The 110915-nt window shown below is 72.6% G+C and carries 103 protein-coding genes, 2 tRNA genes, 2 pseudogenes and 1 riboswitch (2 of these 108 running past the window's edge); of the genes and pseudogenes, 49 read left to right on the plus strand and 58 right to left on the minus strand.

All coding sequences use genetic code 11. The features are described from left to right. Together ACZ5D2_RS05730 and ACZ5D2_RS05735 are read right to left on the minus strand one after the other, a co-directional pair. Positions 1-752 carry the 5' portion of a penicillin-binding transpeptidase domain-containing protein gene (locus ACZ5D2_RS05730; RefSeq protein WP_468927409.1) on the minus strand. Its footprint begins 709 nt before the window's first position, so the window shows 752 of its 1461 coding nt (coding positions 1-752); the start codon lies at positions 750-752; its stop codon lies beyond the left edge, outside the window. Then, positions 749-2128, minus strand: coding sequence for an FtsW/RodA/SpoVE family cell cycle protein (locus ACZ5D2_RS05735; RefSeq protein ID WP_371676674.1), 1380 nt, complete (start codon positions 2126-2128; stop codon positions 749-751). Before ACZ5D2_RS05735 ends, ACZ5D2_RS05730 begins: the two co-directional genes overlap by 4 nt. Positions 2129-2225: 97 nt before the next feature. Between ACZ5D2_RS05735 and ACZ5D2_RS05740 the strand changes: the two genes are divergently transcribed. Together ACZ5D2_RS05740 and ACZ5D2_RS05745 are read left to right on the plus strand one after the other, a co-directional pair. Further along, entirely contained in the window at positions 2226-2615 is a 390-nt protein-coding gene (locus ACZ5D2_RS05740; protein ID WP_030232533.1) for a DUF6325 family protein, read from the plus strand. Then, entirely contained in the window at positions 2615-3061 is a 447-nt protein-coding gene (locus tag ACZ5D2_RS05745; protein ID WP_468927413.1) for a hypothetical protein, read from the plus strand. The genes ACZ5D2_RS05740 and ACZ5D2_RS05745 overlap by 1 nt, the downstream gene beginning before the upstream one ends. A 335-nt stretch (positions 3062-3396) precedes the next feature. On the opposite strand, the gene ACZ5D2_RS05750 is transcribed toward ACZ5D2_RS05745, so the two are convergent. Then, complete coding sequence (locus ACZ5D2_RS05750; protein WP_371676676.1) at positions 3397-3909, minus strand: hypothetical protein; 513 nt, start codon at positions 3907-3909, stop codon at positions 3397-3399. Between the two features lie 574 nt (positions 3910-4483). Here ACZ5D2_RS05750 and ACZ5D2_RS05755 point away from each other — a divergent pair. Further along, the gene (locus ACZ5D2_RS05755; protein ID WP_371676677.1) at positions 4484-5617 is read left to right on the plus strand and encodes a C40 family peptidase; all 1134 of its coding nucleotides are present in this window, start codon (positions 4484-4486) and stop codon (positions 5615-5617) included. Here ACZ5D2_RS05755 and ACZ5D2_RS05760 read toward each other — a convergent pair. Genes ACZ5D2_RS05760 through ACZ5D2_RS05780 form a run of 5 tightly spaced genes read right to left on the minus strand, consistent with a single transcriptional unit; the run spans position 5569 to position 11571 of the window. Further along, positions 5569-6828, minus strand: coding sequence for a styrene monooxygenase/indole monooxygenase family protein (locus tag ACZ5D2_RS05760; protein WP_468927418.1), 1260 nt, complete (start codon positions 6826-6828; stop codon positions 5569-5571). The two genes, ACZ5D2_RS05755 and ACZ5D2_RS05760, sit on opposite strands and share 49 nt — an antisense overlap. Before the next feature lie 31 nt (positions 6829-6859). Further along, positions 6860-7483: a GTP-binding protein gene (locus ACZ5D2_RS05765; protein WP_371676679.1), complete on the minus strand. Its 624-nt coding sequence runs from the start codon at positions 7481-7483 to the stop codon at positions 6860-6862. Then, positions 7464-7847, minus strand: coding sequence for a DUF742 domain-containing protein (locus ACZ5D2_RS05770; RefSeq protein ID WP_371676680.1), 384 nt, complete (start codon positions 7845-7847; stop codon positions 7464-7466). The genes ACZ5D2_RS05765 and ACZ5D2_RS05770 overlap by 20 nt, the downstream gene beginning before the upstream one ends. Beyond that, a complete protein-coding gene (locus ACZ5D2_RS05775) occupies positions 7844-8323 on the minus strand; it encodes a roadblock/LC7 domain-containing protein (RefSeq protein ID WP_371676681.1) in 480 nt (159 codons plus the stop codon). Before ACZ5D2_RS05775 ends, ACZ5D2_RS05770 begins: the two co-directional genes overlap by 4 nt. Further along, the gene (locus ACZ5D2_RS05780) at positions 8320-11571 is read right to left on the minus strand and encodes a sensor histidine kinase (protein ID WP_468927422.1); all 3252 of its coding nucleotides are present in this window, start codon (positions 11569-11571) and stop codon (positions 8320-8322) included. The genes ACZ5D2_RS05775 and ACZ5D2_RS05780 overlap by 4 nt, the downstream gene beginning before the upstream one ends. 377 nt (positions 11572-11948) lie before the next feature. Here ACZ5D2_RS05780 and ACZ5D2_RS05785 point away from each other — a divergent pair, with 377 nt between their 5' ends. Further along, the gene (locus ACZ5D2_RS05785) at positions 11949-12722 is read left to right on the plus strand and encodes a protein phosphatase 2C domain-containing protein (RefSeq protein ID WP_371676683.1); all 774 of its coding nucleotides are present in this window, start codon (positions 11949-11951) and stop codon (positions 12720-12722) included. A gap of 51 nt (positions 12723-12773) precedes the next feature. Here the strand turns inward: ACZ5D2_RS05785 and ACZ5D2_RS05790 are convergent, their stop codons facing one another. Together ACZ5D2_RS05790 and lon are read right to left on the minus strand one after the other, a co-directional pair. After that, a complete protein-coding gene (locus ACZ5D2_RS05790; protein WP_030225696.1) occupies positions 12774-13214 on the minus strand; it encodes a MarR family winged helix-turn-helix transcriptional regulator in 441 nt (146 codons plus the stop codon). A 144-nt stretch (positions 13215-13358) separates the two neighbouring features. After that, positions 13359-15755 carry an endopeptidase La gene (gene lon, locus ACZ5D2_RS05795; RefSeq protein WP_371676684.1) on the minus strand — a complete coding sequence of 799 codons (2397 nt, stop codon included), beginning with the start codon at positions 15753-15755 and terminating at the stop codon, positions 13359-13361. Between the two features lie 171 nt (positions 15756-15926). Here lon and ACZ5D2_RS05800 point away from each other — a divergent pair, with 171 nt between their 5' ends. Then, entirely contained in the window at positions 15927-16277 is a 351-nt protein-coding gene (locus tag ACZ5D2_RS05800; protein ID WP_371676685.1) for a hypothetical protein, read from the plus strand. 44 nt (positions 16278-16321) lie between these two features. Here the strand turns inward: ACZ5D2_RS05800 and ACZ5D2_RS05805 are convergent, their stop codons facing one another. The 3 genes from ACZ5D2_RS05805 to ACZ5D2_RS05815 form a co-directional block, all read right to left on the minus strand. Next, positions 16322-17074 (minus strand): DUF4097 family beta strand repeat-containing protein, encoded by a 753-nt coding sequence (locus ACZ5D2_RS05805; protein ID WP_371676686.1) that lies wholly within the window; start codon positions 17072-17074, stop codon positions 16322-16324. A gap of 86 nt (positions 17075-17160) precedes the next feature. Continuing rightward, the gene (locus tag ACZ5D2_RS05810) at positions 17161-18057 is read right to left on the minus strand and encodes a sulfurtransferase (RefSeq protein WP_468927429.1); all 897 of its coding nucleotides are present in this window, start codon (positions 18055-18057) and stop codon (positions 17161-17163) included. Between the two features lie 167 nt (positions 18058-18224). Next, entirely contained in the window at positions 18225-19493 is a 1269-nt protein-coding gene (locus tag ACZ5D2_RS05815) for a hypothetical protein (RefSeq protein ID WP_371676688.1), read from the minus strand. A 171-nt stretch (positions 19494-19664) separates the two neighbouring features. Here ACZ5D2_RS05815 and ACZ5D2_RS05820 point away from each other — a divergent pair, with 171 nt between their 5' ends. The 4 genes from ACZ5D2_RS05820 to ACZ5D2_RS05835 all read left to right on the plus strand — a co-directional run bounded on the left by ACZ5D2_RS05820 (position 19665) and on the right by ACZ5D2_RS05835 (position 26415). Next, positions 19665-20198: a hypothetical protein gene (locus ACZ5D2_RS05820; protein ID WP_371676689.1), complete on the plus strand. Its 534-nt coding sequence runs from the start codon at positions 19665-19667 to the stop codon at positions 20196-20198. 179 nt (positions 20199-20377) lie between these two features. Then, on the plus strand, positions 20378-21118 hold the full coding sequence (locus ACZ5D2_RS05825) for a response regulator transcription factor (protein ID WP_030225711.1): 741 nt from the start codon (positions 20378-20380) through the stop codon (positions 21116-21118). Further along, positions 21115-22194 (plus strand): HAMP domain-containing sensor histidine kinase, encoded by a 1080-nt coding sequence (locus ACZ5D2_RS05830; RefSeq protein ID WP_371676690.1) that lies wholly within the window; start codon positions 21115-21117, stop codon positions 22192-22194. The genes ACZ5D2_RS05825 and ACZ5D2_RS05830 overlap by 4 nt, the downstream gene beginning before the upstream one ends. Positions 22195-22452: 258 nt before the next feature. Beyond that, positions 22453-26415: a multifunctional oxoglutarate decarboxylase/oxoglutarate dehydrogenase thiamine pyrophosphate-binding subunit/dihydrolipoyllysine-residue succinyltransferase subunit gene (locus ACZ5D2_RS05835; protein ID WP_468927434.1), complete on the plus strand. Its 3963-nt coding sequence runs from the start codon at positions 22453-22455 to the stop codon at positions 26413-26415. Between the two features lie 119 nt (positions 26416-26534). On the opposite strand, the gene ACZ5D2_RS05840 is transcribed toward ACZ5D2_RS05835, so the two are convergent. Together ACZ5D2_RS05840 and ACZ5D2_RS05845 are read right to left on the minus strand one after the other, a co-directional pair. Further along, on the minus strand, positions 26535-26735 hold the full coding sequence (locus tag ACZ5D2_RS05840; RefSeq protein ID WP_371676692.1) for a hypothetical protein: 201 nt from the start codon (positions 26733-26735) through the stop codon (positions 26535-26537). A gap of 70 nt (positions 26736-26805) precedes the next feature. Continuing rightward, positions 26806-26985: pseudogene (locus ACZ5D2_RS05845) on the minus strand (hypothetical protein); the annotation flags it as partial. A 419-nt stretch (positions 26986-27404) separates the two neighbouring features. Here ACZ5D2_RS05845 and ACZ5D2_RS05850 point away from each other — a divergent pair. The 3 genes and pseudogenes from ACZ5D2_RS05850 to ACZ5D2_RS05860 form a co-directional block, all read left to right on the plus strand. After that, positions 27405-27644: pseudogene (locus ACZ5D2_RS05850) on the plus strand (hypothetical protein); the annotation flags it as partial. Between the two features lie 192 nt (positions 27645-27836). Continuing rightward, positions 27837-28565 (plus strand): hypothetical protein, encoded by a 729-nt coding sequence (locus ACZ5D2_RS05855; RefSeq protein WP_371676693.1) that lies wholly within the window; start codon positions 27837-27839, stop codon positions 28563-28565. Between the two features lie 71 nt (positions 28566-28636). Further along, a complete protein-coding gene (locus ACZ5D2_RS05860; protein WP_371676694.1) occupies positions 28637-29011 on the plus strand; it encodes a hypothetical protein in 375 nt (124 codons plus the stop codon). A 110-nt stretch (positions 29012-29121) separates the two neighbouring features. Here ACZ5D2_RS05860 and fxsT read toward each other — a convergent pair whose 3' ends face one another. The 7 genes from fxsT to ACZ5D2_RS05895 all read right to left on the minus strand — a co-directional run bounded on the left by fxsT (position 29122) and on the right by ACZ5D2_RS05895 (position 42116). Further along, on the minus strand, positions 29122-32124 hold the full coding sequence (gene fxsT, locus ACZ5D2_RS05865; protein ID WP_371676695.1) for an FxSxx-COOH system tetratricopeptide repeat protein: 3003 nt from the start codon (positions 32122-32124) through the stop codon (positions 29122-29124). Positions 32125-32237: 113 nt separating this feature from the next. Next, positions 32238-33854, minus strand: coding sequence for an aKG-HExxH-type peptide beta-hydroxylase (locus tag ACZ5D2_RS05870; protein ID WP_468927440.1), 1617 nt, complete (start codon positions 33852-33854; stop codon positions 32238-32240). After that, positions 33851-35116 carry an FxsB family cyclophane-forming radical SAM/SPASM peptide maturase gene (locus tag ACZ5D2_RS05875; protein ID WP_371676697.1) on the minus strand — a complete coding sequence of 422 codons (1266 nt, stop codon included), beginning with the start codon at positions 35114-35116 and terminating at the stop codon, positions 33851-33853. The genes ACZ5D2_RS05870 and ACZ5D2_RS05875 overlap by 4 nt, the downstream gene beginning before the upstream one ends. Before the next feature lie 121 nt (positions 35117-35237). Beyond that, positions 35238-35432, minus strand: a complete 195-nt coding sequence (gene fxsA / locus ACZ5D2_RS05880; protein WP_371676698.1) for an FxSxx-COOH cyclophane-containing RiPP peptide — start codon at positions 35430-35432, stop codon at positions 35238-35240. Positions 35433-35506: 74 nt separating this feature from the next. Next, positions 35507-38896: an SAV_2336 N-terminal domain-related protein gene (locus tag ACZ5D2_RS05885; RefSeq protein ID WP_468927445.1), complete on the minus strand. Its 3390-nt coding sequence runs from the start codon at positions 38894-38896 to the stop codon at positions 35507-35509. 6 nt (positions 38897-38902) lie between these two features. After that, positions 38903-39922, minus strand: a complete 1020-nt coding sequence (locus tag ACZ5D2_RS05890; RefSeq protein WP_468927448.1) for an AAA family ATPase — start codon at positions 39920-39922, stop codon at positions 38903-38905. Positions 39923-40007: 85 nt separating this feature from the next. Continuing rightward, positions 40008-42116, minus strand: coding sequence for a VMAP-C domain-containing protein (locus ACZ5D2_RS05895; protein ID WP_371676701.1), 2109 nt, complete (start codon positions 42114-42116; stop codon positions 40008-40010). Positions 42117-42252: 136 nt separating this feature from the next. Here ACZ5D2_RS05895 and ACZ5D2_RS05900 point away from each other — a divergent pair, with 136 nt between their 5' ends. Continuing rightward, entirely contained in the window at positions 42253-42438 is a 186-nt protein-coding gene (locus tag ACZ5D2_RS05900) for a DUF6104 family protein (RefSeq protein WP_030190019.1), read from the plus strand. A gap of 129 nt (positions 42439-42567) precedes the next feature. Here ACZ5D2_RS05900 and sodN read toward each other — a convergent pair whose 3' ends face one another. Continuing rightward, positions 42568-42963 (minus strand): superoxide dismutase, Ni, encoded by a 396-nt coding sequence (gene sodN, locus ACZ5D2_RS05905; RefSeq protein WP_007266490.1) that lies wholly within the window; start codon positions 42961-42963, stop codon positions 42568-42570. 172 nt (positions 42964-43135) lie between these two features. On the opposite strand from sodN, the gene sodX reads away from it, so the two are divergent. Continuing rightward, positions 43136-43555 (plus strand): nickel-type superoxide dismutase maturation protease, encoded by a 420-nt coding sequence (gene sodX, locus ACZ5D2_RS05910; protein ID WP_280916342.1) that lies wholly within the window; start codon positions 43136-43138, stop codon positions 43553-43555. On the opposite strand, the gene ACZ5D2_RS05915 is transcribed toward sodX, so the two are convergent. Next, positions 43459-44088, minus strand: a complete 630-nt coding sequence (locus tag ACZ5D2_RS05915) for a CGNR zinc finger domain-containing protein (RefSeq protein WP_371676702.1) — start codon at positions 44086-44088, stop codon at positions 43459-43461. The genes sodX and ACZ5D2_RS05915 overlap by 97 nt on opposite strands. A 91-nt stretch (positions 44089-44179) precedes the next feature. Here ACZ5D2_RS05915 and ACZ5D2_RS05920 point away from each other — a divergent pair, with 91 nt between their 5' ends. After that, entirely contained in the window at positions 44180-44950 is a 771-nt protein-coding gene (locus tag ACZ5D2_RS05920) for a methyltransferase domain-containing protein (RefSeq protein ID WP_371676703.1), read from the plus strand. A 73-nt stretch (positions 44951-45023) separates the two neighbouring features. Here the strand turns inward: ACZ5D2_RS05920 and ACZ5D2_RS05925 are convergent, their stop codons facing one another. The 3 genes from ACZ5D2_RS05925 to ACZ5D2_RS05935 are packed head-to-tail and all read right to left on the minus strand — an operon-like array spanning position 45024 to position 47722. Further along, complete coding sequence (locus ACZ5D2_RS05925; protein ID WP_030225732.1) at positions 45024-45776, minus strand: amino acid ABC transporter ATP-binding protein; 753 nt, start codon at positions 45774-45776, stop codon at positions 45024-45026. Between the two features lie 11 nt (positions 45777-45787). Next, positions 45788-46741 (minus strand): amino acid ABC transporter permease, encoded by a 954-nt coding sequence (locus ACZ5D2_RS05930; protein WP_371676704.1) that lies wholly within the window; start codon positions 46739-46741, stop codon positions 45788-45790. A gap of 30 nt (positions 46742-46771) precedes the next feature. Next, positions 46772-47722 (minus strand): ABC transporter substrate-binding protein, encoded by a 951-nt coding sequence (locus ACZ5D2_RS05935; protein WP_371676705.1) that lies wholly within the window; start codon positions 47720-47722, stop codon positions 46772-46774. A gap of 526 nt (positions 47723-48248) precedes the next feature. Here ACZ5D2_RS05935 and ACZ5D2_RS05940 point away from each other — a divergent pair. The 4 genes from ACZ5D2_RS05940 to ACZ5D2_RS05955 all read left to right on the plus strand — a co-directional run bounded on the left by ACZ5D2_RS05940 (position 48249) and on the right by ACZ5D2_RS05955 (position 51628). After that, on the plus strand, positions 48249-49451 hold the full coding sequence (locus ACZ5D2_RS05940) for an NAD(P)-dependent malic enzyme (RefSeq protein WP_030225738.1): 1203 nt from the start codon (positions 48249-48251) through the stop codon (positions 49449-49451). A 387-nt stretch (positions 49452-49838) separates the two neighbouring features. After that, positions 49839-50801: a zinc-binding dehydrogenase gene (locus ACZ5D2_RS05945; RefSeq protein WP_468927457.1), complete on the plus strand. Its 963-nt coding sequence runs from the start codon at positions 49839-49841 to the stop codon at positions 50799-50801. A 69-nt stretch (positions 50802-50870) separates the two neighbouring features. Further along, entirely contained in the window at positions 50871-51080 is a 210-nt protein-coding gene (locus ACZ5D2_RS05950) for a helix-turn-helix domain-containing protein (RefSeq protein ID WP_030225748.1), read from the plus strand. Next, positions 51080-51628: a Clp protease N-terminal domain-containing protein gene (locus ACZ5D2_RS05955; protein ID WP_371676706.1), complete on the plus strand. Its 549-nt coding sequence runs from the start codon at positions 51080-51082 to the stop codon at positions 51626-51628. Before ACZ5D2_RS05950 ends, ACZ5D2_RS05955 begins: the two co-directional genes overlap by 1 nt. A 7-nt stretch (positions 51629-51635) precedes the next feature. Here ACZ5D2_RS05955 and ACZ5D2_RS05960 read toward each other — a convergent pair whose 3' ends face one another. Continuing rightward, positions 51636-52529: a PadR family transcriptional regulator gene (locus tag ACZ5D2_RS05960; protein WP_371676707.1), complete on the minus strand. Its 894-nt coding sequence runs from the start codon at positions 52527-52529 to the stop codon at positions 51636-51638. Between the two features lies 1 nt (position 52530). Beyond that, positions 52531-53451 (minus strand): DUF4097 family beta strand repeat-containing protein, encoded by a 921-nt coding sequence (locus ACZ5D2_RS05965; protein WP_371676708.1) that lies wholly within the window; start codon positions 53449-53451, stop codon positions 52531-52533. A gap of 260 nt (positions 53452-53711) precedes the next feature. On the opposite strand from ACZ5D2_RS05965, the gene ACZ5D2_RS05970 reads away from it, so the two are divergent. After that, positions 53712-53837, plus strand: a complete 126-nt coding sequence (locus ACZ5D2_RS05970; protein ID WP_371676709.1) for a hypothetical protein — start codon at positions 53712-53714, stop codon at positions 53835-53837. Positions 53838-53868: 31 nt separating this feature from the next. Here the strand turns inward: ACZ5D2_RS05970 and ACZ5D2_RS05975 are convergent, their stop codons facing one another. After that, positions 53869-54801 carry a LysR family transcriptional regulator gene (locus tag ACZ5D2_RS05975; RefSeq protein WP_371676710.1) on the minus strand — a complete coding sequence of 311 codons (933 nt, stop codon included), beginning with the start codon at positions 54799-54801 and terminating at the stop codon, positions 53869-53871. Positions 54802-55015: 214 nt separating this feature from the next. Here ACZ5D2_RS05975 and snpA point away from each other — a divergent pair, with 214 nt between their 5' ends. Further along, positions 55016-55675 carry a snapalysin gene (gene snpA / locus ACZ5D2_RS05980; RefSeq protein ID WP_371676711.1) on the plus strand — a complete coding sequence of 220 codons (660 nt, stop codon included), beginning with the start codon at positions 55016-55018 and terminating at the stop codon, positions 55673-55675. Here snpA and ACZ5D2_RS05985 read toward each other — a convergent pair. The 4 genes from ACZ5D2_RS05985 to ACZ5D2_RS06000 form a co-directional block, all read right to left on the minus strand. After that, positions 55672-55869 (minus strand): hypothetical protein, encoded by a 198-nt coding sequence (locus tag ACZ5D2_RS05985; RefSeq protein WP_266842224.1) that lies wholly within the window; start codon positions 55867-55869, stop codon positions 55672-55674. The two genes, snpA and ACZ5D2_RS05985, sit on opposite strands and share 4 nt — an antisense overlap. A gap of 135 nt (positions 55870-56004) precedes the next feature. Further along, the gene (locus ACZ5D2_RS05990; RefSeq protein ID WP_371676712.1) at positions 56005-56607 is read right to left on the minus strand and encodes a GNAT family N-acetyltransferase; all 603 of its coding nucleotides are present in this window, start codon (positions 56605-56607) and stop codon (positions 56005-56007) included. Between the two features lie 141 nt (positions 56608-56748). After that, positions 56749-57822, minus strand: a complete 1074-nt coding sequence (locus tag ACZ5D2_RS05995) for a family 2 encapsulin nanocompartment cargo protein polyprenyl transferase (RefSeq protein ID WP_371676713.1) — start codon at positions 57820-57822, stop codon at positions 56749-56751. Beyond that, positions 57822-59228, minus strand: a complete 1407-nt coding sequence (locus ACZ5D2_RS06000; protein WP_371676714.1) for a family 2B encapsulin nanocompartment shell protein — start codon at positions 59226-59228, stop codon at positions 57822-57824. The genes ACZ5D2_RS05995 and ACZ5D2_RS06000 overlap by 1 nt, the downstream gene beginning before the upstream one ends. A 225-nt stretch (positions 59229-59453) precedes the next feature. Between ACZ5D2_RS06000 and ACZ5D2_RS06005 the strand changes: the two genes are divergently transcribed. The 5 genes from ACZ5D2_RS06005 to ACZ5D2_RS06025 all read left to right on the plus strand — a co-directional run bounded on the left by ACZ5D2_RS06005 (position 59454) and on the right by ACZ5D2_RS06025 (position 63385). Beyond that, positions 59454-59933: an RrF2 family transcriptional regulator gene (locus ACZ5D2_RS06005; RefSeq protein ID WP_468927468.1), complete on the plus strand. Its 480-nt coding sequence runs from the start codon at positions 59454-59456 to the stop codon at positions 59931-59933. 123 nt (positions 59934-60056) lie between these two features. Next, entirely contained in the window at positions 60057-61253 is a 1197-nt protein-coding gene (locus ACZ5D2_RS06010; RefSeq protein ID WP_468927471.1) for a globin domain-containing protein, read from the plus strand. Between the two features lie 133 nt (positions 61254-61386). Beyond that, entirely contained in the window at positions 61387-61977 is a 591-nt protein-coding gene (locus ACZ5D2_RS06015; protein ID WP_371676717.1) for an N-acetylmuramoyl-L-alanine amidase, read from the plus strand. A gap of 46 nt (positions 61978-62023) precedes the next feature. Further along, the gene (locus ACZ5D2_RS06020) at positions 62024-62476 is read left to right on the plus strand and encodes a GNAT family N-acetyltransferase (protein WP_468927475.1); all 453 of its coding nucleotides are present in this window, start codon (positions 62024-62026) and stop codon (positions 62474-62476) included. 15 nt (positions 62477-62491) lie between these two features. Continuing rightward, a complete protein-coding gene (locus ACZ5D2_RS06025) occupies positions 62492-63385 on the plus strand; it encodes a 1-aminocyclopropane-1-carboxylate deaminase/D-cysteine desulfhydrase (RefSeq protein WP_371676719.1) in 894 nt (297 codons plus the stop codon). Positions 63386-63409: 24 nt separating this feature from the next. Here the strand turns inward: ACZ5D2_RS06025 and ACZ5D2_RS06030 are convergent, their stop codons facing one another. Then, the gene (locus tag ACZ5D2_RS06030) at positions 63410-64990 is read right to left on the minus strand and encodes a Na+/H+ antiporter (RefSeq protein ID WP_371676720.1); all 1581 of its coding nucleotides are present in this window, start codon (positions 64988-64990) and stop codon (positions 63410-63412) included. A gap of 43 nt (positions 64991-65033) precedes the next feature. On the opposite strand from ACZ5D2_RS06030, the gene ACZ5D2_RS06035 reads away from it, so the two are divergent. The 3 genes from ACZ5D2_RS06035 (at position 65034) to ACZ5D2_RS06045 (ending at position 66932) form a co-directional block, all read left to right on the plus strand. Beyond that, positions 65034-65294: a UBP-type zinc finger domain-containing protein gene (locus ACZ5D2_RS06035; protein WP_371676721.1), complete on the plus strand. Its 261-nt coding sequence runs from the start codon at positions 65034-65036 to the stop codon at positions 65292-65294. A 214-nt stretch (positions 65295-65508) separates the two neighbouring features. Then, a complete protein-coding gene (locus ACZ5D2_RS06040; protein ID WP_266842211.1) occupies positions 65509-65922 on the plus strand; it encodes an ATP-binding protein in 414 nt (137 codons plus the stop codon). 11 nt (positions 65923-65933) lie between these two features. Further along, on the plus strand, positions 65934-66932 hold the full coding sequence (locus tag ACZ5D2_RS06045) for an RNA polymerase sigma factor SigF (RefSeq protein ID WP_468927588.1): 999 nt from the start codon (positions 65934-65936) through the stop codon (positions 66930-66932). A gap of 25 nt (positions 66933-66957) precedes the next feature. Here ACZ5D2_RS06045 and ACZ5D2_RS06050 read toward each other — a convergent pair whose 3' ends face one another. Beyond that, positions 66958-67422 carry a hypothetical protein gene (locus tag ACZ5D2_RS06050; protein WP_371676723.1) on the minus strand — a complete coding sequence of 155 codons (465 nt, stop codon included), beginning with the start codon at positions 67420-67422 and terminating at the stop codon, positions 66958-66960. Positions 67423-67506: 84 nt separating this feature from the next. On the opposite strand from ACZ5D2_RS06050, the gene ACZ5D2_RS06055 reads away from it, so the two are divergent. Further along, the gene (locus ACZ5D2_RS06055) at positions 67507-68472 is read left to right on the plus strand and encodes a diacylglycerol/lipid kinase family protein (protein ID WP_371676724.1); all 966 of its coding nucleotides are present in this window, start codon (positions 67507-67509) and stop codon (positions 68470-68472) included. Between the two features lie 320 nt (positions 68473-68792). Next, positions 68793-69050, plus strand: coding sequence for a WhiB family transcriptional regulator (locus ACZ5D2_RS06060; RefSeq protein WP_004937597.1), 258 nt, complete (start codon positions 68793-68795; stop codon positions 69048-69050). A 151-nt stretch (positions 69051-69201) separates the two neighbouring features. Here ACZ5D2_RS06060 and ACZ5D2_RS06065 read toward each other — a convergent pair whose 3' ends face one another. Together ACZ5D2_RS06065 and ACZ5D2_RS06070 are read right to left on the minus strand one after the other, a co-directional pair. Next, positions 69202-70671, minus strand: a complete 1470-nt coding sequence (locus tag ACZ5D2_RS06065; protein ID WP_371681161.1) for a sensor histidine kinase — start codon at positions 70669-70671, stop codon at positions 69202-69204. Between the two features lie 462 nt (positions 70672-71133). Next, the gene (locus ACZ5D2_RS06070) at positions 71134-71727 is read right to left on the minus strand and encodes a TetR/AcrR family transcriptional regulator (RefSeq protein ID WP_371676725.1); all 594 of its coding nucleotides are present in this window, start codon (positions 71725-71727) and stop codon (positions 71134-71136) included. Between the two features lie 84 nt (positions 71728-71811). Here ACZ5D2_RS06070 and ACZ5D2_RS06075 point away from each other — a divergent pair, with 84 nt between their 5' ends. Further along, the gene (locus ACZ5D2_RS06075; protein WP_371676726.1) at positions 71812-72570 is read left to right on the plus strand and encodes an SDR family oxidoreductase; all 759 of its coding nucleotides are present in this window, start codon (positions 71812-71814) and stop codon (positions 72568-72570) included. Between the two features lie 141 nt (positions 72571-72711). Next, positions 72712-73497, plus strand: coding sequence for a glucosamine-6-phosphate deaminase (nagB, locus tag ACZ5D2_RS06080; RefSeq protein WP_371676727.1), 786 nt, complete (start codon positions 72712-72714; stop codon positions 73495-73497). Between the two features lie 123 nt (positions 73498-73620). Here nagB and ACZ5D2_RS06085 read toward each other — a convergent pair whose 3' ends face one another. The 4 genes from ACZ5D2_RS06085 to ACZ5D2_RS06100 form a co-directional block, all read right to left on the minus strand. Beyond that, positions 73621-75111 (minus strand): glycoside hydrolase family 3 protein, encoded by a 1491-nt coding sequence (locus ACZ5D2_RS06085; protein ID WP_371676728.1) that lies wholly within the window; start codon positions 75109-75111, stop codon positions 73621-73623. A gap of 6 nt (positions 75112-75117) precedes the next feature. Next, a complete protein-coding gene (locus ACZ5D2_RS06090) occupies positions 75118-75954 on the minus strand; it encodes a carbohydrate ABC transporter permease (RefSeq protein WP_371681162.1) in 837 nt (278 codons plus the stop codon). A 59-nt stretch (positions 75955-76013) separates the two neighbouring features. Then, positions 76014-77036 (minus strand): carbohydrate ABC transporter permease, encoded by a 1023-nt coding sequence (locus ACZ5D2_RS06095; RefSeq protein ID WP_371676729.1) that lies wholly within the window; start codon positions 77034-77036, stop codon positions 76014-76016. A gap of 154 nt (positions 77037-77190) precedes the next feature. Beyond that, the gene (locus ACZ5D2_RS06100; RefSeq protein WP_468927483.1) at positions 77191-78477 is read right to left on the minus strand and encodes an extracellular solute-binding protein; all 1287 of its coding nucleotides are present in this window, start codon (positions 78475-78477) and stop codon (positions 77191-77193) included. A gap of 293 nt (positions 78478-78770) precedes the next feature. Between ACZ5D2_RS06100 and ACZ5D2_RS06105 the strand changes: the two genes are divergently transcribed. The 3 genes from ACZ5D2_RS06105 (at position 78771) to ACZ5D2_RS06115 (ending at position 82111) form a co-directional block, all read left to right on the plus strand. Next, on the plus strand, positions 78771-79535 hold the full coding sequence (locus ACZ5D2_RS06105; RefSeq protein WP_371681164.1) for a GntR family transcriptional regulator: 765 nt from the start codon (positions 78771-78773) through the stop codon (positions 79533-79535). A 129-nt stretch (positions 79536-79664) separates the two neighbouring features. Beyond that, positions 79665-81917 carry a carbon starvation CstA family protein gene (locus ACZ5D2_RS06110; RefSeq protein WP_371676731.1) on the plus strand — a complete coding sequence of 751 codons (2253 nt, stop codon included), beginning with the start codon at positions 79665-79667 and terminating at the stop codon, positions 81915-81917. Then, entirely contained in the window at positions 81914-82111 is a 198-nt protein-coding gene (locus ACZ5D2_RS06115) for a YbdD/YjiX family protein (protein ID WP_266842195.1), read from the plus strand. Before ACZ5D2_RS06110 ends, ACZ5D2_RS06115 begins: the two co-directional genes overlap by 4 nt. 55 nt (positions 82112-82166) lie before the next feature. Here ACZ5D2_RS06115 and ACZ5D2_RS06120 read toward each other — a convergent pair whose 3' ends face one another. After that, positions 82167-82751 carry a Uma2 family endonuclease gene (locus ACZ5D2_RS06120; protein ID WP_468927486.1) on the minus strand — a complete coding sequence of 195 codons (585 nt, stop codon included), beginning with the start codon at positions 82749-82751 and terminating at the stop codon, positions 82167-82169. A 78-nt stretch (positions 82752-82829) separates the two neighbouring features. Here ACZ5D2_RS06120 and ACZ5D2_RS06125 point away from each other — a divergent pair, with 78 nt between their 5' ends. From ACZ5D2_RS06125 to ACZ5D2_RS06145, 5 genes are all read left to right on the plus strand, one after another. After that, complete coding sequence (locus ACZ5D2_RS06125; protein ID WP_371676733.1) at positions 82830-83327, plus strand: GNAT family N-acetyltransferase; 498 nt, start codon at positions 82830-82832, stop codon at positions 83325-83327. 65 nt (positions 83328-83392) lie between these two features. Continuing rightward, positions 83393-83517: riboswitch (cobalamin riboswitch) on the plus strand. A 141-nt stretch (positions 83518-83658) separates the two neighbouring features. Continuing rightward, a complete protein-coding gene (locus tag ACZ5D2_RS06130) occupies positions 83659-86046 on the plus strand; it encodes a ribonucleoside-diphosphate reductase subunit alpha (protein WP_371676734.1) in 2388 nt (795 codons plus the stop codon). Continuing rightward, positions 86046-87065 (plus strand): ribonucleotide-diphosphate reductase subunit beta, encoded by a 1020-nt coding sequence (locus ACZ5D2_RS06135; protein WP_371676735.1) that lies wholly within the window; start codon positions 86046-86048, stop codon positions 87063-87065. The genes ACZ5D2_RS06130 and ACZ5D2_RS06135 overlap by 1 nt, the downstream gene beginning before the upstream one ends. A 20-nt stretch (positions 87066-87085) precedes the next feature. Continuing rightward, entirely contained in the window at positions 87086-87802 is a 717-nt protein-coding gene (locus ACZ5D2_RS06140; RefSeq protein ID WP_371676736.1) for a helix-turn-helix domain-containing protein, read from the plus strand. Positions 87803-87849: 47 nt separating this feature from the next. Next, positions 87850-88329 carry a DUF3703 domain-containing protein gene (locus tag ACZ5D2_RS06145; protein ID WP_468927493.1) on the plus strand — a complete coding sequence of 160 codons (480 nt, stop codon included), beginning with the start codon at positions 87850-87852 and terminating at the stop codon, positions 88327-88329. Between the two features lie 8 nt (positions 88330-88337). Here ACZ5D2_RS06145 and def read toward each other — a convergent pair whose 3' ends face one another. The 8 genes from def to ACZ5D2_RS06185 all read right to left on the minus strand — a co-directional run bounded on the left by def (position 88338) and on the right by ACZ5D2_RS06185 (position 95889). Next, entirely contained in the window at positions 88338-88973 is a 636-nt protein-coding gene (gene def / locus ACZ5D2_RS06150) for a peptide deformylase (protein WP_266842184.1), read from the minus strand. A 57-nt stretch (positions 88974-89030) separates the two neighbouring features. Then, on the minus strand, positions 89031-90026 hold the full coding sequence (locus ACZ5D2_RS06155; protein WP_030225829.1) for a tetratricopeptide repeat protein: 996 nt from the start codon (positions 90024-90026) through the stop codon (positions 89031-89033). Between the two features lie 104 nt (positions 90027-90130). After that, the gene (locus ACZ5D2_RS06160; RefSeq protein WP_371676738.1) at positions 90131-91408 is read right to left on the minus strand and encodes an HD-GYP domain-containing protein; all 1278 of its coding nucleotides are present in this window, start codon (positions 91406-91408) and stop codon (positions 90131-90133) included. Then, entirely contained in the window at positions 91405-92943 is a 1539-nt protein-coding gene (locus ACZ5D2_RS06165; RefSeq protein ID WP_371676739.1) for an HD-GYP domain-containing protein, read from the minus strand. Before ACZ5D2_RS06165 ends, ACZ5D2_RS06160 begins: the two co-directional genes overlap by 4 nt. 182 nt (positions 92944-93125) lie before the next feature. Continuing rightward, complete coding sequence (gene rsrA, locus ACZ5D2_RS06170; RefSeq protein WP_467037196.1) at positions 93126-93428, minus strand: mycothiol system anti-sigma-R factor; 303 nt, start codon at positions 93426-93428, stop codon at positions 93126-93128. Then, positions 93425-94069, minus strand: coding sequence for a sigma-70 family RNA polymerase sigma factor (locus ACZ5D2_RS06175; protein ID WP_007266438.1), 645 nt, complete (start codon positions 94067-94069; stop codon positions 93425-93427). The genes rsrA and ACZ5D2_RS06175 overlap by 4 nt, the downstream gene beginning before the upstream one ends. A 335-nt stretch (positions 94070-94404) precedes the next feature. Next, positions 94405-95049 (minus strand): alpha/beta hydrolase family protein, encoded by a 645-nt coding sequence (locus ACZ5D2_RS06180; RefSeq protein WP_371676740.1) that lies wholly within the window; start codon positions 95047-95049, stop codon positions 94405-94407. A 24-nt stretch (positions 95050-95073) separates the two neighbouring features. Further along, positions 95074-95889 carry an SOS response-associated peptidase gene (locus ACZ5D2_RS06185; protein WP_371676741.1) on the minus strand — a complete coding sequence of 272 codons (816 nt, stop codon included), beginning with the start codon at positions 95887-95889 and terminating at the stop codon, positions 95074-95076. Between the two features lie 53 nt (positions 95890-95942). On the opposite strand from ACZ5D2_RS06185, the gene ACZ5D2_RS06190 reads away from it, so the two are divergent. From ACZ5D2_RS06190 to ACZ5D2_RS06205, 4 genes are all read left to right on the plus strand, one after another. Next, entirely contained in the window at positions 95943-96656 is a 714-nt protein-coding gene (locus tag ACZ5D2_RS06190; RefSeq protein ID WP_371676742.1) for a M50 family metallopeptidase, read from the plus strand. Positions 96657-96709: 53 nt separating this feature from the next. Continuing rightward, on the plus strand, positions 96710-98059 hold the full coding sequence (gene aroA, locus ACZ5D2_RS06195) for a 3-phosphoshikimate 1-carboxyvinyltransferase (RefSeq protein WP_371676743.1): 1350 nt from the start codon (positions 96710-96712) through the stop codon (positions 98057-98059). Between the two features lie 8 nt (positions 98060-98067). Then, the gene (gene rsgA, locus ACZ5D2_RS06200) at positions 98068-99078 is read left to right on the plus strand and encodes a ribosome small subunit-dependent GTPase A (protein ID WP_371676744.1); all 1011 of its coding nucleotides are present in this window, start codon (positions 98068-98070) and stop codon (positions 99076-99078) included. 91 nt (positions 99079-99169) lie between these two features. After that, complete coding sequence (locus ACZ5D2_RS06205) at positions 99170-99493, plus strand: DMT family transporter (protein WP_030225858.1); 324 nt, start codon at positions 99170-99172, stop codon at positions 99491-99493. Here the strand turns inward: ACZ5D2_RS06205 and ACZ5D2_RS06210 are convergent. Beyond that, positions 99459-100097, minus strand: coding sequence for a TetR/AcrR family transcriptional regulator (locus tag ACZ5D2_RS06210; protein ID WP_371676745.1), 639 nt, complete (start codon positions 100095-100097; stop codon positions 99459-99461). The two genes, ACZ5D2_RS06205 and ACZ5D2_RS06210, sit on opposite strands and share 35 nt — an antisense overlap. 152 nt (positions 100098-100249) lie before the next feature. On the opposite strand from ACZ5D2_RS06210, the gene hisN reads away from it, so the two are divergent. Then, entirely contained in the window at positions 100250-101053 is an 804-nt protein-coding gene (gene hisN, locus ACZ5D2_RS06215) for a histidinol-phosphatase (protein ID WP_371676746.1), read from the plus strand. Between the two features lie 165 nt (positions 101054-101218). Beyond that, positions 101219-101611, plus strand: coding sequence for a CBS domain-containing protein (locus ACZ5D2_RS06220; protein ID WP_371676747.1), 393 nt, complete (start codon positions 101219-101221; stop codon positions 101609-101611). 129 nt (positions 101612-101740) lie between these two features. Here the strand turns inward: ACZ5D2_RS06220 and ACZ5D2_RS06225 are convergent, their stop codons facing one another. Beyond that, positions 101741-103213: a catalase gene (locus ACZ5D2_RS06225; RefSeq protein WP_468927505.1), complete on the minus strand. Its 1473-nt coding sequence runs from the start codon at positions 103211-103213 to the stop codon at positions 101741-101743. 127 nt (positions 103214-103340) lie between these two features. Between ACZ5D2_RS06225 and ACZ5D2_RS06230 the strand changes: the two genes are divergently transcribed. Continuing rightward, a complete protein-coding gene (locus ACZ5D2_RS06230; RefSeq protein ID WP_371676749.1) occupies positions 103341-103757 on the plus strand; it encodes a Fur family transcriptional regulator in 417 nt (138 codons plus the stop codon). Between the two features lie 170 nt (positions 103758-103927). Here the strand turns inward: ACZ5D2_RS06230 and ACZ5D2_RS06235 are convergent. From ACZ5D2_RS06235 to ACZ5D2_RS06250, 4 genes are all read right to left on the minus strand, one after another. Continuing rightward, positions 103928-104001, minus strand: a tRNA-Met gene (locus tag ACZ5D2_RS06235). A 73-nt stretch (positions 104002-104074) separates the two neighbouring features. Next, on the minus strand, positions 104075-105931 hold the full coding sequence (locus ACZ5D2_RS06240; protein ID WP_266842164.1) for a tetratricopeptide repeat protein: 1857 nt from the start codon (positions 105929-105931) through the stop codon (positions 104075-104077). 215 nt (positions 105932-106146) lie between these two features. Next, positions 106147-106220, minus strand: a tRNA-Met gene (locus tag ACZ5D2_RS06245). Between the two features lie 53 nt (positions 106221-106273). Continuing rightward, positions 106274-109168: a UPF0182 family membrane protein gene (locus tag ACZ5D2_RS06250; protein WP_468927591.1), complete on the minus strand. Its 2895-nt coding sequence runs from the start codon at positions 109166-109168 to the stop codon at positions 106274-106276. A 158-nt stretch (positions 109169-109326) separates the two neighbouring features. On the opposite strand from ACZ5D2_RS06250, the gene ACZ5D2_RS06255 reads away from it, so the two are divergent. Then, a complete protein-coding gene (locus ACZ5D2_RS06255; protein WP_371676751.1) occupies positions 109327-109899 on the plus strand; it encodes a PPA1309 family protein in 573 nt (190 codons plus the stop codon). Positions 109900-109951: 52 nt separating this feature from the next. Here ACZ5D2_RS06255 and ACZ5D2_RS06260 read toward each other — a convergent pair whose 3' ends face one another. Continuing rightward, positions 109952-110915, minus strand: partial view of a YlbL family protein gene (locus tag ACZ5D2_RS06260; RefSeq protein WP_371676752.1) — the 3' portion only. It continues 125 nt past the right edge of the window; 964 of the gene's 1089 nt are visible here — the last part of the coding sequence; its start codon lies off the right edge, out of view — the gene reads right to left on this strand; it ends in the stop codon at positions 109952-109954.

Here is a 110915-nt window from a genome sequence, read left to right on the forward strand (position 1 = left end):
CTCGTACCGGGGAGCGGATACGGGTCGGGGGTCTCGGTGGGCGCGTCCACGTCGGTGACCACGCCGGAGTCCAGGGCCGCGGCCGCCGTCACGATCTTGAAGGTGGAGCCGGGCGGGTAGGTCTCGCGCAGCGCCCGGTTCAGCATGGGCTTGGCGGGGTCCGCGTTCAGCCGCAGCCACGCCGCCTTGACCTTCGCACCGGTACCGGAGAGCAGGCCGGGGTCGTAGGAGGGGCTGCTCACCAGCGCCAGGATCCGGCCCGTCGCCGGTTCCACGGCCGCGACCGCGCCCCGCTTGCCGCCCAGCCCCCGGTACGCGGCCCGCTGTACGGCGGCGCGCAGGGTGGTGACGGCGTCGCCGCCGCCGGGGCGGCCGCGCGAGAGCTCGTACCAGAGGGGGAAGGCGGACAGTCCCGGATCGGTGCCGGACAGGACGGCGTCCTCGGCGCGCTCGACGAAGCTGGTGCCGTACGTCTGGGAGGAGAAGCCGGTGACGGGGGCGTAGAGCGGGCCGTCGGCGTACGTGCGCTCGTAGCGCAGGAGCTGGCCGCTGTCGCGGGAGCCGGTGACGGGCTTGCCGTCGACCAGGATCCGCCCGCGCGGTTCGGCGTAGCGCTGGACGGCGGGCCGCTTGTTGGCCGGGTTCGCGCCGTAGGCGGCGGCCTCCCAGACCTGCACCCGGGCGACGTTGACCAGCAGGGCGACGAGCAGCAGGGCGCAGAAGTACCCGCACCAGCGGATGTAGCGGATCATCCGGCCCCCTCCCGCCCGTACTCGGCGGGACGGGGGCGGCGGGCGTTGTCGCTGAGCCGGACCAGCAGCGCGACGATGATCCAGTTGGTGACGACGGAGGAGCCGCCCTGGGCGAGGAAGGGCATGGCCATGCCGGTCAGCGGGATCAGTCCGGTCACGCCGCCCGCGATGACGAAGACCTGGAGGGCGATGATCGAGGCGAGCCCGGTGGCGAGCAGCCGCCCGAAGGGGTCGCGCAGGGCGAGTCCGGCGCGGAAGCCCCGGGAGACGAGGAGCCCGTAGAGGAGCAGGATCGCGGTGAGGCCGACGAGGCCGAGCTCCTCGCCGGCGGTGGCGAGGACGAAGTCCGACTTGGCGGCGAATCCGATGAGGAAGGACTGGCCGTGGCCGAGGCCGGCGCCGAGGAGGCCGCCGGCGGCGAAGGAGAAGAGGGACTGCGCGAGCTGGCCGGGGCCCTCGCCCCGCTCGATGGAGGCGAAAGGATTCAGCCAGTCGTCGACGCGGCTGTTCACGTGCGGTTCCAGGGTCCCGACGGCATAGGCGCCGAGGGCCGCGAGGACGAGCCCGATGGCGATCCAGCCGATCCGTCCGGTGGCGGTGAACAGCATGATCACGAAGAGGCCGAAGAAGAGGAGCGAGGTGCCGAGGTCCCGCTCCAGGACCAGCACGCCCACGCTGAGCAGCCAGATCGCCAGGATCGGGCCGAGCACCCGGCCGGGCAGGAGACGCAGCTTCCAGAAGATCCGGCGGCCGGTCAGGGCGAGGGCGGTGCGGTTCGCGGCGAGGTAGGCGGCGAAGAAGACGGCGAGCAGGATCTTGGCGAACTCCCCCGGCTGAAAGGAGAGCCCCGCGAAGCGGATCCAGATGTGGGCGCCGTTGACGGCCGGGAAGAGGACGGGGACGAGCATCAGTGCGAGCGCGGCGGCGACCGAGAGGTAGGCGTACTTCTGGAGCGCGCGGTGATCGCGCAGCCCCGCGACGACGAGGACGAACAGCACCACCCCCAGGGCCGACCAGCGCAGCTGGTCGCCCGCGCCGCTCTCGCCGGGGGTCGCGAGGTCGAGCCGCTGGATGAGGACCAGGCCGAGGCCGTTGAGCAGCACGGCGATCGGGAGCAGGAGGGGATCGGCGTAGGAGGCCCGGAACCGGACGGCGAGGTGCGCGAGCAGGGCGGCGCCGCCGAGGCCCGCGGCGTAACGGCCGCCGGGACGGGGGAAGTGGCCGGTGTCCGCGAGGCCGACGTGGACGTGGCCCAGTACGGAGATCAGGACCGCACCGGCGAGCAGCGTCAGCTCGATGCCCCGGCCCTTGGGGGCGCGGGCATCGGGGGGCGGGGGCGGAGCGGGCTCCGTCACCTTCGCCGTCAGAGCGGTCATACGGGGAAACGTAGCAAGGGTAGGGCGGGTATGTCCGCTTATGTCATAGTGTGCCGAAGAGTCGTCATAAACGGTCAGGAGTAGGGAGCCCCGGCGCATGGGACCTGTGGAATTCATCGTCCTGGCCTTCCCGGAGGAACAGCTGCGGGTACCGGCCGTCGAGGCCGTGATGGGACTGCGCAAGACCGGGGTGGTCCGCCTGATCGACGGCCTCGTCACGACGAAGACGGCCGGGGGCGAGGTGATGGCGGCGGAGTTCGACGAGTTCGTCGAGCTACGGGGCCTCCTGGCGGGCCGCGACGTGGCGCGGCTGATCGGGCCCGAGGACGTACGGGAGGCGGCGGAACTCCTGGACCGGGGCAGCTGCGCGCTGCTCCTGGTGGTGGAGCACGTGTGGGCACAGGACGCGGCGGTGGCCGTACGGGCGGCGGGCGGACGGATCGTGGGCTCGGTCCGGATCCCGGCGGACCGGGTGGAGGTGGCGTGATGTTCATCCGGCCGGTCGGTGTGACGGTGTCCCCCGCGGTCCGCCCACCGGGCCGCCCCCTCCTCCGCGGCCTGCTCCGCCGGGCGTCGGGCGCGGCGGAGTGGGCGACGGCGGAAGGCATGGGGGAGGGTGCGGGGGAGGACGGCGTGGTGGAGGGCGGCGCGGTGGAGGAGAGCGTGGCGGAGGAACTGGAGGCGGCGCTGGAGGAGGAGGTCAGGGGCGGGGCGGGGATGAGGGCGGAGGGCGTGGCGGGTCGGGAGCCCGAAGTGGGCGGCGAGCCGGAGAGCGGGGGCGAGCCCCCGACGGAGGCGGCGCCCCCGGCCCACCCGCCCGTGGCCGGGCCCACCCTGGTGGCGGAGCTGACCCAACTCTCCGACCTGGCCCGTCAGGGCCTCCTGACCCCGGAGGAGTTCACCCTGGCGAAGGGGCGCCTGCTGCGGGGGTAGGGGTCCCACTCGGCCCGCGTGGGGGAGGGTTTGGGGGTTTCCCGTCAGTCTCATCGTCCTTCCGCGTCGGGCCGGGCTGTCACGGAATGCCAAAGAATGCCGGGAAACCCCCAAAAGAACGGTCCACGGGGAGGAGAGGAGGGGCGGGTCTCTCAGAGATGCGCGACCCCTCTCCGGCCAGACCTCCAATCCGGCCCCGACCACACCCGGTCCAACGCCCGGGGCATCCAGACCGCACCAAAAGGCGACCAGATCGTCCAGCGAGCCTTCTGGGACGGCATGCGCGTCCGATCGCTACGCGCTTCGCATGTCCCGGCGGTCGTTTCGGGTTGGTCTCAGGAGGCGGTCGGCTCAAGGAGTCCGGTCAGGGCCTCCCAGGCGGAAAAGGCTTCGAAGAGCTGGAGGACCGGGCCTTCTTCCGAGGCCAGAACGGCATAGTGCTCGGCGATGAGGGACAGGTCGCCCCACGGCTCTTCCACGTGCGCACGGATCAGAAGCCGACCGGACGCGCAACGGATCCAGGGGATGAGGACGAGGTCCGTCAGCCGGGAATCGGACAGCGCCGGCAGGGGGTCCCCCTCCGTCAGTTCCAGGAGGGCGGGCGAGCCGTCACCGGGGCACGCCAGGAGGTGAGATGTGAGCGCTTCGCGCATTCCCCACACCTCCGCCACCACGGAAATCTCGGCTCGGACGGTTTCGCTGACGGCCACCCGGTGCCGGAGGAGAGCACCGACCAGCCGATCGAGCCCCGCCTCCTGCTCACCGATGTCCCAGCAGTCCCTGAGTTCATGGGCGTCGCGCTCCGGCAGGAGACGCGCAAAACGCTCCCATGCGTCAGCTTGATCCATCGGAAAAGACTAACGGTCCCCGTATCGCCCTTCCGGCCCAAGACGGCCGAGAGACGCCGAGACGTCGGGAGCGCGTAGCGATCTGATGCGAAGGGGGAGGACGGCCGGACGCTCTGGTCGCCCTGGCGCGCGGTCCGGCCGCCCCCGGCTCTGCCGGGCATGGCGGCCGGCCCGCGTCCTGGGCCTGCCGGGCGGAGCCGCCTCGCACTTCTCTGACGGGGCCGCTCCTCGCTCACTTCCCCCGTGACCGTTCTTTCGGGTGGTTCCCGGTTGTCTGTTGGCGTTCCGGGACGGGCCGGTCGGTCAAGGGTGGCCGAAGGCCATCGCGAAGCGACGCGACCGCAGGGAGCGCCCTTGAGGGACCGGCACGGCACGGAAGGACGCTGGACAACCGGGAACCACCCGAACCTCCTCCGATACCGGCCGGCTGAAATCCCGCATCCCCGGACCCCGACCCCGACCGCACCCCCCGACCCCGCCTCCGGACGGGTGACTCCCCGAGCCCCGCCGGACGGCGTCGAAGGCTGCGGGCCGGATGCGTGGCAGCATCGGGCGGTGTCGCGGAGGTGATTACATGACAAAACGACTGTTGCGGCTGGCCTGTCTGGCCGCCGTCCTCGTCGCTGCCGCCGGGCCACCGCCCGTCGCGCGGGCCGAGCCCGTCGGGGAGTTGCTGACCCGGCTGCAGGGGCTGTACCAGCGGGCCGAGGAAGCCAGCGAGGCGTACAACGCCACCGAGGCCGCCCTCAAGGCCGGTCAGGACGAGGAGCGCCGGCTCACCGCCGAGCTCGGGCGGGCGCGCACCGCGCTCGGTGCCGAGAAGGCCACCGCCGGGCGGCTGGCCCGGGAGCAGTACCAGGGCACCCTCGGGCTCTCCCCGTACCTGCGCATGCTGCTGTCCGGCGACCCCCAACAGGCCGTGGACCAGCGCCGGATCGCCGCCCGCCAGGGTGCCCGGCAGGCCGGGGTCGTGGCGCGGCTGGAGCGCGGCGAGCAGCGGGCCGACGCCCTGGCGGCGGCGGCCCGCAAGGCCCTCGACACCCAGCAGGGCCTCACCGTCGAGCGCAAGAAGCAGCACGAGGAGGTGACGGGCCGGCTGAAGGACGTCGAGCGGCTGCTCGCGGCGCTGACCCCCGAGGAAGTGGCCGGGCTGGACCGGCGGGAGGCGGCCGTCACCGCCGGGGCGCAGCGGGAGCTGGTGGACTCCGGCCGGCTGCCCGCCCGTACGGGGACGCCCACCGCCGCCGGTGGCGCCGCCCTGCGGTACGCGACGGCGCAGATCGGCAAGCCGTACGTGTGGGGCGCCGAGGGGCCGGCCTCCTTCGACTGCTCGGGGCTGACCTCGAAGGCCTGGGAGCACGCGGGGCGTTCCATCCCCCGGACCAGCCAGGAGCAGTGGGCGCGGCTCCCCCGGGTGCCGCTGGACCGGCTGCGTCCGGGCGACCTGGTGGTCTACTTCCCGAAGGCGACCCACGTGGCCCTGTACATCGGGGACGGGAAGGTGATCCAGGCGCCCCGTCCGGGTGCCACCGTGAAGGTGTCCCCCATCGCCGCGAACCCGTTGCTGGGGGCGGTGCGGCCGGATCCCGAGGGGATCCCGCTGGCGGAGTTCACCCCGCCGCCGCTGCCCGAGCGCGCGACGGCGGGGGACGACGCGGGCTATTCCGCCGAGGCGGGGGACAGCGCGGAGGACACCTCGGCCAGGTAGTCGGCCGTGTCCTCGGGGTCGAAGAAGTACGAGTCGAAGTCGGCCGGGTTGTCGAAGCCGTTGGCGAAACGGTCCGCCACCGGCTGGAACCGGCCGGCCGCGCCGATCAGGTCCAGCACGTGCTCCGGCGGGACGCCGAGCATGGCGTTGGTCCACTGGGTGACGGGCATGCCCGTGGTGAACCAGTACTTGTCGAAGGTGGCCTTCATCCAGGCCTCGTCGAACGGCTGGTCGCCGTGCATGAGGATGGAGGAGAGGTACGAGGCCGCGCATTTGGCGGCCGAGTTCGAGCCCTGCCCGGTGATCGGGTCGTTCGCCACGACCACGTCCGCCACGCCCAGCACCAGGCCGCCGCCCGGCAGCCGGCCGATGGGGTTGCGGACCACGGGGGCGTAGCGGCCCGCGAGGGTGCCGCCGGCGTCCGTCAGCTCCACCTTGGTGGCGCGGGCGTACTCCCAGGGCGTGAACTTCTCCATGAGCTCCAGCGTCAGCGCCAGGTGCTCCCCGGGGTCGTTGACGCCCCGGAACACGTCCAGCGGGCCGCCGGGGAGGCCTTCCCAGAAGAGGATGTCGGCCCGGCCGGAGGTGGTGAGGGTCGGCATGACGAACAGTTCGCCGACGCCGGGGACCAGGTTGCAGCGGACGGCTTCGGTCTCCGGGTGCTCGGGGCGCGGCCCGAGTCCATGGACGTAGCTGACGGCGAGGGCGCGCTGGGGGGCGTCGTAGGGCGAGCGCGCCGCGTTCCGCTCGAACATGGAGACCAGTTCGCCCTTGCCGGCGGCGACCAGCACCAGGTCGTAGGTGCGGGAGAAGAAGTCCAGGTCGGCGACGGAGGCGCCGTGGATGACGAGCTGGCCGCCGCGCTGGGTGAAGGCGTCGAGCCAGCCGGCCATCTTCACGCGCTGGTCGACGGACTGGGCGTAGCCCTTGAGACGGCCGAGCCAGTCGATGGGGCGGGAGGTGTCGGGGGCGGCGACCGAGACGCCGACTCCCTCGATCCGGGGGGCCTGCCGCTCCCAGAAGTTCAGCTGGAGGTCGCGCTCGTGCTGGAGGGCCGAGTCGAACATGCACTGCGTGGACATGACGCGCCCGGTGCGGATCTCGTCCGCCGTCCGGTTGGACATGAGGGTGACCTCGTACCCCTTGGCCTGGAGGCCGAGGGCGAGCTGGAGACCGGACTGGCCGGCCCCCACGACAAGTATCCTGCGCATCTCACGTTCTCAATCTGCCGGACGGGCCGGGCTATTCGGGGGTGGCGTCCAGCGCGTGGCCCACGAGGGTCAGCAGGGATTCGACGACCGACTTCCGGCGCCGCGCGTCCATGATCACGACGGGGACCTCCGGCGGGATGGTGAGAGCCTCCCGCACGTCCTCGGTGTCGTAGGCCTGTGAGCCCTCGAAGTGGTTGACGGCGACGGCGTACGGGAGCCCGCAGCTCTCGAAGTAGTCGAGCGCGGGGAAGCAGTCGCGGAGCCTGCGCGTGTCGGCGAGGACGAGTCCGCCGATGGCTCCGCGGACCAGGTCGTCCCACATGAACCAGAACCGCTCCTGGCCCGGGGTTCCGTACACGTACAGCACGAGGTCGTCGTCGAGGGTGATGCGGCCGAAGTCCATCGCGACGGTCGTCGTGTGCTTGTCCGGGGTGCCGGTGAGGTCGTCGGTGGGTGCGGCGGCCTGGGTCATCACCGCCTCGGTACGCAGCGGAGTGATCTCGGAGACGGAGGACACGAAGGTGGTCTTGCCGACGCCGAACCCGCCCGCGACGAGCACCTTGACGGCGACGGGCGCGCGCGAACGGTCGTACTGCCAGGGCTGGGCGGGTTCGTCGTCCAGCAGGGCGGCGGGGTCAGAGACGGCGAAGACCACTGAGCACCCTTTCCAGCAGTGCGCGTTCGGGCCGACCGGTGCCGTGCCCGGTGCCGTAGACGCGGATCCGGCCCTGGTCGGCGAGGTCGCTGACGAGGACGCGGACGACGCCGAGGGGCAGCTTCAGGAGGGCGGAAATCTCGGCGATCGTGCGCATGCGGCGGCACACCTCGACGATGGCCCGCATCTCGGGCATGCGGTCGGGCGTCTTGGCCGGGCCGGTGTCGAGGGCGGCGACGAAGGTCTCCACCAGCAGGATCTGCGTGAAGCGGGTGCGGCCGCCCGTGAGGGAGTACGGGCGGACGCGGGCGGGGCGGCGGTCGGCGCCGCGTATCGGCAGCCGGTCGGAGGCCGTACTCCTCACGGGGTCTTCTCCATCGACTGGCGCAGTTCACTGCGGACTTCGGGGGTCAGGACGTGGCCGGCCCGGCCGACGAACAGGGCCATGTGGTAGGCGACGACGCTCATGTCGCAGTCGGGCGTGGCGTGCACGCCGAGCAGGGAGCCGTCGCTGATGGCCATGACGAAGACGGAGCCGTTCTCCATCGCCACCATGGTCTGCTTGACGGCGCCGAACTCCATGAGGGCGGCGGCGCCGGTGGTGAGGCTGCCGAGTCCGGAGACGATGGTGGCGAGGTCGGCCGAGGCTCCGCGGGGGCCCTTGGGGCGCCCCTCCTGCGGGGTGTCCGAGGCCCCCGGTTCGGAGGAGAGCAGCAGGAGACCGTCCGAGGAGACGACGGCCACGGAGTTGACCCCGGGCACCTCCTCGACCAGGTCGGTCAGCAGCCACTGCAGGTTGCGGGCCTGGGTGCTCAGTCCGTACGTACTGGGCGCGGTCATGTGCGGGCCTCCTGTGCGGTGTCCCCCTGGTCGGTGTGTCCCTGCCCCTGTCCCCGGTCCTGCGCGAGCTCGGCGGCGGCCACGCGCCGCCCGTCCTGGGCGCCCTGGTAGAACCCGCCGAGGCGACGGCGCAGTTCTTCGGCGTCCACCCGGCGCGGCTCGGGGCGGGCCGCGGCGGGGCGTCCGGCGACGGGGCCGGGGACGGAACGCGGGGTGCGCTTGGGGAGGCCCTTGTCGGTGACGGCCTCCCGCTTGGGGAGGCCCTTGTCGGTGACGGCCTCCCGCTTGGGGAGGCCCTTGTCGGTGACGGCCCCGGAGACGGCTGCGGCGACGGGTCCGGGGGTGGTCCCGCTGCCGGCCTCGGGTGCGTGGCCCGGGTGGCTGCCCTGGCGCGGTACGAAGCCGTCCTCGGCGTCGGCGACGCGCCGGTGGGCGGTCGTCTCGGAGTCGGGTGAGGCCGCGGTGAAGAGCTGCTCGGCGGGCGGCAGCTGCGCGTCCTCGTAGCCGTGGGGCTGGGGGACGACGCGGGCCAGCAGTTCCTCGGCCGGGGTCTCCGGCTCGGCGGACGCCGGGGACGGGCCGGCCGGGGGCAGCTGGGCGTCCTCGAAGGCCTCGGCCAGCGGGACCACCCGGGCGGGGGCCTCCTGGTCCGGGGCCTCGGCGGACTCCGCGGCCTCGGCGGGCTCCGCCGGGGCCTGCGCGACGGGGTCCGCGGGCTCGGGCACCCGGGGCTCGGGCACCCGGGCGTCGGACATCGCGAGCTCGGACACCTGGGAGTCAGGCTCCGGGAACTCGGAAGCCGGGGACTCTTCTGCCCGGGCGTCGGACGCCGGGGCGTCGGCAGCCGGGGCGTCGGCCTCGAAGGCTTCGGCCAGGGTGACCACCCGGGCCGGAGCCTCCGGCTCCGCGGCCTCGGGCGCCGTCTCGGAGCCCGCGAGGAGCCCCTCCGACAGCGGGCCGTCCGAGAGGACGTCGTCCGGGAGCAGCTCGTCGGAGAGCAGGCCCTCGGAGACGGCGGCGTCCGGGGCGAGGCCGTCCGGGACCTCGTCCGGCAGGACGTCGGCCCCGGGCGGCTCCTCCGCGAGGACGCCGTCCGCCGGCGCCTCCGCCTCCGCCGTCACGGCCTCCGGGCGGAGCCTCGGCGGCAGGGTGTTCTCGTTGGCCTCGGCGACCACCCCGGGCAGCTGGAACACCGGGGCGCCCGGCGAAGCCAGGGTGTGCACCGGGGAGGCCGGCGGACCGGCCGGGAGCAGGCTCGCGGGGATGACGACCAGCGCCTCCGTGCCGCCGTGCCGCGCGGCGCGCAGCTCGGCCTTCACGCCGTGGCGCGCCGCGAGCCGCCCGGCGACGTACAGGCCGAGGCCCAGGCCGTGCTCGGCCTCGGGCTCCTCGTCGTAGGCCTCGGGGGTGGACAGGCGCAGGTTCAGCGCGTCGAGCCGGTCGCCGGTGACGCCGATGCCCTCGTCGACGACGGTCACGACGACGTCGCCGGAGTCCTGGACCAGGCCGGAGACCTTCACCTTGGCCTCGGGCGGCGAGAAGGTGGTGGCGTTCTCCAGGAGTTCGGCCAGGACGTGCGAGATGTCGTCGGCGGCGTGCCCGGCGACCTGCGTCGCGATCGGCAGGACGGCCAGGTCGACCCGCTCGTAGCGTTCGATCTCGCTGACGGCGGCCCGCATGACGTCGACCAGCGGCACCGGCAGGCTCTGCCCGTGGCCGTGTTCCTGTCCGGCGAGGACCAGCAGGTTCTCGTTGTGGCGGCGCATCACGGTCGCCAGGTGGTCCAGCTTGAAGAGGGTGGCGAGCCGGTCCGGGTCGCCCTCCTTGGACTCCAGCTCCTCGATGACCGCGAGTTGGCGCTCGACCAGGCCCAGGGTCCGCAGCGAGAGGGAGACCGAGGTCGTCGACATGACCCGGCGGTGTTCCTCCAGCCCGGCCCGCAGTTCCTTGAGTTCCGCCTCCAGCGCCTCGCGGCCCGAGGAGAGGGCTTCGTTGCGGCCGATGAGGCGGCGCCGGTCGGCGTCGAGGCCGGCGATCTTCGTGTGCAGGGCGACCGTCTGGTCCCGTACGGCGTTGAGGTGGCGCACGACCTCGGCGAACTCGTCGTTGCGGCCGGTGAAGCGCACCGGCTCGACGGAGCCCTCCGGGGTGGCCAGCCGCTCCGCGCCGCGGCGCAGCACCGACAGCGGACGGGTCAGGGAGCGGGCGATCGCGGTGGAGAAGCCGATGACGAACAGGAAGAGCACGCCGAGGCCGGAGACCATCAGTTCGAGCCGGGTCACGTCGTCGTCGCGCAGGGTGGCGAGGGCGGTGGCCCGCTGGCCCGCGAGGGTGGACTCCACCGACCGCATCCGGTCGATCCGGGCGGTGAGCGCGGTGGCGACGGCGCCGGCGTCGACCTTGCGGTCGGCCGGGGTGAGGGTGGGCCGGTCGGTGAGCCGCTTGAGGTGGTCCTCGGCGGTCTTGACCTCGGGGCCGGTGACGGTGACCGCGAGGGTCTGCCGTACGTCGGGGCGCGCGGCGCGGTTGAAGTCGTCCAGCGCGGCCTGCTCCCGGACCCGGGACCGCTGGGCGGCGGCGGTGAGTTCGTCGGCGACGGCGGCGCCCGGAGGCTGTTCGGCCCGGGGGACGGCCAGCGCGGCGAGCAGCAGTCCGCGGGTGGCGGAGGCCTGGTCGACGGCCTGGCCCAGCGGGGCCATGGGCCGGGTGAAGGCCAGGGCGGCCTCCGCGCGGGGCGGGGTGAGTTCGGCGAGCCGGTCGCCGGGCGCGAGGAGTTCGGTGATGGCGCCCGCGTAGGCCTGCTGGGCGGCGAGGGCGGTGCCCTTGCCGTCGACGGCCTCGGTGCGGACGCCCCTGATCCGGCCGAGGGCGCGGGCGAGTTCCCCGTCGGCCTCGGGCCGGATCTCGGCGATCTGCCGGTCGGTGCGCGCCGTGCGCTCGTCGACGGGGGCCTTGGCGTTGCCGGGCCGTCCCTTCGCCGCGTACTCGACGACGGCGTCGCGCTCGTCGCCGAGGAGGTGGGCGAGGGTGAGGGTGTGCTGCGTCTGTTCCGCGAGGGTGACCAGGCGCTGTGAGTCGTTCAGTTCCCTCGTGGCGGAGACGACGGCGGGGGTGCCGGCCGCGAGGACGGTGAGTCCGGCGACTGCCACCCCGATCACCAGCCTGCGGCGGACGCGGACGCGCCGTCCTGCGTTGGCGGGTCCGTCGGCGCTGGCGGTGCCGTTCTTCCGAGACCGCTTCTTCTGCACCGGTGCTCGCAATCCTGTACGTGTGCTCGTGCTCGTCTACTCGTGTGGCCGAGGTAACGGCCGGTCAACAAGTAAACGCCCCCTGCCCCCTCGTACCGCCTCAGACCTTTGCAGCGTGTTGGGAGGAGAGCCGCACATCGCCCACCCGGCCACTCGAAGGAGTGAACATCACGGAGGAGTGGCCGACCAACTCGGGCACCCCGTGTCAGGGGGCGGCCGTGGACGGGTGGTTGAAAGATCGAGCCGGGCTTTGGCACTATGCCCGCCCACATGCCCGCGGAGCCGCCCCGGCCGCGGCTCGGGTACGCACCCCGCACACACCGCGATTGGTATGGACCTTGCGGGGCCCGGGAGTTCCCGGCGGGCAGAATGTCCGTATGCGCATCGACCTGGCCTCGGCCCCCGGCAACCCGGAACGCCCCAACGAGGACTGGGTGTCGGCCGCGATACCTGCGACGGGAGGCGGCGTCCTGGTCGTGCTGGACGGAGTCACCCCGCCGCGCGGCGAGGACGGATGCGTGCACGGAGTGCCCTGGTTCTCGGCCCGACTCGGGGGCCGATTGACCGAACTGTCCGGATCGCGACGGGACATGCCGCTGGACCGGATCCTGGCGCGGGCCATCGAGGACACCGCCGACGCACACCGTCAAACCTGTGACCTTTCTCACGTCCGGACCCCGCAGGCGACGGTCCTCGTGGTGCGCTGGGACGGGGCCCGCGTGGAACACCTCGTGCTCTCGGACTCCGTGCTCCTGCTCCGCGCGCCCGACGGCGGGGTGACGGCGGTGCTCGACGACCGGCTGGACCGGATCCCGCGCGAGGTGCTCGGCTCGGTGGCGGCGACGGACGCGCTGCGCAACGCCGACGGCGGCTTCTTCACCGCGGCCGCCGACCCGGCGGTGGCGGCCCGCGCGGTCACCGGGCACACCCCGCGCGGGGAGGTGGCGGCGGTCGCGGCGCTGACGGACGGGGCGAGCCGGTGGACGGACACGTTCGGGGAGGGCGACTGGGCCGCCTGTCTGGACGTGCTGCGCGAGGAGGGTGCCGAGGGGCTGATCGGGCGGGTACGGGCCATCGAGTCCGATCCGCTGCGTCCGCCGGCCCGGCACAAGCGGCACGACGACGCCTCGGCGGTCTACGCGGAGCTCTGAACCCGCGCGGCGACCGGTCCCCCGCTCCCCGGGGCGGCCGGTTCGCCGCGCCTACTCCTCGCCGGAGTTCAGCTGGTTGAGCAGGCGGGCCAGTTCCGCCACCTCGCCCCGGTCCCAGTCGGCCAGCTTGCGCATGTACTGCTCGCGGCGGGCTCCCCGTACGCGCAGGAAGCGGGCCCGGCCCTCGTCGGTGAGGCCGACGAGGAAGGCGCGGCCGTCGGCCGGGTCCGGCTCGCGGGCCACCAGGCCCAGGACCTCCAGGGCGCGCAGCTGGCGGCTCATGGTGGCCTTGCCGACCCCGAAGTAGGCGGCGAGCTCGGTGGCCCGCTGGCGGCCGGCGGCCTCCAGCCGGACGAGCAGCCCGTACGCGGCGGGCTCCAGCTCCGGGTGGAGCGCGCGGGCCATCTCTCCGGAGGAGGCGCGGGCCCGCCGGAGGAAGACGGACAGCTCCCGCTCCAGGGCAAGGAACTCCTGGTCTTCGCTCCCGTGCACGTCCCGCTCCGATCGGTGGTGGTGTCCCCCTGCGGGCCCGCTCCGGGCCCGGTGTACGTGCCCAGTATTTCGCAGGGGGCGTGCCGACGGCCCGGGGCCCCGCCGATGCGGGTCCCCGGGCCGTGCGGAGCTCTCGTCCGCAGGTCAGGCGGCCTTGGTGAAGGAGAGCGCGGCCGGGTCCAGGGCCAGCTCCAGGACCTGGCGCACGTCCGTCACCGGGTGTACCTCCAGCCCCTCCAGAACCTCGGCCGGGACGTCGTCCAGGTCGGCCTCGTTGCGCTTGGGGATGATCACGGTGGTCAGGCCCGCCCGGTGCGCGGCCAGCAGCTTCTGCTTGACCCCGCCGATGGGCAGCACCCGGCCGGTGAGGGAGACCTCGCCGGTCATGGCCACGTCGGTGCGGACCTGGCGGCCGGAGAGCAGCGAGGCGAGGGCCGTGGTCATGGTGATGCCCGCGCTGGGACCGTCCTTGGGGACCGCGCCGGCCGGGAAGTGGATGTGCACGCCCCGGTCCTTGAGGTCGGCGACCGGCAGCTCCAGTTCCGCGCCGTGCGAGCGCAGGAAGCTCAGCGCGATCTGCGCCGACTCCTTCATCACGTCACCCAGCTGGCCGGTGAGGGTGAGCCCGGCGGCCCCCGTCTCGGGGTCGGCGAGCGAGGCCTCCACGAAGAGCACGTCGCCGCCGGCACCGGTCACGGCGAGGCCGGTGGCCACTCCCGGGACGGCGGTGCGCCGCTCCGCGGGGTCCTGCGCGGACTCCGGGACGTGGTGCGGCCGCCCGATCAGGGCGCGCAGGTCGTCGGCGCCGACGGTGAAGGGCAGCTCCCGCTCGCCCAGCTCGTGCTGGGAGGTCACCTTGCGCAGCAGCCGGGCGATGGACCGCTCCAGGGTGCGCACGCCCGCCTCGCGGGTGTACTCGCCCGCGAGGCTGCGCAGGGCCTCCTCCTCCAGCACCACCTCGTCGGCGGCCAGACCCGCGCGCTCCAGCTGGCGGGGCAGCAGGTGGTCGCGGGCGATGACGACCTTCTCGTCCTCGGTGTACCCGTCGAGGCGGACCAGTTCCATGCGGTCGGCCAGTGCCTCGGGGATGGCTTCGAGGACGTTGGCGGTGGCCAGGAAGACCACGTCGCTCAGGTCCAGCTCCACTTCCAGGTAGTGGTCCCGGAAGGTGTGGTTCTGCGCCGGGTCCAGGACCTCCAGGAGGGCGGCGGCCGGATCCCCGCGGAAGTCGGAGCCCACCTTGTCGATCTCGTCGAGGAGGACGACCGGGTTCATGGACCCGGCTTCCTTGATCGCGCGGACGATGCGGCCTGGCAGGGCGCCGACGTAGGTACGGCGGTGGCCGCGCACCTCCGCCTCGTCGCGGACGCCGCCGAGGGCGACGCGGACGAACTTGCGGCCCATGGCGTGGGCCACGCTCTCGCCGAGGGAGGTCTTGCCGACGCCGGGCGGGCCGACGAGCGCGAGCACGGCCCCGCCGCGCCGGCCGCCGATGACGCCCATGCCGCGCTCGCCGCGCCGCTTGCGGACGGCGAGGTACTCGGTGATGCGGTCCTTCACGTCGCCGAGTCCGGCGTGCTCGGCGTCGAGGACGGCGCGGGCGCCCCGGATGTCGTACCGGTCCTCGGTCCGCTCGTTCCAGGGCAGTTCGAGGACGGTGTCCAGCCAGGTGCGGATCCAGGAGCCCTCCGGGCTCTGGTCGCTGGCGCGTTCGAGCTTCTCGACCTCCTTGAGGGCGGCCTCGCGGACCTTCTCGGGGAGGTCGGCCGCCTCGACGCGGGCGCGGTAGTCGTCGGACTCCTCGCCCTCCTGCTCCCCGTTCAGCTCGCGCAGCTCCTTGCGGACGGCTTCGAGCTGGCGGCGCAGGAGGAACTCGCGCTGCTGCTTGTCGACGCCGTCCTGGACGTCCTTGGCGATGGACTCGGCGACGTCCTGCTCGGCGAGGTGGTCCCCGAGCGCCTTGACGGCGAGCCTGAGGCGGGCGACGGGGTCGGCGGTCTCCAGCAGTTCCACCTTCTGGGCGGTGCTCAGGAAGGGCGAGTAACCGGAGTTGTCGGCGAGCGCCGAGACCCCCTCGATCTGCTGGACCCGGTCCACGACCTGCCAGGCGCCGCGCTTCTTGAGCCAGCTGGTGGCGAGGGCCTTGTACTCCTTGACGAGCTCGGCGACGGCCCCCGGCAGCGGGTCGGGCACCTTCTCGTCGACGGTCTCGCCCTCCACCCAGAGCGCGGCCCCGGGCCCGGTCGTGCCGGCCCCGATCCTGACGCGCCCCCGCCCGCGGATCAGCGCGCCGGGGTCCCCGTCGGAGAGCCTTCCGACCTGCTCGACGGTCCCCAGCACACCGGTGCCGGTGTACTTGCCGTCGACCCGGGGAACGAGCAGCACCCGGGGTTTCCCGCTCCCGGCCGCCGCCTGCGCCGCCTCCACGGCTCCGCGCACCTCGGCGTCGGACAGGTCCAGCGGAACGACCATTCCGGGCAGCACGACCTCGTCGTCGAGCGGCAGCACGGGCAGGGTGAGCGTTACGGACGTCGAAGCCATGATCTTCCCTCCGGCAGTGAAGTTGAGCTATGCCGACTCAATGCACCTGCGCCCCGGGATGTTCCCCAACTTCCGTTCGCCGGGGGCGAACACCTGCGCGGAGGCCCCCGGGGCTGCTGTGAGCTGCGAGTTCTCCACCCGAGAAGACCGGACGAAGAAGGGAGGGCGGCCATGACCGTCCCCGAATGCCCGCGCTGCGGGCGGGAGCTGGCGTCGTTCGAGGTCCTGCGGCGCAGGGGCCTGTGGGGTGGCGGCGCGCCGCGGCCGCGGAGCGACGAGGAGTGGTGGAACTGCCCCGGCTGCGACTGGCTGGCCGTCCGGCACCCGCAGGACGGCCCGCTCCGGCCGATGCGGCGGCTGGAGGGGGACGAGGAGGTGTGCGTGTTCTGCGGGTTCGAGGGGAACGTCGCCGGAGTCCCGTGGCGGCACGAGGACGGCGGGATGCGGGACTGGATCGTCTGCCTGGCCTGCGGCACGAGCAACCAGCGCCGCGTCGGGGCGCCCCCCGACCCCTCCCGCTGAACACGGGAGGTCCCGGCCGTCCCGGGACGGCCGGAGGGTCCGCGTCAGCCGGAGACGTGGAGGTCCCCCGAGGTGGTGCGGAAGGACAGCCGGGAGGGTGCGGCGGGGGTGGAGGCCAGGGTGACGTCACGGTCGCCGGAGGTCGTGGAGGCCGTCACCTCGTACGGGGCCTCGGGCAGCCGGGCCCGGACCTCCCCCGAGGTGGTGGTGACCGACAGGGAGGCCGGGGGCGCGGCGAAGCCGACGGTGGCGTCACCGGAGACCGAGCGGATCTCGGTGTCGGGGGCGCGCAGGGCGGTGGCCTCGATGTCGCCCGACGCGGTACGGATCCTCAGCGGGCCGGAGATCCGCTCGGCGCGCACGTCCCCGGAGTCGGAGGTGACCTCGGCGGCCGCGACCCCCGCCACGGTGATGCGGCCGCTGCTGTTGTCGAGGCGGACCTTCGCGGAGGCGGGCACCTCCAGGCGGTAGTCGACGTAACAGGAGTCCGCGCAGCCCGCGGTGAAGGTCAGCACGCCGTCGGAGACCCGCTGACCGGGCTCGGGGGTCCGGTCGCCGCGGTAGTGCACGGTCCGGTGGACGCTCACCCCCGGGCCGGTGCCGGGGGTGACCTCGATGGAACCGCGGCGCGCGTCCGTCACCTCGACCGCCGTGACGGCCTCGTTCACGGTGGCGTCGGCGGTGAGGCTCCTGGACGTGCCGCCGGGCAGGGAGCAGCCGGCGAGGAGGAACGCGGCGACGGTGACGACGCCGAAGGCCTTCCGGCCGGGGCGGGCTGACGCGGTGTGGGCTGGCATGCCGCCCAGTCTCGCGGCCCCGGGGCCGCCGGGCCCTGGGGCCGGTACCCGGAGCCGGGGTGGGGTTATCCCCCGGCTCCGGGCGGTCAGGGGCCGGAGGTCACCGGGCGGTCCGGGGAGGGGAGGCCCCATTCGCTCCAGGAGCCGTCGTACACCGCCAGCCCGTCCTCGCGGCCGGCCAGGGTCGCGCCGAGGGCGAGGACGCAGGCCGTCACCCCCGAACCGCAGCTGAAGCAGAGGCGTTCGCGGTCGCCCGCCACGGTGGCGAACACCGTACGCAGCTCCTCCGTCGTCCGCATCCGCCCGTCCGGCCCCTGCAGTTCCCCGAACGGCAGGCTGACCGCGCCCGGCATGTGACCGCCCCGCAGCCCGGGCCGGGGTTCGGGGGCGGTGCCCTCGAAGCGCTCCCGGGTGCGGGCGTCCAGGACGGCGGCCGCCGGATCGGCCAGCGCCGCCGAGACCGTGGCGGCGTCGACCAGCAGCCCGGGGCGCGGCCGGGCGGTGAAGGAGCCGCGCGGGCCCCCGTACGCCGCCGGGGCGTCCTCGACGGGCAGGCCGGCGGCGGTCCAGGCGGGCAGGCCCCCGTCGAGGACGGCGGCGCGGGTGAAGCCCATGGCGCGCAGCATCCACCAGGCGCGGGCGCTGGAGTAGATCCCGGCGCCGTCGTAGACGACCACGGTGTCGGTGTCGTCGAGGCCGAGGCCGCGCATGGCCTCGGCGAACTCCGCGGCGGCGGGCATGGTGTGCGGCGCGGCCGCGGTGTGGTCGGACAGGACGCCGTCGAGGTCGAAGGGCCGCGCGCCGGGGATCCGCGCGGGGGCGCCCCGGTGGAGGCCGACGGAGGCGTCGAACAGGACCGGCCCGGTCCCGCCGATCCGCTCCGCGAGCCACTCGACCCCCACGAGCGGCCCGAACGCGGCGGGGTCCGGACCGGTGGGGTCGGGGCCGGCGGGGTCCGGACCGGTGGGGTCGGGTGTGGGCATGCGGCACCTCCGGGTGGGCGTCGGGCCCCGCCCGCCCGCCCGGGCGTGCCGCCCGACGGGTGTCTGACGCGGGTCGCACCATCCTCCCCCGGCCCCCGCCGGACCCGGCAACGGGCCCCGGCCGAGGGCGAGTCGGCCACGAGCGGCCCGGCCGGACCCCGCCCGGCTCAGTCGCAGCCGCCCGCCCTCGCGTACACCGCGACCCGGGCCCCCCGCACCGGCGTCACCGAGCAGCGTTCGAAGCCGGCGGCCAGCGCCTCCCGCTTGGCGGCCTCGCGCGGGTACGGGTCCAGGGGCTGCCCGTCCGGGTCCAGCAGGGCGACCACCCGGGGCGAACCCAGCAGCGCCTCCCGGATCCGCTCCGGGGGCAGTTCGGTGCCCTGGAGGGTGTCCGAGGCCTCCGGGGAGCGTTCCAGGGCCACGTCGCGCAGGCCCGCGTAGGCGGCGGGCGAGGACAGCAGCCACTCGCGCCGCCGCGACGGCATGAACAGCACCGCGTCCCGGGGCCGGGCCCGCTCCCGGACGGCGGCGGCCACGGCGAGGACGTCGTCCTTGCGGCTCTCGGGGGTCCGCAGCCACACCGACCACCAGCCCAGGGGCACCAGCAGTACGGCGACCAGCAGCCAGGGCCGCCACCCGCGCGCACGGGCGAGCCGGGCCCCGACGAGGAGGGCGGGTCCGGCGAGCGCGTAGAGGACGTACCGGTCCACGTACCAGGGGTGCACCAGCGACAGCGTCATCAGCAGTCCGGGCGGCAGCAGCGCCAGCGGTACGGCGACCCGTGCCAGGTCCGCGAGGCCCCGCTCGCCGGCGCCCCGCGCGAGCAGCAGCACCGCGCCCGCGAGCACCCCGTAGGCCGCCCAGTCCTGCCAGGAGGGCCGTCCGAGCCAGCCCAGCTGCGCCCGCGCCTGTCCAGCGCTCAGCAGTGCCAGCGGCGCCAGCCCGGCCACCACGGCCGCCGCGCTCCACCGCCAGCCGCGCGAGCGACGGGCGACGGGGGCGTGGGCGAGCAGGGCCAGGACGGCGAACTCGTGCAGCCAGCAGCCGAGGAGCAGCACGGCGGCGTAGGCGGCCCACCGACGGCACAGCATCAGGTGGGTGGCCCAGACCACCGCCGCCGCGACGAGGGCGTACGAGCGTCCCTCCTGGGCGTAGGCCTGTACGGGCGGGAGCAGGGCGTAGGCGGTGCCGGCGAGGAGCCCGGCCCGCTCCCCCGCGAGGCGGTGGGCGATCGCGGCCACGCCGGCGGCGGCGAGGGCGGCGCCGGCCACGGAGGGCAGGCGCAGCGCCCACAGGCCCCCGTCCCACAGGCCGAAGACCGCGTGCATCAGCAGGTAGTACAGGCCGTGGACGGCGTCGACCCGTTCGAGGAGTCCGCCGAGACCGGCCAGGGGGCGGTGGGCGACCTGCCAGGTGGTGGACTCGTCGCGCCACATGCTGCCGCCGCCGGGGCCGCGTTCCAGTGCGAGGAGGCCGAGGAGGACGGCGAGCAGCGGGGGCAGCAGGCGCCGGGCGGCGATGAGGCGGATGACGGCCTCCGGGGGTGCGTTCCGTGGTGGGATGGAAGTCCATGGTCGGGGTTCGGACGGGGTACCCGGGAGGCGGGTGTGCGAACGGTGCGAGCAGAGCGGACGGCACGGACGGCGGCGGGGGCGCTGCTGGTGGCGGTGGTACTCGTCGGCTGCGGGGCGGGCGGCGCGGACTCCCACGGGCCGGGCGGGCCCCCGGGCGGGGCGACGGCCGGCGCCACGGCGGGGGTCCCCGCCTCCCCCGGCCGCCCGGCCCCGTCGGCGTCCCCGAGCCGGGATCCCGCCGCCGAGCGGCTGGTCACCGTCACCCGTAGCGGCGGGTTCGCCGGCCGGACGGTCGTCCTCACCGTCCGGGGCGACGGCTCGTGGACCCGGACGGCGGGCACCGCGCGGCCGGAGGCCGGGCAGCTGCCCCCGTCCGGTCTGGAGGCGCTGCGCACCGCGCTGCGCGCCGCGGACCTGCCGCACCTGCCGCCCGACGCGAAGGCGGACCCGCCGGTCTACGACGGGTTCGAATACCGGTTCGTGTTCGAGGGGGCCACGGTGAGCGCCGACCAGGGCTCGCTGACGCCCGGACTGGAGAAGGTCCTGGAGGCCCTGCCGGGCTTCTAGGGGGTGTCTGCACGGGCCCACCGGGCCGCCGGCCCTTTCCGGCCACCGCGCCGCGCGTTGTCCGGCAACACGGTGTGCTGGCCGTTCACCCGTCCGTTCGCTGTCCGAACCGCACATAGCCGCAGGCCGGTGCCTCCTCTACGCTGCACCCCATCACGCGGGATCTTCAGGGGCGGGACATGGAACAGACACACACCACCCACAACGGCGCCGCGGCCACCCCGGGCGCCCAGCGGCGCGTGCTCGTGGTCGAGGACGACCGCACCATCGCCGACGCCATCGCGGCCCGGCTGCGGGCCGAGGGCTTCCAGGTGCAGACGGCCTACGACGGGCCGGCGGCCGTGGCGGCCTCCGAGAGCTGGCTGCCGGAGCTGCTGGTGCTGGACGTCATGCTGCCGGGCTTCGACGGGCTGGAGGTGTGCCGCCGGGTCCAGGCGCAGCGGCCCGTGCCGGTGCTGATGCTCACCGCCCGGGACGACGAGACCGACATGCTGGTCGGGCTCGGGGTCGGGGCGGACGACTACATGACGAAGCCGTTCTCCATGCGGGAGCTGGCCGCGCGGGTCCACGTACTGCTGCGCCGGGTGGAGCGGGCCACGCTGGCCGCGACCGCCCCGCGCGGGGCCACGCTGCGCCTGGGCGACCTGGAGATCGACCACGCGCAGCGGCGGGTCCGCGTGCAGGCGGAGGACGTGCACCTGACGCCGACCGAGTTCGACCTGCTGGTGTGCCTGGCGGGGACGCCCCGCGCGGTGCTCTCGCGGGAGCAGCTGCTCGCGGAGGTCTGGGACTGGGCGGACGCCTCGGGCACCCGCACGGTCGACAGCCACATCAAGGCGCTGCGCCGGAAGATCGGCGCGGAGCGGATCCGGACGGTCCACGGCGTCGGGTACGCCCTGGAGACCCCGGCGCAGGCGTGAGCGACCGGCCCCCGGGACCGGGGTTGCGGCCCTACTCGCCGTTCTCGATCAAGACGAAGCTGGGCACGCTCGTCGTGGTGTCGGTGTTCATCACCACGGGTCTGCTGATGGTGGCGCTGCGCACCGCCACGGAGGTCCGGTTCATCACGGTCTTCTCGGTGATCGCCTCGATGCTGATCACCCAGTTCGTGGCGCACAGCCTGACGGCGCCGCTGGACGACATGACGACGGTGGCCCGTGCCATCTCCCACGGGGACTACACGCGCCGGGTGCGGGGCGCCGGACGCCGCGACGAGCTGGGCGATCTGGCCGCGACGATCAACCTGATGGCCGATGACCTGGAGGCCGTGGACAGGCACCGTAGAGAACTGGTCGCGAACGTCTCGCACGAGCTCCGCACGCCGATCGCGGCGCTGCGGGCGGTGCTGGAGAACGTCGTGGACGGGGTCTCGGAGGCCGATCCGGAGACGATGCGCACGGCCCTGAAGCAAACGGAACGGCTCGGCCGGCTGGTGGAGACCCTGCTGGACCTGTCCCGCGTGGACAACGGGGTGGTGCCGCTGAAGGCGCGCCGTTTCGAGGTGTGGCCGTACCTGTCGGGGGTGCTGAAGGAGTCGGGTCTGGCGGCCGCGGGGCGGCCGGGGCTGTTGTCCGGTTCGGGCGGGCACACCCGCAACGACGTGCACCTTCACCTGGACGTGTTCCCGCCGGAGCTGACGGCGCACGCCGATGCGGAGCGGCTGCACCAGGTGGTGGCGAACCTGATCGACAACGCGGTCAAGCACAGTCCGCCGCACGGCCGGGTGACGGTCCGCGCCCGGGCCGGCGACGCGCCCGGGAGTCTGGCCCTGGAGGTCGTCGACGAGGGTCCCGGAATTCCGGAGGCGGAGCGGCACCGGGTCTTCGAGCGGTTCAACCGGGGCGCGGCGCGCGGCGGGGACGGGGGCACCGGACTGGGTCTGGCGATCGCCCGCTGGGCCGTCGGCCTGCACGGCGGGCACATCGGCGTGGCCGAATCGTCACGGGGTTGCCGAATCCTTGTCACTCTTCCGGGCAGCTCACCGGCATCGTCTTGACGTAGGGTTCTGGTGGGAAGGACATGATCTCGGCCACACGTGCCCGGGGTCGTCAGGGGTGCGAAGCCATGGGGGCCGCAACCTGGGTGCCCCCTACCCGAACCACGCTTGTTTCCCGCCATTCCACGTGATGAAACCCGCCGTTCGATGTGACCTGCGCGACGGAAGTCCCGCCCGGCCTGCAAGGCACCGTCCGGGAGGCGTAGCCTTTATTCCCGCTGTCCATACCTTGTGAAGCGGAAGAGGGCGGTTGCCGCCGTGTCGCCACAGTCCCCCAGTAACCCGAGCACCACGACCGAAGCAGCAGAGGGCGGGAAGACCCCTGCCTCAGGCTTCGGCGCGAATGAGTGGCTCGTCGACGAGATCTATCAGCAGTACCTCCAGGACCCGAACTCGGTCGACCGGGCCTGGTGGGACTTCTTCGCCGACTACAAGCCGGGGGGCGCTGCCGCTCCGGTGAAGGCGGACGGTCCCGGGAAGTCCACGACGACGGATGGCGCCTCCGCACAGGCCGCCACCTCCGCCGCAGCCCCTCAGGCCCCTGTCGCCGCCGCCACGGGGGCGGCGCGCGCCGTGCCCCCCGTCGCCGGCAACGGCTCCGCCGGGGCAGCCGCGGCCGCCCCGGCCGCTCCGCCTGTGTCAGCTCCTGCCCCTGCTCCTGCCACCCCCTCTGGTGCCCCTGCTGTGACTGTCACCTCCCAGGCCCCGGCCGCCGCACCGGCCGCGCCCGCCCCTCAGGCTCCGGCTCAGGCCGCCGCCCCCGTAGCCCCCGCTGCGAGCAGCGGCTCCACCGGAGCGGCTGTCGCCGCGCCCGCAGCCAAGGCCGCGCCCGCCACCGAGGCCCCCTCCGGCCCCGAACTGGTGACGCTCCGCGGCCCGGCCGCTGCCGTGGCCAAGAACATGAACGCCTCCCTCGACGTGCCGACGGCCACCTCCGTCCGCGCCGTCCCGGTGAAGCTGCTGTTCGACAACCGCATCGTCATCAACAACCACCTCAAGCGCGCCCGCGGTGGGAAGATCTCCTTCACCCACCTCATCGGCTACGCGATGGTTCAGGCGATCAAGGCCATGCCCGCCATGAACCACTCCTTCGCGGAGAAGGACGGCAAGCCGACCCTGGTCAAGCCGGAGCACGTGAACTTCGGCCTCGCGATCGACCTGGTGAAGCCGAACGGCGACCGCCAGCTCGTCGTCGCCGGCATCAAGAAGGCCGAGACCCTCAACTTCTTCGAGTTCTGGCAGGCCTACGAGGACATCGTCCGCCGCGCCCGCGTCGGCAAGCTGACGATGGACGACTTCACCGGCGTCACCGTCTCGCTGACCAACCCCGGCGGTCTGGGCACCGTGCACTCCGTGCCCCGCCTGATGCCCGGACAGTCGGTCATCATGGGCGTCGGCTCCATGGACTACCCCGCCGAGTTCCAGGGCACCTCGCAGGACACCCTGAACAAGCTGGGCATCTCCAAGGTCATGACCCTGACCTCGACCTACGACCACCGGGTCATCCAGGGCGCGGCCTCCGGCGAGTTCCTGCGCATCGTCGCGAACCTGCTGCTCGGCGAGGACGGCTTCTACGACGCCGTCTTCGAGGCCCTGCGCATCCCGTACGAGCCGGTCCGCTGGAACCGCGACATCGACGCCTCCCACGACGACGACGTCACGAAGGCCGCCCGCGTCTTCGAGCTGATCCACTCCTACCGGGTCCGCGGCCACGTCATGGCCGACACCGACCCGCTGGAGTACAAGCAGCGCAAGCACCCCGACCTCGACATCACCGAGCACGGCCTCACCCTGTGGGACCTGGAGCGCGAGTTCGCGGTCGGCGGCTTCTCCGGCAAGTCGATGATGAAGCTCCGCGACATCCTCGGCGTGCTGCGCGACTCGTACTGCCGCACCACCGGCGTCGAGTTCATGCACATCCAGGACCCGAAGCAGCGCCGCTGGATCCAGGACCGCATCGAGCGTCCGCACTCCAAGCCGGAGCGCGAGGAGCAGCTGCGCATCCTGCGCCGCCTGAACGCCGCCGAGGCCTTCGAGACCTTCCTGCAGACGAAGTACGTCGGCCAGAAGCGCTTCTCCCTGGAGGGCGGCGAGTCCGTCATCCCGCTGCTCGACGCGGTCATCGACTCCGCGGCCGAGGCCCGCCTGGAAGAGGTCGTCATCGGCATGGCCCACCGCGGCCGCCTGAACGTCCTCGCCAACATCGTCGGCAAGTCGTACGCGCAGATCTTCCGCGAGTTCGAGGGCAACCTCGACCCGAAGTCGATGCACGGCTCCGGCGACGTCAAGTACCACCTGGGCGCCGAGGGCACCTTCACGGGCCTGGACGGCGAGCAGATCAAGGTCTCGCTCGTCGCGAACCCGTCCCACCTGGAGGCCGTCGACCCGGTCCTGGAGGGCGTGGCCCGCGCGAAGCAGGACGTCATCAACAAGGGCGGCACCGACTTCACGGTGCTCCCGCTCGCCCTGCACGGCGACGCGGCCTTCGCCGGCCAGGGTGTGGTCGCCGAGACGCTGAACATGTCGCAGCTGCGCGGCTACCGCACCGGCGGCACCGTGCACGTGGTCATCAACAACCAGGTCGGCTTCACCGCCGCCCCGGAGTCCTCGCGTTCCTCGATGTACGCGACCGACGTGGCCCGCATGATCGAGGCGCCGATCTTCCACGTGAACGGTGACGACCCGGAGGCCGTGGTCCGCGTCGCGCGGCTCGCCTTCGAGTTCCGCCAGGCGTTCAACAAGGACGTGGTCATCGACCTCATCTGCTACCGCCGCCGCGGCCACAACGAGTCCGACAACCCGGCGTTCACCCAGCCGCTGATGTACGACCTGATCGACAAGAAGCGCTCGGTGCGCAAGCTGTACACCGAGTCCCTCATCGGTCGCGGCGACATCACCCTGGAAGAGGCCGAGCAGGCGCTCCAGGACTTCCAGGGCCAGCTGGAGAAGGTCTTCGCGGAGGTCCGCGAGGCCGCCACGCAGCCCCCCGTCAGCGTGCCGGCCCCGGCGCAGGCCGCGGCCCAGTTCCCGGTGACCGTGAACACCGCGATCTCCCAGGACGTCGTCAAGCGGATCGCCGAGTCCCAGGTCAACATCCCCGAGAACGTCACCGTCCACCCGCGTCTGCTGCCGCAGCTGCAGCGCCGCGCGGCGATGATCGACGACGGCACCATCGACTGGGGCATGGGCGAGACCCTGGCCTTCGGTTCGCTGCTGATGGAGGGCACCCCGGTCCGGCTGTCCGGCCAGGACTCCCGCCGCGGCACCTTCGGCCAGCGTCACGCGGTCCTCATCGACCGGGAGACCGGCGAGGACTACACGCCGATGCTGTACCTCTCGGACGACCAGGCCCGCTTCAACGTCTACGACTCGCTGCTCTCCGAGTACGCGGCCATGGGCTTCGAGTACGGCTACTCGCTGGCCCGCCCGGACGCGCTGGTGCTGTGGGAGGCGCAGTTCGGTGACTTCGTCAACGGCGCGCAGACCGTCGTCGACGAGTTCATCTCCTCGGCCGAGCAGAAGTGGGGCCAGACCTCCGGCGTCACGCTGCTGCTGCCGCACGGCTACGAGGGCCAGGGCCCGGACCACTCGTCCGCGCGTCCCGAGCGCTTCCTCCAGATGTGCGCGCAGGACAACATGACGGTCGCGATGCCGACCCTGCCGTCGAACTACTTCCACCTGCTGCGCTGGCAGGTCCACAACCCGCACCACAAGCCGCTCATCGTCTTCACCCCGAAGTCGATGCTGCGTCTGAAGGCGGCGGCGTCGAAGGCGGAGGAGTTCACGACCGGTTCGTTCCGTCCGGTCATCGGCGACTCGACCGTGGACCCGAACGCGGTCCGCAAGGTCGTCTTCTGCGCGGGCAAGGTCTACTACGACCTGGAGGCCGAGCGGGAGAAGCGCGGCATCACCGACACGGCGATCATCCGCATCGAGCGGCTGTACCCGCTGGCCGGCGCGGAACTCCAGGCGGAGATCGCCAAGTTCCCGAACGCGGCGAAGTACATCTGGGCCCAGGAGGAGCCGGCGAACCAGGGTGCGTGGCCGTTCATCGCGCTGAACCTGATCGACCACCTCGACCTGGCCGTCGGCGCCGACATCCCGGCCGGCGAGCGCCTGCGCCGCGTCTCGCGTCCGCACGGCTCGTCCCCGGCGGTGGGCTCCGCGAAGCGCCACCAGGCGGAGCAGCAGCTCCTGCTGAACGAGGTCTTCGAGGCGTAGTCGCCCCGCTGAACTGAACGAACGGAAGGCCCGGCCCCCAAGGGAGCCGGGCCTTCCGGCTGTTGGGCCCCTGCCGGTGGCGTCAATCAGGCTTCAGACATGGAACATGCCGCGCATGGTCAGTCGGCCGGCGGCTGGGCAGTGACCGTCTGACGGGCGCGGAGTTCGGGGTGGTGTCGCATGATCAGGACGTTCATGTCGCTGACGCGCGAGCGGTCACGGTCCACGTGGGCCTGGAAGCGGGCCAGGACGTGGGCGGCGCACTCGGCGCAGGTGTCCGGAGGGATCGGCAGCCGCGGGAACAGGTCGGCGGGCTCCACTACACGGCCTCGATGTTGGCCACGGCTGTGGAGATCTCCCGCCCGGACGTCCCCCGGATGTACGCCGGCCTCACCCAGCGCCCACGGGCCGGACGGGCAGTTGGCGGCGGGCCGCCTCCAAGCCTGCGTACGTCTCGCGGACGGTCTGGTGATATCGAGCCTGCTGCGGCGCGGCCTTCCTCGCCTTCAGCAGGTTCTGGAACGAGGCGTCGAGGTCGCCCGTCCACATCTGCGCTCGGGCCAGCGCGGCAAGGTCGTAGTAGCCGAGTTTGCTGGCGACGTCGTAAGAGGTGCGGTACAGGCTGGCCAGCAGCAGCCACCGTTCCCGGCCGGGTAGCGCGTGGGTTGCGGTGGTGGCCTCTTGGATGAGACCGGGGAGCCTGGCGGATCGGCCGGATCGAGGTGCGGACTGGCCGGAATGACGCCCTGTTCGGTCTTGGTGTAGGTGCTGTACGGGACCTGGGAGAGGTCCGATACCGCCTGCTGGGTGAGGTGGCGTTCGAGGCGCAGGCGCTTCATGCGCGCACCGGTGTGGTCGTTCGATAGAGAGTGCGTGCTGGCTCCCGTTCGGACTCGACACCTGAACGGTACCGGCACACGACGAAGTCCCCGTCCCGGTCCATGGGCCGGGTTTGGGGCAGGGGCCAGTTGACAGGAGAGGAGCGCAGGGTGGGGACGGCCCTCAAAGGCATGAGCCGCATACGGTGGCACGAACTGACCCATGCCTATGGATCCGCACGGGACGTGCCGGGCCGACTCTCACGGGTGGCGTGGGGTGACGCCCGAACGAGCCTCGACGCGTTGAGTGACCTGGGCCTGTGGCTCGGCGAGCTGGCGGTCTTCGACGCGACCGTCGCGGCGGTTCCGTTCCTGTGGGAGCTCGCCACGGCCGACTCGCCCCGAAGTCGGCGCCCTCACAGCCGGGCGCCCCGGGGCGGCCGATGATCTTACCGAATCCTGACGCACCGTCTCGGAGCGCCCACAAGTCCCCCGCCGCCTCTAGCGTGTTCGTACATCCCCGAAGGCGACCGGCCGGCGCGAGCCGCACCCGATGCCGGTTCGACTTCGAGGAAGCCCGAAATTTCACGAGAAGGCGGAAAAATGACGGTCGAGACGCTTCCCCTCTGCGCTTACCCGGAGTGCACCAACCACCCCGAAGCGCCGACGCCCGGCAACCCCGAGCCCAGGTACTGCGCTCACCCCGACCACAACGCGCTGGGCGCGTTCCGCGCGTTCCGGGCCAGGCGGCAGCAGCGCAAGGACGAGAAGCGCCAGGCGGCCGAGGCCAAGAAGGCGGCCAGGACGGCGTCCGCCGCGGACGCCGGTCCCGTCGAGGGGACGACGGAGTCCGCGCCGGAAGCCGCCGCGGAAGCCGTGATGCCGGGCGTGGACGGCTCCGGCGCTCGCGCCGACCTCGTGGCGCTCATCTCCCGGCTGTCCGTGGAACTGCCGGGCTACATCGAGGAACTGGCCATCATCACGGACTCGGCCGCCGCCGAGGAGCGCATCCGGACCGTGACCCGGGCAGCGGCCCAGCGGACCCTGGGTGCCGAACAGCGCACCACGCTGGCGGAGGAGGCCGCGGACCTGGCCATCGCCCAACTGGACGTGGCGAAGCACCGGTTCGAGGAGGAGGCGGACACGATCCGCCAGGAGGCCGCGCAGCAGGTGGCGGACGTGGCGTTCGTACGGGCCGAGCTGGAGCGCTACCGCGAGCGGGTCGCCCAGCTGGAGGAGCGGCTCGACACGGTACGCGAGGAGGCGGACGCGGCGCGCCGGGAGCGCAGCGAGCTCGCACGGCAGGCCGAACAGCACCGGTGCGGGGTCTGACGACCGCCCCCGAACCGCCAGGACAGTCCACTCACATTTCGCAGCACCGAATTACCACAACGGGAGGAAACGTGTCTCGAACCGTCAAGCGGAGCACCAGGCTGGCAACGGTCGCCGGGATGGTGGCGGCCGTCAGCGCGGGAATGATCGTGACCGCACCCGCGAGCCAGGCGGCACCGGTCGCGGCCTTCCGCCTCAGCAACTTCTCGGCGACCATCGCGAACATCTGCGTCCACACGGACGTCGCGACGAAGTGCTCGGGAAACATAGCGGCGGGAAAGAGCGAGGTCTACAAGGTGGAGTACAGGGGGCCGCGCAACTGGTACTGCACTTCGACCGCGAAAGGGCTGACCGGCACCGCCAGCACTCCTTACTTCAGCCGGGACGACGTCAAGGAATGCGCGGAGGTCGGCAACATCTTCGGAGCCAGCATCATGCTCAAGTGACCGCCACCGGGGGCTCCGAAGGCTGAGGGTCCCGCCGCCGCCCGGTCCCGTGGCCGGTGCCACGACGAGACCGGGCGGCGGACGCACCGCGGGCGTACCGCGTCCGCCGCCTACGGCTGGGGCTCGAAGTCCCAGTAGGGGCGGGTCTGCTGGCGGGCCGAGACCGTGTGGACGTGCTGGGGGCCGAGGGTGCGGGTGAGGGCCTTGATGCCCGCCTCCTCGTGCTTGGAGGCCTCCGTGTCCTCCCGTACCGAGCGCAGGTCCGCGGCGAGGGCGATCTGGGCGCTGAGCGCCATCGGGTGGTCGGGGCCGAGGATGCGTTCGGCCCCGCGCAGGGTCTCGCGGCTGAGGTCGAGCGCGTCCTCCAGGCGGCCGGTGATGTTGCGGTGCCCGGTGGTGTTCAGGGCGCAGCCCAGGGTCCAGGGGTGGCGGTCGCCGAGCGCGCCCCGCATTCCGACCAGGGCCTGTTCGGCGAGGTTGAGGGCCTCCGCGCGTTCGCCCTGGGCGCGCAGTACGAGGGCGAGGTTGCCGACGGTGCCGATGCTGTACGGGTGGGCGAGGCCGAGCTGGGACTGGTAGCCGCGGACGACCTCCTCGGAGATCCGGCGTGCCTCCTCGATGTCCCCGTACTCGCGCAGGTAGGTGGCGTAGTCGGAGGCGACCATCAGCGTCCAGGGGAACTCGGCCCCGAACACCCGGGTGGAGCGTTCCAGGACGCCGCGCAGCCGGGCGCCGGCGCCGGGGATGTCACCGGAGCGGCGCAGGCACATGCCGAGGTTGTGCTCGGCGCGCAGGGTCTGCGGGTGGTTGACACCGAGGACCTGGGTGTTGAGCTTGAGGCCCTGTTCCTGGCGGGCGAGGGCCTCGCGGTAGCGGCCCATCAGGCGCAGGCCCATCGCGCAGCCGATGCCGGAGGAGAGGGTGGCGATGTGGCGTACCCGCAGGACCCGTTCGCGGCGGCGCAGGGTGTCCAGGTCGGTGTCGTAGGCCTCCTGGTAGCGGCCGAGCAGGCGCAGGACGACGGCGACGTTGTTCTGGGCGTTGAGGGTGGTGGAGTCGTCCTCGCCGAGGAGTTCGCGGTAGGTGGTGAAGGCGTGTTCCAGCAGGGTCCGGGCCTGGTCGAACTTGGCGGTGCCGAGCAGGACCCCGGCGTAGGTGCTGGTGGCGCGCAGGGTCTCCAGGTCGCGGTCGCCGCGTTCGGTGACGAGCCGGTCGGCGACCGAGCGGGCGAGGGTCTCGGCCTGGCGGAAGCGGCCGAGCATGCGCAGGGCGCCGCCGTAGTGGTAGCTGAGTTCGCGGACCTGGTCGTGGTCGTCGCCGAGCATGGCCCGCCAGACGCCGTCGGTCTGTTCCGACAGGCGCAGGCAGGTGCGGTACTCGCCGGCCAGGATCAGGTAGCGCAGACAGTGCAGCAGGAAGGTCTGGATGCGGGGGTTACTGCTGGTCAGGACGCCGGCGGAGTCGAGGTGCGGGATGAGTTCGGCGTAGCGGGGCCAGAGCCGGGAGTCGGTGGGGCGGCCGGGGTCGGCGGCGGCGAGGACCTGGCGGACGGCGCGGGAGAGCTGGTCGGCCTCGTCCTCGGCGAGGTTCTCGCGGACGATGTTGTGGACCATGCGGTGCAGTTGGACGGTCTCCAGGCCACCGCCCTCCTCCACGGAGAGGTCGGAGTACTCCAGGCGGACGACGGAGAACTGGACGAGCTTGTTGAGGGCCGCGTTCCAGCGGATCTGGTCGTTGATCAGGCCGGCGAGGTGTTCGGGCACGTCGTCTGCGGGGAACTCGCGCAGCAGCCGCAGCGGGACCCTGCCGGGGGCGAAGAAGACGAACAGCCGCAGGAGGGCGAGGGCGTCGGGGAAGTTCTCCCGGACGTTGTTGAGGAGTATGGCCAGCGCGGTCGGGAAGGGCAGCGGGTAGTCGTCGGAGAGGGTGACGGCCTCGTGGGAGTCGAGCCTGCGCTGGAGGAGGGTCAGGTACTCGCCCACGCCGATCGGCGAGTCGGCGAGCCAGCCGGCGGTCTGGTCGAGGGCGAGGGGGTAGTCCTCCAGCGCCTCGGCGAGCTGATCGGCCTCCTCGCCGGTGAGGCGGCGGGCCCGGCGGCGGATGAAGGTGATGGACTCGGGGCGGGCGTAGAGGGGGACCTCGACGAGGCTGGTGTGGCGGGCGGCCCATTCGCGGTTGCGCGAGGTGATGATCACGTCGCCGGCGCCGGAGGGCAGCAGGTCGGTGAGGTCGTCGGGGTTGTCGCAGCCGTCGAAGACCAGCAGCCAGCGGTGGAACGGCGCCCCGCGCCGCAGCACCTCCAGTACGGCCCGGATCTGCTCGCCGTAGCTGCCGGCTCCGCGCGGCAGGCCGAGGGCGGGGGCCAGGTCGGCGAGGCGTTCGCGCAGGGTGGGGCGGTCCTCGGCGGGCACCCACCACACGACGTCGTACTCGGAGGCGAAGCGGTAGGCGTACTCGGTGGCGACCTGGGTCTTGCCCACGCCGGACAGCCCGAGCAGGGTCACGGTGGACGCGCCGGGCGGGGCCTCGGTGAGGGCTTCGCGGAGCCGGCCGATGACATCGTTGCGGCCGGTGAAGCGCGGGTTGCGGCGCGGGACCCGGCCCCAGATCTCGGGCGGGTCGTTGGGGAAGCGGGGCCCGCGGCGGCCGCTCTCGGTGCCGATCCGGTCGGTCGGCAGCTCCAGGCGGCGCAGCACCCGGTACTCGGCCTCGTAGGAGTCCAGGCCCCACAGGTCGGTCTTCTCCAGCGCGGCCACGGCGCTGGGCAGCGGGGCGTCGGTGAGGCAGACGGCGGCGAACCGGTCCGGGTGGGCCTCGGTGACGGCGCGCAGGGCGGTGTTCCACTCCTCGTCGGTGTGGGTGCCGGCGGAGAAGTAGCGCTCGCTGAGGACGAGGAGGACCTTGCCTCCCGCCCGGGAGAGGTCGTCCAGGGCCTCGGTGAGGCCGGGGCTGGTCTGGGGGTCCCAGCGCTGGAGCGCGACGCGGTGGCCGTGCTCCTCCAGGCGGTGGGCGATCCACACCGCCCAGGGGCGGTTGAAGCCCGCGAAGCTGATGACGAAGCGCTGCGGCTGGGCGGCTCCGTCGCGGTCGAGTCGCGTACCGGTACCGGTCATGCGGCCGTCTCCCTGGGGTCCGGGCGGTGGACGGGACGTGAGGCGGTGCGGGGGGCGGTGCGGGGGTTTTGCGGGGGCTGTGCGGGCTTGAAAGGTACCGCAGCCCGGGGCCCTCAGACCTGTACGAATGCCGCGAGTTCGGGGTGGGCCTCGCACCAGCCGCGTCGCTCCCGCTCCAGCGCGCGCCGGGCGGTCGCGTGCTGGTCCCCGGGGGGCGGCAGTTCGTCCATGGTCCGCTCGGCGGCCGCCATCCCGTCCACGAACTCCCGTCCGGTGACCGTCAGTTGCGGCTGCGCCCGCAGTACGGGGAGGACGGCGGCGACCTGTGCGCGCACCCGGGCGTGCTGGGCCCAGGCGCCCCGGGCCCCGTACAGCGCGGCCCGCTGCCAGTACCCGGCCAGCGCCAGGTGGGCGTACGCCCCGTGCAGCAGCCCCTCCAGCGGCCTCGGGTCGCTGCGCCAGGGGGCCCAGAGCCGGGGCGTGCGGTCGGCGGTGTGCAGGGTGAGGACGTCGGCGAGGGCGGCCAGCTTGCCGTGCTGCACCTCGTGGACCAGGGTCGCCGCCAGCGCGGGCGGGGCCTGGGCGCGGGCCAGGACGGACCCGGCGGCCGCGGGCAGGGTGGCACCGCTGGAACGGGCGCCGCCCGCGAGGGGGACCACGGAGCGCAGCAGTCGGCCGATCTCGTCCGCGCGGGTGGAGTCGTAGCGCTCCAGCAGGGTGAGGGCGCCGGACCACTGGGTGTCCCAGCGCTTGTGGCCCTTGGGGGTGAGCCGCCGGGCAGGGCGTACGGGTGCCGGGTGCGCGGCGGCCGGGGCGCGGTAGGGGTCGAGGTCGTCGAGGGCGGTCCGGCCGCCGGGCAGGGCGTGCAGCGGGAGGGTGGCGCAGGAGTCCCAGGAGCGTTCGGTGAGGGCGAGCGGGCCGGGCCGGTCGGGGCGCAGCAGCCCGAGCGTGGGCAGTGCGAGCCGGCCGCCGACGGGCCGCAGGGTGGCCTTGAAGCCGATCCCGGCGCGCAGCGCGGCGGCGACGGCGAGCGCACCGAGGTGGGCGAGGTCGGGCGGGGGTCCCTGGGGCGCGTGCAGGCGGCGCAGGGTCTCCTCGGCCCAGACGCCGGTGGCGGGGTAGTGCAGGACGTCGCGCACGGCCTCGGGGTCCTGCCGTTCGGCCTCCTCCAGGAGCGCCCAGCGCTCGGCGGCCTCCGCGCCGGGCGCGGCGTCGAGGACGGCGCGCAGCAGCAGGAGCCGCTTGGAGCGGCGCACGTCGCGCACCAGGCGGGTGCCCTCGGCCGAGGGCTCGGTGGAGGCCAGGGCGCGCAGCGTGTGGGAGCTGACGGTGAAGCGCGCGAGCTCGCCGGCCGGCTCCGCGCCGCCTCCGCCGGCCCCCGGGGCCACGTCCTGGTCCCGGCGCTCCCCCCGGGCCCGGTCCCGGTCCTGACCCCCGAGGCCGCCCTGGGTCCGGCCCCGATCCCGGCCGTGGACCCCCGCCTGTACGGGCACCAGCCCGCGGGGCGGCTCCCGGCCGGGCGGATCCTGGGCCTGCTTCGGGGTCGTAGTCCGGTCCGGGGTCGGGGCCCGGTCCTCGGGGAGGGTGCCGTTCGGAGGGGTCCGGGAAGCCGTTCTGGCCCGGGAACGGGCGTCGGTATCGGTTCCGGCTTCGGCTTCGGCTTCTGCTTCGGCTTCGGCTTCTGCTTCGGCTTCTGCTTCGGCTTCGGCCGCTTCCGTGTGGTGGGTCATGAGGCGGCCCGTCCCGTCGTCGCGGCCAGGTGCAGGGCCCCGGCGATGTGCCGGATGACGGCCTGGAGGTCGGCGCAGTACACGGACGGCTGGCGGAAGCCCTCCCCCGCACGGTAGCGGTGCGGGTAGTGGCCGCCTCCGCACACCTCGACGAGTTCGCAGGAGCGGCAGCCGGGTGCGAGGGCCTCCCGGCCCAACTGGCGGGCGGCGAAGCCGGGGTGGTCGAGCAGCTGGTCGAAGCTGTGGGTGTCGACGGTCATACCGGTGGCGGCGGCCCCTTCGTACGCGGACTTCAGCGAGTCGGCCTGCTCGATGGCGCCGTCGGTCTCGACGACGGCGGTGGCGGCCGGGGCCAGGCCGAGCGTCTCGGTGGCGGTGGGCAGGCCCAGCAGCAGCGCGATGACCTCCTCGAAGATCCGGATCCGGGTCCGCCGCACCCCGTCGTGCCACCAGCGGTCGAAGACGGCCAGCAGCCAGTCGCCGTACGGGGTCCCGGGCCCGGGACGGCCCGGTGGCGGGGTGCTCCAGTTGGCCAGCGGCAGCAGCAGGCCGATGGCGGGCGGCGCGAAGTCGAGCAGGGACTCGTACGTCTCCACCGGGTCCTGCGCCAGGTCCACCACGCACAGCACCCCGGCATAGCCCTCGGGGTGCCGTGCGAGCAGCCGGAGCCCGCGCGCGGCGGCGCCGAAGCCGGGCCGCCCCCCGTGGTCCACGCGGCGGGTGTTGTGCGCGGGCAGTCCTCCGTCGAGGCTGACGCCGACCCGGATCCCGGCGGCGGCCAGGGCGGTGATCCGGCCCCGGGTCAGGAGGGTGCCGTTGGTCTGCACGCTCGCGGTGACGCGGGTGCGGGGCGCGTGCCGGGCCACGGCCGCCCGTACCGCGTCGACGGGAGCGGCGAGGGCGGCGGGCGCCGCCAGGAGGGGCTCTCCGCCGTGCAGGACGAGGTCGACGCGGGGCAGGTCGTGGGCGGCGGCGTGCTCGGCGATCCGTTCGGCGGCGCGCAGGGCGGTGGCCCGGGTCATGACGGCGGGGCGGGTGCGCCAGCTCTGGTCGGCCATCTCGTAGACGTAGCAGTAGGTGCACGCGAGGTTGCAGCGGCTGTGGGTCTTGAGGACGAACTGCCGGATCGGCTGCGGACGGTGGCCGGCGGCGCGCAGGGCCGGCACGTCGAGGCGGGCGTACGGCCAGGGGGCGTGGCGCACGTGCCGGTCGAGGGCCCGGTGCGCGGGCAGCACGGGACCGCTCGTGATCGCTTGGCTCATCCGCCTGCACCTCCCTCCCCCAGCCAATGCCGGGGGGACCCCCAGGACGGTCCATCCCTGCCCCTCGGACGGGCCCGGCTAACGGCGGAAAGTGGTCAACCCGCATCGGCGTGACGCGCGGTCAGGCGACTCCGGAGTCGAAGGCGTTGAGGATCTCGGCGGGGTGGGTGACCCGTTCGACCATGCTCTCGATGACCTCGGCGAGCACGGGATGGTCGATCCCGCGCAGCGCGGCCAGGTCGAGCCCGGAGAGGTCCGGGAGCCGCCCGGGACACGGGCGGGCCGGTGCTGCCGCTTCCTGACGTCCGGTCACCATCGGCTGTCCGTCCCCCTGTCGTCCCGCTCTTCCGGTCCACTGCCTCTTCCCGCCGCCCGGCGGGGGGAAACGGTTCACAGGCCCTCCTCCAGGGCGCGGATCCGTGCCGTGAGCGCCTCGGCGGACCGCGGCGCCCCCGCCGGTGCGGCCCCCGCTGCTCCGGCCGCCGCCGCCTCGCACTCCACCGTTTCCGCTTCGGGCGCCTCGGCCCGCGAGGGGTCGAGGCGCCGGCGCAGTTCCAGGGCGGCCCGGTAGGCGTCGAGTGCGGCCCGCGGGCGGGCGAGGCGTTCCAGTACCTCGCCGCGCTGCTCCTGGACGCGGGCCGCCAGCCGGAGCGCGGTGTCCTGCCGTTCGTCCTGGCCGGCCTCCAGTGCGGCGCGCCAGGCCCGGCGGTAGGAGTCCGCGGCCCGGTCGAGGCGGTCGACGGTGCGGGTGTGGGCGTGGATCTCCTGCTGGACGTCGCCGTGGTCGCGCCAGGCGCGCGCCCGTTCCAGGGGGCGGTGGCCCTGCCGGACGGCGAGTTCCAGCAGGTACTCCGCTTCCCGGAGGTCGACCAGGTCCCCCTCGTAGGCGTGCCGCAGCCGCAGGCCGGTGGCCAGCCGCCGCAGCCGGTGGGCGGCTCCCGGGTCGGACTGGGGCACCGCCGAGCGGCTCTCGCGCAGCACCCGTACGGCGGTGGAGGCGAAGCGGCGCCCGTCCGCGGCGCGCGTCCGCTCCAGGAGTACGTCGCCCCACTCGGGCAGCAGCTCCGCGAAGGCCTCCCCGTCCCGGGAGATCAGCCCGCGGGCGCGCCCGTACGCCTCCGAGGCCCCGTCCAGGGCCGCCGGATCCGCGTCACGGGCGTACCGGGCCCGGTGCACCCGGGCCAGGCACAGCAGGGCGGCGAGCCGCGCGTCGGGCTCGGCGGCGGCCTCGCCCAGGGCGCGGGCCAGCTGCCCGGCCGCCTCCTCCAGCCGGGCGGGCAGGTACCGCAGGGCCTCGGCCAGCTCCACCCGGACGTGGGCGGTGCGCGCGGCGGGAGTCTCGGCCGGGGGCCCTTCCCCGGTGCCGTTGTCCGGAGCGGAGGCGGTTGCGGTGGCGGTTGCGGTGGCTGCGGCCGTGGCGGCGTCCTGCTCGGCGACCAGCGCGGTGAGGCCCCGTGACAGGTGTGCGGCGGCCTGCTCGGCCAGGGCGGCGCGCTCCGCGGGGTCCGGGGTGCGGGGCAGCAGGGCCAGCAGGACGCGCCCGAGGGCCAGGGCGGGTTGCGGGCCCGTGGCGGGGGCGGCGTCCGGGCCGGTCAGGGCCTCCAGCACGGACCGGGCCTCGTACAGCGGGCCCGGGTCCTCGCGCAGCGCGCCCAGCCGGATCAGGGTCTGCGCCCGCCGCACGGCGCAGTCCCGGCGCAGGTCGGGGCCGGCGGCGGCGCCCGCCGCCGCGAACTCCCGGTCCGCGGCGGCCAGCAGCTCCGGGTCGGGCCCGGCCACCAGGGCCCGCTCGTACAGCACCCGGCCCCGGGCCGCCCGGGCGGGCGGCGAGCCCAGCCCGGTCACCGCCCGCTCGGCCTCGTCGAGGAGCTCGGGGTCCCGCTGGACGGCCCACAGCCGCAGCAGTGCCCCCGCCAGCTCGGTCTCCGCCTCCTCCGGCGGGTCCTGTGGCCCGGCCGGGGCCGCCACGGCCCGCCGCAGCAGGGCGGCGGCCTCGTACAGGGCCCGGGCGTCGCCGTCCGCGAGGCGGTCCCGGGCGGCCCGGAGCCCGGGGGCCCGGCCGGCGGGGGCGGGTGGGGCGGGCTCGGGCGGGGGGGCGTCCGGGTCGTCTTCGGGGGGACCGGGCAGGTAGCGGCGTACGACCTTGGCCGAGACGTGCGCGAAGGCCTGCGGGAGCCGCCCGGCGGGCACCCGGCCGGGGTCGTCCGCGGGGCCGTCCGGCGGGACGCCGGTGAGCTGGGAGACGGCGAGCGCGGGGAAGTCGCGCACCCCGCGGCCGAAGTGCGCCCGTACGTACTCGGAGCAGTGCTTGAGCACCAGGGCGGCCTCGTCGCGTCCCAGCGGCCCCAGCAGCACGTCCTGTACTCCGGGGACGAACTCGTACCAGTTCCCCGGGGGTTCGCCGCTGCGCCGCAGCAGCCCGCCCAGCAGCACCTCGGCCAGGTCGGAGGGTTCCGAGTCCGGCAGCATCGTGCGCTGGACCAGACGCATCACGGGCAGCGTCAACGGCGCCGCCGCCAGGTACACGGCGAGCTGTACGGCGCCGGGCGCGGCGGAGGCGCGGAAGCGGCTCACCAGCTCGCGGGGCGGCCGGGCGGTGCGGGGCAGCGGGACGGGGGCGGCGGGGTGCCGGGCGAGGACCCGGCCGACCTCGGCGGGCACCGGGCCCGTGCCGAGTCCGGCGACGAGCCGGGCCCAGGCGCCGAGGGCGGCGGCGTGCGGCGGCAGCACGGGTACGGTGAGCCCGCCCGTGGGCCGTCCGGGCCGCGGCGGCCGGTCCGGGCGGAACCTCAGCTTCAGCCCGCCGCCGACGGCTCCGCCACCGCCCTCGGCGTGCTCCAGCACCCCGCGCTCGGTCGGCAGCCAGCTGCGGTTCCACAGCCGCTGCGGCAGGGGCTGCACGATCACGCAGGGCGTGCACTCGGCCCAGCGGTGGAGCAGCCGCTGGGCCTCGCCCTCCCGCCACACCGGGCCGGTGCAGTCGGAGACGACCATGGTCAGTGCCCGCCCGGTGGGGTCGCGCAGCTGGTCGCCCGAGCGCAGGGCGGCGGCGGGCGAGGGGCCGCGTCCGACGGCGGCCGTACCGTCCGCGAGCCGGTGCAGGTAGTGCGCCTGGACGTCCCGGAAGGCACCCAGCCGCTCGCAGACCGACCGGAGTTCCTCGAACATCTCCTGCCAGACCGCCATGGAGGGGGAGGCGTCCATCACCAGCCTGACGGTCGCCTCGCGCCGGGTCTCCGGCCGGAGCACCGGGATGACCAGGCCCGGGGCGCGGGCGCTGGCCTCGGCGGTGGCGGCCTCGTCGAGGACCGTACGGACGGGCAGGCCGGGGGGCCGGTGGCGCTGGAGGGCGCGCAGGGCCCGCTGGACGTCGAGGATGCGGGGCAGCGCGGCGGCGCCGGGCACCCGGACCGGTACCCCGCCCCCGAGCGGGATCTCGGCATCCGGATCGCCCTCGGCGCCGTGCCGCGGCCCGGCGGCGTAGAGCCTGACCGGATCCTCGGTCTCCGGTTCTTCCCGGCGCGGTGGCGCGGGCGGCGGCTCCCCCGGGTCCTCCCGGCCCTGCCGGTCCGGATCCGCCCGGACCGGATCCGGCCCGGCGGGGACGGGCCGGGCACGGGTGCGGGTCCGCCCGGCCAGCCAGAGGGCGTCGGCCAGTTCCCCGGCGGACGGATCGAGCCCGGCGGCCCGCAGCAGCCCGGCCAGGGCGCGGATGTCGGGCTCCAAGGGCTCCAAGGACTCCACGGGCTCCACGGGCCCCTGGTCAGCGGAGGCGGCCACGGGCCCTCACCTCGGACGGTCGAGGCGCTGGATGAGCAGGTCCGCGAGGTCCTCCCGGGTGGGCGGGGCGGCGTAGTGCGTCAGGTAGATGGCGTTGAGCAGCTGGTCGGCGGCGACGAGCTCGGAGCGCGAGCGGCTGAGGAACTCCCGGATAAGGTCGGCGCCCAGCCGGGCTGCGTCCTCCCCCAGGTGCGCCCGGACCATGGTGGCCAGCCGCTTCTCCCCGGGCTGCCCCAGCTTGAGCTGGATGCACCGGCGCAGCAGCGCCGCCGGGAAGTCCCGTTCGCCGTTGCTGGTCAGGATGATGAACGGGAAGGCCCGGCAGCGCACCCGCCCGTCCCGGACGGTCACCCTCGCCCCGTCGTCGGTGAGCACCCGCACCTCCGGCTCGGAGTCGGCGACCCGTTCCAGTTCCGGAAGGGTGAACTCGCCTTCCTCCAGTACGTTCAGGAGGTCGTTCGGCAGGTCGATGTCGCTCTTGTCGAGCTCGTCGATCAGCAGGACGCGCGGCCGCTCGGTGGGCAGCAGCGCCGTCCCCAGCGGCCCCAGCCGGATGTACTTCCCGATCCCCCCGGCCCCGGCCCCCGCCCCGCCGCCGCCCGCGCCGGCGGCGATCTGCACGTCCTGGAGCCGGGCCAGCGCGTCGTAGCGGTACAGCCCCTCCTGGAGCACGGTCCGCGACACCACGGGCCAGCGCAGCACCCGGCCTAGCCCCAGCTCGTGGGCGACGGCGTGCGCGAGGGTGGACTTCCCGGTGCCGGGGTAGCCGGTGACCAGCAGCGGCCTGCGCAGGTAGAGCGCCGCGTTGACGGCCTCCAGTTCCTCCGGCTCGGGCCGGTGCAGTTCGGCGGCCTGCCGGTGGGCGCCGAGGCGGCGCGCCACGTTGTCGTCGGCGGTGGCGGCCGCCCCGCCGGGCGGTTCGACGGGGCCGCCGTCGAAGTCCCGCCACGGCGGCGGATCGGGCAGCGCCCCGATCCCGTCGTGGGGTTCGCCCACGCCCCGGTAGATGAGCCATTCGTCGTTCACGGCCGTCCCCTCCCACGCAACGCGACTCGCCCGCACCGGCTCCCGCTCCGCCGGCGCCCCTCCCGCCGGCCGGAGGCCCGCCGGCTCACAGATCCCCCTGCAACGGCTCGTCCTCGGGCAGGGCCCGCGCCGGGTCCTCCCATACGAGGGCCAGCCCGGCCGCCCAGTAGGCGTCGGGATCCGCCCCGTACGCCCGCCCGCGCAGCGCCTGGACGCGCAGCGGCAGCACCGCGCCCCGGCCCGCCTCGGCCAGTTCCTCCCGGACGCCCCGGTGGTAGGGCGCGCAGGACGCCCCGGGGTCGGCCGGGGGCCGCCGGAGCACCACCACCCCGTAGCCCGCGTCCCGCAGCACGTGCAGCGCGCCCAGGGCCGGTTCGGCGCCCGGTGCCCGGCAGAGCACCGGCACGGTGTTGTCGGCCAGCCCCGCCGGCCATTCCGGCGAGGGGCTGCGGGGTCGCCCCCGTACGCAGTCGGCCCGCTGGTCCAGGAGCGGGCCGGTCTGCACGCGGGCCCAGCGCGGGCCGGCCGCCTCCCCGGCCTGTCCCGGGGGGAGGCGGAACACCACCGGCCGCTGCACGCCGACCGGCACCCCGCCGGACACCGTCCAGGTGTCCGCGGCGAGCCCGAACAGGTCGGGCGCCGCCGCCACTTCGAGGAGCGCGGCCGACTCGTGCGTGTCGCACCGGCGGAAGCCCTCGGCGAGCGGGGCCCGCAGTGCCTCCGGCAGCCCGGCGAGGGTCTCCCGCACGCCCGCGTCGACCGGGGTGACCCGGCCGGGGCGGGCCGGTCCGGCGAGCACCGAGACCCGCCAGTCGTAGACGTCCTCCCAGCCGTGCGCCCACACCTCCAGCAGCACCGAGGGTCCGGCGGGCAGTCCCCGGTCCCGCCGGACCGGTCCGTGCGCCGCCCGGCCCACGGCGGCGCGCCGGCGCCGCTCCCGCTCGGCGAGGCCGCGCTCGTGCCGCTCGGCGAGTTCGCGCCGCAGCGGGCGCCACAGCCGTTCCGCCGTGGCGCGGACCCAGTCCCACAGTTCCTCGTCGGCCCCCGGCGCCGGGGGTTCGCGGTGGTCGGCCGCGCTCACGTCGGTGGCGTACCGGAGCATCGCGGCGGCCTCCCCGCCCGCGCCCGGCGGGTCGTGGAGCAGCCCGAGCCCGTCGCGCCATGTGAGCGGGGCCGGCAGGGCGGTGTCGGGCTCCTCGCCGCGGGCCCGTTCGGCCAGCTCGCGTACGGCCTCCGAGGAGCCGGGCGGCGGCAGTTCGGCGAGCAGCCCGCACAGGGTGGTGCGTTCGCCGGGGGTGAGCCGGCCGCGCCCGCCGTACGGGTCCGCGTCCGCGGCGGCGAGCTCGTCGTGCACGTCGGTCCAGGTCCGGCGGCTGTCGAGGTCGCTGACGTGGCGGTCGTAGTGGTAGAGGTCGTGGGCCTGCATGACCCTGCGGTACAGGCCGGTCTGTCCGGTCGCGGCCATCGGCAGGGTGCGCAGCCGGTCCACGGACACGGCGAGCCCGCCCCCGCCGCCGTGCCGCCGGGCCTTGACCACGCCGATGACCTCTCCGCGCGCCAGGTCGACCACGGGCCCGCCGGACATGCCGGCCTCGATCTCGTCCTCGTCGCCGAGGCGGATCGCGGCGCCGCCCGCGGCGGTGCCCCGCAGCCGGGTGGTGCGGCCGGTGATCTCGCGGATGCCGAGTTCCTCGGTGCAGCCGAAGTACGCGGCCTCCTCCAGCCGGGGTCCGGCCCGGTCGGTCAGCCACACGCAGGCGTGGGAGATCGGCGAGAGCACCCGGACGAGCGCCAGGTCGGGCAGGTCCCACAGGGCGCGCCGGCCGGGCCGCCGTTCCTCCAGCCGTTCGGGCAGGACGCACTCCACGCGCCCGGTGACCGTCCCGATGCCCGCGTCGGCCCGCGGACCCGGGGCGCCGGACCCCGTTCCCGGACCCGGTCCGGAGGAGAAGCTGATGCCGACCTCACGCCCCGCCAGACGCACCGCAGCACCCCCTTCGCCGACCACGTGCGCACACGTCAGGACCCAGCCGGGGGCGATGAAGAAGCCGCTCCCCCACGTGGGTCCGGTCCAGTCGTTGCCGGGGTTCTCATACCCGCCCGGGGGCGCGTGGACGCGTACCGTGGCGGCCCGGACCAAGGGCTCCAGGAGCTCGAAGGCGCGTGCGGGGCCGGCCGTGCGCCCATCAGGCATCCCGTGACCCCCGTCCCCCGCTCGCCCCACCGGGACGTCCACGCTAGCGCCGCTGCCGGGACGAGCGGGAGGTGTCGCCGGGACCCGGCTTATCCTGGCGGGAAACACCCCCATCACCACACGCACGGAGCGCGACTTGTACTTCACCGATCGCGGCATCGAGGAGCTGGAGAAGCGGCGCGGCGAGGAGGAGGTCACCTTCGAGTGGCTGGCCGAGCAGCTGCGCACCTTCGTCGACCTGAACCCGGACTTCGAGGTCCCGGTGGAACGCCTGGCGACCTGGCTGGCCCGCCTGGACGACGAGGACGAGGACGAGGAGTAGGCACGGGAGGAGGCGCGGGACGGGCGCGGACCTGGAACGGTCCGCGCAGCGCCGCCGCCGGTACGACCGAGGGGCCCGACCGCGTGCGGTCGGGCCCCTCGGTCGTACCGGGGACGGGCTGGGCCTGGATCAGGCGGCCTTGGTCTCCCAGAAGATGCGGTCGATCTCGGCGATGAGCTCCAGGGCCTTGGCACCGGTCGCCGGGTCGTTCGACGCCTTGGCGGCCGAGAGGGCCTTCAGGGTGTCGTTGACCAGGGTGTGCAGCTGCGGGTACTTCTCGAAGTGCGGGGGCTTGAAGTAGTCGCTCCAGAGCACCGACACGTGGTGCTTCGCGAGCTCGGCGCGCTGCTCCTTGATGGTGATGGCACGCGCGCGGAAGTCCGCGTCCTCGTTGGCCTGGTACTTCTCCTGGACGGCCTTGACGGACTCGGCCTCGATACGGGCCTGGGCCGGGTCGTACACGCCGCAGGGCAGGTCGCAGTGGGCGGAGACCTTCACCTTGGGGGCGAAGAAGCGGGAAAGCATGGAGTGGGTCCTCCTCGTGATCGTCTTCTCAAAGGTGGAGATTACTCGCTGAGAAACCGGAAATCGCGGGCGCCCCCATGGGCTTAGGACAAAAGTCCAGGGGCGGTCGAGGAGTGGTGAGCGAACGTACGGGACCGTACGGCAGCATGCGGGGAGGACGAGGAGGCCGGACATGACGGAGAACAGGCGCACACGGGGGCGCATCGGCATCACCGAGGTGACGGGCCCGTCCATGGCCCCGACCCTGGCGGACGGGGACCGGCTGGTGGTCCGGTACGAGGCGCTGGTCCGTCCGGGTGACGTGGTGGTCTTCCGCCATCCGCTGCAGCAGGACCTGCTGGTGGTGAAGCGGGCGGCCGAGCGCCGGCCGGGCGGCTGGTGGATGCTCGGCGACAACCCGTTCAACGAGACCGGGGACAGCACCGACTACGGCGCGGTCCCCGAGGAGCTGGTGCTGGCGGTGGCCCGGCTGCGGCTGCGGCCGCGCCCGGACGGTCAGCGCTCGCTGAGGGCGTGGCTGTCCTGGGCGGCCTCGGCGGTGCGGCCGATGCGTGCGGACTCCTCGGCCTCCAGCCGCTTGCGGGCGCGGTAGGCGGCGACGTTGGCGCGGGTGGCGCAGCGGTCGGAGCAGTAGCGCCGGGAGCGGTTGGTGGAGGTGTCGAGGTAGGCGTTGCGGCAGGGCGGCGCCTGGCACAGGCCCAGGCGGCCGGGGCCGTGCTCGGTGAGGGCGAAGGCCAGGCCCATCGCCGCCATGGCGGCGTAGCCGGCGGAGGCGTTGGAGGGGTGCTCGGCGAGGTGGATGTGCCAGTCGGGGCGGCCGTCCGGGCCGACCAGCTCGTGGCCGGAGACCTGGGGGCTGACGGGGAACTCCATGAGCAGGGAGTTCAGCAGGTCGACGGCGAGGACGTGGTCGCCGCCGTCGGCTGCCTCGAAGACGGCGCGCAGCCGGCCGCGCACGTTGCGGAAGCGCGTGACGTCGGTGTCGGTGACCCGGCGGGCCATCTGCACGCTGGCCCCGAAGAGGGCGCGGACGTCGTCCACCGAGGTGAGCGCGTCCTTGTTGCGGGCCGGCTCCTCGGTGTTGACCAGGCGCACGGCATAGTCCGAGTAATGGGCCAGTTCCACTTGTAGTCCTTACGGATGCGGATTAGTGTCAGCAACGGCCGCGGTAACGGCTGGTACTGGTTCGAGGGTATTACGTACGGAGGGGTTCTCGATGACGGATACGGCGACCGGCTCGTTCGGCACGGACTGGCAGGCCTGGCAGGACAGCTGGGACCGCCAGCAGGAGTGGTACATGCCCGACCGCGAGGAACGGTTCCGGGTCATGCTGGACATGGTGGAAGCCCTGGTCGGCCCCGCCCCCCGGGTACTGGATCTCGCGTGCGGTACGGGAAGTATCACGGACAGGCTCTTCAAGCGGTTCCCGGAAGCCTCCAGTACGGGGCTCGATCTCGACCCCGCGCTGCTGACGATCGCCCGGGGCCACTTCGCGGGTGACGACCGGGTCACCTTCGTCACCGCCGACCTCAAAGACCCGGACTGGCCCGCGGCCCTCCCGTACGAGTCCTACGACGCGGTCCTGACCGCGACCGCGCTGCACTGGCTGCCCAGCGCCGACCTGGCCGTCCTGTACGGGCGGATCGCCCCGCTGGTCCGCCCGGGCGGGGTGTTCATGAACGCCGACCACATGCCCGACCCCGCCACCCCGCGCATCGACGCCGCCGAGCACGCCCACCGGCACGCCGGCATGGACCGGGCCCGCGCCCTGGGCGTCCCGGACTGGCGCGAATGGTGGGCCCTGGCCGCGGCCGACCCGGCCCTGGCCGAGGCCACGGCGGCCCGGTTCGAGATCTACGGGGAGCACGCGGACGGCGACACCCCGGACGAGGCCTGGCACGCCCGGACCCTGCGCGCGGCCGGCTTCGCCGAGGCCCGCACGGTCTGGCGCTCCCCCTCGGACGCACTGGTCCTAGGTCTGAGGTAGGGACTTCGGACCGGCGCCGGGAACGACGAAGGGGCGGTACGGGAATCCGTACCGCCCCTCACGCGTGTCGCGGTTACAGCACCTTGGACAGGAACGCCTTCGTCCGGTCGTGCTGCGGGTTGCCCAGGACCTCGCGCGGGTGGCCGGACTCGACCACGACGCCGCCGTCCATGAAGACGAGGTTGTCGCCGACCTCGCGGGCGAAGCCCATCTCGTGGGTCACCACGATCATGGTCATACCCGATTCGGCCAGGTCCCGCATGACGTCGAGGACGTCGCCGACCAGCTCCGGGTCGAGCGCCGAGGTGGGCTCGTCGAAGAGCATCAGCTTCGGCTCCATGGCCAGCGCGCGGGCGATCGCCACGCGCTGCTGCTGACCGCCGGAGAGCTGGGTCGGGTAGTTCCCGCCCTTGTCGCCGAGGCCGACGCGGTCCAGGAGCTTGATCGCCCGCTCGCGGGCCACCGCCTTGGACTCGCCCTTGACCATGACCGGGGCTTCCATGACGTTCTCGATGGCCGTCATGTGCGGGAAGAGGTTGAAGCGCTGGAAGACCATGCCGATGTCCCGGCGCTGGGCCGCGACCTCGCTGTCCTTCAGCTCGTAGAGCTTGTCGCCCTTCTGCTTGTACCCGACCAGCTGGCCGTCGACCGAGAGCCGGCCGGCGTTGATGCGCTCCAGGTGGTTGATGCACCGCAGGAAGGTGGACTTGCCGGAGCCGGACGGACCGACCAGGCAGAAGACCTCACGGGGGGCGACCTCCAGGTCGATGCCCCGCAGGATGTGTGCGGCGCCGTACGACTTGTGGACGCCTTCGGCCTTGACCATCGGCTGGGCGGTCACTTCGCCACCTCCGTACGGCGGAACATGTTCAGATTGGCCTTGAGCCGCTCGAACGGGGTGGGGGGCAGGCTGCGCAGCGAGCCGCGGGCGTAACGGCGCTCCAGGTAGTACTGGCCGACGCTGAACACGCTGGTCAGCGCCAGGTACCAGATGGACGCGACGAAGAACATCTCCATGACCGCGCCGGCGGTGCTGCCGATGTTGGAGCTGGCCCGCAGGAGTTCGGTGTACTGCACCGCCGAGACCAGGGAGGAGGTCTTCAGCATGTTGATGAACTCGTTGCCGGTCGGCGGGATGATCACGCGCATCGCCTGCGGGAGCACGATCCGGCGCATGGTCTGCGTCTGGGTCATGCCGAGTGCGTGCGAGGCCTCGCTCTGGCCCTCGTCGACGGACTGGATGCCCGCACGGACGATCTCCGCCATGTAGGCGCCCTCGTTCAGGCCGAGGCCCAGCAGGGCGACCATGAACGGCGTCATGACGTCGACGGTCTCGTTCTTGTAGATCGGCCCCAGGTTGATGTACTGGAAGATCAGCGGGAGGCTGAACCACACCAGGAGCTGCACGTAGACCGGGGTGCCGCGGAAGAACCAGATGTAGAGCCAGGACACGAAGCTCGTGACCGGGTTCTTCGACAGGCGCATCACCGCGAACAGGATGCCGAGCACGAGGCCCAGCGCCATGGACGAGATGCTGATGATGATGGTGTTGCCCATGCCCGCGATCACGGCGGGGTCGAACAGCTTGTCGCCGACCGTCGCCCAGATGATCTTGCCCTGGGAGAAGGCGTAGACGAGCCACCCGAGGAGTACGGCGACGACCACAGCGCTGATCCAGCGGCCGTAGTGCCGTACGGGGATTGCCTTGATGGCCTCGTAGGGGGTGGTGCCCGAGGCGCCGGGCCCGGCCGGCGGTGTTTCGGCCGGACCCTTGTCGATCTTGTCAGTCACAATGACTGCCCTTCAGTGGAGCGCTCGGACTTACTTGCCCGCGTTGATCGTGGCGGACTGCACGGCACTGCCCTGGACGTTCCACTTCTCCAGGGCCTTGGCGTAGGAGCCGTCCTTGATGGTGGCGTCGAGGGCTTCCTTGAGCGCGTCGCGCAGCTGGGTGTTGTCCTTGGAGACCGCGATGCCGAAGAGGCCGACGTCGGACTGCTGGCCGCCGACCTCGAAGTCGTTGCCGCCGCCCGAGGTCTTCGCGATGTACGCGGCGACCGGGTAGTCGTTCAGGTCGGCCACGGCGCCGCCGGCCTTCACGCGGGTCTGCGCCTCGGCGTCGGTGTCGAAGGCCTCGATGGTGAGCTTCTTGTCACCGCACTTCTCGGCCTGCGCCTTGAAGGTGTCCTCGTAGATCGTGCCGCGCTGGACGGCGACCGTCTTGCCGCACAGGTCGTCGAGGGACTTGATGTTGTCCGGGTTGCCCTTCTTGAGGATCAGCGAGACGCCGGAGGAGAAGTAGTCGACGAAGTCGACACCCTTACCGATCTTCTGACCCTTGTCGTCCAGGCCTTCCTGGCGCTTCTTGTTGTCGGTGATCGAGGAGATCGCCACGTCCTGGCGGCCGGTCTCCAGGGAGGTGATCAGACCGTCGAAGGTGCCGGAGGTGAACTGGAACTTCACACCGAGCTGCTTGCCGAGCGCGTCGGCGATGTCGGGGTCGACACCGACGATCTTGCCGCCGTCGACGAACTCCATCGGCGCGTAGGCCGTGTCGGAGCCGACCTTGATGACACCGGCGTCCTGGATCTTCTTCGGGAGCTTCGAGAACAGCGGGGCGCTGTTGTCGGCCTTGCCCGAGGCGGTCGAGGAGCCCTTGTCCGTCTGGTCGCCACAGCCGGTGAGAATCAGGGCGCCGGCGACCGCGATCGCGCCGACCGCGGCGATCCGGGACCGGGCGGCGGTCGTACGACGGGTGGTGCTTGCGGTCATGAGCTGGTTCCTCCGACAGGGGTGGAAAAGCATCCGGAAGAGGTCGCACACGCACCATCGAGTGTCGCGACCTTGTGTGATTACGGCATCTTGCCATTCGGACTGACGCATTCAGGCTGCCCATCAGGTCAAAATCAGATAACGGGCGCGCCCGACTACCCAACAGGACTGCGGGCAAGGCCCCTCGGAGCCGCACAAATCGCCGTGACCAGCCCTTTTGCCCTCACTATTTGCGGAGCGTCTCACCCATTGGACAGAGAGGTTTGGACTTTTAGCCAAAAACAGGACAAGCGACCTACAGTTGAGCGGGAATCGACTCGTCTGGGCACACGTTCTTCGGGTAGAACAGATCCTTACACCCCTCATCCGGGGCTCAGGGCGCGCGTGCGGCGCGCCCGCGCGTACGAACCTCCCCTTCGCGGAGGCGGGCCAACCGCCGACGCGGAGTACGGACGCGGTGCCCGCCCACCCCTTAACCAGGAGTGGCCACCCTCAACGATTCAAAGGACTTAAGGGGTCACACGAAGTGGCAGCGGAGATCGTCAACCCTCGCAGTGACAGTGCGACGGACAACAACCCCGATGCGGTGTTCGCGCTGCACCGGGGCGGCAAGATGGCCATCCAGGCCACGGTGCCGGTGAACGACAAGGACGACCTGTCCCTGGCGTACACCCCCGGCGTGGCGAAGGTGTGCACCGCCATCGCCGAACAGCCCGAGCTCGTGAACGAGTACACCTGGAAGTCGAACGTGGTCGCCGTCGTCACCGACGGTACGGCCGTGCTCGGACTCGGTGACATCGGTCCCGAGGCCTCCCTCCCCGTGATGGAGGGCAAGGCGATTCTGTTCAAGCAGTTCGGTGGAGTGGACGCGGTTCCGATCGCGCTCGCCACCAAGGACACGGACGAGATCATCGAGACGGTCATCCGCCTCGCGCCGTCCTTCGGCGGGGTCAACCTGGAGGACATCTCCGCGCCCCGCTGCTTCGAGATCGAGCGCCGCCTCCAGGAGGCGCTGGACATCCCGATCTTCCACGACGACCAGCACGGCACGGCGATCGTGACGCTGGCCGCCCTGCGCAACGCGGCGAAGCTCACCGGTCGCACCCTCGGCGACCTGCGCGCCGTGATCGCGGGCGCCGGCGCGGCGGGCATCGCCATCGCCAAGATCCTCGTGGACGCGGGCATCGGCGACGTCTGCGTCGCCGACCGCAAGGGCGTCGTCTCGGCGGACCGCTCCGACCTGACGGACGTCAAGGCGGAGATCGCGGGCCTGACCAACAAGACGGGTCTGAACGGCACGCTGGAGGAGGCCCTCGCGGGCGCGGACGTCTTCATCGGCGTCTCCGGCGGCACGGTCGGCGAGGAGGCCGTGGCCACGATGGCGAAGAACTCCTTCGTCTTCGCCATGGCCAACCCGAACCCGGAGGTCCACCCCGACGTCGCGCACAAGTACGCGGCGGTCGTGGCCACGGGCCGTTCGGACTTCCCGAACCAGATCAACAACGTGCTGGCCTTCCCCGGCATCTTCGCGGGCGCCCTGAAGGTGCGCGCGACCCGGATCACCGAGGGCATGAAGATCGCCGCCGCGGACGCCATCGCCGGTGTCGTGGGTGACGAGCTCGCCGCCGACTACGTGATCCCCTCGCCGTTCGACGAGCGCGTCGCCGAGGCCGTCACGGCCGCGGTCGCCGCGGCGGCGAAGGCCGACGGAGTGGCCCGCCTGGCCTGAACGCCACGTTGAGCCCTACGCGAAGAGGCCCGGCCGGGATGATCCGGCCGGGCCTCTTCGCGTGCGCGTCGTTCCCTCGCAGAACGCACCCTCCCGGCCCCCGAACCGGGAGGGGTCGTTCCGTCTTTTCCTTGCCGGGCGCGCGAGAGAACGCGGGGACGCAAAGTGAGAAGGCGACGAGAATGACAGGCTCATGACGAGCGCGCCGCATGGCTTGAATCCTACCTCGATCCAGACCGCCTCCCGACGTTCCGTTTAGTCCTATCCAGCGGACAAACCGCCTGGTACGGAGGGAACTTGACGGAGGGGACACGTCTTCCGCTCCGGCGTGGCGACACGCTTCGACCCCTGGCCAGACGGGTCTACCGACCGGTAGCCTCTGGCCGCATGTTCGCTGCCTATGCCGCCCGAATCGACCGAGACCAGCCGCTGAACGGCCTTGTGCTGGGTGACCGCCCGGCACCCGAGGCCCGTCCCGGCTGGGTGACCGTGAACGTCCGCGCCGCCTCCCTCAACCACCACGACCTGTGGTCGCTGCGCGGAGTCGGCCTGGACCAGGACAAACTGCCGATGATCCTCGGCTGCGACGCCGCCGGAACCGACCAGGACGGCAACGAGGTCGTCCTGCACTCCGTGATCGGCCAGAGCGGCCACGGCGTCGGCCCCGACGAGCCGCGCTCGATCCTGACCGAGCGGTACCAGGGGACCTTCGCCGAGCAGGTCACCGTGCCCGCCTGGAACGTGCTGCGCAAGCCCGCCGAGCTCTCCTTCGCGGAGGCCGCCTGCATGCCGACGGCCTGGCTGACGGCCTACCGGATGCTCTTCACCAACGCCGGGGTGCGCCCCGGCGACTCCGTCCTCGTCCAGGGCGCGGGCGGAGGGGTCGCCACCGCCGCGATCGTCCTGGGCCGCGCGGCCGGCCTGCGGGTCTTCGCCACCAGTCGCGACGAGGCCAAGCGCAAGCGGGCGGTGGAGCTGGGCGCCCTGGAGGCGTTCGAGCCCGGCGCCCGGCTGCCGCAGCGGGTGGACGCGGTCATCGAGACGGTGGGGGCCGCCACCTGGTCGCACTCGGTCAAGTCCCTGCGGCCGGGCGGGACCCTGGTCATCTCGGGCGCCACCAGCGGCGACCGGCCGGCGCACGCCGAGCTGACCCGGATCTTCTTCCTGGAGCTCAAGGTGGTCGGCTCCACCATGGGCTCGAAGGACGAGCTGGAGGACCTGCTGTCCTTCTGCGCCGCCACCGGCGTGCGGCCCGTCATCGACGAGGTGCTGCCGCTGGACCGGGCGCACAAGGGCTTCGAGAAGCTGGAGGCGGGCGACCTCTTCGGCAAGATCGTCCTCACCACCTGAGCACGCCCGACGGCATCCGTTTGTCAATCTGGGTTGACAGCCCTCCCCTGTCAACCTAGATTGACATGCATGACGGAAGCCACCGACCTCGCAGAACGGGCCGGAGACCAAGACCCCCGCGTGGGCCTGCACGCCGTGGCCGCCCTCCGCAGGCTGCTGGAGCAGCTGGAGGCCGTACAGGTGCGCAGTGCCCGCGCGCAGGGCTGGTCCTGGCAGGAGATCGCGGCCGAGCTGGGCGTCAGCCGGCAGGCCGTACACAAGAAGTACGGGAGGCTGTGATGTTCGAACGCTTCACCCGGGACGCCCGCGCCACCGTGAAGGGCGCGCTGGACGAGGCCCGGCGGTCCGGCGCCGCAGCGGTCACCGAGGAGCACCTGCTGCTCTCCCTGATGGGCCTCGGCGCCCTGGACCCGCTCGGCGTGGACCGGGAGTCCGTACGGGCCCGGCTCGCCGAGTCCCGGCGGCGGGGCGGGATGTCCAAGGCCGACGAGCAGGCCCTCGCAGGGCTCGGCATCGACCTCGGCGAGATCGTCGCCCGCATCGAGGAGACCCACGGCGCGGGCGCCCTCGCGACCCCGCCCCCGCGCCGGCGCCGCGTCCTCCCATCGCTCCGCCGCCGCCCGGAAGCGGGCGACCGCGTCCCCTTCGCCGCGGACGCGAAGAAGGTGCTGGAGCAGTCCCTGCGCATCGCCCTGGGCCGGCACGACGACCACATCGGCACCCTGCACCTGCTGCTGGCCCTGCTGTCCCGGCCGGGTACGGTCTGCGAGGTCCTCGCGGACCACGGGGTCACCTACGCCGCGGCCGAGACGGGCCTGGCGGCCTGACCCTCCCCTACGCGCCCGGCCGCAGCCCGGCCTCGATCCGGGCGGCGGCCGCGGCCAGGTGGGCCCGGGCCTCGGCCAGCTGGGCGGGGGTCACGCCGTGGTCGCGCGCCGCGTCGCGGACGTCGTCGCGGAAGCGGTCCAGCAGCCGGTCCAGGTCCCGTGCCGGGTCGGCGGTGGGCGCGAGGTCCTCGGCCCACCCGGCACCCGAGGGTCCCGGGGCACCGGTCGACCCGGTGGGGGCGGTGCCCGCGGATCCCGTGCCGAGCCAGGCTCCGGCGAGGCTCCCGAAGACCCCGCCGGGCTTGGCGAACTGCTCCTGGAGCTGGGCGGCGATCCGCTGGACCTCCTCGCGGGCCCGCTCCTGGGCCTCCTTGGCCTGGCGGCGGGCCTGCTGGGCCTCCTCACGGGCCCGGCGGCTCTCGTCCTTCGCCCGGCGGGCCTGTTCCTTCCACTCCTGCCTCGCCTTGCGGAGCTCCTCCTTGGCGGCCTTCCAGGACTCGTCGTCGACCTGGGTGGCCGTGGCGGAGGCGGCGGCCCGCATCTCGCGCCGCAGGTCGCCGGCGGCGCCCCGGACGTCGTCGCGGATCTCGGCGGCCAGCTCGGAGACGGAGTCGCGGATCTCCAGCTCCAGGTCGGCCAGTTCACCGCCGCGGTCGGCCAGTTCGGCCCGGCCCGCCTCGGTGATGGAGTACACCTTGCGCCCGCCTTCGGTCGCGTACGTGACGAGTCCCTCCGCCTCCAGCTTCGCCAGCCGCGGGTAGACGGTGCCCGCGGAGGGGGCGTACAGGCCCTGGAAGCGCTCCTCCAGCAGGCGGATCACCTCGTACCCGTGGCGGGGCGCCTCGTCCAGGAGCTTGAGCAGGTAGAGGCGGAGTCGGCCGTGGGCGAAGACGGGCGGCATCTCAGAGCACCTTCTTGTCGAGCTGGAGGGGGGTGTCCGCGTCGGCCTGCGGGCGGCGCAGCAGGGCGATGGCCCCGGAGACGGTCGTCGCCCGCAGGGTGCCGGCACCCGTGCCGAGCGTGCCGGTGATCCGCTTGGCGCCGAGCTGCCCGGAGACCCGCAGGTCCTCGAAGGCATTGGAGACCCCGCCGGTGGCGGTGTTGGCCTCGACCTTGGCGTCGGCGGGGTGCGGCAGGCGGATCGCCACCTCGCCGGAGACGGAGTTGAGGAAGATGTCCACCGGCTTGGGGGCGGCCGGGTCGGGCGCGAGGTCGATGAGCATGTCGCCGCTGACCGAGTCGGCCCGTACGTTGCCGCCGAAGCCGTCGACCACCGTCAGGCCGCCGGAGACGGAGTGGAAGCCGAGCTCGCCGGTCAGGGACTGGGCCTCGACGCTGCCGGAGACGGTGTGCGCCTTGACCCGGCCGGACAGCCCGACGAGGGTCGCGTCGCCGGAGACCCCGTTGACCTCGGTGCCGCCCGCGATGCCGGAGACGAAGACGGTGGCGCTGACGGTGGCCAGCTGCACGTGGGTGCCGGCCGGCAGGGTCAGCGTCACGGTCACACTGCGCTCCCAGGCCTTGCGGCCGTCCTCGGAGGCGCCCTTCCAGGCCTTCCACGGCTTGCCCTCGAACCACTTCTTGAAGCCCTGGGAGCCGTTCCAGGGGAGGTCCTCGTAGGACAGGGTGAGGGTGCCGTCCTCCTGGACCACGTGCAGGGGCGGCCCGTCGACCTCGGCGACCTCCAGGCGCGCCGGCCCCGCGTCGGCGGCGGCCACCACGTTGACCGTGCCGCCGACCACACGGACGCGCAGGTCGGTCACCGGCTGCTCGAAGGTGAGCTTCTGCGGTGCGGCGACGGACCACGTCATCTGCTCTGCCATGGTGCTGCTCCTCCTCGTGGGCTACGCACGCAACATATCGCGTCTTCTGTAGAACACGATATATCGCGGCAGGGTGAAGTCAAGCACCTGCGCGACATCCCGGCCGGGCCGGTGACCGGCGCGGCTGCGGCGCTGCCGGCGCCGTACGCGCACGGGGGCGACCACGCCGTCAGCGTGCCGTGCCCGGTCGCGGGGCTCTCCGCCGCCATCCGGGCGGCCGGCGCGTCGGCGGGTGCGGACGCGCTCCGGCCGGCTCCCGGGTGCGCGTACCGGCTGACGGAGCCGGACGCGGGGAACCCCGCAACGGGCTGCCCGGGATCACCGCCGGCACCCTGAGGGCGGCCCACGTCGAGGTCACCCGCAACGCCGCGGGCGGCACCGGCTGAGACCCCGCCCGGCCGGGGCGGGGCCGGGGGTTCAGGCCGCCAGGAGGGGGCTCGCGTGGTGGCGCAGCCAGGCCCGGTACGGCGGCGTGCGCAACGCCGCCTCGCGATAGGCCGCGCGGAGGTCCTCGTAGACCTCCGCGTGCGCCCCCGGCCGCGTGGCGAGGAGCAGGCGGACCGCGAGCGGGTCCCCCGACAGGGGCCGGATGGCCATGTCGTCCCGGGGCCCCGACGTCGGCTGGCAGGGCGCGACCGCCTCGCCGGAGACGATCAGCGAGGTGGCGGTGTGGTAGTCGGCGTGCAGCACGGGCGGATCGAGGCCCGCCCCGGCGAAGACCCGGCGCAGTCCGTCCCATTCGCCGTCGACGGAAGGGTCGACGGTCCAGCGGTCGCGGGCCAGGTCCTGTAACTCCACCACCGACGACCGCGCGGCGGGGTGGTCCCGCGCCATGGACACGAACTGCGGCTCGCGCTCCATCAGCACGTGCAGCTGGAGCCCCTCCGGCACCCGCAGGGGGCAGCCCTCGACCTCGTGGACGAAGGCCACGTCCAGCTGCCCGGCGGCCACCATCCGCAGCAGCGCGTTGGCCGAGACGTCGACGACCAGCGAGGTCTCCGTGTCGGGCGCGCGCCGGTGCAGCCGCCGCAGCCACCCCGGCAGGGCGCGGCTCGCGGTCGAGCCGAGCCTCAGCCGGGGTCCGTGCGCCGCCGCGCGGGCCTCGGCGACCAGCGCGGCCATCTCCGCGAGCAGGGGCCGGGCCCGGCCGAGCACCGTGCGCCCGAACGGCGTCGGCCGGCAGCCGGTGCGCTCCCGCAGGAACAGCTCGCCGTCCAGGGCCCGTTCGATCCGGCGCAGCTGGGTCGTCAGCGAGGGCTGGCTCACGCCGAGCTGCCGCGCCGCCTTGTGCAGGCTGCCGGCGTCGGCGATGGCGCACAGCGCCCTCAGGTGCCTGACCTCAAGCTCCATGTCCCGAGGGTAGGGGGCGGCCGACGGACCGCACCAGCCACCTATAGCCCCCCGAATCCCGCCATTCTCACGCCAGTTGCCCTGTCGAAATCTTCCCGATAGGCCGGCGCTATCGGGTGCTGACATCATCCCCGAGCCCCTTCGGCTCCCGCAGACTCCGGTACCGGACGACCCATCCACCCCCCACCGCACCGGCTGAGTAGGAGCCCCCCACATGCGCCACTCCCGCAGGATCACGCTGTCCGCGACCATCGGCCTCGGCATCGCCGCGGCCCTCGGCGGCGTGGTCCCCACGGCCACGGCGGCGAACGCCCCGGCCGGCAACCCGGCCAGCTACGCCGCGTACGAGCGTTCCGAGGAGAACCAGGCCGCCAACAGCGCCTTCTTCGAGGCCGTGAAGCGCTCGGTCGCCGAGCAGCGCGCCGCCAACCCCGGCCTGATGGCCGTCACCGTCACCTACAACACCCGCAACGCGCCGAGCTTCCGCAGCGTGATCGCCCGTTCCACCCAGATATGGAACAGCTCGGTGTCCAACGTGAAGCTCCAGGAGGTGTCCTCCGGCGGGAACTTCTCGTACTACGAGGGCAACGACTCCCGCGGTTCGTACGCGAGCACCGACGGGCACGGACGGGGTTACATCTTCCTCGACTACGCCCAGAACCAGCAGTACAACTCCACCCGCGTGACGGCGCACGAGACCGGTCACGTGCTGGGCCTGCCGGACCACTACTCGGGGCCGTGCAGCGAACTGATGTCGGGCGGCGGTCCGGGCACCTCGTGCACGAACCCCAACCCGAACAGCGCCGAGCGCTCGCGCGTGAACCAGCTGTGGGCCAACGGCCTGGTCGCCTCGGGCATGGACACCAAGGGCTAGCCGCCGGCGGCGTACCGCGTGCAGTCCGGGTTCCGGCAGGGACCCGGGCTCCACTCCGGCACGAAGATACCGAGGGACTTGCGTCGTCTCAGCAGGGTGTCGACGGCGCGCCCGCAGGCCTGGCACGTCAGCTGCTCGTGCCCGGCCCGCGGGGCCACCGTCCCGCGCACCCGCTGTTGCTGTTCACCGGCCATACCTCCACGGTAGGCCGGTTCCGCGCGGGCGGCGCGCTTCAGCGCTTGACGTCGTACGAGGTGATGATCCGGCCGCCGCCGAGGACGGTGCGGCCGGGCCCGGCCGGCGGAGGCGATCGTCTCGGGGTCCCCGCCTCAGCCCAGCGGTTTGCGCCACATCGGCCACATCGGCGGCCCGTCCGGCAGCCGCACCGCCTCGCCCGTGAACTCCCAGCCGAGCCGCTCGTAGAGCGCACGGCTGCGCTCGCTGCTCGCCTCCAGGTACGCGGGGACGCCCTCACGGTCGCAGCGCTCCAGGACCGGCCTGATCAGCTCCGTGCCCAGCCCCTCGCCCTGCCGCCCCGGCGCCACCGCGATCATCAGCAGGTACTCGTGCTCCTCCGTCGTGGGGTGCACCGCGCCCGTGAGCCGGCCCACCAGCTCGCAGCGCTCGTTGCCGGGATCGGCGACCGCCCGCATCTTCGCCGGGACCTCGTCCTCGACGGGCTCCGCCTCCGGGTCGTCCGCAGGGACCCGCAGCCACAGCGCCGCCGCCGAGCCGTCCGCCGCGTAGTCGATCCGGCCCTCCGCGAGCGCCACGTCCACGAAGACGCCGAGGAAGCGGCCGTGCACGGCGGCCCGGTGCTCCGGATCGGGGAAGACCCAGCAGCTCACCGGGTCGCTGCGGAAGGCCTCGTCCAGCAGCCGCGCCACCGCGTCCCGGTCCGACTGGTCCGCCTGGCGTATCTCCAGCACCACAGGTCACACCCTCCACTCAGGTCCACTCAGGTCTCAACAACACTGAGTGATCCTAGAGTTGGGCCACCTGCGCGGGAAGGCGCGTTCCGGCGCCTTCCCGGTGCCGGAACGCGCCTTCCCCGTACCCCCCTCCCCCCGCGGTCACCTCGTACGGCGCGTCACGAACTCCGCCAGCGCCAGCAGCCCGCCCGCCGCCGCGAGGTCCGGGACGGCCCGGGACAGTTCCTGCACCGCCCGGCCCATCCGGTCGGCGGCATGGGCCTGCGCCCAGTCCCGCCCGCCGGCCCGCTCCACCGCGCGGGCCGCGGCGCGCACGTCGTCCCCGGCCATCGGGCCCGCGTACAGATCGGCCAGCTCCGCCCCGGCCCGGGTGCCCGAGGTGAGGGCGGCCACGACCGGGAGGGACTTCTTGCGGGCGAGCAGATCGGCCCCGGCGGGCTTCCCGGTGTGCCCCGGATCCCCCCAGATGCCGATCAGGTCGTCGATCAGCTGGAAGGCCAGCCCGGCCTCCCGGCCGAAGGCGTCCATCGCCTCGACCTCCTCCGGCCCGGCCCCCGCGTAGAGCGCGCCCAGGGCGCACGCGCAGCCCAGCAGGGCCCCGGTCTTCGCCGTCGCCATGGTCAGGCACTCGTCGAGCGCGACGTCCGGGCGGCGTTCGAAGGCGCAGTCCGCCTGCTGTCCGGCGCACAGCTCGATGACGCAGGCCGCGAGCCGGGCGGAGGCGGCCGCCGCGGCCGGGTGCGGATCCTCGGCGAACAGCCGCAGCGCGAGCGCCATCACGGCGTCGCCCGTGATGATCGCGTCCGGTATACCGAAGACGGTCCAGGCCGTGGGACGCCCGCGCCGGCGGACGTCCTTGTCGATGACGTCGTCGTGCAGCAGCGTGAAGTTGTGCGCCAGCTCCACGGCCACCGCCGCCCGTACGACCCCCCGCCCGGCGGGATCACCGGGCTCACCGGGCCCTGCGGCGAGCGGGCCGCCCAGGGCCTGCGCGGAGGCGAGGACGAGCGCGGGCCGGATGGCCTTGCCCGCACCGCCGTCCGCCGGGCGGCCCTCCTCGTCCTCCCAGCCGAAGTGGTACATCGCCACCCGCCGCATGGACCCGGGCAGGCTCTCGACGGTCCTGCGCAGTTCCGGGTTGACCGTTTCTCTCGTACGCTCCAGCAGGGCCGCCGCCTCCTGCCCCTCGCCCGCGGCGAGGGCGTTCGCGGTCATCAGCGCCAGCGGCCGATCTCGACGTTCTCCAGCACGCCGAGCGCGTCCGGCACCAGCACGGCTGCGGAGAAGTAGGCGGTGACCAGGTAGGAGATGATCGCCTGCTCGCTGATGCCCATGAAGCGCACCGACAGGCTGGGCTCGATCTCGTCCGGGATCCCGGGCTGGTGCAGGCCGATCACGCCCTGCTCGTCCTCGCCCGTGCGCATGCACAGGATGGACGTCGTACGGGCGTCACTGACCGGGATCTTGTTGGACGGGAAGATCGGTACCCCGCGCCAGGCCGGCACCCGGTGGCCGCCGACGTCCACCGATTCCGGGTAGAGGCCGCGCTTGTTGCACTCGCGGCCGAAGGCGGCGATGGCCTTGGGGTGCGCGAGGAACATCTTGGAGCCGCGCCGCATCGCGAGGAGGGCGTCGAAGTCGTCGGGGGTGGGCGCGCCCTCGTGGGGCTGGATGCGCTGGTCGTAGTCGGCGTTGTGGAGCAGGCCGAAGTCGCGGTTGTTGAGCATCTCGTGCTCCTGGCGCTCGCGCAGCGCCTCGACCGTGAGCCGCAACTGCTGCTCGGTCTGGTTCATCGGCTGGTTGTACAGGTCGGCGACGCGGGTGTGGACGCGCAGGACCGTTTGTGCAATGGAGAGTTCGTACTCGCGCGGGCGGGCCTCGTAGTCGACGAAGGTGCCGGGCAGGACGGCTTCGCCGCGGTGGCCCGCGGAGAGGTCGATCGCGGCCTCGCCGTACGTGTTGGTGCGCTGGGCGGGCGCGGACCGCGCCCGGTCCACGTGCGCGCGCAGCGAGTCGACCCGGTCGGCGAGGAGCTGGAAGTCCTGGCGGGAGAGGACGAGGGCGGTGCCGGAGGTGGCGGCGCGGGCGGTGTACTCCCAGATCGCCTCCTCGTCCGTGAGGGCCCCCTCGCCGAAGTAGGCGCCGTCGGCGACGGTACGCAGGACCGCGTCCTCGCCGTAGGGGCCGGGGCCGATCTGGTCGATGCGGCCGTGGGCGAGCAGGAAGACCCGGTCGGAGGGGCTGCCGAAGGAGGTGAGCTCCTGACCGGCTTCGAAGTCGACCTGGCGGCAGCGGGCGGCGAGTTCGGTGAGGACCTCTTCGTCGTCGTAGTCGCGCAGCAGCGGGAGTTCGCCGAGCTCGGCGGGGATGACCTGGACCTGGGTGCCGGTCTTGATGAACTCCACGATGCCGTTGCCGACGGAGTAGCTCAGGCGGCGGTTGACGCGGTAGGCGCCGCCCTGCACCGAGACCCACGGGAGCATCTTCAGGAGCCACCGCGAGGTGATCTCCTGCATCTGCGGCGCGGACTTGGTCGTGGTGGCCAAGTTCCGCGCGGCCGAGGTGCCGAGACTGCGCTGCGGTGTCTGGGGTTCGGTTTCGGAACCCGCCTGGACCGACATGTCTTTCCCTTTCGATCACTCCATGGATCTGCGGGACGGAACACTTCCAGCACGCAACGTGGTGAGACCATTACACAAAAGGGTGGGACTACTCCGTGTGGGTCTGGGCATCCTCCCGGGTTGAACGTCTTCACAGGACCCCCTCCGCACCCCACCGGTTCCGGCCACTTCTCGCGCCCCGCTCCATAAGTTGTATCTGCGATGCAAGTTTTCTAACCTGGGGTCATGCGGCTGACGCGATTCACCGACCTGGCGCTGCGCGTCCTGATGCGCCTGGCCGTCGAGAACGGGGAACTCCCCACCACCCGGGAGGTGGCGGCGACCATGGAGGTCCCGTACACCCACACGGCCAAGGTGGTCGCCCGCCTGCAGCACCTCGGGCTGGTCGAGGCGCGGCGCGGCCGCGGCGGCGGGCTCGCGCTCACCCCCGCCGGACGCACCGCGTCGGTCGGCGGCCTGGTGCGGGACCTGGAGGGGGAGGGTGACGTCGTGGACTGCGACGGCACGGTTCCGTGCCCGTTGCGCGGGGCGTGCGTCCTGCGCGGCGCGCTGCGCCGGGCCCAGGAGGCCTTCTTCGCCACCCTGGACCCGCTCACGGTGGACGCACTGGTGGCGGCCCCGACGGGGCCGCTGTTGCTGGGGATCTCCGGCGGCGGCCGGAGCCGGGACGAAGGTCCCGCCACCGAGGGCCGAGTGGCCGATTAGCTGCGCCGCACCGCCCGCCCAGCCTGGACCCGAGGGGCCTCCCGAACGAACGTCCGCATCGCGGGAGCGCCCTTCGCTGGGCTTGAATATGAATCTGAAATACCAATTCACGAGGAGCTCCGCATGCTGTCCGAGAAGTCGACCGCGACCGTACGCGCCACCCTGCCCGCCGTCGGAGCCGCCATCGGCGAGATAGCGGAGCTGTTCTACGAGAAGCTGTTCGCCGCCCACCCGGCCCTGATCCGGGACCTGTTCAACCGCGGCAACCAGAACGCCGGACTCCAGAAGCAGGCCCTCGCCGGTTCCGTCGCGGCGTTCGCGACCCACCTCCTGGCGCACCCGGACACCCGCCCCGACGTGATGCTGAACCGCATCGCGCACAAGCACGCCTCCCTCGGCGTCACCCGCGAGCAGTACCCCGTCGTCCACCGGCACCTCTTCGAGGCCATCGCCGAGGTCCTCGGCGACGCCGTCACCCCCGAGGTCGCCGAGGCCTGGGACGAGGTCTACTGGCTGATGGCGAACGCCCTCATCGCCATCGAGGAACGCCTCCACGCCGAGCAGCAGGTCACCGCCGGCGACGTCTGGCGGGAGTGGACCGTGGCCGGCCGGGTCGAGGAGACGGCGGACTGCACCACCTTCCGCCTCGCCCCCGCCGACGGCGCGCCCGCCCCCTCCTTCCGGCCCGGCCAGTACGTCTCCGTCCAGGTCGAACTCCCCGACGGCGCCCACCAGATCCGCCAGTACAGCCTCTCCGGCGCCCCCGGCTCCCCGGTCCGCTCGATCACCGTCAAGCGCGTCCACGGCCCGGCCGCCGGCGGCCCCGACGGCGAGGTCTCGAACCACCTGCACTCCCGGGTCCGCACCGGCGACACCCTGCGCGTCTCGGCCCCGTACGGCGACCTGGTCCTGCGGGACTCCGCCGCACCGGTGCTGCTGGCCTCGGCCGGCATCGGCTGCACCCCGATGCTGTCGATGCTGGAACACCTCGCCGACACCGGGCACGCCGCCCCCGTCACCGTCCTGCACGCCGACCGCTCCCCGGCCGACCACGCGCTCCGCTCCGACCACCGCTCCCTGACCCACAAGCTCCCCGACGCCTCGGCCCGCTTCTGGTACGAGGCCGACGCCGAACCGGGCGACTCCACCGGGCTGGTGGACCTGGAGTCCGTACCGGTCGCCCCCGGCACCCAGGCGTACCTGTGCGGTCCGCTCCCCTTCATGCGGTCGGTGCGCGCGCAGCTGATCGCGAAGGGGGTCCCCGCCTCGGACATCCACTACGAGGTCTTCGGCCCGGACCTCTGGCTCGCCTCGGCCTGACGCCCGCCTGTCCGGATCGGATCGCACACCGTACGAATGCCCTAGCGGCGGAACAGCCGCCTCCACTACACCGGTACGTGATGAGACGAACACACACGGTGTCCGTCGCGCACCGCCACACAAGGAGGCGGCCATGTCCGTACCCATGTCCGCGGACCGGTTCCTCGGCGCCCTGCGCGCCGAGGGCCTCACCGTCGTCCAGGTCGGCGCCTGGCGCACCCACAACCGCAACCACAAGGGCCCCTGGGGGCCCGTCAACGGGGTGATGATCCACCACACCGTCACCCGGGGCACCGCCTACAGCGTGGAACTCTGCCGCGACGGGGACTCCGACCTGCCCGGCCCGCTCTGCCACGGGGTCATCGGCAAGGACGGCCGCGTCCACCTGGTCGGCTACGGCCGCGCCAACCACGCCGGAGCCGGCGACTCCGACGTCCTGGCGGCCGTGATCGCCGAACGGCGGCTCCCCCCGGACCGCCAGGCCGACACCGACGGCAACCGCCACTTCTACGGCTTCGAGTGCGTGAACCTCGGCGACGGCGAGGACCCCTGGCCGGCCGTCCAGCTCGACGCCGTCGCCCGCGCGGCGGCCGCCGTCTGCCGGGTCCACGGCTGGGGTTCCCGCTCCGTACTGGGCCACCTCGAATGGCAGCCCGGGAAGATCGACCCCAAGGGGTTCACCATGGACTCGATGCGCGCCCGCGTGGCCGAACGCCTCAAGTGATCAAAACCGGTTGACCCCCCGGCCGCCGCCGGGATCCCCTGCACCCATGCCAACCGATCTCCGCATCGTCCCCGTGGCGGCCGACGACGAACAGGCCGTCCGCCACTGGCACGACGTCCACAACCTGATCATCCCTCCGGACGCCCTCACCCTCGCCGAGGTCCGCGAACGCGCCGTGCGCAACCGCCTGGACGTCGCCTACACCGGCGACACGCTGGTCGGCTGCGGCACCCTGCGCCCGCCCACGCCCGACAACGACGGCACCGCCACCGTGATCGCCCGGATCCTCCCCGCCCACCGCCGCCGGGGCCTGGGCACCGCCTTCTACACCCACGTCCTGGAGCGGGCCCGAGCCCTCTCCCCGGCCGCCGTGGAGACGATCGTCCTGGAGTCCAACCAGGACGGCCTGCGCTTCGCCCTCGCCCGGGGCTTCACCGAGACCGAGCGCTACCTCATGCCCGGAGACTCCGTCCCCTACCTCACCCTCCGCCTGTCCTGACCCGACAATGGACGGGTGACCCACCCCGAGCTGCTCCCCCGCCCGCCGTCCCCGCTGGTCGAGGCCGCCGACGACCGCTTCGCCGCGCACGGGGTCCGGCTCCTCCTCAAGCGGGACGACCTCGTCCACCCCGAGCTGCCCGGCAACAAGTGGCGCAAGCTCGCGCCCAACCTCCGGGCGGCCCTGGAGGCCGGGCACGACCGGCTCGTCACCTTCGGCGGGGCCTACTCCAACCACCTGCGGGCCACCGCCGCGGCCGGCCGGCTGCTCGGGCTGGGGACCGTCGGCGTCGTCCGCGGGGACGAGCTCGCCGGGCGGCCGCTGAACGACTCCCTCGCCCGCTGCGCGGCGGACGGCATGCGGCTGCACTTCACGACCCGCTCCGACTACCGCCGCAAGGCCGAACCGGAGACCCTGGGGCGGCTGCTGGAGTCGGCCGGGGCCGCGGGCGCGTACGTGGTCCCCGAGGGCGGCAGCAACGCGCTCGCCCTGCGGGGGTGCGCCGAACTGGGCCGTGAGCTGCGCGGCGCCTGCGACGTCGTGGCGGTGGCCTGCGGCACGGGCGGCACCCTGGCCGGACTGGCCGCAGGCCTGGACCCGGGCCAGCGTGCCCTGGGCGTGCCCGTCCTGGCGGGGGGCTTCCTGGCTCCGGAGATACGTTCCCTCCAGCACGGGGCCTTCGGTGGCCCGGCCGGCGACTGGACCCTGGCCGAGGGCTTCGACCACGGCGGCTACGCCCGGGTCCCCGCGCCGCTCGACGAGTTCGCCGCCGACTTCGAGTCCCGCCACGGGTTCCCGGTGGAGCGGATCTACGTGGCCAAGCTCCTCTGGGCCCTCACGGCCCTGACCCGTGCGGGCACCTTCCCCCGCGGCACCACGCTCACCGCCGTCGTCACCGGCCGTCCGTAGCCCGCGCCCCGCCGGGGCGCGGGGTCACGTCTCCTCCCGGTAGGCCGCCGCCTCCTCCAGGTCCAGCCTGCGCAGCAGCCCGCGCAGCATCTCGTCGTCGATCCGGCGCCCGTCCCGCAGGGACACGAACACCTCCCGCTCGGCCGCGATCATCTCCCGCGCGAGCCGCCGGTAGACGTCGTCCGCGGACTCCCCCGTGAGCGGGTTGACCTCGCCCAGCCGCTCCCACACCGCGTTGCGCCGCCGCTCCAGCACCGTCCGCAGCCGGTCCACCAGCGGCGGCGGCAGGCTGTTGTTCGCCGGGGACTCCAGCAGCTCCACCAGCCGTTCCTCCGCCGCCCGCGAGGCCTCGCTCTGCGCCTGCGCCTCCGCGAGGGTCTCCGCCTGCCGGTCCTTCGGCGGCAGCTTCAGCATCCGGATCAGCGGGGGCAGGGTCAGCCCCTGCACCACCAGGGTCCCGATGACCGTCGTGAAGGTGAGGAAGAGGATCAGGTTCCGGTGCGGCACGCCCATCGGCACCGAGAAGGCGATCGCGAGCGACACCACCCCCCGCATCCCGGCCCACCCCACGATCACCGGCGCCTTCCAGTCGGTGTCCGGCTCGCGCAGCCGGATCCGCTCCGACACCCACCGCGGCACGAAGGTCGCCGGGAACACCCACAGGTAGCGCGCGACCACCACCGCCAGGAACACCACCAGCGCGTACCCGAAGGCGGCCGCGCCCTCGTACTCGCCGAGCCCCTTGAGGACCACCGGCAGCTGGAGCCCGATCAACGCGAAGACCACCGACTCCAGCACGAAGGCGACGACCTTCCACACCGCCTCCTCCTGGAGCCGGGTCGCGAAGTCGACCTGCCAGTTGCGGTGGCCCAGGTACAGCGCGACCACCACCACCGCCAGCACGCCCGAGGCGTGCACCCGTTCGGCGGCCGCGTACGCCACGAAGGGGATCAGCAGCGACAGGGTGTTCTGCAGCAGCGGCTCCTTCAGCCGGGTGCGCAGCTGGTGGATCGGCACCATCAGCAGCAGGCCGACGCCGACCCCGCCCACCGACGCCAGCAGGAACTCCGCGACCCCTCCGGCCCAGCCCGCGCCGACCCCGACCGCCGCCGCCAGCGCCACCTTGTAGGCGGTGATGGCGGTGGCGTCGTTGACCAGGGACTCACCCTGCAGGATGGTCGTGATCCGGTTCGGCAGCCCGAGCCTGCGGGCGATCGCCGTCGCCGCGACCGCGTCCGGCGGTGCGATCACCGCGCCCAGCACCAGCGCCACCGGTGGCGTCAGCCCCGGCACCACCATGTACGTCACCCAGCCGACCGCGAGCGTCGCGAAGAGCACGTACCCCACCGACAGCAGCGCGATCGGCCGCGCGTTGGCCCTCAGGTCCAGGTACGAGCTGTCCACCGCGGCCGTGTGCAGGAGCGGCGGGAGCAGCAGCGGCAGCACGATGTGCGGATCGAGCGTGTACGCGGGCAGTCCCGGAACGTACGCGGCGACCAGGCCGACGGCGACCAGCAGCAGCGGCGCGGGCACCGGCGTCCTCCGCGCCAGTCCCGCGACGGCGGCGCTCCCCGCCACCAGCGCCACCAGCGGCAATACCTCCATGCGTTCCATCCCCACTCGTCGCCCCACCCGTACGCTGGCCATCATGAGCGAGTGCACCCATGTTGCCGAACTGCCGCGCCCCGAGCCCGTCCCGCATGCGCCGACCTGCCCCGAATGTGAGGTGCTCGGGAGCCATCCCGTGCAGCTGCGGATGTGCCTGGCGTGCGGGCACGTGGGGTGCTGCGATTCCTCCCCGTACCGGCACGCCACCGCGCACCACAAGGAGACCGGTCATCCCGTCATGCGGAGCTTCGAGCCGGGCGAGAGCTGGCGGTGGTGTTTTGTCGACGGTTCGATCGTCTGAAGCGGGGTAGGTCAACCCTCCGCCGGTTCCCCTTATTTGGGCCCGCAGACCCCTAGCCACTGTGCGTACCCGTGGGCTTACCATCAGTCACCGGACAGGAGCGGGGTCGGCCCAGGCGTTCCAAAACGGGCGCCATGAGGGGTGCCGCGACACGATCGCCCGGATCGCGGTAGCGTCACCGGCGAACAGAGCTCGTACCACCTTGGAGGTGAGGGTGTCCCAGATCGCAGGCGAGCCCGGGACCCAGGACTTCGTGGAAGTCCGGCTGCCGGCTGCGGGTGCCTACCTGTCGGTGCTGCGAACGGCCACGGCCGGTCTCGCGGCACGTTTGGACTTCACCCTCGACGAGATCGAGGACCTCCGCATCGCCGTGGACGAGGCCTGCGCGATCCTGCTCCAGCAGGCCGTGCCCGGCTCCGTCCTCAGCTGCGTCTTCCGGCTGATCGACGATTCGCTGGAAGTGACCGTCTCGGCGCCGACCACCGACGGGCGCGCACCGGAGCGCGACACGTTCGCGTGGACGGTCCTGTCGGCGCTGGCCGGCAAGGTCGAGGCCACGGTCGAGGAGAACCGGACAGTGAGCATCAGCCTCTACAAACAGCGCGGCGCGGGGCCAGGCCCGGTGTGAGCGGCGGGGAGATCCCGGTGCGGGGCGGGGATCGGCCCCGGGTACGGCACGAGGTCGACGGGGGCATCCCCGAACAGCAGCACGCCCGGCCGCACCCGGCTGACGCGGATGCGGAAGACGGCTTTTTGGACTCGGCGGAGCGACGGGCGGGCCCTATGAGCGAGAACCAGAACGAGGAACCACAACCATCACGGCCACCGGCGGCCGCCGCCGCGGCCCCGGCCGCCCCGGGCGCGTCCCCCGCGCTGCCGGATCCGCGGGACCGCAGCGGTGCGCGGGCCCTGTTCTTCGAGCTGCGCGAGCTGCCCGAGGGCTCACCGGAGCGGGCGGAGCTGCGCAACCGGCTGGTGCGGATGCACCTGCCGCTGGTGGAGCACCTGGCGCGGCGGTTCCGCAACCGCGGCGAGCCGCTGGACGACCTGACCCAGGTCGCCACCATCGGCCTGATCAAATCGGTGGACCGGTTCGACCCGGACCGGGGGGTCGAGTTCTCGACGTACGCCACGCCCACCGTGGTCGGCGAGATCAAGCGGCACTTCCGCGACAAGGGCTGGGCGGTACGGGTGCCCCGGCGTCTGCAGGAGCTGCGGCTCTCGCTGACCACGGCCACGGCGGAACTGTCCCAGCAGCACGGCCGCTCCCCCACCGTGCACGAACTGGCGGAGCGGCTGGGCATCTCCGAGGAGGAGGTGCTGGAGGGGCTGGAATCGGCCAATGCCTACAGCACGCTCTCCCTGGACGTGCCGGACACCGACGACGAGTCGCCGGCGGTCGCGGACACGCTGGGCTCGGAGGACGAGGCGCTGGAGGGCGTCGAGTACCGCGAGTCCCTCAAGCCGCTGCTGGAGGGGCTTCCGCCGCGGGAGAAGCGGATCCTGCTGCTGCGGTTCTTCGGCAACATGACCCAGTCGCAGATCGCGCAGGAGGTCGGCATCTCCCAGATGCACGTCTCCCGGCTGCTGGCCCGCACCCTGGCCCAGCTCCGCGAGAAGCTCCTGGTCGAGGAGTAGCCGGGGAACGGCGCTCGGGAGGGACTTATCGGGCCTGGTCTCCGGGCCCGATTCCGAGCGCCCGGGTCGCCGTCGGGTTCACGAGGAGGACCACGACGGCCACCGCGGCCAGGGCCAGGGCGACGGCGGCGATCCGCATCGCGCCGCCCGTGTTCCACAGGGTCCAGGCCACCGGCATCGCCATCAGCTGGGTGATCAGCGCCGGGCCGCGGCTCCAGCGGCGGCCCAGGTGCAGCCCGCGCGCCGCGATCAGCGGCAGGGCGGCCAGCCCGAGCAGGGTGATCCCCCCGGTCTCGGCCTGCTGCGCGGAATCGGGGTGGCCCGCGATGCCGACGTACAGCATGTAGAGGCCGAGTCCGGCCAGGGCCAGACCCTCCAGCGCGGTGAGCACCGCGGCGCCGGTCAGCCGGCCGGGCAGGGCCGCGGGCTCCGCTCCGGCGGCGGCGACGGCGGGGGCGGCGGGGGTGTGGGAGGTCGGCTTTTTGCTCACCCCAGCAGGGTAGCCGCGGCCCGCGGGGCGCTGACGGTACGGTCGGTAGGGGTCGCATATGACGGGGTGGGTAGTCTGGCGCTCATGCGTGCACTTCTCGTGGCCAACCCAGCAGCGACGACCACCAGTGCGCGCACGCGCGACGTCCTGACCCATGCGCTCGCCAGCGAGATGAAGCTGGAGGCGGTGACCACCGAGTACCGGGGGCACGCCCGCGACCTGGGCCGCAAGGCCGCGCACGAGGGTGTGGACCTCGTGGTGGCGCTGGGCGGCGACGGCACCGTGAACGAGGTCGTCAACGGACTGCTGCACGAGGGCCCCGATCCGGAGCGGCTGCCGCGGCTGGCGGTGGTACCCGGCGGTTCGACGAACGTCTTCGCCCGCGCGCTCGGGCTGCCCAACGATTCGGTGGAGGCGACCGGCGCCCTGCTGGACGCGCTGCGGGAGCGGCGCGAGCGGACGGTGGGACTGGGACTGGCCGCCGGCACCCCCGGGACCGAGGACGAGTCGGTCCCGGCGCGCTGGTTCACGTTCTGCGCGGGCTTCGGCTTCGACGCGGGTGTGGTGGGGCGGGTCGAGCAGCAGCGCGAACGCGGCAAGCGTTCGACGCACGCCCTGTACGTGCGACAGCTCATGCGCCAGTTCTGGGAGGAGCCGAACCGCCGGCGCGGGACGATCACGCTGGAGCGGCCCGGCGCGGATCCGGTGACGGATCTGGTGCTGTCGATAGTCTGCAACACCTCGCCCTGGACGTATCTGGGCAATCGTCCGCTTTACGCCTCTCCGGAGGCGTCGTTCGATACTGCGCTTGACGTATTGGCCCTCGACCGTTTGTCAACTCCGGCCGTCGCCAGGTACGCCACGCAGCTCCTGACCTCGACTCCTGAGCGCGGCCCGCACGGCAAGCATGCGGTGTCTCTGCACGATCTGACCGACTTCACCTTGCATTCGAAGGTTCCCCTCCCGTTCCAGATGGACGGGGACCACCTCGGACTGCGCACCAGCGTTCGGTTCACAGGCGTACGCCGTGCACTGCGTGTGATTGTGTGAGTGGAAGAGCCAAAAGTCCTTCCACTCGAACGTTTACACGCCGGTCCACCCCCAGGAACTAGGGCTGTGACCTAGTAGACACCGACGAATCCAAAAAAACTTTCCGGAAGGGGTTGTATCCCCGTCCGAGGTTTGCGAATCTCTACATGGCGATCGGGACAGCCCGCAAAACCCGGCACCCACACAGAACGCCAGAACCCCTCCACGAATCTTCGGACCCCACCAGTCACCTGGGGGTCGGCCCTTCCCTCACGGGGGGATTCGTGAAAGCGTTCACATTCACAAGCAACCTGCCCGCAATACAAGGAGATGGAGCAGCCATGGACTGGCGTCACAACGCCGTTTGCCGCGAGGAAGACCCCGAGCTCTTCTTCCCCATCGGCAACACCGGTCCTGCGCTGCTGCAGATCGAGGAAGCCAAGGCCGTCTGCCGCCGTTGCCCCGTCATGGAGCAGTGCCTGCAGTGGGCGCTCGAGTCCGGTCAGGACTCCGGCGTCTGGGGTGGCCTCAGCGAGGACGAGCGCCGCGCCATGAAGCGCCGCGCCGCTCGCAACCGGGCGCGTAACGCCACCGCCTGACATTCGACTTTTCGAGCCTCGACGCGCAGCGCGTAGTACCAGACAAGCGCTCAGCAACGTGCTCTTGAGCCCCGGACCGGGAACCATTCGGTCCGGGGCTCAGTGCTGTTCCCCTCACGTTGCGTAACGCGGTTCCGGCTCCCGCGGCGGGCTACTTCTGCGGGCTCGCCGGTACGTCGAGGACGACCTTGGTGCCGCGCGGCTCGGCCCGGAGCATGTCGAAGGTGCCGCCGAGCTCCCCCTCCACGAGGGTCCGTACGATCTGCAGCCCGAGGTTGCCGGCCCGCTGCGGGTCGAAGCCCTCGGGCAGACCGCATCCGTCGTCGAGCACCGTGATCAGCAGCCGGGCGTCGGCGCGGCCGGTTCCGGTGCGGGTCGCGGACACCTCGACCGTGCCGCCCTCCCCCTGGGTGAAGGCGTGCTCCAGGGCGTTCTGGAGGATCTCGGTCAGCACCATCGACAGCGGAGTGGCGACCTCCGCGTCCAGGATCCCGAAGCGGCCGATGCGCCGGCAGCGCACCTTTCCGGGCGAGATCTCGGCGACCATCGCGATCACGCGGTCGGCGATCTCGTCGAACTCGACGCGCTCGTCGAGGTTCTGAGACAGGGTCTCGTGCACGATCGCGATCGAACCGACGCGGCGCACCGCCTCGTTCAGCGCCTCGCGGCCGTTCTCCGAATCCATCCGGCGGGCCTGGAGGCGCAAGAGCGCGGCCACGGTCTGGAGGTTGTTCTTCACCCGGTGGTGGATCTCCCGGATGGTGGCGTCCTTGGTGATCAGTTCGCGTTCGCGACGGCGCAGTTCGGTGACGTCGCGGCAGAGCACGAGGGAGCCGATCCGGGTCCCCTTGGGCTTCAGCGGGATGGCGCGCAGCTGGATGACCCCGCCGTTGCCCTCGACTTCGGTCTCCCGGGGAGCCCAGCCGCTGGCCAGTTTGACGATGGCCTCGTCCACCGGGCCCCGGGTGGGGGCGAGTTCGGCGGTGGTGGTGCCCAGATGCTGGCCGACCAGGTCGGAGGCGAGGCCCAGACGGTGGTAGGCGGAGAGCGCGTTGGGGGACGCGTACGTCACCACGCCCTCGGCGTCGAGCCGCATCAGGCCGTCCCCGGCGCGCGGGGAGGCGTCCATGTCGACCTGCTGGCCGGGGAAGGGGAAGGAGCCCGCGGCGATCATCTGCGCGAGGTCGGAGGCGGACTGGAGGTAGGTGAGCTCCAGCCGGCTGGGTGTACGCACAGTGAGCAGATTGGTGTTCCGCGCGATCACGCCGAGGACCCGGCCCTCGCGGCGGACGGGGATCGACTCGACGCGGACCGGCACCTCCTCGCGCCACTCGGGGTCGCCCTCGCGCACGATGCGGCCCTCGTCGAGGGCGGCGTCGAGCAGCGGGCGCCGGCCGCGCGGCACCAGGTGGCCGACCATGTCGTCCTGGTACGAGGTGGGGCCGGTGTTCGGGCGCATCTGCGCGACCGAGACGTAGCGGGAGCCGTCGAGGGTGGGCACCCAGAGCACGAGGTCGGCGAAGGAGAGGTCGGAGAGCAGCTGCCACTCCGAGACCAGCAGGTGGAGCCACTCCAGGTCGGTTTCACTGAGAGCGGTGTGCTGGCGTACGAGGTCGTTCATGGAGGGCACGTGGCGAGCGTACCCCGGGTACGGGGATGACTTTCCACACGGCGAATACTCAGGAGTACCCAGGAGGGGCCCACTCCGCGTACTGTTGGATGAAGTGACGGGATTGCAGACCCCGCCATTGGATGGACAGGACAGATTGGTCTAGTCCACAATTGTGTCAAGTTTCCGCCCTCCCCGCACAGGAGGACGGATCGAGGTAACCGCGCGCTCTGCCCTGACCGCGCAGGCACCTCCCACCGGCCGTCGGGAACCGCACACCCGGTCGGCCGTAAGTACTCCGGGCTACGGTGCCGGGCGGGCTGAGGGTCCCGTCCTGCACCGTGGCCCAGAGGAAAGCAACGCTGCGGAAAGCCGGCGCGACGGAAAGTGAGCGCGCCGGAGGGGTGCGGCACGATCGAATTCGCCGCCCGGGAATTCCCCCGCCGACAGGCCGCGGAAATCCACGCGGGTCCCCTACGCCGGCCAGGCGCCCAGCGCCAGCTCCGCCACCGCTTCCAGCTCTTCCCGGCCCGCCCCGTCGCGCGACTGCTGCGACATCCCCTGGAGCACGGCCCCCGCGTAGCGGGCCAGCGCCCGCGCGTCCGTGCCGGCGGGCAGCTCGCCGGTGGCGACGTCGGCCCGGATGCGGCTCTCGAACAGCTCCAGGTTGGCGTTGCGGCGCTCGCGCAGGGCATCGGCCACCTCCTGCGAGGTGGTGTTGACCGCGGCGCTGATCACCATGCAGCCCGGCGGGTGGGCCGGGTCGGTGTAGATCTCGGCGGCCTCGCGCAGGATCCGGCCGATGGCGGCGCGGGCGGTGGGCTCCTCCGCGAGGGCGACGCCCGCGAAGTCCCCGTACCGGCCGCCGTAGACCACCACGACCTCGTCGAAGAGCTTGCGCTTGTCACCGAAGGCGGCGTAGAGGCTGGGCGCGCCGATGCCCAGGGTCCTGGTCAGGTCGGCGATGGACGTCGCCTCGTAACCGTTCTCCCAGAAGGCGAGCATGGCCTTGTCGAGGGCGGCGTCCCGGTCGAAGGAGCGGGGCCTGCCACGTTGTCCGGTCACCATGCGCCACATTCTATAGCGACCGCTAGACATCTGGTACGGTCCATTCTGTATCGACCGCTAGCAAATGCTGAAGGGGGGCGCGCCATGGGCGTGCTCAAGGGGAAGACGGCACTGGTCACGGGCGGCAGCAGGGGCATCGGACGGGCGGTGGCCGAGCGCCTCGCCCGCGACGGCGCCCTGGTCGCGGTCCACTACGGACACGACGAGGGGGCCGCCGAGGAGACCGTCGGGGCGATCACGGCGGCCGGGGGCCGCGCCTTCGCCATCGGGGCGGAGCTCGGGGTGGCGGGGGACGCGCAGGCGCTCTGGGCGGCGTACGGGGCCCATCCGCGGGCCACGGAGCGGGTGGACGTCCTGGTGAACAACGCCGGGGCGGCGACCTTCGCCGGCATCGAGGAGACGGACGAGGAGACCTTCGGGCGGATCCAGGCGCTCAACGCCCGGGCGCCCTTCTTCGTGATCAAGCACGGGCTGGAGCGGCTGACCGACGGGGGCCGGATCGTCAACGTGACCGGCACCCCCGCCATCGCACTGCCGGCGATCCTGGCCACGATCATGGCCAAGGGCGCGGTGAACGCGCTGACCGTGTCCCTGGCCGCCGCGCTCGCCCCGCGGGGGATCACCGTGAACTCGGTGGGTCCGGGCATCACCGAGACCGACCTCAACGCCGCCTGGCTCGCCGACCCGCAGGCCCGCGCGCACGCCTCCTCGCGCTCGGTCTTCGGCCGGGTGGGCACCCCGCAGGAGGTCGCCGACGTGGTGGCCTTCCTGGCCTCGCCGGATTCCCGCTGGGTCACGGGCCAGCACCTGGACGCCACGGGCGGTCTCCAGCTGGCGCTGTAGGACCCCCGGCGCGCGGCCGGGCGGGGGGCGGGGATCGGGAAGACGATGGAAGGGGCACGAGCCCGCCCATCGGCGGGCACGCTCTGCTAGATTGGTCTATACCACAAGTGTCCGCACCTCTCTCAGATCGGCAGGCCCCGCGTGGAAGTTGTCATCGTCCCGGACGCCAAGGCAGGCGGCGAGCTCATCGCGGAGGCCATGGCCGCCCTGGTCCGCCGCAAGCCCGACGCCCTGCTCGGCGTGGCGACCGGCTCTACCCCGCTGCCCGTCTACGAAGCCCTCGCCGCCAAGGTCAGGGCCGGCGAGGTCGACGCCTCCGGGGCCCGGATCTGTCAGCTCGACGAGTACGTCGGCCTGCCGGCCGGGCACCCGGAGTCCTACCGCGCCGTCGTGCTCCGCGAGGTCGTGGAGCCGCTCGGGCTGACCGAGGGGTCCTTCATGGGCCCCGACGGCTCCGCCGCCGACGTCCAGGCCGCCTGCGCGGCCTACGACCAGGCCCTCGCGGACGCCGGCGGGGTGGACCTCCAGCTGCTGGGCATCGGCACGGACGGCCACATCGGCTTCAACGAGCCGTGCTCCTCCCTGGCCTCCCGCACCCGGATCAAGACGCTGACGGAGCAGACGCGCGTGGACAACGCGCGCTTCTTCGAGGACGACATAGACCAGGTGCCCCACCACGTCATCACCCAGGGCATCGGCACCATCCTCGACGCCCGCCACCTGGTCCTGCTGGCCACCGGCGAGGGCAAGGCCGAGGCCGTCGCGCAGACCGTGGAGGGCCCGCTGTCCGCGCTGGTCCCGGCCTCCGCGCTGCAGCTGCACCGGCACGCCACCGTCGTCGTGGACGAGGCGGCCGCCTCCAAGCTGAAGCTGGCCGACTACTTCCGCCACACCTTCGCCAACAAGCCCTCCTGGCAGGGCCTGTAGGAGCACCGGCGCCACGCGGAAAGGGCCGGGCCCCCTCCTCGGGGGCCCGGCCCTTCGCGCGTGCCCGGACGCGGCGGCGCCGGACACCCCCGTGACGGGTGTCCGGCGCCCCGTCCGACGGCGTCAGTCCCGCCGCGTGCCCGCGATGACCTCGGCGGCGGCCCGCCCGCAGACGCGGGAGGCTCCGTGCGTGGCGACGTACAGGGCCCCGCGCGGCTCGGCGAGCGGTACGCCCATCTCCACGACCACCGTGTCCGGCCGGGCCGCGACCAGGGCGTCCAGCACCTCGGCCATCCAGGGGTGCCGGTGCGCGTCGCGCACCACGGCGACGACCGTACGGGACCCCGCCGCGGCCAGTACGTCCCCGGCGGCGCTGCCCTCGGGGTAGACGCCCGATCCGGTGCCCGGGACCAGCCCGGCCAGCTCCGCGGCCACCCCCCACGGGGTCTCGTCGCCGACCGCGATGTTCGCGACGGGCGCGAGCGTGGCCACGTAGGGGGCGGACACGGTGGCCGGGGTGCCCGAGACGACCACCGCGCGGCGGGCCGCCGTCAGGCCGATGCCGGACGCGCGGCTCCCCTCCGGTCGCGCGTCCGGCCGGGCCCGGCGGGTCCATTCGGCGAGGGCACGCACCCGGGCGGCGGCGTCGGCGAGCCGCTCCTCCGCCAGCGTGCCCTCGCGTACGGCGGCCACGAGGGCGTCCCGCAGGCTCAGGACGGTCGCCTCGTCGGCCAGTCCCCCGCCGACGCAGATCGCGTCGGCGCCGGCGGCGATGGCCAGGACCGAGCCGCGCTCGATGCCGTACGTCCCGGCGATGGCGTTCATCTCCATGCCGTCGGTGACGATGAGGCCCTCGTAGCCGAGCTCCTTGCGCAGCAGACCGGTCAGGATCTGCGGGCTGAGCGTGGCCGGGCGGGTCGGGTCGAGTGCGGGCACCAGGATGTGCGCGCTCATCACGGCCTTGCTGCCGGCCTCGATGGCCGCCCTGAACGGGACCAGCTCGCGGACCTGCAGGGTGTCCAGGTCCACGTCGATGCGGGGCATGGCGTGGTGGGAGTCGACGTTGGTGTCCCCGTGGCCCGGGAAGTGCTTGGTGCAGGCGGCGACCCCGGCGTCCTGGAGGCCCTCGACGTAGGCGGCGGTGTGCCGGGCCGCCAGGGCGGTGTCGGCGCCGAAGGAGCGGACGCCGATGACCGGGTTGTCGGGGTTGGAGTTGACGTCCGCGGACGGCGCCCAGTTGAGGTTGACCCCGCACTCGGCGAGGCGGCGGCCCAGTTCCCGGGCGACCTCGCGGGTCAGGGCGGTGTCGTCGACGGCGCCGAGCGCGAGGTTGCCGGGGAAGGACGAGCCGCCCCGGACCTCCAGGCGGGTGACGTCCCCGCCCTCCTCGTCGATGGCGACGAGGACGTCGTCCCGTTCGGCGCGCAGTTGCGCGGTCAGGGCGGCGAGCTGCTCCGCGGAGGCGATGTTGCGGCCGAAGAGGCCCACGGCGGTGAGGCCTTCGCCGACCCGGCGCAGCACCCAGGCGGGGGCGGTGGTGCCCTCGAAACCGGGCTGGAGGACGGCGAGGGCGTCGCGGGTGAGGGTGTCCGCCCGGTGCGCAAGGACAGTCATGGGCCGTTATCCCTTCACGGCGCCGGCGGTCATGCCGCCGACGGCCTTGCGCTGGAGGAAGATGAAGATCAGCAGGACCGGGACGGCGAACAGCGAGGACGCGGCCATGGTCGCGCCCCAGTCGTTGCCGAAGGCGGTTTTGAACTGGGTCAGCCACAGCGGCAGGGTCTGCGCGGTCTTGTCCTTGTTCAGGATCAGGACCATGGCGAACTCGTTCCAGGCGGTGATGAAGCCGAAGAGCGAGGTGGACATCAGACCGGGCGCCAGCAGCGGGAAGATCACCTTGCGGAAGGCCTGGCCGCGGGTGCAGCCGTCGATCTGGGCGGCTTCCTCCAGGGTCACCGGGACGGCGGCGATGAAGCCGCGCAGGGTCCAGATGGTGAAGGGGAGGACCATCACGAAGTAGATCGCGGTGAGCATCGGGAGGCTGTTCAGCATCTCGGCGTCCCGCAGGATCATGTACATCGCGATGACCATGACCTCCCAGGGGGCCATCTGCGCCATCATCACGGCCAGGACCATGCCCTTGCGGCCGCGGAACTTCATGCGGGCGATCGCGAAGCTCGCGGCGAGGGCGACGAGCAGGGCCAGCAGGACCGCGCTGACGGTGACGACGAGACTGTTCGTCACGTACGTCCAGAAGTTGTCGACCCCGGTGGCCTTCTCGAAGTTCTCCGTCGTCGGGGTGAAGACGAACACCGGGTCCTTGGTGAGGATCTCGCTCGACGGCTTCAGTGCCGAGGAGAACATCCAGTAGACCGGGAAGAGGAAGAGCAGGGCCAGCAGCAGGGCGCCGAGGTTCTTGGCGACGGTCGCGGGGCGCAGCGGGCCGCGGGTGCGCAGCCGCTGGGCGGGCTGTGCCGACGGGGCGGTCCGGGCCGGCTTGGGGGCGGTGGTGGTGCTCACTGCTCCTCCTCCTGCTTCAGGATCAGGCGGAAGTAGAAGGACATGATGACGATCAGGATCAGGATCGTCAGGACGGAGATCGCGGCGGCGAGACCGTAGTGGGACTGGCTCTGGCCCTCGACGAAGGCGAAGACCGGGAGGATCTCGGACGCGCGGTCGGGGCCGCCCTTGTTCATCGCGTAGACCTGGGTGAAGGCCTTGAAGACCCAGATCACCTCAAGGAAGGTGGTGATCAGGAAGAAGGGCTTGAGCTGCGGGAAGACGACCTTCCAGAAGGTCTGCCAGCCGTTGGCGCCGTCCATGCGGGCGGCCTCGTACAGTTCGGCGCCGACGGTGGTCAGCGCGGCGTACATGTTGAGTGCGACGAAGGGGATGGAGCCCCAGACCACGAGGACGGTGACGATCGTCAGGGTGGACAGGCCGGTCTCGAACCAGTTGTGCTGCTCGTAGCCGGAGAAGCCGGCGGTGCGCATCACCCAGTTCATCACGCCGAACTGCTCGTCGAACAGCCAGTAGAAGACCTGGACGGAGGCGACGATCGGCATGGCCCAGGCCATCACCAGGGCCATCGACAGGACCAGGCGCATCTTCTTGCCGAGCTTGTTCAGCAGGAGGCCGATGAGGCTGCCGATCGCCATGATCAGGACGACGTTGGCGAGGGTGAAGCCGAAGCTGCGCAGGACGACGGTCCAGAAGTTCGAGTCGCCGAGCAGCTGGGTGTAGTTGTCGAAGCCCGCGGAGGGGTACTTGCGCTGGATGAACTCGATCTTGTTGATGTCCTGGAAGGACAGGATCACGTTCTTGATCAGCGGGTAGACGAGCAGGACCGCGAGGCTGAGCACCGCCGGTGCGATCAGCAGGTACGGCAGCCACCCCGTGGGGAGCTGCTTTCTGCCCCCGCGAGGAGACGGTTGGCTGGGGCCGGCCGGGGCGGCGGGTGCTTTCGGCGGCAGGCCGGCGGACTTCGGTGGTGCGTCCTGTGGAGCGGTGGTCGCCGCTCCCTGGGAGTGCACGGTCATGTCTGGGCTTCCTCGCGGTTGACTGTGGAGTCAAATGCGCGACCGGGGGCGCGGCAGGCGCTGCGGGGCGCCTCCCCCACCCCCCGGTGCGATCACACTGCTGGGTGCTGCGGGTGCTGCGGGCTTCGGGTACTGCCGGTACTGCGGGGCGGTACTACTTGTTGATGCGGTTCGCGATTTCCTTGTCCGCGTCCGCGCCCGCCTTGGCGGCGTCCTCGCCCTTCAGGACCTTGGTCATGAACTCCTTGATGGGGTTCGGCTCGGTCTCGACGTTCGCCCAGCCGGCCGTGACCGGGGTGATCTTGCCGGAGAGGGCGGCCTTGGCCATGGACTCCGCGAAGGAGCCGGGGGCGGCGGCGAAGTTGGCGGCGGCCTGGTTCGGGAGCAGGGCGCCCTCGGTGGCGGCGGCGTACTTGGTCATCTGCTCCTTGCCGGCGGCGAGGGCGAGCCACTCCTTGGCGAGCTCCTTGTTCTTGGAGCGCTCGGCCACGGCGAGGTTCGAGCCGCCGAGGAAGACGGAGCCCGGCTTGTCGGCGGTCTTGCCCGGGATCGGGAAGTAGCCGAAGTCGCCGTCCTTGCCGGCGTCCTTCAGGGCCTTCAGCGCGCCCTGGGCCTCCCAGCCGAGACCGATCCAGGACGAGACGCCGCCCTTGGGGACGATGTCGGTGGACTGCTGCGGGGTGGCCTCGTCCTTGTCCTTGGGGGCGGTGGAGTAGGACTGGAGCTTCTTGTAGAAGTCCATCGCGGAGGCGGCCTGCGGGGTGCTCAGCTGGCCCTTCCACTTGCCGCCGTCCTTGACGGCGAGGTCGCCGCCCTCGTCCCAGACGAAGCCGGCGAGGATGTACCAGCTCTGGCCGGGCAGGTAGATCGGCTGCGCGGCCGGGTCGGAGGCCTTCAGCTTCTCCAGACCGGCGACCCACTCGTCACGGGTCTTGGGGGCGGTGATGCCGGCCTTCTCGTAGGCCTTCTTGTCGTAGATGACGACGCGGTTGGCGGCGTACCAGGGAGCGGCGTACAGCTTGCCGTCGACCTCGGCGGAGGACAGCATGCCCTTCGACCAGGCGTCGGCGCCGAGCTTGGACTTGTCGTCGGACAGGTCGGCGAGGCCGCCGGTGACCGCGTAGCCGACGGTCTGGGTGTTGCCGAGCTCAAGGACGTCCGGCGGGGTGTTCTCGGAGAGGGCGGTGGTGACCTTCTCCTGGATGCCGGTCCACTTCTGCTCTTCGACCTTCACCGTCACACCGGGGTGCTTGGCCGAGAACTGCTTGTTGACCTCTTCGAGCCAGGCCTTCGGTGCGGAGCCGTCCATCACCCAGACGGTGATCTCCTTGGCGCCACCCGACGCGTCGGCCTTCGGCTTGTCGTCGCCGCCGTTGCCGCACGCCGCGACACCGACCATCATGCCCACGACACCGACCGCCGCAATGAGCTTGCGCTTCACGCCACCCTCCTCAGGGATGCTGCCTGCAACTTCCCTCGCCCGCCGCGGTGACGTACGTACCAAGTACTGCCCGTGGGGCCGGGATCCGATCCATATTGGTGTAGACCAGTAACCGGAGCTTGGCCTAGACCTTTAGGGGTGTCAAGGGTCTAATGAGCGGGTGCTCGGTCCGTTACCGGACCGACACCTGGGGGAGGGAGGAGGCCTGTCCTCCCTCCCGTGTCACCATGTGACCGCACATATCGGAGGAGCCGGTGACGGCAGCGAAACTGGAGTCGGGAAGGCGGGCGGCGATGGCCACCGAAGGGGCGACCACGGAGCCGGAAGGCGGGGCGGCCACTCGCACGGCGCGTGTGCCCAAGTACTACCGACTCAAGCGGCACTTGCTCGACATGACCGAGACGCTGCCGCCCGGCACGCCGGTGCCGCCGGAGCGCACGCTCGCGGCCGAATTCGACACCTCCCGGACCACCGTCCGGCAGGCCCTGCAGGAGCTCGTGGTCGAGGGGCGGCTGGAGCGCATCCAGGGCAAGGGCACCTTCGTGGCGAAGCCGAAGGTCTCGCAGCCGCTCCAACTCTCCTCGTACACGGAGGACATGCGGGCACAGGGGCTGGAGCCGACCTCCCAGCTCCTGGACATCGGCTACGTGACCGCGGACGACACCCTCGCCGGACTCCTCAAGATCTCCACCGGCGGCCGGGTCCTGCGCATCGAGCGGCTGCGCCTGGCGAGCGGCGAGCCGATGGCCATCGAGACCACGCACCTTTCGGCCAAGCGCTTCCCCGCGCTGCGCCGCTCGCTGGCCAAGTACACCTCCCTCTACACCGCGCTCGCCGAGGTGTACGACGTACGGCTCGCGGAGGCCGAGGAGACCATCGAGACCTCGCTGGCCACCCCCCGCGAGGCCGGACTGCTCGGCACCGACGTCGGCCTGCCGATGCTGATGCTCTCCCGCCATTCGCTGGACGCCGACGGCGAACCGGTCGAATGGGTGCGATCGGTGTACCGCGGCGACCGTTACAAGTTCGTGGCCCGCCTTCAGCGACCCGCCTTGTAGAAGACGGTTGACTCCTGTTCGGCCTCCGGTGGAACCTCATACCGCTATACGGACGGGGACTTACGTCCACCGGTCGGGTCCCCGTAGATTCCCTGCGCTCGGCAGATGATCAACGAGGGGACGAGGATCATGGCGGAACCGGAAGCAACACGGACAGATCGGGCTCCGAACCCGAGGGGCGCGGCGGGCCCCGGCGACGGGCCGGGCTCGCCCCCTCCGACGGGAAGGCTCTCTCCCCGGTCCCTGGCGACCTGGCTGGCCGTGGCCCTCGTAGGGGCCGTCGGCTGGGGGGTGCTGGCGCTCTCCCGGGGTGAGGAGATCTCGGCCGCCTGGCTGCTCGCCGCCGCACTGGGCTCGTACGCCATCGCCTACCGCTTCTACGCGCGGTTCATCGCGAACCGCGTGCTGAGGGTGGACAAGACCCGGGCCACTCCGGCCGAACGCCTCGACAACGGTGTCGACTTCCACCCGACCGACCGGCGCGTGCTCTTCGGCCACCACTTCGCGGCCGTCGCCGGCGCGGGCCCGCTGGTCGGCCCGGTGCTCGCCGCACAGATGGGCTACCTGCCCGGCACGATCTGGATCGTCGCGGGCGTCATCTTCGCCGGCGGCGTGCAGGACATGGTGACGCTGTTCTTCTCCACGCGGCGCGACGGCCGTTCGCTCGGCCAGATGGCCCGGGACGAGATCGGCCCGGTCGGCGGAGCCGCCGCCCTCCTCGCCGTGTTCGCCATCATGATCATCCTGCTGGCCGTGCTCGCGCTCGTCATCGTCAACGCCCTGGCGCATTCGCCGTGGGGCGTCTTCTCCATCGGAATGACCATCCCGATCGCCCTCTTCATGGGCGTCTACCTGCGCGTCCTGCGGCCGGGCCGGGTCACCGAGGTCTCCGTCATCGGCGTGGCGCTGCTGCTCCTCGCCATCGTCGCGGGCGGCTGGGTCGCCGAGTCCTCCTGGGCGGAGTTCTTCACCCTGGAGAAGGAGACCCTGGTCATCTGGATGATCGTCTACGGCTTCATCGCCTCGGTGCTGCCCGTGTGGCTGCTGCTCGCACCCCGCGACTACCTGTCCACGTTCATGAAGGTGGGCACGATCGCGCTGATGGCGGTCGGCGTGGTCGTCGCGGTGCCGACGCTGAAGATGCCCGCGGTCACCGACTTCGCCACGCGCGGCGACGGCCCGGTCTTCGCCGGCTCGATGTTCCCCTTCGTCTTCATCACCATCGCCTGCGGGGCGCTGTCCGGCTTCCACTCGCTGGTCGCCTCCGGCACCACCCCGAAGATGATCCAGAAGGAGACCCAGGTCCGGGTCATCGGCTACGGCGCGATGCTCACCGAGTCCTTCGTCGCGATCATGGCCGTGATCGCCGCGTGCATCATCGAGCCCGGCCTGTTCTTCGCGGTCAACTCCCCCGCCGGGGTCATCGGCACCACCGTCCAGACCGCCTCCGAGGCCGTCACCCACTTCGGCTTCGCCATCACCCCGGACGCCCTCGCGCAGGCCGCGAAGGACGTCGAGGAGGCGAGCCTGCTGTCCCGTACGGGTGGAGCCCCGACCTTCGCACTCGGGATGTCGGAGATCTTCTCCTCCGTCATCGGCGGATCCGGCATGAAGGCGTTCTGGTACCACTTCGCCATCATGTTCGAGGCCCTCTTCATCCTGACCACGGTCGACGCGGGCACCCGCGTCGGGCGGTTCATGCTCCAGGACACCCTCGGCAACGTGCACAAGTCCTTCAAGGACGTCAGCTGGAAGCCGGGCGTCTGGCTGGCCAGCGCCATCGTGGTCGGCGGCTGGGGCTACTTCCTGTGGGTCGGCGTGAAGGACCCGCTGGGCGGCATCAACCAGCTCTTCCCGCTGTTCGGGATCGCGAACCAGCTGCTCGCCGCGGTGGCCCTGGCCGTCTGCACCACGCTGCTGGTGAAGTCGGGGCGGCTCAAGTGGGCCTGGGTCACCGGTGTTCCGCTCGCCTGGGACGTGGCCGTCACCCTCACCGCGAGCTACCAGAAGATCTTCTCCGACGACGTGAAGGTCGGCTTCTTCGCCCAGCGCGACAAGTACCAGACCGGCATCGACGCGGGGAAGGTGCTGCCGCCCGCCAAGAGCATGGACGACATGCACACCGTGGTCACCAACGCCACGGTCGACGGCGTCCTGTCGGTGCTGTTCGCCGTCCTGATCCTGATCGTGCTGGCCGACGCGGCCCGGACCTGCTTCAAGGCCGCCGCCGACCCGGACTCCGTGCGGCTCTCCGAGGTGCCGTGGACCGAGTCGAAGATCGTCGCCCCGGCCGGCCTGCTGGCCTCCGCCGAGGAGAAGGCCGAGCTCGCGGCGGCCGGCCTCGACGGGGGCGGCGGCCGGGTCAAGGAGCCCGTGGCATGAGCGGGGTCCGCGCGGCGCTGGCCAAGGCGCGGTTCTACGTCCGGGAGTTCTCCGGCGAGGCCGCGTACGACCGCTACGTCGCCCACGCCCGCTCCCACGACCCGGACGCCGAGGTCATGACCCGGCGCGCCTTCGAGCGGGCCCGTACGGACGCCCGCGAGGCGGACCCGCGCGAGGGCTTCCGCTGCTGCTGAACCCCTGCCGCGCGCACGAAGGGCCCCGCCGGACCGGCGGGGCCCTTCGGCGCACTCAGCGCACCCAGTCCTTCAGGACTTCCGTCCGCAGGGTGAGGGAGACCGGGTCGGGGAGGGCGATGTCCGTCCCGTACGGCACGATGTGGACGCTCTCGTACCGGCGGCCGTTCGGCTGGCTGTAGACCGAGAGCTCGCACTTGGCCCGGTCGATCAGCAGGTAGACGGGGATGCCCGTCTCCGCGTACGCGCGCGGCTTCTCGACGTGGTCCCGCCGCTGCGTGTCGGAGTCCCATGACGTCACCTCGACGGCCATGAGGACCGGAGCGGGATCGACCCAGTCACCCTGGCCGACGAAGGCCTGAGAAGGCGCCAGCACGGCGTCCGGGATGGCCCGTCCTTCGCGGTATTCCTGAGCCCTGATCCCCTGTCCCCCGTGCAACCAGAGCTCCGGCCGGTGTTGCATGCAGATCCGCGTCAGCCACTGGATGATCATCTGGTGGTCGCCGTCCGGCATGGCCTTGCTCCTGATGACCCCGTCGATGAACTCCAGCCGTGTCCCCTCCCTCTCACGGGCGGCTGTGCGCGCCACGGCCTCGAAGTCCTCGGGCAGCATGTGGGGCCGGTCGGTCATCACGGTCATGCCTCGCTCGCCTTCCTCGACGGTGCCGATTCCGACGATAGCGCCGGGCACCGTCACGCGTGGCGCACACTCGACGGCATGGACATCGAGATCAGGACGGCGAGGGCCGCCGAGTACGACCGGCTGGGCGAGATCACCGGGCAGGCCTACACCGGGGACGGGCTGCTCGACCTGAACGAGGACGACACCTACCTGAACGTCCTGCGGGACGTCGCCGGCCGGGCCGGGGACGGGGAGGTGATCGTCGCCGCGCGGGACCAAGAGGTCCTCGGAGGAGTGACGTTCGCCGCACCGGGGAGCCCCCTCGCCGACATCGCGGGCCCCGGCGAGGCCGAGTTCCGGATGCTGGCCGTGGCCGCCGAGGCGCGCGGGGCGGGGGTCGGGGAGGCCCTGGTGCGGGCCTGCGTCGACCGCGCGCGGGCCCTGGACGGGGTGTCGGCGCTGGTGCTGTCCACCCAGCCCGCCATGCTCGGCGCCCAGCGGATCTACGCCCGCCTGGGATTCGTACGCACTCCGGAGCGGGACTGGGCGCCGGTCCCCGCGCTGACCCTGCTCACGTACCGGCTGGAGCTGTAACACCACGCTCAGCAAGGGGCCGACACAACATGTGGGGGGTCACGCATCGGGCCGCCCCCACATGTATGCTCATCCTCGCTGTCGCCGCAGGGGAATCCGGTGTGAATCCGGAACTGTCCCGCAACGGTATGACGTGCACCCATTGGTGCATTCTGCAAGTCCGAGGACCTGTCGGCAGCGCGCCCGGATCGACCGACCCGGGTAGAGACACGTCCGGGCCTCGCGGTTGGGCCGGTGGACGCCATGCGGCACGTCGCGCCTTCCCGTGCGCCCGCATGCGCCCGCCCGCGCCCCCGCCGATGACCGGGCCGAGCGAGGGAGAGCTCCCGCCGTGACCATCGCGCCTTCCGCACCGCGCGCCGAGTCCACTTCTGGCGACACCACCGAAGGCCCGGGGGCCGCGCTGCTGCGTACTCTCACCGAGCTGACCGTCGACCTCCCCGACACCGACCCGGGCCGGGTCGCCGCCGCCGCCCTGCGCGGCCGCAGCGCCGTCGCGGACGAGGCCGAGCTGCGGGGGCTGGCCACCGAGGCCGCCGCGGGCCTGATCTCCGAGGACCCGGCGTACTCCCGCCTCGCCGCCCGCCTGCTGACGCTGGCCGTGGCCGACGAGGCCGCGGGCCAGGGTTCGGCGTCCTTCGCCGAGTCCGTCGCCGTCGGCCACCGCGAGGGCCTGATCGCGGACCGCACCGCCGAGTTCGTCGCCCTCCACGCGGCCCGCCTGAACTCCCTGGTCGAGCACGCGCTCGCCGAGGGCGCGGACGACCGCTTCGGCTTCTTCGGCCTGCGCACCCTGCACAGCCGCTACCTGCTGCGCCACCCGATCACCCGTCAGGTGATCGAGACCCCGCAGTACTTCATGCTGCGCGTGGCCTGCGGCCTCGCCGAGAACGACACCGTCCAGGCCGTCGAGGAAGTCGCCTCCCTCTACCGGCTGATGAGCCGCCTGGACTACCTGCCGTCCTCCCCCACGCTCTTCAACTCCGGCACCCGCCACCCGCAGATGTCCTCCTGCTACCTGCTGGACTCCCCGCTGGACGAGCTGGACTCGATCTACGACCGCTACCACCAGGTCGCCCGCCTCTCCAAGCACGCCGGCGGCATCGGCCTCTCGTACTCGCGCATCCGGGCCCGCGGCTCCCTGATCCGCGGCACCAACGGCCACTCCAACGGCATCGTCCCGTTCCTGAAGACCCTCGACGCCTCCGTCGCCGCCGTCAACCAGGGCGGCCGCCGCAAGGGCGCCGCCGCCGTCTACCTGGAGACCTGGCACGCGGACATCGAGGAGTTCCTGGAGCTCCGCGACAACACCGGTGAGGACCAGCGCCGCACCCACAACCTGAACCTGGCCCACTGGGTGCCGGACGAGTTCATGCGCCGCGTGAACGCCGACGCCGACTGGTCGCTGTTCTCCCCGGCCGACGTCCCCGAGCTGGTGGACCTGTGGGGCGACGAGTTCGACGCCGCCTACCGCAAGGCCGAGGCGTCGGGCCTGGCCCGCAAGACCATGCCCGCCCGTGACCTGTACGGCCGGATGATGCGCACCCTCGCGCAGACCGGCCAGGGCTGGATGACCTTCAAGGACGCCTCCAACCGCACGGCGAACCAGACCGCCGAGCCGGGCACCGTCGTCCACTCCTCCAACCTCTGCACCGAGATCATCGAGGTCACCAACGACGGCGAGACCGCCGTCTGCAACCTCGGCTCGGTCAACATGGGCGCCTTCGTCGTGGACGGCGAGATCGACTGGGAGCGCCTGGACGAGACCGTCCGCACGGCCGTGACCTTCCTCGACCGCGTGGTGGACATCAACTTCTACCCGACCGAGCAGGCGGGCCGCTCCAACTCCCGCTGGCGGCCGGTGGGCCTGGGCGCGATGGGCCTGCAGGACGTCTTCTTCAAGCTGAAGCTGCCGTTCGACTCGGCCGAGGCGAAGGCCCTGTCCACCAAGCTCTCCGAGCGCATCATGCTGGCCGCCTACGAGGCCTCCTGCGACCTCGCCGAGCGCAGCGGCCCCCTCCCGGCCTGGGAGCAGACCCGCACCGCCCGCGGCGTGCTGCACCCCGACCACTTCGACGTCGAGCTGAACTGGCCGGAGCGCTGGGACGCCCTGCGCGCCCGCATCGCGAAGACCGGCATGCGCAACTCCCTGCTGCTGGCCATCGCCCCGACGGCGACGATCGCCTCCATCGCGGGCGTCTACGAGTGCATCGAGCCGCAGGTCTCCAACCTCTTCAAGCGCGAGACCCTGTCGGGTGAGTTCCTCCAGGTCAACGGCTACCTGGTGGAGGAGCTCAAGCAGCTCGGCGTGTGGGACGCGCAGACCCGCGAGGCGCTGCGCGAGTCCAGCGGCTCCGTGCAGGGCTTCGGCTGGATCCCGGCCGAGGTGCGCGAGCTGTACCGCACGGCGTGGGAGATCCCGCAGCGCGGCCTGATCGACATGGCGGCCGCCCGCACTCCGTTCCTGGACCAGGCGCAGTCGCTGAACCTGTTCCTGGAGACGCCCACCATCGGCAAGCTCAGCTCGATGTACGCGTACGCCTGGAAGCAGGGTCTGAAGACCACGTACTACCTGCGGTCCCGCCCGGCGACGAAGATCGCCCGCGCCGCCTCCGGCAGCGCCGTCCCCGCGGCCGCCACCCCCCTCCCGCAGGCCGTCGACGCCGAGGCACTGGCCTGCTCCCTGGAAAACCCCGAGTCCTGCGAGGCCTGCCAGTAATGAGCTCCACCGACAAGAAGAAGAACCTGCTCGACCCGGGCTTCGAACTGACCCTGCGCCCCATGCGCTACCCGGACTTCTACGAGCGCTACCGGGACGCGATCAAGAACACGTGGACGGTCGAGGAAGTCGACCTGCACTCGGACGTCGCCGACCTCGCGAAGCTGACGCCGGCCGAGCAGCACATGATCGGCCGTCTGGTCGCGTTCTTCGCGACCGGTGACTCGATCGTCTCGAACAACCTGGTGCTGACGCTCTACAAGCACATCAACTCCCCGGAGGCGCGCCTGTACCTGTCGCGCCAGCTGTTCGAGGAGGCCGTGCACGTCCAGTTCTACCTGACGCTGCTCGACACCTACCTGCCCGACCCGGACGACCGCGCGGCCGCCTTCGACGCCGTCGAGGAGATCCCGTCGATCCGCGAGAAGGCGCAGTTCTGCTTCAAGTGGATCAACGAGGTCGAGAAGCTGGAGCGGCTGGAGACGCAGGCCGACCGCCGTCGCTTCCTGCTGAACCTCATCTGCTTCGCCGCGTGCATCGAGGGCCTGTTCTTCTACGGCGCCTTCGCGTACGTGTACTGGTTCCGCTCCCGCGGCCTGCTGCACGGTCTGGCCACCGGCACCAACTGGGTGTTCCGCGACGAGACCATGCACATGAACTTCGCCTTCGAGGTCGTGGACACGGTCCGCAAGGAGGAGCCGGAGCTCTTCGACGACGCGCTCCAGCAGCAGGTCACCGACATGCTGAGGGAGGCCGTCGAGGCGGAGCTGCAGTTCGGCCGCGACCTGTGCGGTGACGGCCTGCCGGGCATGAACACCGAGTCGATGCGCGAGTACCTGGAGTGCGTCGCGGACCAGCGTCTGGTGCGCCTGGGCTTCCCGGCGGTGTACGGCTCGCAGAACCCGTTCTCGTTCATGGAGCTCCAGGGCGTCCAGGAGCTGACGAACTTCTTCGAGCGCCGCCCGTCGGCCTACCAGGTCGCGGTGGAGGGCACGGTCGACCTGGACGAGGACTTCTAGCTCCCGCTACGGTCCCGCCCATGGGAAGTTCCACCTGGGCGGGGAGCGCCCGGCTCCGGCCCGGCGGGCTGGTCTACGGCGGCGCCGTCGGGCCGGCCACCGCGCACGCGCACCATTCCGTCCAGGTCATCGCGACGCTGGACGGGGACCGGGACGGGCTGCTGCTCGAAGGCCCGGCGGGCGAGACCATCGCCTGCCGGGCCTTCGTCGTGCCCGCCGGGGTGCGGCACGCGGTGCTGCGCGGGGCGGAGCGCGCGGTGCTGCTGCACTACGACCCCGCGTCGGCCGCGGGGCGCCGGCTGGCGGAGCGGGCCGGGGTCCGGGAGGGGCTGCTGCCGCCGGGGCTGCCGGCCGATCCCTTCGAGGCGGCGTGTGCGCTGGACTCCGTACTCCTGGAGACCCGGCTGCCCGCCGCGGCCCGGCATCCCGGGCTGGCCCGGGTGCTGGCGTGGCTGCCGGGTCGGGGTCCGGTGCGGCTGGCGGAAGCGGCCGCGGTGGCCGGGCTCTCCGAGAGCCGGCTGTCGCACCTGTTCCAGGCGGAGCTGGGGCTGCCGTTCCGGCCGTACGTGCTGTGGCTGCGGCTGATGCGGGCGGCCGAACTGGTCTCGTGGGGGCGGACGCTGACGGAGGCCGCGCACGGGGCGGGCTTCAGCGACAGCGCACACTTCAGCCGGGTGTGCCGCCGGATGTTCGGGATCGCGCCCTCGGAGTTCACCCGCCGGATCCGCTGGCGGTAGCAGGTCCGTTCAAGCCGTCCGCGCGGTCCGGGGGCAGGGTGGGGGCCATGAGATCCAAGCCCATGTCACCCGCCGTACGCGATGCCTTCGAGGCCGAGCTGGCCCGCGCGCGCACCGCCTCCCCCGACACCGCCGCCATGTGGACCGCCCTGGAGCGGGCGCACATCATCTCGCAGTCCTGGCCCTGGCCGCACACCCGGGCGCACTGGCACATGTTCCGGCTCGCCGTGCGCTGCCGGGACAGGGGCGAGGCCGCGGGGCAGGTGGTGCGGCTGCTGGTCGCGGGCGTCGGGTCCACGACCGGTCGCGTGCCGCACGGCAACACGGGGCGCACGCGGGCGGGCCTGTTCACGCCGATGCCGGTCCCGGCCGACATCCGGGCCCTGCTGGACGGTGCTCCGCCGGCCGCCCGGCTGCCGGGCCCGGCTGATACCCCGGCTGATACCCCGGCTGCCGCCCCGTGCCACCCCGAACGCCTCGCGGCGGGCGATCAGGGGGTGGCGGGCGGCGTGAGACGGATCGGCTGACCGGCGGATCAGTCGTTGGCGACGACCGGGTAGCGCGGGGTGCCCTCTTCCATCTGCCGCAGGGCGTCCTTGCGCTCGCGCTTGGAGAGGCGGTCGATGTACAGGTACCCGTACAGGTGGTCCGTCTCGTGCTGGAGGCAGCGCGCGAAGTAGCCGGTGCCGCGGATCTTGATCGGGTTGCCCTGGGCGTCCTGGCCGGTCACCTCGGCGTAGTCCGGGCGGGCCAGGGGCGCGTACGCCGTCGGGACCGAGAGGCAGCCCTCGTTGGAGTCGTCCAGCACGCGGCCGGCGGCCGGCAGTTCCACCAGCTTCGGGTTGACCACGTAACCGGTGTGCCGCTTGCCGTCGTCGTCCGGGCAGTCGTAGACGAAGACCTTGGCGTCCACGCCGACCTGGTTCGCGGCCAGGCCCACGCCCTCGGCGGTCTTCTGGCTGGCGAACATGTCGTCGATCAGCTGCGCCAGCTCCTCGCCGAACTCGGTGACGTCCTTGCACTCCCGGTGGAGCACCGGGTTGCCGACCACCGTGATGGGAAGGGAGGTGCCGCGCTCGCGGTGGGCGACCTCGCGCGCCTCACAGTCCTCGGTGTCCACGACGTAGCCCTCGTCGTCGACCGGAATCACCTGGTTCTCCTGCTGCGCCATGTCCGCCGTACGCCTTCCGTAAGTCACCGATGTGCCGGTACAGCCTACGGCCCGGGTTCAGCAGACTTCTTCGAGATCCCGCCATTCCCGGCTGTCGGGGCTGTCCGCGACCCATCCGTCGAGCAGTCCGCGCACCAGGCCGGCCGGCGCCGCGATGCCGCATTCGCGCTCGGGCACCCACAGGGAGCCGGAACCGGCCGTGCGGTGGCCGAGCGGGCCCGGATGTCCCGGTTCGCTGTGGTCGTGGGGGTCCAGGTGGTCCCCCTCGCCCTCGCCGCTGGGCATCGCGCTCTCCGAGCAGGTCCGGCACAGCAGCCGGACGGACGAGGACCAGTCCTCGGCGGCGAAGCCGGCGTCGGAGGCCAGCTGCTCCAGGGCGTCGCGGTCGGCCTCGGTGGCCGCCTCCAGGAGCACCACCCAGGTCGGCACCGGGGAGGGGGCCCACAGCTCGATCTCGTCGAAGACCGGGTACGAGGGGCCGGCCGCGGTGATCCGCTCGCCGTGCGGGACGCCGTCGTGCAGGACGACCTCGCCCCAGCGCCGTCCCGAGGAGGGAAGCGGAATGGACAGGACCTCCATCCGGGCCGGATCGAGCCTGCGGCCCCACACGACCTCGGCCTCGCCCTCGGGCGACAGCCGTACCGCCGCGCTGCCGAGTTCCATGCCGACCGGCTCGCCCGTCCCGGCGGTGCTGTGCGGGTCGCCGGGCACCCTCAGCCCGTAGGCCTGCCAGGCCCGGCGGGCCAGCGGCCAGTCCTGGAGGGCGGTCGCGGCGATCCCCACGTTCCACCAGTCCGGGGCGCCGGTCTCGCGGTCCAGCAGGGCCACGGCGCGCAGCCCGGCGGCCCGCGCCTGCTCCCAGTCGTGCCGGAACTTGTGGAGCAGGGCCAGGTTGAACCAGGACTCGGACAGCCAGGGCTCCAGATCCGCCGCCCTGGTCAGCAGCGCGCCCGCGTCCTCGTACCGACCGTCGCCGATCAGCGTGAACGCGCGGTCGGTGGCCTGCCGCCACGAGGCGGAGGGCCGATGGCGTACCTTCCCGAAGATCCTCACGATTCCCGCCTGCCGGTCCAACGGTGCAGCCTTGCGGACACCCTCACGGACACTCCTACTGCATCCAACCATGCCCGCTCGGACGGCCGCTCATTACCCATGGGTTACCCCGGTGCGACGGGGACGACTCCGCCCCGCCCGCCCCTGGCCAGAACCCTCGCCAGGGACTCCACGACCTCGGGCTGGTAATCGTGCCCGGTGCCCAGCCGGAGCTGCTCCAGGGCTGCCAGTGGGCCGCCCGGGTGACGGTTCCCGCCCACCAGGTCGTCGTACGCGTTCACCGCGCGCACGATCCGGGCGGCGACGGGCTGGTCCCGGTACGGGTCCGCCTGCCGCTCCACGATCACCGCGACCTCGGGCGGCACCCCGGTCTGGCGGGCCACCTCGCCGCCCAGCCCGGCGATCCGGCGGGCCTCGTCGGCGGGCAGGCCGGCGGTGGCGCCGGAGGGGACAGGGTCGACCAGCGAGAGCTGCCCGATGTCGTGCATCAGGGCGGCGTACTCCAGCACCGTGAGCTCCCGCTCGGAGAGCCCCAGCTCGCGGCCGACGGCGCAGCTGAGGGCCGCGACCCGGCGGGAGTGCCCCGGTGGGGTGTAGCCGGCGATCTCGGTGGCCCGCGCCAGGGAGGTGATGGTCTGGCGGTAGGTGGTGCGGATCGCGGTGATCCGGTGGAAGGACATCTGGGTCAGCAGCAGCGGCACGCTGAAGACGGGCAGGGCCCACAGGCCCGCCACGGCCACGCCGAGGGCCATGACGACCCCGGTGGCGCAGATCGCGGCGCCGATGCCGAGCCGGGCGCGCAGCTCGTCGCGCAGCAGCGGCCCGTAGGGCCATCCGGTGCGGGACCGGGCCGACGCGGCGGCGAGGACGGCGTCGCACAGGGCGGTCAGGCCGAGCAGGAGCAGCAGGAACAGGACCGTGTACGGGCCCTGCCCGAGCCACTGCCCCAGCCGCCCGGAGTGGTGGAGGGGCTGGAAGCAGGCCGCGGCGAAGCCCACGGTCAGGACCCGGCGGGCCACGTGGTCCAGGGCGGGCCCGCGCCCCCGGGCGACGTGCGGCACCACCCCGGCCAGGGCCGCCGCGACGACGACGGCGACGGTCTGCAGGACCCCGTGCTGGGTGGGGTGCCCGGCGTTCTGGCCGAGCAGGGCGTACGCGAGGGCTGCGGCGAAGCCCAGCGGCGCGGGCCGGCGGTCCTCACCGGGGACGTGCCCGGCGGGGTCGCGGTGGTCGCGCCGGGCCAGTTCCCCGACGGTGATCAGGATGCCGAAGGCGAGGGCGACGCCCGGGTCGGCGACTCCGGTCCACAGGGTGTGGCCGAGTCCCGCCAGGGTGAGCAGGGCGGCGGCCGCCCGCACGCCCCACGCGGACCGGGCCCTCACCGGGCACCCGGTGCGGGCCGCCCGGGCGCCGGCTCGCCCTCGCCGCGCGGACGGTCGGCCGCGGGGCCCGGCGGCTGGGCGGGCACCGCGGGCAGCGCCGGCACCGCGGTGGCTGCCGTACCCGCGGCGGCGGCCGTACCCGCGGCCGTACCCGCGGCGGCGGCACCGGCACCGATCACCTGGAGGTCGTCGTCGGAGGTGACCACGGGGTGCCAGCCGTCCCGCCCGATGGCGGTGACCAGCGCCCGCACCATGGCCGGGTCGAACTGGGCCCCGGCGCAGCGCTCCAGTTCCGTCAGGGCGACCGCCACCGGCCGGGCCCGGCTGTAGGAGCGGGTCGAGGTCATCGCGTCGAAGGAGTCGGCCACCGCCACCACCCGGGCCAGCACCGGGATCTGCTCCCCGCTCAGCCCGTAGGGGTAACCGGAGCCGTCGACCCGCTCGTGGTGGTGCAGGATCGCGGACCGGGCCTCCCCCAGGAAACCGATGCCCCGGACCATCTCGTGCCCGTACTCGGGGTGCAGCTCGATGACCCGGCGTTCCTCGGGGGTCAGCGGCCCGTCCTTGCGCAGCAGGCGGGTCGGTACGCCGAGCTTGCCGACGTCGTGGAGGATCCCGGCGATGCGGACGACCTCCAGGCGGTCGTCGGCCATGCCCAGCTCGCGGGCGATCATCGCGGAGGCCTGGCCGACGCGTTCGCTGTGGCCGCGCGTGTAGCGGTCCTTGATGTCGACGGCCCGCACCAGGGCGCGGATCGTGGCCCGGTGGGCGGCGCGCTCGCGGTGGTACTGGGCGAAGACCCAGCAGGAGACGGACATGGGCAGGAGGACGAGCAGGGCGGCCGGGATCCCGTAGGGGCTGCGCCACATCACGGCCATCATCAGTCCGGCGAGGCCGTGCACGCAGTGCGGGGCGAGGGACCTGGTCAGGAGACCGTGCCAGGCGTCGGCGGCCGGCCGGCGTTCGGCGGCGGCCAGGATCCCGCCGTCGAGGGCGGTGAGCACCAGGCAGAAGGCGACGGCGGCGGCCGCGGCGGGGAGCATCACGGAGGGGAAGCCGGCCACCCAGAGGGAGGGGTCGGCGCCGTGACCGGTCCCGACCGGCAGGCCCGTGCCGCCGGCGGATCCCCCGGCTCCGGCCGTCGGCTCCCGGCCGCCGAGGAGCCCGTAGACCCGCCCGGCCAGGTGGGCGGCTATCGCCTGCTGGGCCCCGTGCCACACCCGGCGGACCCCGGCGGACCGCCGGACGACGGTCTGGGCGAGCGCGCCCGGCACGGCCACGAGGGCGGCGGCCGCGGGCGGCAGCAGGAAGACGGCGGCCATCACGACGGGGAGGAAGGGGCCGGGGCCGTCGGGCGCCCGGCGGCCCGCAGGGGCGAGCACCCGGACCAGTTCGCAGCCCAGGGAGAGCGCGGCGAGCAGGACGACGGCCGTCCAGGGCGTCGCGGGGTCCGTCAGGGCGGGGGCGGCACACGCGGCGGCCGCGAGCACGGCGGCCAGCACGTACGCGCGCGCCGTCGGCGGAAGTGCCCGCATGGCGCTCGCCTCCCCCCTGTGCCGTGCGCACCGGGTGCCGAAGGGAACCGGCACCGAGAGGGGAGAATAGGCGGGCCCTCCGGGAAAGCAGGGCACATTTTCGCATTGCGCCGTACGGGCGCCCCCGGATTAGCACCTTCGAGTGAACGAAGTGGACTTCCGGGGGCGGTTGTTCAGCCGGCTCAGCCGGCGGCGGGACCGGCGGTCACGTCGTGGTCGGGCACGGCCTGGCCCGATCGGATCAGCTCGATCCGTCCCATGACCTTGGAACGCAGATCGCTCGGCACGTCGTCCGAACCGCAGCAGCGCTTCACCAGCTTCTTGACGGCCTGCTCCAGGCCGTACTTCTCGAGACAGGGATTGCACTCGCCGAAGTGGGTCTCGAACTTCGTGCAGTCACTGTCGGGCATCTCGTGGTCCAGGAACTCATAGAGATGGTCCAGAACCTCGGCGCACTCCGTCTCGTGCGGCTCTCCGCAGCTCATGAGCCCGAGCCTTTCAGGTCGTTCGACTCTCCCGCGCCCGCGGGGACCAGCCCGCGCTCACGGGCATAGTCCTCCAGCATTCCGCGGAGTTGACGGCGGCCACGGTGCAGTCGCGACATGACCGTACCGATGGGTGTACCCATGATGTCCGCGATCTCCTTGTACGCAAAGCCCTCTACGTCGGCAAGATAGACCGCGATGCGGAACTCTTCCGGAATGGCCTGCAGGGCTTCCTTCACATCGGAATCGGGCAGGTGGTCGAGCGCCTGCGATTCCGCGGAACGCAGACCGGTCGACATGTGCGACTCGGCGCGCGCCAGCTGCCAGTCCTCGATCTCCTCCGCCGCGCTGCGCTGCGGCTCGCGCTGCTTCTTGCGGTAGGAGTTGATGAACGTGTTGGTCAGAATGCGGTACAGCCACGCCTTGAGATTGGTGCCCTCGCGGAACTGGTGGAAGGACGCGTACGCCTTCGCGTACGTCTCCTGGACCAGGTCCTCGGCGTCGGCCGGGTTGCGCGTCATGCGCAGCGCGGCGGAGTACATCTGGTCGAGGTAGCCGAGGGCGTCCCGCTCGAAACGCGCGTTGCGCTCCGCCGTTGTCTCCTGCGCCTGGCCTTCGTCGGTCCCAGCGACAGGACCCACCTCCTCCGACAGCGTGGCGGCTCCGAAAGCGGATCCGCTCGAATCGGAGAATAGTCGACCATCCCGGCCTTCCGCCGCCCGAAGCGAGGCGCGCTTGGGGGCAGGCAGCACCGTCCAGTCCAGGTCAGCGGCCTGCGGACGGTTCTGGCTGATGACCTGGGTCATGCGCTCCCTCTCCTCCGACGAATTCCCCTACGTTCCGACACTCCACACAACAGGCGGGCCGTGCAGGGCATTCCCGGGCCCGCCAAGGGCTTTCGGCCGTATTCCGGTCCGGCCGGGGCGGGGTGACCGGGATCACTGCGGAATCCGTCAGGTCGGGCGCGCGACCGCCCTCACCCGATGAGCCGGTCGAGCCACGGGCCCACCGCACCGGTGATCACGGCGAGGGTTTCCTCCCGGGTCGGGCCCGCCTTCTTCGGCACGGCGAAGCCGTGGTCGGCGTGGGCCACCTCCACCAGCTCGTACGGGTCCGCTCCGGCCGGCGCCGGGAACTCCTCGGGCCGCCCGAAGGGGTCCCTGCCGCCCTGCACCACCAGCACCGGCCGGCCGGCGCCCAGCAGCTCCGCCTCCCGGGACTTCTCGGGCCGGCCCGGCGGGTGCAGCGGGAACGCCAGCGCGAGCACCCCGGCGGCGTCCAGCTCCCCGGCGGTCCGGCAGGCCACCCTGGCCCCGGCGCTGCGCCCGCCGGCCACCACGGGCAGGCCCGGCCGGCGCAGCACGGGCCACACGGCGCGCCAGCCCGCGTCGAGCGTCCCGGGGGCGGCGGCGACCTTCTTGCCCGCGACCCGCCAGGGCTGCTCGACCAGGGCGACGGTGACCCCGCGCGCGGGCAGGGCGGCGGCCAGGGCCGCGAGGTCCCGGGCCTCGATGCCACCGCCGGCACCGTGGCCGAGGGCCAGGACGAGCCGCGCGGCGCGGGCGGGGTGCCAGGTGACGCGGGCCTCGCCCGCCGGGGTGTCGACGCTCTCGGTGGTCATCCCCCGATCATGCCGGTCACGGGGTCAGAAGAGGGTGCCCTCCTCCGGCGCGGCCAGCTCGCCGAGCAGCTCCGGCCCGTTGTTGCGGACGTTGCTGACGGCGGTGGACACCGGGTAGGCGCGCATCAGCCCGCCGGGCGGCGGGGCGAGGAGGCCGCGCAGCTCGTCCTCGTCGGTGCGGGCGGGGTCCAGCCAGGCGTCCCAGCGGTCCGGGGTCAGCATGAGCGGCATCCGGGGGTGGATGTCGGACAGCGAGCGCGGGCCCTCGGCGGGGGCCGAGCCCAGCGGCCCGGTCTCGGCCTCGGCGGTGATCACCGAGCAGGTGGCCCACCAGGCCTGCGGGTGCTCGGGCGGCAGGGTCCCGTCGCGCCAGAACTCGTAGATCCCGGCCATGGCGAAGACGGAGCCGTCGGTGGGCAGGACGAAGTACGGCTGCTTGCGGGACCGCTTCTTCTTCCCCTCGACCTCCAGCTGCCGCTCGTCGTGGGCGGTGACCCACTCGTAGTAGCCGTCGGCGGGGACGATGCAGCGCCGCTGGGCGAAGGGGCGGCGGAAGGACGGCTTCTCGTGGAGGGTCTCGGACCGAGCGTTGATCATCCGGGCGGCGCCCTCGGGGTTCTTGGCCCAGGAGGGGACCAGGCCCCACTTCAGCACCCGCAGCTGGCGAACCGGACGCGGGTCCCGCGCGTCTTTGAGGGGACGGTCGAGGACGACGTGGACCTCCTTCGTCGGCGCCACGTTCCAGTCGGGGGCCAGGGTCTCCTGCGGCTCCCACCGCTCGACACCGAACACCGCCGCCAGCTCCCGGGGCGTCCGACTCGCCGCAAACCTTCCGCACATGGCTGACACACTGCCATGGCACCCGCCCTCCACCGCAAGGAGTCCGCCACTCCATGGACAGCACCACGACGGCCGGTCTCTGGGACCGGCTGACCGGCATACAGCCCCAGCCCGACCGGTGGCTGGTGGTCCTGACGGGCCTGGCCGCCCTGGCGGCGGTGGGGCCGCGGCCGGTGTGGCTGCTCTCGCGCAACGCGATCACCATCGCCCACGAGGGCGGGCACGGGCTGCTGGCCCGGCTGACCGGACGGCGGCTCGACGGGATCCGGCTGCACTCGGACACCAGCGGGGTCACCGTCAGCAGCGGCAAGCCCACCGGGCTCGGGATGATCCTGACGGCCGCCGCCGGTTACACGGCGCCCCCGCTGCTGGGCCTGGGCGGGGCCGCCCTGCTGTCGGCGCACCGGATCACGCTGCTGCTGTGGGTGGCGACCGCGCTGCTCCTCGCGATGCTGGTGATGATCCGCAACGCGTACGGACTGCTGACGGTGGTACTGACCGGCGCCGCGTTCGTGCTGGTGTCCTGGCTGGCGCCGCCCGAGGTGCAGGCGGTGTTCGCCTACGCGGTGGTGTGGTTCCTGCTGCTCGGCGGGGTGCGGCCGGTGTTCGAGCTCCAGGCCACGCGCCGGCACGGCGGAGCCCCCGATTCGGACGCCGACCAGCTGGGGCGGCTCACCCATGTGCCCGCGCTCGCCTGGCTGCTGCTCTTCCACGCCGTCGCCCTGTGCTCGCTGATCGGCGGCGGTCGCTGGCTTCTCGGCCTCTGAGACGGGCCCGCGATCAAGATCTGGGCCCGGGGGAAGCCACTAAAGTGGTGGCCATGACCGAGACCCCCGCGCTCCACGCCCTCTGGCCCGCCCCCCTCGCGGACGGGGCCGTCCACGCCACCGTCACCGTGCCGGGGTCCAAATCGGTCACCAACCGCGCGCTCGTCCTGGCCGCCCTCGCCTCCGAGCCGGGCTGGGTGCGCCGCCCGCTGCGTTCGCGCGACTCCCAGCTGATGTCGGACGCGCTGCGTGCGCTGGGCGTCGGCATCGAGGAGACCGTCTCCTCCAGCTCCAGCTCCGGCGACGGCGTGGGCGGCGAGGCCTGGCGGATCATCCCGGCGGCCCTGCACGGCCCGGCCACCCTGGACGTCGGCAACGCGGGCACGGTCATGCGCTTCCTGCCGCCCGTCGCGACCCTGGCCGCCGGCGACATCCGCTTCGACGGCGACCCGCGGTCCTACGAGCGCCCCCTCGGCGAGGTCATCAACGCCCTGCGCGTCCTCGGCGCCCGGATCGACGACGACGGCCGCGGCGCGCTGCCGATGACCGTCCAGGGCGGCGGGGCCCTGGAGGGCGGCACGGTCGAGATCGACGCCTCCAACTCCTCGCAGTTCGTCTCGGCGCTGCTGCTCTCCGCCCCCCGCTTCAACCAGGGCGTCGAGGTCCGCCACACCGGCGCGACCCTGCCGTCGATGCCGCACATCCGGATGACGGTGGAGATGCTGCGCGCGGCGGGCGCCCAGGTCGACACCCCCGAGGCCGGCGGCGAGAAGAACGTGTGGCGGGTCGCCCCGGGCGCGCTGCTCGGCCGCGACATGGTCGTGGAGCCGGACCTCTCCAACGCCCAGCCGTTCATGGCCGCGGCCCTGATCACCGGCGGCACGGTGACCGTTCCGGACTGGCCGCGCCGCACCACCCAGCCCGGTGACGCGCTGCGCCGGATCTTCACCGAGATGGGCGGCTCCTGCGAGCTGACCGACGCGGGCCTGGTCTTCACCGGCACCGGCAAGATCCACGGCATCGACGTGGACCTGAGCGAGGTCGGCGAGCTGACCCCGGGCATCGCGGCGGTCGCGGCGCTGGCCGACTCGGAGTCGGTGCTGCGCGGCGTCCAGCACCTGCGCCTGCACGAGACGGACCGGCTGGCCGCGCTCACCGCGGAGATCAACGGGCTCGGCGGCGACGTCACCGAGACCGCCGACGGCCTGCACATCCGCCCGCGCCCGCTGCGCGGCGGCGTCTTCCACACCTACGACGACCACCGGATGGCCACGGCCGGCGCGGTGATCGGCCTGGCCGTCAAGGGCGTGGAGATCGAGAACGTGGCGACGACCGCGAAGACCCTGCCGGACTTCCCGAAGATGTGGACAGACATGCTCGCGGGCACGGGAGCGGGAGCGTAGGGCCCGTCATGCGCAGGTACGGCAAGCACACCGACGAGGACGACATCCGCCAGCGCCCGAACCCCAAGGGCAACCGGGCGCGGACGAACATCCGGCCCAAGCACGAGGACGCCTCCGAGGGCTTCGTGCTGACCGTGGACCGCGGCCGGCTGACCTGCCTGGTCGGGGACCGCACGATCACCGCGATGAAGGCCCGCGAACTGGGCCGCAAGGCGGCGGTGGTCGGCGACCGGGTCTGGATCGTCGGTGACCTGTCCGGCAAGAAGGACACCCTCGCGCGGATCGTGCGCATCGAGGAGCGCAAGTCCGTCCTGCGGCGCACCGCCGACGACGACGACCCGTACGAGCGGGTGGTCGTCGCCAACGCCGACCAGCTGGCCATCGTCACGGCGCTGGCCGACCCCGAGCCCCGGCCGCGCATGATCGACCGCTGTCTGGTGGCCGCGTACGACGCCGGGCTGGAGCCCCTGCTGGTGCTCACCAAGTCCGACCTGACCTCCGCCGACAAGATCCTGGAGATCTACTCCACCTTCGGCCTGAACTACGTGGTGACCAACCGCGAGGAGCTGGCCACGGGCGGCGCCGCCGACCGGGTGCGCGAGCGCCTGAACGGCCGGATCACCGCCTTCGTCGGCCATTCCGGCGTCGGCAAGACCACCCTGGTGAACTCGCTGGTCGCCGAGGGCCGCCAGCGGGCCACCGGCCACGTCAACGCGGTGACCGGCCGCGGCCGCCACACCACCACCTCGGCGCTCGCCCTGCCGCTGCCCGCCGGGGACGGCTGGGTCATCGACACCCCGGGCGTGCGCTCCTTCGGCCTGCACCACGTGGACCCGTCCCGGGTGATCCTGGCCTTCCCGGAGCTGGTGCCGGGGACGGAGGGGTGCCCGCGCGCGTGCAGCCACGACGAGCAGGACTGCGCGCTCGACCAGTGGGTGGAGGACGGCCACGCGGACCCGGCGCGGCTGTACTCGCTGCGCCGGCTGCTGCAGACGCGGGAGCGTCGCGAGGGCGACTGACCGGGCGGCGGGGTTTGCAGGGCGTCCTGTCTGGTAAATGCATCATCGCACCAAGTGACGCGACGTCACGCGAGGCGGGGAGGCAATCGACATGGCGTGGCTGTTGGTGGTGGTCGCGGGGATCCTCGAGACCGGCTTCGCCGTCTGCCTGAAGCTGTCCCACGGTTTCACCCGGCTGTGGCCCACGATCGCCTTCGCCTGCTTCGCCCTGGGCAGCTTCGGCCTGCTGACGCTGGCGCTGAAGAAGCTGGACGTGGGCCCCGCCTACGCGGTCTGGACGGGCATCGGGGCCGCCGGGACCGCGATCTACGGCATGGTCTTCCTCGGCGACCTGGTCTCCACCCTCAAACTCGTCTCGATCTCGCTGGTGATCCTGGGCGTCATCGGGCTCCAGCTGTCCGGTTCGGCGCACTGAGCGGCGAACGGGGGGCCGCCGCCGGAGGCGACCCGGCCGGCAGTCCGAGCAGCCCCAGCAGCTCGGCGGCGGCCCGGTCACCGATGGCGTCCTCCCCGGGGGCTATCACGTAGGACAGCGCGAGCCGGACGGCGAGCTCGCAGCGCCAGGCCGGTTCTCCCGGGCTCAGCGCGGCCGCGGCCCGGTCCCGTACCGTCCGGGCCAGTTCGCCCGGCGCGAGGGCCTGCCGGGTGCCGGGCGGGGGCGGCGCGGGCAGCGCCGGCTCCCAGCCGCCGGTGAGCAGGGCCCGTACGAGGGGCCGGGTGCGGGCGGCGCGCACGGTCCACTCCGCGACGGCGGCGAGCCGGCCGGCGGCGTCCGTGCCCGTGTCCGGTACGGAGGAGGGTCCGGGGGCCAGCGCCCGGTCGACCCCGTCGAGGTACTCCTCGGCCGCCCGGCGCACCAGGGCGCGCCCCAGGCCGTCCTTGCCGCCGAACTCGTTGTAGAGGGTCTGCCGCGAGACCCCGGCGGCGGCGGCGACCTCCACCATCCGCACGGCCGGCCAGGGGCGCGCGGACAGCGCCGCTCCGGCCGCTCGCAGCAAGGACTCCCGGCCCGCCGGCATCGTCGCCTCCCCCGCTGTCGGTCTCCCGCTGTCGGTTTCCCGCTGGGCTCCCCCGTCAGAGTTGACGGGTCGACAGATCCTGTCAAGGGCGCCTCCCGGCCGCACTGTGGACCTCGTTCGCTGGGCCGCCCCGGTGTCGATACTGTTCGGGCATGTCCACGTATGCCGATGATCTGCGCCTTGCCCTCGAACTCGCCGACGCGGCGGACGCCGTCACGATGCGGCGGTTCCGCGCCCTCGACCTCCAGGTCGAGACGAAGCCGGACATGACCCCGGTCAGCGAGGCCGACAAGGCCGCCGAGGAGGTCGTCCGGGCGGGGATCCTCGCGGCCCGGCCCGCCGACGCGATCCTGGGCGAGGAGTACGGGCTCCGGGGCGAAGGCCCGCGCCGCTGGGTCGTGGACCCGATCGACGGTACGAAGAACTACGTCCGCGGGGTCCCCGTCTGGGCGACGCTGATCTCCCTCATGGCGGAGGGCGGCGACGGGGTGTTCCGCCCGGTCGTCGGCGTGGTCTCGGCCCCGGCGCTGGGCCGCCGCTGGTGGGCCGCGCAGGGCTCCGGGGCCTTCTCCGGCGGGGCCCTGGGCGAGCCGACGCCCCTGGGGGTCTCGAAGGTCGCGGGCCTGGGCGACGCCTCCTTCGCGTACTCCTCGCTGAGCGGCTGGGAGGAGCAGGGCCGGCTCCCCGGGTTCCTGGACCTGACGCGCGCCTGCTGGCGCACGCGGGGTTACGGGGACTTCTGGCCGTACATGATGGTCGCGGAGGGTTCGCTCGATCTGTGCGCCGAGCCCGAGCTGAACCTGTGGGACATGGCGGCGATCGCGGTCGTGGTCCAGGAGGCGGGCGGCCGGTTCACCGACCTCGACGGCGTCGAGGGCGTCCACGGCGGGAACGCCGCGGCGTCCAACGGCCTGCTGCACGACGAGATGCTCGCGCACCTGCGCCCCCGGGCCTGACCCCGCTGCGCGGGCGAGTGCGCTCAGCGCGCCCTCTTGATGACTCTCCGTACTCGTGGGAATCTGAGACTCCCCCGCTTGTGCACTTGTGAAGCGATTCTCGAAAGGGGCGCCCACGGGTGCACCCACCCAAGCGGGGGAATCACCCAGGAGGTGGCTCCCTTCATGCTCGTCCGTGACGCCATGAGCACCGTGATCCTCACCCTCGGACCCGCGCACACCCTTCGACAGGCGGCCTGCCTGATGTCCGGCCGGCGCGTCGGCGCGGCCGTGGTCCTCGACCCCGACCACAGCGGCATCGGCATCCTCACCGAGCGCGACATCCTCAACTCGATCGGCGCGGGTCACGATCCCGACCGGGAGTCGGTGGGCGCGCACACCACGAACAACGTCGTCTTCTGCACCCCGGAGGCCACCGTGCAAGAGGCCGCCGAGGCCATGGCGCTCGGCGGCTTCCGGCACCTGATCGTCCTGGAGGACGGCGGCCCGGTGGGCATCGTCTCCGTCCGCGACGTCATCCGCTGCTGGGTGCGGGCGCGGCGCAGCATCGCGGCGTAGACCGGAGGGGCGGCCCCCTTGAGGGGGCCGGCCCTCCGGCTCTCGGCGCGCGGCCGTCCATCGAGATGCCCGCGCGGCGGCCGAACCGCCGCCCCGAGAGCGGCGGCGGTTCGGCCGCGAAGGAGGCTGTCAGCCGCGAAGGGCCCGGACCGCGGCCTCCAGCCGCTTGCCGAAGTCGCCGTCCGCCTGGCGGAAGTTGCCGATCGCCCGCTCGGCGATGTCGTCACGGGAGACCTTGGCGATGAAGCCGGACAGGTTCTCGATCAGACGGGACTTCTCGTCCTCCGACATCAGGCGGTAGAGGTCGCCCGCCTGGACGAAGTCGTCGTCCTCGGAGTGCGACGGGGTCGCGTGGTTGCCCGTGCCGCCCGTCACCGCGGCGGACTGCCACAGCGGGCGGTCCGTCTGGAAGGGGCCGCCGAAGCTGTTCGGCTCGTAGTTCTTCGCGCCCTTGTGGCGGCCGTCGTACAGGGAGCCGTCACGGGAGTTGGTGCGCGCCTCGGTGGCGTGCGGACGGTTCACCGGCAGGTGGTCGGCGTTGATGCCGACGCGGTAGCGGTGGGCGTCGCCGTACGCGAAGAGACGGCCCTGGAGCATCTTGTCGGGGGACGGACCGATGCCGGGGACGAAGTGCGCCGGGGAGAAGATGGACTGCTCGACCTCGGCGAAGACGTTCTCCGGGTTGCGGTTGAGCTCCAGCTTGCCGATCTCGATCGGCGGGTAGTCCTCGTGCGGCCACACCTTGGTGAGGTCGAACGGGTTGAAGCGGTACCCGTCGGCGTCGGCCGCCGGCATGATCTGGACCTGCACCGTCCAGGTCGGGAACTCGCCGCGCTCGATGGACTCGCGCAGGTCGCGCTGGTGCGAGTCGGGGTCCTCGCCGGCCAGGGTGTTGGCCTCGGCCTGGGTGAGGTTCTTGACGCCCTGGTCGGTCTTGAAGTGGTACTTGACCCAGAAGACCTCGCCGGCCTCGTTGTTCCACTGGAACGTGTGCGAGCCGTAGCCGTTCATGTGGCGGTAGGACGCCGGTATGCCGCGGTCACCGAAGAGCCAGGTCACCTGGTGGGTGGACTCGGGCGACAGGCCCCAGAAGTCCCAGACGTTGTCCGGCTCCTGCGAGCCCGTGTACGGGTCGCGCTTCTGGGTGTGGATGAAGTCGGGGAACTTGATCGCGTCCCGGATGAAGAAGACCGGGGTGTTGTTGCCGACGAGGTCGTAGTTGCCCTCCTCGGTGTAGAACTTCAGCGCCCAGCCGCGGGGGTCGCGGCGGGCGTCGGCGCCGCCGAGGCTGTCCGCGACGGTGGAGAAGCGCAGAAACGTTTCCGTCTCCTTGCCGACCTCGGAGAGGAACTTCGCCCGGGTCCACTGCGTCACGTCACGGGTGACGGTGAAGGTGCCGTAGGCACCGGCGCCGCGGGCGTGCACCACGCGCTCCGGGATGCGCTCGCGGTTGAAGTGGGCGAGCTTCTCCAGCAGCAGCTGGTCCTGGACGAGAACGGGCCCACCGACGCCAGCGGTCTCGCTGTTCTGGTTGTCGGCGACCGGAGCCCCGGCCTCCGTGGTGAGCGGTCCCTGCTGCGTCACGTGCGCCTCCTGCGTCATTCCTGCATGTCCTGTCCTTGGCGTTTGCCATATCCGATCCTACGATGGACTTTGTCTAAGTCAAGTAAGCATCCAAGTCCACACCGGTTCGGGATCTGCACCGAATCCCCACTGTTAGGCTGGCTGTATGAGTGACCTGCTGGAACGACTTCGCGGACGCGGCTGGCGCATGACGGCCCAGCGGCGCGTCGTGGCCGAAGTGCTCGACGGCGACCACGTCCACTTGACGGCCGACGAGGTCCACGCGCGAGCGGTGACCAAACTGCCCGAGATCTCTCGAGCGACGGTCTACAACACCTTGGGCGAGCTGGTCACCCTCGGCGAAGTCCTGGAGGTCTCCACGGACCGGCGGGCCAAGCGGTACGACCCGAACGCCCACCGCCCCCACCAGCACCTGGTCTGCGCCCAGTGCGGGGCCATCCGCGACGTCCACCCGGCGGGGGACCCGCTGGCCGACCTGCCCGCCGCCGAGCGCTTCGGCTTCATGGTCTCGGCGGTCGAGGTGACGTACCGCGGCGTCTGCCCGAACTGCGCGGGCGCATAGCCACACAGCCGCGCAGCCGGCTCACGCGCGGACAGCGAGAAGGCCGGGGGCCGTGGCCCCCGGCCTTCTCGCTGTCCTCCGGACCTTCCGGCCGCCACCACGGGGCGGCCGTTCACGATCAGAAACGACTCAAGGCCCGGATCCATGGGATCCGGGCCTCGGGCCTTCAGTAGCGGGGACAGGATTTGAACCTGCGACCTCTGGGTTATGAGCCCAGCGAGCTACCGAGCTGCTCCACCCCGCGTCGGTAAACACGACTGTACGTGAGGCCACCCGGCAGATGCAAATCAGTTAACCGGCACCTCAGGCCGACCATCTCAGGCCGACAGCTCCTCCGCCAGCGCGTCGCGCAGCCGGGCCGCGCGCTCCGAGACCTCCGCCGGGCCCAGCTCCATGGCCCGCACGCACCACTTCTGCCCCTCGGACAGGTCTCCGTGCCGGGCCGCGAGCAGGCCCAGCCGCAGCGCCGCCCTGCCGTGCCCCGCCACCGCGGCGCGGGTCCACCACAGGGCCGCCTCGGGCTCGTTGCCCTCGCGGGCCAGCAGCAGCCCGAGGTTGAACGCGCCGTTGCGGGAGCCGGCCTCCGCTGCCTCCCGGTACCACCGCGCGGCCACCGTCAGGTCGCCCCGGGCTGCGGCCAGCATCCCGACCCGGACCTGGGCCCGCCGGTGACCCTGCTCGGCGGCGCGCTCGTACCACTCCTCGCTCTCGGTCCGCGCGGCCCCGCCGACCGGCTCGCCCAGCGCCACCGGCTCCGGCGGCGGGGCGAGCGACTCCAGCAGGGAGGCCAGCCGGAACGCCGCCTCGGCGCTGCCGCCGCCCGCCGCGCAGCGCAGGTGCCGCTCGGCGGCCCGCTCGGCCCCGTCGCGCACCAGGGCGATCCCGACCTGGAGCGCCGCGTCGGTGTGGCCGGCCGCGGCGGCCCGCTCGTACCACTTCAGCGCCGTGCGGTCCTCGTCGCGGCTGGCGAAGAGGATGCCCAGGTTGAAGGCGGCGTCCACGCTGCCGGCCTCCGCCGCCTTGGAGAACCACGGCTCGGCCCCGGCCGCGTCACCGCCCTGGAGGAGCAGGATGGCAAGCGCGTTGGCGGCCTCGCGGTGGCCCGCGTAGGCGGCCCGGCGGTACCACTGCTCGGCCTGCGCCGTGCGTTCCTGCGCGGCGCAGAGCAGGGCGAGGTTGTACGCGCCGTTCTGGTCGCCCGCGTCCATCGCGGCCCGGTACCACTTCTCGGCCGTCTGGGTCTCGCCCCGGGCGGCGTGCAGCGCGCCCAGGGCGTTCGCCGCGTTGCCGTCGCCGTCCTGGGCGGCCCGCAGCCACCACGATGCCGCGCTCTCCTCGTCCCCCGCGTCGCGCAGCAGGAAGCCGAGGGCGCACGCCGCCCGGGCTTCACCCTGCTTCGCCGAGCTGAGGTACCAGCGTCCGGCCTCCTTGAGCTCGCCGCGCGCCTCCAGCAGGGCGCCCAGGTGCAGCCCGGCGCGCCGGTGCCCGCGCGCGGCGGCCTGGCGGTACCACTGCTCGGCCTCGGCGGGGTCGCCCTTGCGCAGGTGCCGTGCCAGGCGGTACGCCGCCTCGCGGTGCCCCTGCTCGGCGGCGGCCCGGAACCAGCGCTCGACTCCCTTGTCCCCGCGGTGCTCCAGCAGGTCGGCCAGGCCGTAGGCGCCCAGGGCGTGGCCGGATTCGGCCGCCTGGCGCAGCCAGTACTCGGCGGCGGGCTCGTCCCCGCGCTCGCGGTAGTGGCGGCCCAGGGCGTGCGCGGCCGGGGCCGATCCGGCGACGGCCGCGACCCGCCACCAGCCGGCGGCGTCGTCGGGGTAGCCGCGCTGGTGCAGGAGGACGCCGAGGTTGTTCGCGGCGGCGCGGTCGCCCGCCGCGGTGGCTCCGCGCAGGTACGGTTCGGCACCGGCCAGGTCGCCGCGACGCAGCAGCAGGGCCCCGAGCACGCTCATGGCGCCCGAGTCGCCCTTGTCGGCGGCGAGCCGGTGGCGGGCCTCCAGCTCGGCCTCGGTGGCGCCTTCGGCCTCGCCGAAGGCTTCTTCCGCGAACACCGCATCGGTCAGTGCGGTCTGCGCGTTGACAGACTGAGCCGCCTCACCGGACTCCGTACCCGACTCGGCCTCCGCCCTCACAAACCGCCCTGTCTCCAGCAGAGTTGACCTGTCCCCCATAAATCCCATCGTCGCATCACCTGCTACCCGCGTACACCTGGTATGTCGCAGCCAGTGAGGTCACTACAGCGTTTTGTCGACATGCCCACAGAGAGACAAGTCAAACACGCCCACACCCCAACTCACCCGCCCCAGTGACCCCGTGTCTCCCGGCTTCTTCTTCCGGCCCCCGCCCGGACATGACGAAGGCCCGGATCCCATTGGATCCGGGCCTTCGTCTTCAGTAGCGGGGACAGGATTTGAACCTGCGACCTCTGGGTTATGAGCCCAGCGAGCTACCGAGCTGCTCCACCCCGCGTCGGTGAAACCACAGTATCACGACGCGGAGTGGGGCCTTGACCACGCGGGTGCCTAGCCGCCCGTCTTGGGCGCCGTCAGCTTCGCCTCGGCGTCGATCGCCCGCTTCAGCGCGGCCTTGATGTCGTCCTGGGCCTTGCCGTAGGCCGTCCAGTCGCCGGACTGCCGGGCCTTCTCCGCCGCGTCGATGGCCTTCTGGGCGTCCTCCAGGGCCGCCTTGACCGTCGGGTCCTGGGCGGTGGGCGGAGTGACGGTGCCCTCGCCCGGCGGGGTCGTCGTCGGGGGCGTCGTCGTCGGGGGCGTGGTGGGGGCCTCGGCCCCGAAGACCACGTTCAGCGCCTTCTCCAGGGTGTCCTCGAAGGCCGTCTGCCCGCCGTAGGTCACGAGCACCTTGCGCAGCAGCGGGTACTTGAGCCCGGAGCTGCGGACGTACACCGGCTCCACGTAGAGCATGCCGCCGTCCAGCGGGACCGTGAGCAGGTTCCCGTACTCGACCTCGGAGTCACCGCCGCGCAGCAGACGGATGGACTCCGCGATCTTCGGCTCGGAGTTGAACTTGCTCTGGACCTGCTTGGGGCCGTCGACCGGGCTGCTGGTCGGCAGCTTCAGGAGTCTGATCTTGCCGTAGTCCGGGGTGCCCGGATCCGCGTTGACCGCCATGAAGGCGCTGAGGTTGTCCCGGCCGTTCGGCGTGAAGGTCGTCGTGAGGGAGAAGACCTGGTCCTTCTCCTTCTGCGCCGGCATCTTCATCGACAGGTAGTACGGCGGAACCGCCGTACCGGCCTTGGTGGTCGGGTCGTCCGGGACCTGCCAGGCCTCGCTGCCGCTGAGGAAGGTCTGCGGGTCGGTGACGTGGTACCGGGTGAGCAGCTCGCGCTGGACCTTGAAGAGGTCCTGCGGGTAGCGCAGGTGGTCCATGAGCGCCTTGTCGATCGCGCTCTTGGGCTTCACCGTGCCCGGGAACGCCTTCATCCAGGTCTTCAGGACCGGGTCCTCGGTGTCCCACTGGTACAGGCTGACCGTGCCGTCGTACGCGTCGACGGTGGCCTTCACCGAGTTGCGGATGTAGTTGACCTGGCTCTCCTGGGCCACCACCGCGCGCTGGCTGTTGGTCAGCGAGTCGGCGGTGCTGTCGCCCAGCGTGGTGCGCGAGGCGTACGGGTAGCCGTTCGTCGTCGTGTAGGCGTCGACGATCCACTTGATCCGGCCGTCGACGACCGCCGGGTACGGGGCCCCGTCGATGGTCAGCCAGGGTGCGACGGCCTCGACGCGCTCCTTGGGGGTGCGGTTGTAGAGGATCCGCGAGCCCTCGCCGATGGCGCCCGAGTACAGGATCTGCGGCTCGCTGAACGCGAGCGCGTACGCGGCCCGGTTGACCGGGTTGTCGAGGTTGACGCCGGAGTCGCCCTTGTAGCTCGTCTCCTTCTCGCCCTTGTCGTCCGAGTAGTCGAGCTCCTTCTGCGGACCGCCGACGATCGAGTACTGCTTCGTCTGCTCGCCGTAGTAGATGCGCTGCTCGAAGTCCGTGCCGAACATGCCCTTGGAGGGCAGGTCGGACTGGGTGAAGTCGGGGGCGCCCTTGTCGGTGGCGGTGTTGCCCTTGGCGGCGACCACGCCGAATCCGTGCGTGTAGCGGAAGTGGTCGTTGATCCAGTTGTTCTTCGGGATGCCGCCGATGTTCAGCTCGCGGAGCCCGATGACCGTGTCCTGGCCGCTGTAGCGGTCCACGGCGAGCGTGGACGGGAAGGCGTAGTAGCCCTTGACCTGCTGGAGCTGCTGGAAGGCCGGGGAGACGATGTTCGGGTCGAGGAGCCGGACGCTGGCGGTGGTGTCCGCCGTCTTGCGCAGCTGGTCCTTGTTCGTGCCGGGGGTGGGCACGCCCGGGTAGTCCTTGACGTCGCTGCCGGCGATCCCGTAGGCGTCGCGCGTGGCCTTGATGTTCTTCTCGACGTACGGGGATTCCTTGGCCTGCTCGTTCGGCTGGACCTGGAACTTCTGCACGATCGCCGGGTAGAGCCCGCCGATCAGGATCGCCGACAGGACCATCAGGCCGAAGCCGATGACCGGCAGCTGCCAGGTGCGGCGCCACAGGGTGGCGAAGAAGAGCAGCGCGCAGATGGCCGCGATGGCGACGAGGATCGTCTTCGCGGGCAGGTAGGCGTTGGCGTCGACGTACCGCAGGCCGGTCCAGTTGTCGGCGGCCTTGAAGTCGCTGGACTTCACGGCGAGGCCGTACCGGTCGAGCCAGTAGGCGACGGCCTTGAAGGTCACGAAGAGGCCGAGCAGCACCGACAGGTGCCCGGTCGCCGCGGCGGTGGCCCGGGCACCCGGGCTGGTCACGCGCAGGCCGCCGTACAGGTAGTGCACGACGACGGCGGCGATCACCGAGAGCACGACGGCGGCGAAGCCGAAGCCGAGCAGGAAGCGGTACCAGGGCAGGTCGAAGGTGTAGAACGACACGTCCAGGCCGAACTGGGGGTCCTTGCGCCCGAAGGGCACCCCGTTCACGTACATCAGCCAGGTCTTCCACTGGCCGGCCGCCGAGGCGCCCGCGATCAGTCCGACGACCGCGGCGATGCCCAGGAGCAGCCACTTCTTGTACGGGGCGACGCTCATCCGGTAGCGGTCGAGGCTCTGCTGCTCCATCGACATCGCGCTGAGCGGCGGCCGCAGCCGGTGCGCCAGCCAGATGTTGAACCCGACGGCACCGGCCATCAGCAGACCGAAGACGGCGAAGAGGCCGATCTTGGTCCACAGGGTGGTGGTGAAGACCGTGGAGTACTTGACGGAGCGGAACCAGAGCCAGTCCGTCCAGAACCCGGCGAACATGATGAACGCCATGGCCAGGACGGCCAGGACGCCCAGGGTCATCAGAAGAGTCCGGGCGCGCCGGGAGGGGCGGCCGACTCTCATCCGTGGCCCGGAGGGGCCTCCGCCGCGGTCCGGCATCTGGAAAGCCAAGGTGCGCACCTCGAAAGTCGCTGTGGTCTGGTCGGTCTCTGGCGTACTGGAAAAGTGTCCAAAGCTGGGCCCCCGATCGTAGGGCCCACTCATGCAACTTACTGAGGCTTTAGTCAGTTCCCGCTATCGGGGAGAAAGGAGGCAGGATGTTGTCCATGTCCAACCTTTCTCCCTCCCCCGGCACCCCGATGGCGGCCGGTCCGCTGACCCGCGCCGTCCTCGAAATCGACGAGTACGCCTCCACCCTCGGCTGGGACAAGCCCGCCCGGCTCTTCGCCCTGGTCGACACGGCCCGCCTGCGCCGCTCGGAGCCGGGCCTCGCGAACCAGCTGGGCCTCGACCAGGACGACGCCGGCAAGAGCCAGCTGACCCCGATCGAGCAGGACCAGGTCCCGGCCGGGATGCCGCTGGACAAGTTCCTGGGGACCATCGCGTGGCCCGACGCGATCGTCGGCTGCGCCCTGACCGTGGAGCGGCTGATGCTGCCGCCGTCCGCGGAGGCCTCCGTACCGGAGGGGCTCAGCGACAAGCAGCTGGCCAAGTGGGTCGCCGGGCACCCCGACCGGCAGGAGGTCCGCCTGACGGTGGGCGTGCTGCGCGACGGGTCGCGGGAGTCGGCCGTGCGGCTGCGGGAGAAGGACTCCTCCAGCGAGGTGCTGACCGGGGCGACCCTGGTGCCGGGCCTGGCCGAGGCCCTGGCCGCGACCTTCCTGGACTAGTCGGGCCGGCCGGGCGGGACCCGGCGGGTCCGGGTGCGGCGGGGTCCGGCGGTCAGGACTTCGTGCACCGCGGCAGACCCGCCGTGTCCCCCTTGCCGATCTTCTCCAGGGCCTTGGTGGCGTCGTCGATGGTGGAGACCTTGACCAGGGTCAGGCCGTCGGGGGTGTGCTCCGACGCGGAGGCGCAGTTCTCGGCCGGGGTGAGGAAGTACTCGGCGCCGGCCTGGCGGGCGCCGATGGTCTTCATCTGGATGCCGCCGATGGGGCCGACCTTGCCGGTGTCGTCGATGGTGCCGGTGCCCGCGATGAACTTCCCGCCGGTCAGGCTCTGCGGGGTGAGCTTGTCGACGATGCCGAGGGCGAACATCAGCCCGGCGCTGGGGCCGCCGACGTCGGCGAGCTTGATGTCGATCGGGAACGGGAAGGCGTGGTCGGTCCCGGCCCGGATGCCGACGATGGCGTGGCCGTCGTCGGGCGCCTTGCCCGCGGTGATGGTGACCTTGGTGCTGCCGGTGGGCTCGCGGTTCTCCTTCTCGGCCGCCGCCGCGTCGGCGGCCGGGACGATGGTGAACTCCACCGGCTCCCCGGGCTTGTGCTTGGTGACGAGCTTGGCCACGTCGCCCGGCTCGTTGACCGGGGCGCCGTCCACGTCCTTGATCACGTCCCCGGCGTGCAGCTTCCCCTCGGAGGGGCTGCCCTTGACGACGGTGGAGACGATGACGCGGGCGGTGACCGGGATGCCGAGCTGCTTGAGGGCGGCCACCTTGGCGCTCTCCTGCGACTGGCTGAACTCCTCGGCGTTCTCCTGCGTCGACTCCTTGTCCGTCTTGCCGTTCGGATAGAGGTTCTCGTGCGGCACGACGATGTTGTCGCCGGCCACCCAGCCGTAGACCGCTTCCAGCAGGTTCATGTCGTAGTCCGCGCCGGTGACGCGGACCGTGGTCATGTTGAGGTGACCGCTGGTCGGGTACGTCTTGCGGCCCGAGATGTTCAGGACCGGCTCGCCGCGCGAGTCG

It is taken from the genome of Streptomyces sp. NPDC031479, assembly GCF_055581065.1.

Bases quoted from the DNA above. Each gene is read 5' to 3' on its own strand.
- ACZ5D2_RS05855 (WP_371676693.1), top strand. From the start codon at position 27,837: ATGACGGTCGAGACGCTTCCCCTCTGCGCTTACCCGGAGTGCACCAAC.
- ACZ5D2_RS05875 (WP_371676697.1), bottom strand. From the start codon at position 35,116: ATGAGCCAAGCGATCACGAGCGGTCCCGTGCTGCCCGCGCACCGGGCC.
- ACZ5D2_RS05760 (WP_468927418.1), bottom strand. From the start codon at position 6,828: ATGCGCAGGATACTTGTCGTGGGGGCCGGCCAGTCCGGTCTCCAGCTC.
- ACZ5D2_RS05895 (WP_371676701.1), bottom strand. From the start codon at position 42,116: ATGCCTGATGGGCGCACGGCCGGCCCCGCACGCGCCTTCGAGCTCCTG.
- ACZ5D2_RS06220 (WP_371676747.1), top strand. From the start codon at position 101,219: ATGCTCGTCCGTGACGCCATGAGCACCGTGATCCTCACCCTCGGACCC.
- ACZ5D2_RS06205 (WP_030225858.1), top strand. From the start codon at position 99,170: ATGGCGTGGCTGTTGGTGGTGGTCGCGGGGATCCTCGAGACCGGCTTC.
- ACZ5D2_RS06095 (WP_371676729.1), bottom strand. From the start codon at position 77,036: ATGACCGTGCACTCCCAGGGAGCGGCGACCACCGCTCCACAGGACGCA.
- ACZ5D2_RS05955 (WP_371676706.1), top strand. From the start codon at position 51,080: ATGTTCGAACGCTTCACCCGGGACGCCCGCGCCACCGTGAAGGGCGCG.
- ACZ5D2_RS06145 (WP_468927493.1), top strand. From the start codon at position 87,850: ATGAGATCCAAGCCCATGTCACCCGCCGTACGCGATGCCTTCGAGGCC.
- ACZ5D2_RS05750 (WP_371676676.1), bottom strand. From the start codon at position 3,909: ATGGATCAAGCTGACGCATGGGAGCGTTTTGCGCGTCTCCTGCCGGAG.
- ACZ5D2_RS06165 (WP_371676739.1), bottom strand. From the start codon at position 92,943: ATGCGGGCACTTCCGCCGACGGCGCGCGCGTACGTGCTGGCCGCCGTG.
- sodX (WP_280916342.1), top strand. From the start codon at position 43,136: ATGACGGAGAACAGGCGCACACGGGGGCGCATCGGCATCACCGAGGTG.
- ACZ5D2_RS06140 (WP_371676736.1), top strand. From the start codon at position 87,086: ATGGGAAGTTCCACCTGGGCGGGGAGCGCCCGGCTCCGGCCCGGCGGG.
- fxsT (WP_371676695.1), bottom strand. From the start codon at position 32,124: ATGACCGGTACCGGTACGCGACTCGACCGCGACGGAGCCGCCCAGCCG.
- ACZ5D2_RS05740 (WP_030232533.1), top strand. From the start codon at position 2,226: ATGGGACCTGTGGAATTCATCGTCCTGGCCTTCCCGGAGGAACAGCTG.
- ACZ5D2_RS05960 (WP_371676707.1), bottom strand. From the start codon at position 52,529: ATGCCGCCCGTCTTCGCCCACGGCCGACTCCGCCTCTACCTGCTCAAG.
- ACZ5D2_RS06250 (WP_468927591.1), bottom strand. From the start codon at position 109,168: ATGCCGGACCGCGGCGGAGGCCCCTCCGGGCCACGGATGAGAGTCGGC.
- ACZ5D2_RS05755 (WP_371676677.1), top strand. From the start codon at position 4,484: ATGACAAAACGACTGTTGCGGCTGGCCTGTCTGGCCGCCGTCCTCGTC.
- ACZ5D2_RS06005 (WP_468927468.1), top strand. From the start codon at position 59,454: ATGCGGCTGACGCGATTCACCGACCTGGCGCTGCGCGTCCTGATGCGC.
- ACZ5D2_RS06115 (WP_266842195.1), top strand. From the start codon at position 81,914: ATGAGCGGGGTCCGCGCGGCGCTGGCCAAGGCGCGGTTCTACGTCCGG.
- ACZ5D2_RS06035 (WP_371676721.1), top strand. From the start codon at position 65,034: ATGAGCGAGTGCACCCATGTTGCCGAACTGCCGCGCCCCGAGCCCGTC.
- ACZ5D2_RS05950 (WP_030225748.1), top strand. From the start codon at position 50,871: ATGACGGAAGCCACCGACCTCGCAGAACGGGCCGGAGACCAAGACCCC.
- ACZ5D2_RS05870 (WP_468927440.1), bottom strand. From the start codon at position 33,854: ATGACCCACCACACGGAAGCGGCCGAAGCCGAAGCAGAAGCCGAAGCA.
- rsgA (WP_371676744.1), top strand. From the start codon at position 98,068: ATGCGCAGGTACGGCAAGCACACCGACGAGGACGACATCCGCCAGCGC.
- ACZ5D2_RS06065 (WP_371681161.1), bottom strand. From the start codon at position 70,671: ATGAACGACCTCGTACGCCAGCACACCGCTCTCAGTGAAACCGACCTG.
- ACZ5D2_RS06015 (WP_371676717.1), top strand. From the start codon at position 61,387: ATGTCCGTACCCATGTCCGCGGACCGGTTCCTCGGCGCCCTGCGCGCC.
- ACZ5D2_RS05995 (WP_371676713.1), bottom strand. From the start codon at position 57,822: ATGACCGCGAACGCCCTCGCCGCGGGCGAGGGGCAGGAGGCGGCGGCC.
- ACZ5D2_RS05935 (WP_371676705.1), bottom strand. From the start codon at position 47,722: ATGACCGCAAGCACCACCCGTCGTACGACCGCCGCCCGGTCCCGGATC.
- ACZ5D2_RS05985 (WP_266842224.1), bottom strand. From the start codon at position 55,869: ATGGCCGGTGAACAGCAACAGCGGGTGCGCGGGACGGTGGCCCCGCGG.
- ACZ5D2_RS06070 (WP_371676725.1), bottom strand. From the start codon at position 71,727: ATGGTGACCGGACAACGTGGCAGGCCCCGCTCCTTCGACCGGGACGCC.
- ACZ5D2_RS06120 (WP_468927486.1), bottom strand. From the start codon at position 82,751: ATGACCGTGATGACCGACCGGCCCCACATGCTGCCCGAGGACTTCGAG.
- ACZ5D2_RS06190 (WP_371676742.1), top strand. From the start codon at position 95,943: ATGGACAGCACCACGACGGCCGGTCTCTGGGACCGGCTGACCGGCATA.
- fxsA (WP_371676698.1), bottom strand. From the start codon at position 35,432: ATGGTGACCGGACGTCAGGAAGCGGCAGCACCGGCCCGCCCGTGTCCC.
- ACZ5D2_RS05735 (WP_371676674.1), bottom strand. From the start codon at position 2,128: ATGACCGCTCTGACGGCGAAGGTGACGGAGCCCGCTCCGCCCCCGCCC.
- aroA (WP_371676743.1), top strand. From the start codon at position 96,710: ATGACCGAGACCCCCGCGCTCCACGCCCTCTGGCCCGCCCCCCTCGCG.
- ACZ5D2_RS06110 (WP_371676731.1), top strand. From the start codon at position 79,665: ATGGCGGAACCGGAAGCAACACGGACAGATCGGGCTCCGAACCCGAGG.
- ACZ5D2_RS05775 (WP_371676681.1), bottom strand. From the start codon at position 8,323: ATGACCGCGCCCAGTACGTACGGACTGAGCACCCAGGCCCGCAACCTG.
- ACZ5D2_RS05805 (WP_371676686.1), bottom strand. From the start codon at position 17,074: ATGCCAGCCCACACCGCGTCAGCCCGCCCCGGCCGGAAGGCCTTCGGC.
- ACZ5D2_RS06240 (WP_266842164.1), bottom strand. From the start codon at position 105,931: ATGGGATTTATGGGGGACAGGTCAACTCTGCTGGAGACAGGGCGGTTT.
- ACZ5D2_RS06135 (WP_371676735.1), top strand. From the start codon at position 86,046: ATGAGCTCCACCGACAAGAAGAAGAACCTGCTCGACCCGGGCTTCGAA.
- ACZ5D2_RS06010 (WP_468927471.1), top strand. From the start codon at position 60,057: ATGCTGTCCGAGAAGTCGACCGCGACCGTACGCGCCACCCTGCCCGCC.
- ACZ5D2_RS06105 (WP_371681164.1), top strand. From the start codon at position 78,771: ATGGCCACCGAAGGGGCGACCACGGAGCCGGAAGGCGGGGCGGCCACT.
- rsrA (WP_467037196.1), bottom strand. From the start codon at position 93,428: ATGAGCTGCGGAGAGCCGCACGAGACGGAGTGCGCCGAGGTTCTGGAC.
- ACZ5D2_RS06125 (WP_371676733.1), top strand. From the start codon at position 82,830: ATGGACATCGAGATCAGGACGGCGAGGGCCGCCGAGTACGACCGGCTG.
- ACZ5D2_RS06075 (WP_371676726.1), top strand. From the start codon at position 71,812: ATGGGCGTGCTCAAGGGGAAGACGGCACTGGTCACGGGCGGCAGCAGG.
- ACZ5D2_RS06085 (WP_371676728.1), bottom strand. From the start codon at position 75,111: ATGACTGTCCTTGCGCACCGGGCGGACACCCTCACCCGCGACGCCCTC.
- ACZ5D2_RS06030 (WP_371676720.1), bottom strand. From the start codon at position 64,990: ATGGAGGTATTGCCGCTGGTGGCGCTGGTGGCGGGGAGCGCCGCCGTC.
- snpA (WP_371676711.1), top strand. From the start codon at position 55,016: ATGCGCCACTCCCGCAGGATCACGCTGTCCGCGACCATCGGCCTCGGC.
- ACZ5D2_RS06180 (WP_371676740.1), bottom strand. From the start codon at position 95,049: ATGACCACCGAGAGCGTCGACACCCCGGCGGGCGAGGCCCGCGTCACC.
- ACZ5D2_RS06225 (WP_468927505.1), bottom strand. From the start codon at position 103,213: ATGACGCAGGAGGCGCACGTGACGCAGCAGGGACCGCTCACCACGGAG.
- ACZ5D2_RS05785 (WP_371676683.1), top strand. From the start codon at position 11,949: ATGCGCATCGACCTGGCCTCGGCCCCCGGCAACCCGGAACGCCCCAAC.
- hisN (WP_371676746.1), top strand. From the start codon at position 100,250: ATGTCCACGTATGCCGATGATCTGCGCCTTGCCCTCGAACTCGCCGAC.
- ACZ5D2_RS05975 (WP_371676710.1), bottom strand. From the start codon at position 54,801: ATGGAGCTTGAGGTCAGGCACCTGAGGGCGCTGTGCGCCATCGCCGAC.
- ACZ5D2_RS05810 (WP_468927429.1), bottom strand. From the start codon at position 18,057: ATGCCCACACCCGACCCCACCGGTCCGGACCCCGCCGGCCCCGACCCC.
- ACZ5D2_RS06000 (WP_371676714.1), bottom strand. From the start codon at position 59,228: ATGTCGGTCCAGGCGGGTTCCGAAACCGAACCCCAGACACCGCAGCGC.
- ACZ5D2_RS05815 (WP_371676688.1), bottom strand. From the start codon at position 19,493: ATGTGGCGCGACGAGTCCACCACCTGGCAGGTCGCCCACCGCCCCCTG.
- ACZ5D2_RS05965 (WP_371676708.1), bottom strand. From the start codon at position 53,451: ATGGCAGAGCAGATGACGTGGTCCGTCGCCGCACCGCAGAAGCTCACC.
- def (WP_266842184.1), bottom strand. From the start codon at position 88,973: ATGGCGCAGCAGGAGAACCAGGTGATTCCGGTCGACGACGAGGGCTAC.
- ACZ5D2_RS05925 (WP_030225732.1), bottom strand. From the start codon at position 45,776: ATGGTCAAGGCCGAAGGCGTCCACAAGTCGTACGGCGCCGCACACATC.
- ACZ5D2_RS06060 (WP_004937597.1), top strand. From the start codon at position 68,793: ATGGACTGGCGTCACAACGCCGTTTGCCGCGAGGAAGACCCCGAGCTC.
- ACZ5D2_RS06055 (WP_371676724.1), top strand. From the start codon at position 67,507: ATGCGTGCACTTCTCGTGGCCAACCCAGCAGCGACGACCACCAGTGCG.
- ACZ5D2_RS06185 (WP_371676741.1), bottom strand. From the start codon at position 95,889: ATGTGCGGAAGGTTTGCGGCGAGTCGGACGCCCCGGGAGCTGGCGGCG.
- ACZ5D2_RS05825 (WP_030225711.1), top strand. From the start codon at position 20,378: ATGGAACAGACACACACCACCCACAACGGCGCCGCGGCCACCCCGGGC.
- sodN (WP_007266490.1), bottom strand. From the start codon at position 42,963: ATGCTTTCCCGCTTCTTCGCCCCCAAGGTGAAGGTCTCCGCCCACTGC.
- ACZ5D2_RS05945 (WP_468927457.1), top strand. From the start codon at position 49,839: ATGTTCGCTGCCTATGCCGCCCGAATCGACCGAGACCAGCCGCTGAAC.
- ACZ5D2_RS05800 (WP_371676685.1), top strand. From the start codon at position 15,927: ATGACCGTCCCCGAATGCCCGCGCTGCGGGCGGGAGCTGGCGTCGTTC.
- ACZ5D2_RS06020 (WP_468927475.1), top strand. From the start codon at position 62,024: ATGCCAACCGATCTCCGCATCGTCCCCGTGGCGGCCGACGACGAACAG.
- ACZ5D2_RS06210 (WP_371676745.1), bottom strand. From the start codon at position 100,097: ATGCCGGCGGGCCGGGAGTCCTTGCTGCGAGCGGCCGGAGCGGCGCTG.
- ACZ5D2_RS05745 (WP_468927413.1), top strand. From the start codon at position 2,615: ATGTTCATCCGGCCGGTCGGTGTGACGGTGTCCCCCGCGGTCCGCCCA.
- lon (WP_371676684.1), bottom strand. From the start codon at position 15,755: ATGGCTTCGACGTCCGTAACGCTCACCCTGCCCGTGCTGCCGCTCGAC.
- ACZ5D2_RS05920 (WP_371676703.1), top strand. From the start codon at position 44,180: ATGACGGATACGGCGACCGGCTCGTTCGGCACGGACTGGCAGGCCTGG.
- ACZ5D2_RS06255 (WP_371676751.1), top strand. From the start codon at position 109,327: ATGTTGTCCATGTCCAACCTTTCTCCCTCCCCCGGCACCCCGATGGCG.
- ACZ5D2_RS06230 (WP_371676749.1), top strand. From the start codon at position 103,341: ATGAGTGACCTGCTGGAACGACTTCGCGGACGCGGCTGGCGCATGACG.